The sequence below is a fragment of the Kitasatospora sp. NPDC003701 genome, from assembly GCF_053587085.1.
Window position 1 is genome coordinate 1 of sequence record NZ_JBSFNM010000027.1, and the last position, 106,360, is coordinate 106,360.

A 106,360-nucleotide genomic window follows, 5' to 3' on the forward strand; every position below is an offset into this window, starting at 1 on the left:
CCCACAGGGCCCGGCCGCCAGGCCACCACCAACCAAGCGCCGCAGGCCCACCACAACCCACACGACGCCACCAACCGCCACCCACCCACACCACCACCACCCACACAGGAGAAGAAGAGGGGCGCAGAGAGAGGGTTGTCAGAATTTCCGGCCACCTTGGTTGGCCCTCTGAGCTGCACCGATGCCACTGGGTGCCCCGGGCGGGGGTGTTGGCGTCAGGAGCCAGGTCAGGAGTTGGGTCGGGAGTCACGTCAGGAGTTGCGTCAGGAGTCCCGAGCGAGCCCGGCCGACACTCCGGGCCCGACCGGGCTTCCTTCGATGCATTCTCCATGGTAGTCTTTCTCTTGTCAGGCCGGGTGGCTCCCGGAAGGCAATCGAACCGCTACGAGCATGGAGGACAGCATGAACCGCAGTGCCCGCAAGGCCGCAGGGATCGTCCGCAACCGTCGCCGCGCCGGTCGGTTGGCCAAGACCTTCGGTCACCGCCCGCGTTCCCTGGCCACCTACGCGCTGGCCGCGTGCGACATGAACCGCCGGACCGCCGAGGGCTGCGCGAACAGCATGCGCACTGTGGCGAAGGCCCTCAAGATCACGGGGGCCCCGGGCACCACCACCCGGACCATCGAGGGCCCGGCCGAGGGCGAGCGGCCCACCACCCGCTACACCCTGGACGAGGTCCGCGACATCGCCGAGAAGTACGCGCCGCGCAAGCCCCCGTACCGCGCCGTCCGCGCCCGGCTGCTGGCCCTGACCGCCGCCTGACAGGCGCCGCCGGGGGGTGGGTGAAACCGCCCCCCGGCATTCCCAAAAACCACCGAAACCCAGATCCGAGAATCGGAGAATTCCCATGAAGAAGAACATCACCGCCGTTGTCGCTGCCGCCGCCGTCATCATCGAGAACGGCATCCCGGAGGCCCACGCGGCCAACGTCGAATTCTCCTACACCGTGAACGGGGTCAGTGTCGTCACCCGCGACAACCTCAGCACCCCCCGCCGGACCCAGGCCCTCGCCCACGTGATGATCGCGTTCAAGGCCGCCGGGTGGATGTTCGAGCCCGGCGCGGGCGTCACCCTCACCGCCCCCGACGCGGTGTACCGCAAGACGGCCAAGAAGGCCGCCGCCCCGGCCCCCGCCGCGCCCGTGGCCGAGCCGAACAGCGACGCCGACACGCTGTTCCCGGCCCAGGAGGCCCCCGTCCTGGCCTTCAGCAGCTGATCTCAGCCGCTGGGGGCGGGGGGCCCAGGCCCCCCGCCCCCAGGCTCCAGCGGCAGCAAGGAGGCGCGCAGCGCCGGGCCACGGTGGCGGCGCCAGCCGCCCCGCCCGGCCCGATGGCCGGGCGGGGCGGCCAAGGGCCGGGCTCGGCCGCCAGGCCGAGCGCGAGGGCGTAGCCCCCGCCCCAGAACAAAGGGGCAGCAGTGCTGCGCCCCGACAGGCCAGGGCCGGGTGCGTGCTACGCCCGGCCCGTTTCAGGAACAGGAAGGGGATGCCCGATGGGCAACGAAGAGCGTGAGGCGTTGAGCGCGGAGTTCCAGACGCTGCGGCGGGTCAGGGAGCGCAGCCCGGAGGAGGAGGCGCGGTTGAAGGTGGTGCGCGCCCGGTTGGTTGAGCTGCTGGCTGTGCCGCCCGTCGGGTACGAGGCTCCCGAGGCCGGCCGGAGGCTGGTGGAGCACGCCCGGGCCCATGGGTGGCTGGTGTTGGAGCAGTGGGGGCGGGCGAGCGACGGTGCGCCGTTCTACGCGGTCCAGGTCGGCCGGGCGGCCGAGGACGAGGAGGCCCGGCGGATCGGGCTTGGTTGGAAGTTCAGCCGCACGTGGCATTCGTGGGGTGCCGCGCCCGGCCGGGTGCGGTTGTTCGGGTCGGGAACGGCGCAGACGCCCGAGGTGCCGAGGACTCATGACGCGCCGTCGGTGCGGCAGATCCGGGAAGTGATCACGGCGAATCCGGTGACATGAGGCGTGAATCACATACATTCAATGCACTTTCCATGGTAGTCTTTCTCTTGTCAGACCGGGTGGCTCCCGGAAGGCAATCGGACCAAACAGCGGAAGGACTTGAATCATGACCACGATCCTGGACCAGCTCGACGACATGATCATCTTGGATCCGGCAGAGGGCGCGGCTGCCTTCCGGCGCGACGCCGAGACGATCGCGCGGCGCCTGAAGGGGTACCGGGATCAGGTGGCCAGCCTCACCGTCGCTCTGCAGCGGGCCGCTCGCAACGAGCGTCGCGCGGTCACCGTGCGGGCGCAGAGCCGCAACGCAGGCCTCGTCGCGAGCGCCAAGGGTCATCTGGCCAACCTGGCGACATTGATCGCCGAGGACGAGAAGTGGGCCGTCGAGTACCTCGTATGGGCCGTGGAGATGGAGGACGGGGGCCGCTAGCCCCACCGGGGGTGCAGCGAGCAGGCTGCGCCCCCGCCCCGCGCGGGTTGTGAGCCGGCCGGGGTACGGCGCGGCGGCCGGCCTGTCCGGACCGCAGCGCGGGGCCCAGTGCAGCCGACCCCCCGTCAGGAGGCGCCGCCCCCGCCCGGAGCGGGGGCGGCGCCCGCCCAAGGACAGACCCCTTCGCACTCTTGGAGACGCGCCCCATGTACGCCCTTCCTCTGTCCGCTCCGATGAGCAGCATGCTTCTCAAGGCCCACCGTGCCCCCAAGGGGGAGATCACGGACGGCGGTCTGACGCGGAGCGCCCTGGAGCGCCGCAAGCTCGCTGAGGCCCGGCTGGAGACCACCGAAGAGGTCGACCGTCACGGCGCCCCCCGCAGGCGATTCCGCTTCTACCTCACCCCTGCCGGGCACTCCGTCGCCCGGCAGATCATCGAGGCCGTCAGGGCCGCTCCGACCCCCACCCCGGGCCCGGGATGCGCGGTCAGCCCCGCTGTGATGGCCCGCCGGCTCCGGCAGGGCTGGGACCCGGAACGCGCCGCCGCCACCCCTGTTGGCCCGGCCCTGCCGGAGCGCTCCGAGGGGGCGCAGCGGTAGGAGGAGGCCTCCGACCGGTCCCCGGCGGGCCGCGTGCCCGCCGGGGGCCGGTCGGGTCCAGGAAGGTCGGGCCGGGCCGCGGCTGGTGGCCCGTCCAGTGCCGCGGGTTGCGCCCGGCGCCGGCCCGCGGACCCAGGGCCGGTTGCAACCCGCTCGCCGCGTGTGGCGTGGATCACCTATCTTCAATGCATTATCCATGGTAGTCTTTCTCTTGTCAGACCGGGTGGCTCCCGGAAGGCAATCGGACCACGACGAGAGGAACCGCGATCATGTCGACTCTGGCGCTGCACACCCCCAAGAAGCCGGTGGAGTACGCCGGGCCGGGCACCCCGGCGCTTCCCGCCCCGCTCCGGGAGCTCCCCGCCGGACTCTCCTACCGGGCGGAGCGGGTCGCCCACCACGGCCTCCACCGGGAGTACGTGGTCCCGGGCAGGTTCGTGGTCCTGATCGGCGGCGAGAGCCCGTGGGCGACCGCTCGGCCGGAGGAGTGCCTGGACACCAGCGGCCAGGGTGTCTGGATCGCGGACTACGAGGTTCTCGTGTGCCTCAGCTGCGGACTGGACTGCACCTGAGTGCGCCGGGGGGCGGGCCGGACGGCCCGCCCCCTCCCCCCGGGAACCGGGGCTCAGCACGGCCAAGCCCGGGGCGGGTGGCTCCCGCCCCGGCATCGAACCGCACACCGCGAGATGGGATCACGATCATGGGAAGCAAGTCGGAGTTCTTCGAGCCGGGCCGCACGTACGTCCTCGCGGACGCATCCCTTGCCCCGGAGGTCCGCACGGTGTTCGAGTGCGTCGCGGTCGCCCCGCACCGGCAGCACGGGGACCTGCGGGCGTTCGGGTTCGCGGGCCCGCTCGGCAACCCGGACCGGTGGTCGTCGGTCGCCTTCCAGGAAGCCCAGTGGTCAAAGGGCTGGGCGGACACGGGCCCCACGCCCGTCCGGTCCGCCGAGCCCGAGCCCGAGGGCAGCGAGGACGAGGACCAGGGCTCGGAGGAGCCGCAGGAGGTCCCGGCGGCGCACGCGGGCACCGCCCCCATCCGGCGCGGGACCCTTGTCCGCTACCACGGCAGCCTGACGCGCCACCACGGCCTGTACCGCTCCGAGCCGTGCGTCTGCCAGCGCTGCGCCTGGGAGCCCGACGGACCCCGGTACGTGCTGCGCGACCGGGCCACCAACGACGTTGCCGTGCAGTGCGTGCGCCGCAAGTCGGTATCCCTCGCCCTCTGAGCCGCCCGCCCGGCGCCCCGCCGCCCCTTCTCTGCCCAAGGAGTCCAACCGATGACCACCCGCCCCGCCCGCGCCCTCCGCCGGCGCCTCCAGGCCATGCGCCACAGCCGCCTGTTCGGCCCGCTGGAGAGGACGGCCCACGCCGTCCGGCGGGAGCTGACGTGGCTTTCCGGATCGCTGGCTCAGGCACTGTCCGAACGCGCCTACACCGTCGTGTTCGAGTACCCCGACAAGCCGCGCGTGCACGTGTACCACGTGTCGGCCCGGTCGCTCGGAGCCGCCGTCCGCCAGGCGGAGCACGCCGAAGCCTGGCGCACGGCCGAGGAGGGGTGGCCGGGCGACAGCCGCCCGGTGCCGGTCGCGATCGCTTCCGAGGGGTGGTGGACCTACTCCGAGGACCGGGCCCGCGAGCACGACGACGCCCCCTGGTAGGCCGCCCCGGCGGGGCGACCCGGAAAGCCGGCGGTCCCCAGGGGGACAGTTCGGACCGACCGCGGGACGGTCCCGCCTTGGAAGGCGCCTTTCCGGCCGGCGGCAGGAACGGCCGTTGCGGGACGTGCGGAAGCGGGCACCCAAGTCGACTCAATGCATTATCCATGGTAGTCTTTCTCTTGTCAGGCCGGGTGGCTCCCGGAAGGCAATCGAACCGCTCCCCCGAGAGGACCCGCACGTGAACGGCAACGGCACGATCATCTCCGCGCAGCCCACCTCCTACTTCCTGGCGCGCTGCAAGCCGTGCGTCCGCCCCGTGCGGACCGAGGTGCCGAACCCGCCGTGCCCGGAGTGCGGTCAGGTGCTGCGCGGTGAGCGGCTGTTCGCCGTCACCCGCGACGAGTCCTGCGACGCGAGCTGCATGGGCGCCGTCGGCCCGTCGTGCTCGTGCTCGTGCGGTGGGGCGAACCACGGCAAGTCGTTCGGGGCACAGTCCACGCGGGCAGCCGACTCCGGCACGGCCGGCTCGCCCCTTCCTCGCGGCCTCAGTCCTTCACCGCGCCCGCCAGCCCGGAGACCAGCTTGCGCTGCACCGCGATGAAGAAGATCAGCACCGGCACGGTCATCAGCGTGGACGCCGCCATGATGCCGCCCCAGTCGTTCTCGTCCGGCTTGAAGAAGACCAGCAGCGCCGACGGGAGGGTCTGGTTGTCGGTGGCGCTGATGATGAAGGTCTTGGCGAAGACGAAGTCGTTCCACGCCGCGATGAAGGAGAACACGCTGGTCGCGGCCAGGCCGGGGGCCACCAGCGGCAGCAGGATCCGCCACAGGATGCGGGTCCGGCTCGCGCCGTCGATCTGGGCCGCCTCCTCGATGGAGACCGGGACGGCGGCGACGAAGCCGCGCATCATCCAGATGCCGAACGGCAGTGAGAAGGCCAACTGCACCAGGATCAGCGAGGCCAGGGTGTTGAGGCCGATGCCCGGCGCGACCCGGCCGGCGTCGCGGAACATGAAGAACAGCGGGATGGTCAGCGCCTCGACCGGGATCATCTGGGCGATCAGGAACATCACCATGATGGTGGTGCGGAACCGGAAGCGGAAGCGGGTCACCGCCACCGCCGCCAGGAAGACCACCACCGCCGAGAGCACCACCACCGAGAGCGCGATGACCAGGCTGTTGAGGAAGTAGCGGCCGAACCCGTCGACGCTCAGCACCTGCCGGAAGCTCTCCAGCGTCGGGTGGGCGGTCCACGGCCTGGGGTCCAGCGACTGCACCTCGCCCTTGGGCTTGAAGGCCGACAGCACCATCCAGAAGATCGGGAAGGCGGTGACGACGGCCACCAGGACCGCGGTGGAGTTGGCGGCGAACCGCCAGCGGCTACGGGCGTTCACAGTTCATTCCCCGTCCGTCGCAGGGTGCGGATGTAGAGGACCGTCGGGATCACCAGGATCAGCAGCATGATCACGCCGATGGCCGCGCCGAGCCCGTACTGGGAGGAGGCGAACGCCTTCTGGTACGCGTACACGTTGAGCACGAGGTTCTGCCCGGCGATGCCGCCGCCCTCGGTCATCACGTAGATCTGGGTGAAGACCTTGAAGTCCCAGATGACCGACTGGATCACCACGACGGTCAGGATCGGCCGGAGCATCGGGGCGGTGATCCGGCGGAAGGTGGTCCAGGTGTTGGCGCCGTCCAGTGCGGCGGCCTCCAGGATCTCCTCCGGGATCGCCCGGATGCCCGCGTAGAGCGTCACCATGACGAACGGGAAGGAGTGCCAGACCACCACGGCGCCGACGATGAGGAACGCCGTCCACTTGTCGTAGAACCAGTTGTACTCGTGGAAGCCGCTCAGTCCGAGGTCGACCAGGGTCTTGTTGACCAGACCGAGGTTGGTGTCGAACAGGAAGCTCCACACCGTCGACCCGGTCATCGCCGGCGCCGCCCAGGCCGCCATCGCGGCGGTGGTCAGCACCAGCCGGGCCACCCGGCCGACCCTGGTCAGCAGGACCGCGAGGGTGGCGCCGACGGCCAGCGTGGCGACCACGCAGAAGGCGGCGAAGCCGATCGTCTGCGTGAGCACCGACCAGAACTGGCCGTCACTCAGGATCTTCTCGTAGTTGCCGAAGCCGACGAAGCTGGTGGGCACTCCCCCGGACGCCTGGGCCTGCCCGAAGTCCAGCACCGACAGCAGTCCGAGCTGGTAGATCGGGTAGGCCACCAGCGGGATCATGATGATCGCGGCCGGCAGGAGCAGCAGCAGCGGTGGGCGGCGGCGCCGGCCGCGCGGGGGCGCGGCCGGGCCGGTACCCCGACGACGCCCGCTCGGGGAAGTCGGCGGCGCCGGGGCGGTCGTGGTGGGTGCGGACACGTACGGGACCTGCTCTCTCGGGGCCTGCTCGCTCGGGGCCTGCGATCAGTGGGCGGCCGCGAAGGCCGAGGTGATCTGCGTGGCGGCGTCGCCGGAGGCCTTGGCCACGTCCGCCTTTCCGGTGACGATCTGCTGCAGCATCGTCGGGATGACGGCCTGCGCGTCGATCTGCGCCCACGCCTGGTCCTGCGGAACGAACCTGGTGCCGGCCGCGATGGTGTCGGTGAACGGCTTCAGGAAGGCGTCCTTCGCGGCGACCTTGGCGTTCACGGACTTGAGGGTCGGCAGGTTGCCCATCGCGTCGTACATCTGCTCCTGGTACGCGGGGCTCGCCAGCAGCTCGGCGAACTCGACCGCCAGGGTGCGGTGCTTGGCCGCCTTCATCACGCCGAGGTTGTTGCCGCCGCCGAACGCCGGGGCGATCGAGCCGGACTTCTCGCCGGGCAGCGGGACGACGCCGTACTTGCCGTTGACCGGGCCCGCGTCGACCTTGCTGCGGCTGGAGTTGGGCAGGATCGCCATCGCGGACTTGCCCGCGGCGAACAGGTCGACCGTCTTGCCGCCGGTGAGGTCGGCGCACTGCTGCGCCGGGCAGCCGTCGGCACCGAAGAGGTCCGTGTAGCGCTTGATGCCGGCCTGCGCGGCGGGCGAGTTGATCGCGGCCTTGAAGGCGGAGCCGTCCTTGGCGGCGATGTCGCCGCCGGCGTCCCAGACGAAGGGCAGCGCACCGAAGGTGTACTTGCCGCCGACCGCGATGCCGAAGGTGTCCGGGTGCGCGGCGTGGATCTTCTGGTTGGCGGCGACCAGTTCGGCGTACGAGGTCGGCGCGCTCAGCCCGGCCTCGGTGAACAGGTCGGTGCGGTAGTACAGCGCACGCACGCCGACCCACCAGGGCAGGCCGTAGGTCTTGCCGTCCAGCACCGCGGTGCTGGCGATCGCCGGGTCGAGGTCGCCCTTGTCCTTCCACGTGCCGAGGTCGGCGCCGATCTCGGCGAGGCCGCCGGCGGCGACGTAGCCGGGGAGGTCGGTGTTGCCGAACTCGACCAGGTCCGGGGCGCTGTTCGGGTCGTTGAACGCACCCTTCATCTTGGCGGCGCGGGCCGAGGCGTCGGTGTCGATGTAGCTGATGTCGACGGTGACACCCTGGTGGGAGGCCTGGAACTCGCTGACCGCCTTGCCGATCACCGCTTCCTTCGCCGCGTTGCCGGCCTCGTTGTACAGCCAGACCCGCAGCGTGCCCGTCCTGTCGTCACCGGCCTTGTCGCCGGCCGGCAGCGCGGTGCCGGGCGAACAGGCGGCCGCCGCGAGGCAGGTGGCGGCGAGGACGGTGGCCGCGGCGGTTCGTCCGATGAGTCGCATGGGTGGAGACCTCCCCTCCCGACAGTTGCCGCCAGGACGTGCGCCGCTGGGGACGGGCACGTCGAAGCAGGCCCTGACCGGGGCCGATGGTGGGTGCGCGTGAACGCGTTGATGTGGGGGTACGGCAGAGCGACCGCTCGGGTGGGCCGCGTCGCCTGCTCGATGCCAGGGACGTTAGGCGGGGGCGCTCGCGGGCAACAAGAGGCCGTTCGGGAAGTTTTGCACTGCACAACGGTGTATCGAAGAATCGATGAACGCGGTGCGAGGGGGTACGGTCTGACCACCGCCGCAGCCCGGCGGTGGAACGAGAGGGGAACGGACCGATGACGGAGACGGGGACCGGGTCGAAGGCCCGGTCGCAGACCGGATCGGGGTCCGGAGCAGGGCCTGGCGCGGAGCCCGGAACGGAACCCGGATCACCGGCCGGCCCGGTCGATCCGGCCGATCCGGCCGCGGCGACTGCGGCGGCCGCGAAGAAGGCGGGGGGCTCCGACCGCAACCAGTCGTCCTCGCTGCGCCGCGCGCTGGCCGTGCTCGGCCACGTGCGCGACCACGGCAACGGCCGCGGCGTACCGCTCGCCCAACTCGCCGAGGCGCTCGGCCTCAACAAGAGCACCGTGCTGCGGCTGACCGGCCCGCTGCTCGACGAGCACCTGCTCGACCGCGACCGGGAGACCGGCTGGTTCCGCCTCGGCCACGGCTCGCTCCGCCTCGGCCAGGCCTACCTGTCCACCCTGGACCTGCGCAGCGTCGCCGCCGAGCACCTGCGGCGCCTGCAGCGCGAGGCCGGCGAGACCGTCCACCTGACCGTCTGGCAGGCCCCCGGCATCGTCTACCTCGACAAGGTCGAGGACGAGACCAATGTCCGGATGGCCTCCCGGGTCGGCAGCCGGGCGCCCGCGTACTGCACCGCGACCGGAAAGGCGATCCTCGCCTGGCTGCCCGACGAGGCCGTCACCGAGGTGGTCGCCGCCGGGCTGCGCCCGGTCACCGCCTGGACCATCTCCGACGAGACGCACCTGCGGGCCGACCTCGCCCGGATCCGCGCCCGCGGCTACTCGATCGACGACCGGGAGAACGAGCCGGAGGTCCGCTGCGTCGCCGCCCCGATCTTCGACCACACCGGCGAGGTGACCGCCGCCCTCTCGGTCTCCGGCCTCACCTCCCGGATGACCGCCGCCCGGGTCCGCTCGCTCGGCCCGGTGGTCGCCCAGGTCGGTCTGCGGATCTCCCGCGAACTCGGCTCCGACCGCCAGCCCGGCTGACGCCGTCCGGAAGAAAGCGGTCCGGAAGAATCCGGCACCCGGAAAAGCGAAGGAGGTCCGGTGCCTGGAAAGGCACCGGACCTCGTCCGCATTGGAGCGCCAGGCCCGGGTTGAACGGACTCTCCCTACTGAAAGTAGGACGTGCTCCGGTAGCACCACTGACGCCTGACGAGGAATCATCTCCCTCGCGACAGGAGAAAGACTAGCAGGTCAGCGGCCCTGCGCCGAACCGACCCCGCCCCGTGGCCGACTGCGGGAAAGCAGAAGAGGCCCGGTGCCTGGAAAGGCACCGGACCTCGTCCGCATTGGAGCGCCAGGCCCGGGTCGAACGGACTCTCCCTACTGAAAGTAGGACGTGCTCCGGTAGCACCACTGACGCCTGACGAGAGATCATCTCCCTCGCGACAGGAAGTACAGTACCAGCTCGGAAACCCCTGCCCGAACCCGAGGAGAACCCCGGATGACCGGTCCGCACCCCGCCCCGCCCGAGGTCGTCGAGTACACCCCGGGCCACCTGATGGACGTCCACCGCCCGGTGGGCGCCGACGGGCCGGCGCCCGTCGTGCTGCTCTGGCACGGGCGGGGCCCCGACGAACGGGACGTGCTGCGGCCGCTCGCCCGGGAGGCGGCGGGGCTGGGGCTGCTGGTACTCGTCCCCGACTGGCGGTCGGACCAGGAGGACGGCGGCCGTGCCCGCCTGCTGGCCTCCTTCGAGTACGCCCGCCGGGAGGCGCCCGCGCTCGGCGGCGACCCGGCCCGGTTCGTGCTGGCCGGCTGGTCGCTCGGCGGGCGCGAGGCCGTCGCCCTGGCCACCCACCCGGACACCCCCGAGGAGGTCCGCCCGACGGCCGCCGTCGGCATCGCCTCCGCCTACGGCCGGCCCGCCGTGACCACGGGCGACACCCCGCTGGCGCACCTCGCCGAGCGGCCCTCCCCCGTCCCGGTCCGGCTGGTGCACGGCACCCTCGACGACCTGGTGCCGGCGTCGGCGACCCGGGAGTTGTACAGCGCCCTGGTCCAGCAGGGCTCGCCGGCGCACTTTCTGGAGCTGGAGTCCGACCACGCCGGTGTGGTGCTGACCGAGTACGACCCGGCCCTCGGGCGCTGCCGCCCCGCCGAGGCCGAGCACGCCGTACGCGCCGGCCGGGCGACGGCGCGGGTGCTGGCCGAGGCGGCCGCGGCGGGCCCGAACGATCGCCTCACCCCGGCGGCCCGGTCGTCGTCCGCTTCGTAGCCGCCGCTCCCTCAGGCCGGGCGGTGCCGGCGGGCGCGGCCGTGCCGGGCCGCCAGGGCGGGGCGCGGAAGACTGCCGGGGAGGGCGAGCAGCAGCGCGGCGGCGGCGAGGAGCAGGAAGTGGGCGGCCTCGGTGCCGGCACCGGACCAGCCGAGGACGCCGTGACGGTGCTCGACGAAGCCGTTGTGGAAGAGCCAGCCGGACAGCGCGATCAGCGGAGCGGCGGCCGGCCGGGAGTACCGGCCGAGGGCGGCGCAGACGGCGGCGAAGGCGGCCAGGGCGACCCAGGTGGGCCGCAGTTCGCCGAGCACGGCGAGCGCGGGGAGCAGCGCGCCGGAGGCGAGCAGGGCGACCGCGCCGGACATGGCCGGCGACAGGCGGTCGGGGCGGGTCGGCGTCATCCGGTCACCGCCCGACGGTGAGCGGCCGCACGCGGACGTGGTGGTGGCGTTCGAGCGCTTCGAGTTCGCGCTGGAGCGGCGGCCTGGGCACCGCCAGGACGGGGCAGGTGGCGTGCCGGATGCAGTACCCCGTCACGGACGGGCGCAGGGCGCGGGCGAGTGCGCCACGGCCGCCGGTCCCGAGGACGAGCACGTCGTCGGCGCGGTCGGCGGAGCGGACCAGCGCCTGGCCGGTCTCGCCGCGAACGGCCTGGCAGCGCAGTCGGACACCCGCCAGGCCGCCGCCGAAGGCCTCGTCCAGGGCCTGCCGGAGCCGGGCGGCGGCCGCGTCGCGGCAGGCGGTGAGCAGGGGCGGGCAGGGGGACCGGCGGTAGCCGAACTCGCCCCCGACCGGCGTCCAGCAGAGCACCGCGAGGACCTCGACGTCGGCGCGGCGGGCCTCGGCCACGGCGCGGTGCAGGGCGGCCAGGCTGCCGAGTGAGCCGCTGACCCCGACCACGATCCGACCCCGCCCGTCGGGCCCGCCGAGCGGGCCGGCCGTGCGGCCCCCGCCCGGTTCGTCCGTCGGCTCGCCCGCGTGGATACCGGCGCCGTTGTCCGCCATGGCCCTGCCCGTCCTTCCGGCTCGTGCTGATGCACTGTCGGATTCAGCAAAGCCGGGCGGCGGGGCGGGGGGCCGTGCGTTGACGGGGCTCTGACGCGCGGGGGGCGGATCCGTACGCCGTCCTGACGGCGCTCCCGGCGTCCGGCGGCCGGCGGCGGGCCCGGGGCGGACGTGGGCCCGGCAGCCGGGGTCAGGCGCCCGGACCGTCCGCCTCCCAGAGGTCGGTGAACATCTTGTCCAGGTGCTCCTCACCGACCGGCGGGACCGGCAGCGGGTGGGTGGCCCGGGTGCGGAAGCCGTCGAGCAGCAGGGCCAGGTAGCGGCGCCAGAGGTCGGGGCGCAGCTCGGTGGTGGCGGGCAGCGCCCGGCAGAGCGGGCCGAGCATGAAGAGCAGGTCCATGGTGACGACGTCGGGGCGCATGGTGCCCTGCTCCTGCGCCCGGGCGACCAGTGTGCCGACCGTCGCCGCGTTCTGCCGGCTGATCCCGATCATCGCGGGGCTGGCGGGGATGGCCCGGGTCACCAGGTCGTTGATGCCCCGGTCGGCGGCGACCAGCTCGAAGATCCGCTCGAAGTAGCGCTCGATCGCGCCCCAGGCGTCCTCGGCGGCCAGCGCCTCCTCCCCGGCGTCCGCGATCAGCGTGGCGGCGCCGGCGAAGACCTCGCCGATCAGCTCCTCGCGGGTCGGGAAGTGCCGGTACAGCGTCGCGTTGCCGACCCCGGCCTCCTTGGCGATCTGGTCCAGCGGGACGTCCAGGCCGTGCCGGGAGAACATGTCGCGGGCGGCGGCCAGCAGCAGGTCACGGTTGCGCTGCGCGTCGCGCCGCAGCCGGCCGGGGGTGCTCGCACTGCTCGATGCCATGGGAGGACCCTAGCAACCGGGCGCGCCCGGGCCGGGCCGGCGGGAGCGGGCGCCGCCGCCCGCCGGCCCGGCCGGCAACGGCCCGCTCAGGCAGGTCCGGCCGCGCCGCGACGGTCCTCGACGTGGACGACGTGCAGGTCGGTGCCGTCCCGATGGCGCTTGGCCCGCCCGTACAGGCCGACCGCGAGGTCCGAGCGCTCGGCCGGTTCCACGGGCCCGACGTAGGTGAGGACGTCGGGGTGGTCCCCGGTGACCACCCAGCCCGCCGCGCCCCCGACGTCGATCACGCCGAAGTCCCCGGCGGGGGAACCGGGATGGACCGGGCCGGCCCCGGCGAGCAGCGCGCGGGCCCGGTCGGCGAGGTCGTCGGCGCCGGCCGGGCCGACCAGCACGACGCAGGTGCCGTGTTCGAACAGCACCCAGGACTTGGCCCGGTCGGTGATGAGTCGGCGCCAGGTGTCGACGAGCGTTTCGGTGTCCACGGCGGCCATCATGCCCAAGGCCCGCGCGGGCCGCGACGGGGTTTTCCGGCTCCGGAGCTGTCGACCCGGTCACACCCGCACGTCGGTCCGGGACGGGCGAGCGGCCGCTGCGTAGGGTGGATCTTGTCCAGGTGGGCGGCTCGGGCGGCGGGGGTGGGGTCTTGGGTACCGGAAGTGCGCTGACGGCGCGTCAACTCATCGGTCTGCTGGTGGATCCGGGCACCTTCCGGAGCTGGGACGAGCCGCTCGGGCCGCCGCCGGCCGACGCCGGCTACCGGGCCGCGCTGGCCCGGGCCCGCGAACGCACCGGGGTGGACGAGGCGGTGGTCACCGGGACCGGGCTGATCGCCGGACGCGCGGTGGCGCTGGTCGCCTCCGAGTTCGGCTTCCTCGGCGGGTCGATCGGGGTGGCCACGGCCGAGCGGATCACCCGGGCCGTGGAACGGGCCACGGCCGAGCGGCTGCCGCTGGTCGCCCTGCCCGTCTCGGGCGGCACGCGGATGCAGGAGGGCTCGGCGGCCTTCCTCTGCATGCTGCGCATCACCTCCGCCGTGCAGGCGCACCGCGCCGCCGGCCTCCCCTACCTCACCTATCTGCGCAACCCCACCATGGGCGGGGTGTTCGCCTCCTGGGGGACGCTGGGGCAGCTGGTGTTCGCCGAGCCGCGGGCCCGGCTCGGGTTCCTCGGGCCGCGGGTGTACGAGGAGTTGCGGGGCGTGGAGCTGCCCGCGGACGTGCAGCTCGCCGAGACCCTGGCCGCGCGCGGCCTGGTGGACGCCGTAGTGGCGCCGGAGGAGCTGCGGGAGGTGCTGCGGCGGTCGCTGGCCGTGCTGGTGGCGCCGGCCGGAGCGCCCACCGCACCGCCTGCCGGGGCCGAGTCCGGGACGGTGGGCACGGCCGAGTCCGGGGCCGGCCCGGAGTCCGCGCGCGCCGAACGGCCGGACGCCTGGGACTCGGTGCGGCGCACCCGCCGCCCCGACCGGCCGGGCGCCCGCGAGCTGCTGCGCCGGACCGCCGAGGAGCTGGTGCTGCTGGACGCGCCCGGCGGCCGCGACGGCGCGCTGGTGCGGGCCCTCGCGGTGCTGCACGGGCGGCCCGCGCTCGTCGTCGGGCAGCAGCGGCAGGGGCCGCACCACGAACGGCCGTTCACCGCCGCCGACCTGCGTGCCGTGCGCCGCAGCGCCCGGCTGGCCGAGCAACTCGGCCTGCCCCTGGTCACCGTCGTCGACACGGCCGGCGCCGAGCTGTCCGCGGGGGCCGAACTCGACGGCATCGCCGTCGAGATCGCGCACTGCCTGACCACCCTGCTCGCCCTGCGGACACCGGTGCTGGCGGTGCTGCTCGGTCAGGGCTCGGGAGGCGGCGCCCTGGCCCTGCTGCCCGCCGACCGGGTCCTCGCCGCCGGCCATGCCTGGCTGGCGCCGCTGCCGCCCGAGGGCGCCTCCGCGATCGTCCACCGGGACGGCACGCACGCCGCCGAACTCGCCCGCTCGCAGGGCATCGGTGCGGACGACCTGGCGGCGGTCGGCCTGGTCGACGCCGTGGTGCCGGAGCTGCCGGACGCCGCCGACGAGCCGGCCGCGTTCTGCGAGCGGCTCGGGCGGGCGGTCGGCACGGCGCTCGGCACACTCGCCGCGGTGCCGGAGGCCGAGCGGCTCGCCGCCCGCGCCCGGCGCCACCGCCGCCTCGGGGACGCGCTCACCGGTCCGGGGGCCGCGCCCCGGGACGCGTCGGCCGGGTAGTCCGGCACCGGTCCGGGGGCCGGCGCGGCCCCGGACCGGTCAGCCCGTCCGGCCCCTCGTCACTTCAGGAACTCGACCGTCACTTCAGGAAGTCGACGTAGTCACCGCCCCGCAGCTTCTCGCCGTTGCGGTCGAAGAGCTGCCACGACTTCGCCGTCTTGCCCGCCGGCCGGGCCACCGCGATCCAGCGGAACGCGGAGTCGCCGACGGTGACCTGCGGCGGCTCGTAGGTCGTGCCGTCCGTCCAGGTCACCGACACCCTGCCGACGTTGGGGTCGAGACGTGCCATCACCACGTCGAGCGGGGCCACGGTGTCGCCCTTGCCCCGGTGGCCGACCAGGCCGCCGCTGAGGGTGCCGATCGTGTCGACGGGCGTCGCGGGCGCGGACGGCGCCGGGACGCTGCCCTCGCTGTCGTGCCCCAGGCGCACGCCGTCCACCGTGAAGTAGGAGTTCACGATGTCCTCCTGGGGCTGCCAGTACCGCTGGACGAAGGCCTCCGTCGGCGCCGTGAGCTCCGGGTCCACCGCGTGGCGCTCCTGCCAGACGGCCTGGGCCTGCTGGTACGCCTGGTCCTGCCGGGCGAGCGGCCACAGCGCGATCCACAGCTTCCACTCCTTGCCGTCGGCGGTGCCCTGGGCGACCACCGTCCGGACCGGGGTGAAGGGGTCGCGCACCGCCGCGGACGGCGAGGCGGTGGCGCCGGCGGACGTGTCGGGCGCCGGGCCTCCCCCGGTGCCGCCCCCAGTGCCGGAGCCGGCCGGCGCGATCGTCCCCACCGAGGTGCTGCCCGCGGAGGCCCCGTGCAGGCCCGCCATCGTGCCGCCGGCCAGGACCACCACCGAGCCGAGCGCGACCGCCCCCACCAGGGTCCGGCGCCGGCGCCGCAGCCGACGGCCGCCCGCCATGATCTCCGGCACCGGCACCGCCCCGACCCTCGCCCCGGCCGCCGCCTCGGCCAGTCCGAGCCCGACCCACACCGCCGTGTCGCCGTCGTCCGCCGCGCCCGCGGCGCCCGTCCGGTCGCTGCCGCCCATGCTCATACCGCACCTCCGACGTGTGTCATGCCCTTGAGTTCCTTCAGCACCGCGACCTCCCGCAGCCGCGCTATGCCCTTCGCCGCCTGGCCGCGCACCGCACCCACCGAGCAGCCCATCGCCGCGGCGGCCTGGCTGTCGCTCAGGTCCTCCCAGTGGCGCAGCACGACGGCCTCGCGCTGGCGCGGCGGCAGGGTGGCGAGCGCGGCCATCAGCGCCGAGCGCTGATCGGACCGAGCGAAGCCGTCCTCCTCGCCGGCCTGCTCCGGCACGGCGTTGACCAGCAGTTCCGGCAGGCGGCGGCGGAACCGGCGGGCGTGCTGGTTCACCAGGATCCGCCGCACGTAGGCGTACGGATCCTCCGCCCGCCGTACCTTCCCCCAGGCCGCGCAGGCCTTCTCCGCCGCGGACTGCACCAGGTCCTCGGCCGCGTACTGCTCCCCGGCCAGCAGGTACGCCGTACGCAGCAGCCGTGGCCAGGCCCCGACGATGAACGCCTGGAACTCGTCGTCCCGGTCGGTCTTCGTTTCTCCCATGAGCACCTCCTCACCCTCCTGAGCCCAGACACGGCCGGAACCGCTTCCTCCAGGGGGCGGATTTCGCGGGGCGCGCTCGGCGGGGCGCAGGCGGCCGGATCCACGCCGGGCGCCCGCGCCGGGCGGTGCGGCACCGGCCCGGTGACGGCCGCCGGTCGGTGACGGCCGCAGGCCGGCGGCGGGCGCGGGTGGCGGACCGGGGCCGGGGCGGGCGGGCTTGCCCGCTACGAACCGGCGGGGCTCACGAGGTCGCGCCGGAGTACTGCGCCGGCCGCACCGGCTGCGGCGCCGCCGTCACGGCCCCGGCCAGCCGGGCCAGGGCGGCGGCCTCCGGACTCTCCTGCGCCGCGCTGAACACGTGCACGACCAGGCCCGTCTCGGCCGGCGCGGCCGGCACGTGCAGCGTCTCGTAGTCCAGGGTGAGCAGCCCCGCCACCGGGTGCCGGAGCCGTTTGCGCCCCGCGCCGCACACCACGATCTCGCCGGTGGCCCAGATCCGCCGGAAGTCCGCACTGCGCGCCGACAGTTCGGTGATGAGCGCGGCCAGCTCGGCGTCGTCGGGGTAGCTCCCGGCGGAGACCCGCAACTGGCCGACGGCCTCCCGGGCCCGGTCCTCCCACTCGGGGTGGACGTCCCGCGAGGCGGGGTCGCAGAACAGGTACCTGGCGTTGTTCCCGTCCCGGCGGCCGGGCGTGCCGAGGCCGCCCATCAGTTCGGCGCCCAGGGCGTTCCAGGCCACCACGTCGAGGCGGTGGGTCGTCGCAAAGGCGGGGAGGCCGGCGGCGGCGTCCAGTAGCCGCCGCAGCTGCGGGCTGACCCGCCCGCTGGGCGCGGTGCCGCTCCGGGCGCCGGCCAGGGTGGCGAGGTGCCGGCGTTCGGCGGTGTCGAGGCCGAGCGCCCGGGCGAGGGCGTCGAGCACCTCGGAGGACGGCTGGGTGGCCCGGCCCTGTTCGAGGCGGACGTAGTAGTCGACGCTGATCCCGGCGAGCTGGGCCAGCTCCTCGCGGCGCAGGCCGCGGACCCGCCGGTGGCGGCCGCCGGCGATGCCGACGTCCTCCGGCGCGATGCGGCCGCGCCGGGCCCACAGGAAGCCGCCGAGCGCCCGCCGGGTGTCGCCGACCCCGTCGATCTCCGCCGCCCCGCCGCCGCCCGCGCCCGCGACGGGTCCCGCCCCGGGCGCCCCGCCGCCGTTGTCCGCCCCGTCCGTACGCCTCGCCCCGCCCACCCCGTTCATGCGTCCCAGTATGGGTGGCCCTGTCGGTACCAGGACCACCGGTCCTCCGGTCGACCAGGGTTCTGGCTGCCCGGCCGCGCCCGGGAGAACGTGGACGGCATGACCGACACCACGCCGCAGCAGCCGAAGAAGATCCTCGTCGTCAGTGCCCACCCGGACGCCCGCTCCCTCAACGCCGCCCTCACCACCTTCGCCGTCGACCGCCTGCGCGCGGCGGGGCACGAGGTGCGGGAGTCCGATCTCTACGCGATGAAGTGGAAGGCCGCGCTGGACGCCGACGACTACCCCGAGCACACCCCGGGCGAGCGGCTGCGGGTGATGGGCGCCTCGGAGCGGGCCACGCTGGCGGGGCGGCTGTCGCCGGACATCGCGGCGGAGCAGGAGAAGGTGCTCTGGTCGGACGCGGTGGTCCTGCAGTTCCCGCTCTGGTGGTTCTCGGCGCCCGCGATCCTGAAGGGCTGGATCGACCGGGTCTTCACCGCCGGGTTCGGCTACGGCCCGGCCGTCCCTCCCCCGTACCAGGAGGGCAGCGCCCTGCCGGGCCGGCGCGCCCTGGTGTCGGTGACGGCGGGCGCCCGGAACACCGCGTTCCTCGACCGGGGCATCCACGGGCGGCTGGCGGACGTCCTGTACCCGGTCCAGCACGGCCTGTTCTGGTTCACCGGCATGGCGCCGCTGGAGCCGTTCGCGGTGTACGAGGCGAACGACCTGCCCGAGGAGCGGTTCGCGGCGGCGAAGCGGGAGTACGGCCGGCGGCTCGACGGGCTCTTCACGGACGAGCCGGTCCCGTTCCGCTCGCTCGTCGGGGGTGACTACGGCCACGACATGCGGCTGCTGCCGGGGGTGGAGGCGCCGGGGACGAGCGGACTGGACCTCCACGTCCGCCCGCGCGGCTGAGCCCCCGGGCCGCCGGCCCGGTCCGACCCGCCCCGGTGTGGCGCCGCTCTCAGATCGTCTGTACCCGCAGTGGTGCCGGCCGACCGGTCCGTGACGGGCCCGGGCGGGCCGCCGGTGAGTGCGCTCACACGCGAACGGCCGCCACGACGGGCGGTAGTGGCCGCGGGAGGGCGGCCCGCCGGACCGGCTGCGGCGGGCATTCGCCGAGGTCGGCGGGCACGACGGAGGCGGCCGCGGCAGGCCCTTCGAATCCACGGCGCGACCCCCTGCTACGACGACGAGTCGTAGTCAGGGGGTCTTGGCGACGGCCGATCCGGTCTGGCAACAATGGCTCAGTCGTCAGCCGCTCCGGCACCTGTCCCGCCGGAAGCGGCTTACTGCCGAGTCACGCCCCGCGACCGCATCGGCCCCTGTCCGGCCAACGGTCGAGGCGGGGCGTGACACCGGCCCAACCCGATTGAGGTCTTCTCCTTCATGCCCGCTTTCAAGCTCCGTATGCGCACTTCTGCTGCTCTTCTTGCCGGCGCCGCCGGTCTGACCGCCCTGGGCGCCGGCCTGGTGCCCGCCACCGCCTCGGCCGCGACCGTCTCCCCGCAGGCCATCGCCGCCCAGATCGTGCCGGCCGGCCAGCTCGCCTCGTTCAACCAGATCATCTCCCACGAGTCCAGCTGGAACGTGACCGCGACCAACCCCAGCTCGGGCGCGTACGGCCTGGCCCAGGCGCTGCCGGGCTCGAAGATGGCCTCCGCCGGTGCGGACTGGAAGACCAACCCGAAGACCCAGATCAAGTGGGCGCTGGACTACATGAACTCCCGCTACGGCAGCCCGAACGGCGCCTGGGCGTTCTGGCAGACCCACCACTGGTACTAAGCCGTACCCGTGTAGGCCGCGCGTTCCCGGGCTCCTGACGCACTGAGCCACCGGGCCGACCGGCCGGTGCTCCGCCGGGCGCCGGACGCCGCAGCCAGACCACTGTCCCCCCTCACCCCGGGGATCGGACAGGGATCACCGGGGTGACCGAGAGGGCCCGTGCACGCGCGATCCGCGTGCACGGGCCCTCTCGCCGTGTCCGGGCCGGCCGGGGCCACGGGCCGCCGGGCCCGGCGGACCTCCGACCACCGCCCCGGCGCCGGACCCGGCCGGGCGTCAGGCGCCGTCCGGGCCCTCCAGGCCGAGCAGCGCGCGCATCCGGCGGTACTTGGCGGCCAGTCGCTCGGCCGTCGGGGCGTCCAGCGTGGCCAGCCGGGCCGGGCTGGAGTTGTGCGCCAGGTCGGCCCGCTTGACCACCAGGGCGCCGGGCGTGGCCAGGATGCGGGCCGCGTACTCCTCCGGGGGCTCGCCGGGGCGCTTGGTGAGGGCGTCCACGATCGCCTTGGTGCGGTCGGACAGCGCCGCCGCCGCGAGCCACTCGCGGGTCAGCACGTCGTCCTCGATCGCGTCGTGCAGCCAGCCCGCCGCGATCTGCTCCTCGCTGCCGCCGCGCTCCGCCACACCGTGCGCCACCGCGGCCAGGTGCTCGCTGTAGGGGTGGCCGTTCTTGTCGACCTGCCCCTCGTGGGCACGCCGCGCGATCGTCTCCACCTCGGCCAGGCTCAGGTTCTCCACCGGGCCATGGTAGGCCGCGGGCCCGCGCGGGAAGCCCCGCCGACTCGGCCGGGCGGGCGTCTGGTTGACTGCGGCGGTGCCGGGGAACCCCCGGCGCGCCCCACCCACCGGACGCCCCGGACACCCCCGGACCACCCGAGGACCCATGCCCAGCCTGCACCCGCTGCTCTCCGGTTTCACCCCGATCTGGGCCCTCATCGGGGCCGGCTACCTCGTCGGCCGCAGCGGACTGCTCGGGCCGCAGGCCGGGTCGGTACTGAGCCGGTTCAGCTTCCATCTGGCCATGCCCGCAGCGCTGTTCCTGATGATCGCCCGAACCCCGCTGAGCCGGTTCGCCAACCCGTCGATGCTGGCCTTCGCCGCCGGTACGGCGCTCGCCGCTGGCCTCGGCCTGCTGGCCGCCCACCGGCTCTTCGGCCGGGGGCTCGCCGAGGGAACGATCGGCGGGATGGCCTCCGGGTACGTCAACTCCGCCAACCTCGGCATCCCGGTGGCCGTCCAGGTGCTCGGCGACGCCTCCTTCGTCGGGCCGGTGGTGCTGTTCCAAACCCTGCTGGTCACACCGATCGTGCTGACCGTGCTGGACACCGGCGACGCGGGCCGCCGGGCCGCGCTCACCCTGCCGGTGCGCAACCCCATCCTGCTGGCGGTCGCGCTGGGCGCCGTGGTCTCCGCCACCGGCTGGCACCCGCCGGCCGAGCTGACCCGCTCCTGCGAACTGCTCGGCGGCGCGGGCGTGCCGACCGCCCTGGTGGCACTCGGCATGTCACTGCACGGCCGCCCGGCCGCCACCGGCACCGCCCGGTACGCGGAGGTCGGGGTGACGGTCGTGCTCAAGACGCTGATACAGCCGCTGGCGGCGTTCGCCGTCGGGGCCGGTCTGCTCCACCTGCCGCCCCACCAACTGCTCACCGTCGTCCTGTTCTCTGCCCTCCCGACCGCCCAGAACGTGTTCGTCTACGCCGGCCAGTACGGGCACGGCACCGCGCTCGCGCGGGACTCGATGCTCTGCTCCACCCTGGTGTCGATGGCGACGCTGTCGCTCGTCAGCTGGGCGCTGGGCCCCGCCTGAGCCGGGCCGCCCGGCCGGTGCGGGCCCGGTCCGTGCCGCCCGGACCGCCACGGGGCCGACACAAACCCTCCCGACCTGTACAAGACGCGTGCGACCGGGCCGAAAACATCGCCTCCCGAACAGCGCGGTGCAATGCTGGCGAGCATGACTCACGCCAACCGTCCACCCATGGTCAAGCGTCAGTGTCCCGCCGTCGTCACGCTCCCGCAGACCGATGTGGAGCACTTCAACAACCTTCCGCAGGCGGCCTTCATGATGGAGCAGCACCTGCGGTGCGAGCTCGTCGCCGGGCACGAGAGCACCCACTCCGCCCTGGTCCAGGGCGTCGGCAACGACCTGCACTGGGCCTCCTGGCCCGTGTACACGGTCGAGTTGGCCCCGCGCTGCCCCGCCGAGGCCGGGCTGAAGGGGCCGGAGCACATCAGGGAGCCCGACATCTGCCTGCTCCGCGAGGGCCACCCGGGGGACCACTACGGGGAGAGCTGGTTCTGAGCTCCCCCGGGGCCGACCCCGCACCACCGGCCCCGAAGGACGGTCACCTCGCCCCTGCGGCCCGGTCACTCCTCCCGGGCGGTGGCCACCACCTCGGTCATGGCCAGCAGGAACCGCCGGGCCGTCGCCAGCTCCGCCGCGTCGAACCGGCCCATGGCGGCCACCAGATCGGCGATCAGCCCGCCGAAGAAGTCCTGCCCGAGCTCCATCGCCCGTTCCTCGACCACCAGCCGGACCTTGCGGCGGTCCCCGGGGTCGCGCTCACGGCGGATCAGGCCGAGCCGCTCCAGGCGGTCGACCAGGCCGGTGGTGCCCGCCGAGTTCAGCCGCAGCGCCTCGCCGAGCCGGCCGGGCGTCACCACGGTGCCGGCGCGGGCGGCGTCCAGCAGGTGGATCAGCGCCCGCAGGTCGGTCGGGTGCAGGCCGTGGCGGCCGGCGAACTCCGAGCCGAACAGGTCGAGTTCGACGGTCAACCCGCGCAGCAGATGGATCAGCCGCATCGGCTCCTCCGGTTCGTCCACCCTGTCGTCCTTCCTCTCCGGGTCCTGTGGGACTATTCTCTCGCTCAGCGAGATTATTGTTCAGCGAGTCATTTTGCCACCCGCCGGAGGGCTGCACGATGTCAGCACCCGTCTCACGCACCCCGCGGGGCGCCCGGGCCGCCGATCCGGCCGGGGCCGCCCTCGGAGAGTTCCTCGCCGCCTACGACGCCGCACTGGCCCGCTGGCCCGTCCCCGTCGAGCCGCTCACCGTCCGGACGCCGCACGGCGCCACCCGGGTCAACGCCTGCGGCCCCCGCGACGGGCGGCCGCTGGTCCTGCTCCACGGCGGCGGCGCCACCTCCACGGGCTGGGCGGACACCGTCGGGCCGCTCACCGCGGCGGGGCACCGCGTCCTCGCCGTCGACCTGATCGGCGACCCGGGGCGCAGCGTCCACGACGGCGCCCCGCTCGGCGGCGTACCCGGCCTGCTCGGCTGGCTGGACGCGGTGCTCGACCGGCTCGACGTGCCCGAGGCCGACCTCTGCGGCCACTCGTACGGCGGGTGGATCGCCCTGGAGTACGCGCTGCACGCCCCGGCCCGGGTCGGCCGGCTCGCCCTGCTCGATCCGACCCAGTGCTTCGCGGGCTTTCGCCCCGGCTATCTGCTGCGCGCGCTGCCGCTCTTCCTGCCGCCCCGCACGGCCGGCCGGGCCCGGTCCTACCTGGACTGGGAGAGCGGGGGCAGCGGGCTCGACGCCGGCTGGCGCGAGGTCTACGCCCTCGGTCACGCCGGCTTCCCGGCCTCCCGGGTGGTCACCGGGCCGCGCCCGACGCGCGATCGACTGCGTGCCCTCCGCGCCCCGACCCTGGTCCTGACGGCCGGGCGCAGCCGCGCCCACGACGCCGCCCGCGTGGCCGCGGCGGCCCGCGACGCACTGCCCGTCGCCACCGTCGCCGTGCTGCCCGGGGTCTCCCACCACAATCTGCTCACGGCCCGGCCCGCCGAGCTGACCGGCCGCCTCACGGCCTTCCTCTCCGGCGGGGCGTGACCCCACCGCACCGGGGCGGCCGCTCGCCGACCGCCGTGATGCGGTCCCGAAGCGGTGGCCGCCTCGTCGGGCCCGGGGCGCTCGACGTGCGGCGCGCAGCGGCCCGGCCGCACGCCCCCGCCCGGCCGGGCAGCCCGACCGTCGTGGCGCGGGCACCGGCACGTCCGCGCGACAGCGGGGGCCCGGCCGCACGACGCCACCGGGCCACCGCCGGCCTCACTCCCCCGGCGGTGCCGGTCGGCCGGCCCCGGCCAGCCCGTCGATCAGTGCGCGCAGGGCCGTCGCCAACTCGCCGCAGTGCGTGCCCGGTTCGCTGTAGCCCAGCTCCGCCAGCACCCGGGCCAGGGCCGGCAGGCGGGCCGGGTCGACCGAGGCGAACGCGGTGCGGCGCTGGTTCGGCTCGCGCGGCGGCCTGACGGGGTGTTCGGAGAGCAGGTCACCGAGGACCAGCTGCCAGCAGGCCCGGAACGCCTGCATCGCACGGGCCGGCGGGAGTCCGGCCGCCGCGAGGTCGGCGAGGCAGGCGTCGGAGAACGGGAACGCGTTCTCCGCGACCATCTCGCCGCGGATCAGGATGTGCGGCACCCAGGCCTGCCCGGCCATGTAGTCGTGCGCGTCGACCAGCCGGCGCAGCAGCCGGTCCGTCGGGTCGGCGCCGGGGACGTCCACCGGCAGCCCTTCGGCGATCTGCTCCAGGACGGCCAGCAGCAGGGCGTCCCGGTCGGCGACGTGCCGGTACAACGAGGCCGGTGCGGTGCCGAGTTCGGTGGCGACCGCCCGCATGGTGAGGGCCTCGATGCCGTCGCGCTCGATCACCCGGCGCCCGGCGGCGACCACCCCGGCCGTGGTGAGACCGGGCCGCGGCCGGCGGCGCCCGTACCGGCCGCGCTCGGCGACCTCCCCGGCCCCGTCCTGTTCCGGCCCTCGGCTCTGCTCCGACATCCCGTCATCCTGCCACGCGCCGCCGCGCCGCCCACACCCCTCCTCACCAGGCACGGTTGACCCTCCTTGAAGTTAGGCTTACCTTACGCGAACAACGTTCGCATCGGAGGTCATCATGCCCGAAGCCACCCCGACCGCCCTCGGCGCCACCGCCCCCGCCCATGGCCACCCACCCGCCGCCGGCCGCACCCGGCCCGGTGTCGTGCTGGCCACCGTCTGCCTCTGCCAGCTGATGGTCACCCTCGACGCCAGCATCGTGAACATCGCGCTCCCCGCGATGGGCCGGGCACTCGGCCTCGCCGACAGCGCGCTGCCGTGGGTGGTCAACGCCTACGCGCTGGCCTTCGGCGGCCTGCTGCTGCTCGGCGGCCGGATCGCCGACCTGGTCGGCCACCGCCGCGCGCTGCTCTCCGGGCTGGTGCTGTTCGGCCTCGCCTCCGTCCTCGGCGGCTTCGCCCAGACGTCGGCGCAGCTGGTCGCCGCCCGCGCCGGACAGGGCGTGGCCGCCGCGCTGCTCGCACCGATCAGCCTGACGCTGATCATGGTGACCTTCACCGAAGGGCCCGCCCGGGCCCGGGCGCTGGGCATCTGGTCGACGGTCACGGCGGGCGGCAGCGCGCTGGGCGTCCTGCTCGGCGGCGTCCTGACCGATCTGCTCGACTGGCGTTGGGTGTTCTTCGTCAACCTGCCGATCGTCCTGGTCGCCGCCCTGCTGGCCGGGCGGTCCCTCCCCGCCGTCCGCCCGCCGCGCACCGGCCGGCCGGACGTGGTCGGCGCGGTGCTCGGCACCGCGGCGATGGTGGCGCTGGTCTACGGGCTGATGGAGACCGACCGCCACCCGTGGGGCTCGGCCCGCACGCTCGGCACCCTCGGCGCGGCCCTGCTGCTGGGCGCCGCCTTCCTGGCCTGGGAGGCCCGGTTCGCCACCGCACCGATCGTGCGGCTCGGCATCCTCCGGGTCCGCACGGTCTGGGTGTCCGGCCTGATCGTCACCCTGCTCGGGGCCGGGATGCTGGTCGGCTTCTACTTCTGCTCGCTCTACCTGCAGAACGTGCTGCACTACGGCCCGCTGGCGGCCGGCGCCGCCTTCCTGCCGTTCTGCGCCGGCACCATGGCGGGCAGCATGGTGGCCGCCCGGCTCACCGCCCACCTCGGCGGCCGGGCGGTGCTGACCACCGGTCTGCTGCTGGCCGGTCTCGGCATGCTCTGGTTCGACGGGCTCGCCGTGGACTCCGGCTACCTCACGGCCTTCGTCGGCCCCTCGCTGGTGACCAGCGTGGGCGTCGGTCTCTGCATGGTCGCCAACACCTCGATGGGCACCTCGGGGGTCGACCCGCGCGAGGCCGGTCTGGCCAGCGGGCTGCTCAACGCCGGCCGCCAGTGCGGGGGCAGCATCGGCCTGGCCGTGCTCTCCACCCTCGCGGTGGCCACCACCCGGCACGCGGCCGAGGGCGGCGACACCGCACCGGCCGCGCTGGCCGCCGGGTACGACCGGGCGTTCGTCGTGACGGCGGTCCTGCTGGGCCTGGCCGCCCTGGTCGCCGTGGTGTTCGTCCCGGCGCCCCGGCGCGCACCCGCCGCCGGCGGGAGTGCGGCGGTGGAGCCGGCCGCGCGACGCTGAACGGGCCGGGGCCGGGGCCGTGCACCGCAGCCGGGCCACCCACGCGTCTCCCGTCCACCGGCCGACCGCTCCCGGTCGGCCGGTGGACGGCGGTTCAGCAGGCGGTTCAGTAGATCAGGTAGCCCGGCCGGTGGCCCTCGTCCTCGATCTCCCCGGTCGCCTGGGCCCGCAGCTTGCGGGACAGCGCCTCCAGCGCGCGCGAGGCCGCGACCTCCTCACCGATCCGGGCGAGCGGACGGTCCTCCGCGCTCTTGAGCGACTCCCCGTGGGCGCTGAGGCCCGGCGCCCTGGCGCCGGTCAGCCTCGCGTCGCATCCCGTGTGCACACCGTCTTCCTCGAAGCTCAGCTCCACGTCCCACTGGTTGTGCATGCCACACCTCCTGGCGCCTGCCCCCGTCGCCCTTGCTCAGGCCGGCACGGATGCGGACCCCGTGGCGGCTGCTCACACCAGCGTGCGCCCCCGGCGCCCACGGCGGCAAGCGCGGCCGGGGCCCGGGCCGCGCTTGCCGGCGCAGGGCCGGTCGGTCGGCACGCGCAGGGCCGGTCGGTCGGCACGCGCAGGGCCGGTCGGTCGGCACGCGCAGGGTCGGGCCGGCCGGCAGACAGCCGGGCCCGCAGTGGGCCGGACGGCGGCGGGCGCGGCCGGAAAGGCCCCGGCAGGCCCGCGTCCCGGCGGTCCGGGCCACGCCCCGGCGGTACGCTGGCGGGAGCGCGCCGCGACCGCCGTCGAACCACGGACCGCCGGTCCGGCGCGGGCAGCGACGTCCGGGTGGTCCCTTCGTGGTGGTCTTCCTTCTCGCACTGAGCGCCGCCTGCTGCCTGGGCCTCGGATTCGTCCTCCAGCAGCACGCGGCACAGCGTGCCCCGCGTGCCGATCTGCTGCGCTGGCGGCTGCTGCTGGACCTGGTGCGGATGCCCGAGTGGCTGCTCGGCACCGGCTTCATGGTCAGCGGCCTGATCCTCTCCGCGCTCGCCCTCAACCAGGGCGAGGTCTCGCTGGTCGAACCGCTGCTCGCCACCAACCTGCTGTTCGCCATGGCGCTCTCCCGGGTGCTGACCCGGCAGAGCCTCGGGCGGTCCGGCTGGGCCGGAGTGCTGCTGCTCGGGCTCGGCGTGACGGCCTTCATCCTGGCCGGCCGCCCCACCGGGGGCGGCGCACCGGCCGGGGAGCTGCGGCACTGGCTGGTGGTCGGCACGGTGGTCGGGCTGACCCTGCTGCTGGTCTCGATGGCCCGCCGCTTGCCGCTGTTCGAGGAGGCCACCCTGCTCGCGCTGGCCGCCGGCCTGCTCTACGGCCTCCAGGACGCGCTCACCCGCACGACGACCCTGCGCCTCGACCACGACGGGCTGGACGCCGTCCTGGGCAGCTGGCAGCCGTACGCCGTGGTGGCGGCGGGCGTGGTCGGACTGCTGCTGGTGCAGAGCGCGTTCGAGGTCGCCCCGCTGCGGATGTCCCTGCCCGCGCTGACGGCGGCCCAGCCGATCACCGGGATCGTCTGCGCGGTGGGCTTCCTCGGCGACCGCCTGCGGGTCACGCCCGGTGCCCTGGCCTGGCAGGCGGCGGGGCTGGTGGCCGTCGTCGTCGGCGTGGTGGTGATCGGCCGTCACCCCGCGATGCCCGGCAGCGGCCGCACGGTCGCGGCGAGCGCCGACTCCGACGGCCCGGAGGACGGCCCGCACGACGGCCCGCACGACGGCACGCGTGACGCCCCGCACGACGGCACGCACGACGCCCCGCACGACGGCACGCACGACGGCACGCACGACGCCCCGGACGGCGGCGCCGACAGCGCCGGCTCCCGGTAGCCGGCGCGGCGGCGGAACGGCGGCGGCCCATGTGCTGGAGCGCGCAGGCGGACCTCGTCGCCGGCGGGGTGGTGTCGGGCATCGGCGTCCTCTGCCTGGTCCGGACCCACCGCGCCGGACGGCCCGAGCGGCTGCCGCTGGCGGCCCTCCCCCTCGTCCTGGGCGCGCACCAGCTGATCGAGGCCGCGGTCTGGCTCGGCACCGAGGGCGACCTCCCCGCCGGGCCCGCCGGGTGGGCCCGCACCGCCTGGGCCGTGATCGCGCTGCCGCTGCTGCCGGTGCTGGTCCCGGTGGGGGTCCGGTGCGCCGCCCGCGATCCTGGCCGCCGGCGCCTGCTGCTGCCCTTCGTCCTGCTCGGCCTGCTCGTCGCCGTCCCGCTCGCCGTGGCCGTCGCGACCCGCCCGGTGGCGGCCACCGCGCACGGCCACACCCTCGGCTACGCCGTCGGCATCCCGCACCCGGCCCTCCTGCTGACCGGCTACCTGGTGGCGACCGTCGGCTCGCTGCTCCTCAGCGGTGACCGCCTGCTGCGCCGGCTCGGCCTGCTCACCGGCGCGGGCGCCGTGCTCTGCGCGCTGCTCTGGCGGCTGGCCTTCGTCTCGACCTGGTGTGCCCTGGCCGCGCTGGCCAGCCTGCTCCTGCTGCACTGGACGGCCCGTCCGCCCCGCGGCGGCGCCCCGGTGCCGGGGCCACCGGCACCGCTCTGACCTGCGGGCTCACCGCCTGGAGCCGCCCTCCCGGGCTCAGAGCGGCGCCTCCGGCGGCATCCGGTGGACGCCCGGCAGCCGGTTGTCGAGCTCACCGGGCTCGAAGCGGCACATCCCGACCGCGTGCCAGAACTCGCCCACGACGTCGCCCTCGTACTTGTACGCGCCGGACGGCAGCAGCGCCGCCCAGCCGTCGGGCGCCCCGAGCAGGGTCGCGCGGGCCGTGGGCACACCGGTGGCGGGGACGTCCCACAGCCGCACCGTGCCGTCCTCGCCCCCGCCGGCCAGCAGCGAGCCGTCCGGGCTGAAGGTCACCGCCAGGATGCGGCCGGTGTGCCCGCGCAGCCGGCCGAGGTCCCGGCCGGTGCCCGGGTCCCAGAGCCGGACCACCCGGTCGTCCCCCGCCGTGGCGAGCAGCGGCCGCCGGGGGTGCACGGCCGCCGTCCAGAGCCGGCCGGCGTGGCCGGTCAGCCGGTGCGCGATGCCACCGTCGGCCCAGACCAGCGCGTCGCCGTCCCAGGAGGCGCTGGCCAGCCAGGAGCCGTCGGGGGCGAACGAGACGCTGTACACCCGGTCGCGGTGCCCTTCGAGCCGGGCCTCGATCCGTCCGGCGCCGATGTCCCAGATCCGGACGGTGCTGTCGTCGCAGCCGGTGGCCAGCCGGCGCCCGTCCGCGCTGAACGCGATCGAACGGACCCGGCCGCGGTGCTCCCGCAGGGTGGCGACGTGCGCGCCGGTGCTGCGGTACCAGATGCGCACGGTGTCGTCGTCGTTGGCGGTCGCCACGAAGACGCCGTCCGCGCTGAACGCCTCCGCCCAGACGTGCTCCGTCTCGACGTCCATCTCGCGCAGGTACTCACCGGTCAGCGCGTTCCAGAGGTAGAGGTCGCCGTCGTTGCTGGCCGTCGCCAGGACCGGCCCCTGCGGGCTGAACTCCGCCGAGACCAGCCGGCTGCTGCGGCCCGAGAGCTCCCTGATCCGCCGGCCCGTGGCGGGCTCCCAGAGCCGCACCACGCCGTCGTTGCCGCCGGCCGCCAGCACGGTGGCGTCCCCGCTGAAGGAGAGCGAGCCGATCCGGCGGCCGTGGCCGCGCAGCAGTTGGCGGCTGCGCCCGGAGGCCGGGTCCCAGAGCCGGACGGCGCCGTCGTTGCCGCCGGTCACCAGCAGCGGGTCCGCCTCCGACCCGCCGGACCCGGTGCCGGGGCGGAACCGGCAGGCCCAGACCGACCCCCGGTGCTCGGGGGGCTGACGGCGCAGGGCCGTCACCCCGCGCCCGCCGCGGGCGGCCGGCCCGACCCGCCAGACCCGGACCACGCCGTCGCTGTCCCCGGCCGCGAGCCGCCCGCCGTCGGCGTCGAAGGCGACCTGGTACACCGCGCCGGTGCAGCCCTCCAGCCGGCCGGCCGGGGTGCCGTCGAGCGGGTTCCAGAGCCGGATCTGACCCGCCGTGTCACCGCTGGCGAGCACGTCCCCGTCGGGGTGGAAGGCGAGCGTGTAGACCCGGCCGCCGTGCCCGTCGAAGGTGTGCAGCAGGCGGCGCCCGGCGACGTCCCAGACCCGGACGGCCCCGCCCGGCGCGTCCGGGTCGGTGCCTCCCGCCGCGTCCGCACCCGCGTCGCCGGTGGCCAGCAGTGTCCCGTCCGGGCTGAACCGGGCGCGGAACACCGACCCCCGGTGCCCCGGGAGCTCGGCGACGCGCCGCCCGGTCGCGGTGTCCCACAGGCGCACCCCGCCGACCCGGTCACCGGTGACCAGCAGGGCGCCGTCCGGGCTGAACACCGCGGTGTAGACGGGTGCGGCGTGCCCGGTCAGCCGGCGCAGCGGCTCGCCGGTGGCGGTGTCCCAGAGGGTGACCGTCCCGTCGGCGTCGCCGCTGGCGAGCAGGGCGCCCGCCGGCCCCAGCGAGACCGGCCAGACACCGCCCGGGTGGACGTCGAGCCGGTGCAGGCACTCCCCGGAGACCTGGTCCCAGAGCCGGACCGTGCCGTCGGCGCTGCCGGTGGCCAGCACGTTCCCGGCGAACTTCACCGCGTAGACCCGGCCGATGTGGTCCTTGAGGGTGCGCAGGGCGACCCCGGTCACCGCGTCGCAGACCAGCACGCTGCCGTCGGCGCTGCCCACCGCGAGCAGCTGGCCGTCGGCGCTGAAGGCGACCGGCTCGGGCAGCCGGGTGGTGCGCACGTCGAAGCCGTACGGGACGCCGACCTCCGAGGGCCGGAAGCCGGCCTCGACGGGCAGGCCGGGGGCGATCGCCGCCGCGCGCAGTTCGGGGGCGGCCAGCACCTCGTCGTCGGTGACGGCGCCGATCAGGGCGGCCCGCTGCCAGCGGCTGCCCCGCAGCCGGGCCCCGCGCAGGTCGGTCCCGACCAGCCGGGCCCCGCGCAGGTCCGCGCCCGAGAGGTCGGCGCCGGACAGGTCGGCCGCGTCGAGCCGGGCACCGGCGAGGCGGGCACCGCGCAGCGAGGCGCCGGCGAGATTGGCACCGAGCAGCCGGGCGTCGGTGAGGTCGGCCTGACCGAGGTCGACACCGGAGAGGTCCCGGTGGGAGAGGTCCTCGCCGGCCAGCGCGGCGCCGCGCAGGTCGGTGTGGGCGGGCACCCGGAGCCGGGCCAGCACCTTGACGGCGTTCAGCCGTGCCGTCCCGTCCGCGTCGGCGGCGCCGTCCAGGACGCCCTGGGCCCACTGCTGGCAGAGCTGGTGGTCGGCGAGGTCGCAGAGGAACTCCACCGCCAGCCGGCTGAGCGGGCGCCGGGCGAGCAGCTCCGACTCGCCCCGCCCGAGCGCGGCGGCCGCCGCCCGGGCGACCAGCCACTCGACCACGGAGCCGTGGATGAACTGGAACACGCCCTCGTCGGACCGGACGAGCAGGCTGCCCGACCCCACCGCGTGCGCGATCTGCGGCGCGGGCAGCCGGCTCCCGGCCAGGCCGGTCAGCACACCGGAGAGGTCCAGCAGCTCGTCGTACGGCACGGCGGTGCGGCTGCTCTCCCAGAGCCGCAGCGCGAGCGCGGTGACGGCCTCCCAGAGCTGGTCCAGACCGAGTCCGGGCGCGGCCCCCGGGCCGCCCTGGCCGCGCCGCTCCTCGAACTCCAGCCAGGCGGTGAAGACCTCCTGGTAGAGACCGGCGGCGCTGAGCGCCCGGCCGGCTCCCGCGACGGCCCGCAGCCGGTCGTGGTCGAGGTCCGCGACGAAGCTCAGCAACCGCGGGTTGCGGCAGAGCGCGAGCAGGTCGGGGATGGCCTCCAGCAGCCGCATCCGGCGGTCCGCCGCGGCCTCGTCGCCGTAGCGGTTGGCCAGGTAGCCGCGGATCTGGCCGGTGGTGAAGTCCTGGACGGCGATCAGCCGCCGCTGCGGGAGCAGGCCGACCCGCTCGCCGAGCGCGGTGAGCACCTGCTCCTGGGAGCTGAAGTGCTGGGTGCGGCTGCTCACCACGATCTTGGCGTTGTCCACGGCGGCGTCCAGCAGCACCTGGAGGTGGTCGGCGGCGCGCTCGTAGCTGACGCGGTTCAGCAACTCGTCGAAGCCGTCGAACAGCAGGACCACGCGCCCCTGCCGGAGCATGTAGCGGAAGGCCCGGAGGTCGATGGTGTCGACGCCGTGGGCCGTCAGGTGCGCCGCCACCAGGCCGTCGAAGGAGTGCGCCTTGTCCAGCGCGCTGAGGTCGATGAACAGCGGTGTCAGATGCGGGAGTTCGGCGGGGATGCGGCGGGCCAGCTCGCGCAGGGCGAAGGTCTTCCCGTGCCCGAAGTCGCCCAGCAGCAGCAGGAACCGGCCGTGGTCGGAGTCCAGCAGCCGGAGCATCTCGTCGACCAGGCCCTCGCGTTCCTCCCCGCCGGGGCGCTCGGCGTTCCGGTAGCGCTGCGGCAGGTACAGGCCGGGCTGGTACCGGCCGTCGGCGGCCAGCCGCGCGCTCTGCGCCGTGACGTGGTCGCGGAGGTCGAGCAGGCCCTGGAACTCGATGAAGCTGCGCAGCCGGACGCCGCGCCGCCGGGCCCGGTCGCGCAACCCGCGCGGTGGCGGCGGGCCGTCGTGGACGAGTTCGGCGTCCGGGGCGGTGCCGGTGGCGTGCACCTCGTCGACGAAGCGGTCGACGTCCTCGTCGGTGGGGGTGTGCGCACAGACCGCGACCCGCTGCTGCCGGACGAACCCCGACTCGTTCCAGGTGACGAAGAGCTGGGGCGGCGACCCGGCGACGGAACGGATCTGGGCGCCCTGGTGCCGCGTCCGGCAGACCTCGGCGACCCTGGCCAGCAGGGTGTCCAGCGGGGAGGGCAGCTCCCTGGTCTCCCGCTCGGCCCCGGCGGGCGGCGGGGCGGCGTCCGCCGGGAGGGCGGGAGCCTCGGCCGCCTCGGGCGGCGGCGGGAAGGCCCGGTGGGACCGCCGCCAGGCGGCGGCCGTCCGCCGGGGCCCGGCGGCCGGTCCGGCCCAGTGGGTGAGACCGTCGCGGGTGAGCTGCAGCAGTTGGTGGGCGCCGGGGGCGGTGGCGCCGACGACCGTCAGCTCGCCGGTGGAGGTGGGCAGCGCCTGGAGCGGCGTGCGGGAGTCGGCCGGTCCGTGCATCAGCAGGTGCAGCCGGGGCGCGGTCAGCCGGGTGAAGCGGTCGGCGTCCCGGAGCGGCTCGGTGTCGTGGCCGGCCCGGACCGACCGGGTGCCCGCCGCCCGGGGCGTGACCGGGTGCCGGACACCGCCGATCCGCAGCCAGCCGTCGTTCTCGTACGGGCGCAGGGCCTGGGCGAACCAGGCGGCCTGCTCGGGGCCGAGCCAGCCGTACCGGTCGTCGGCCCGATGGCTGTGGGCCATCGAGGAGTTCAGGCCGGCGACGACCGTCCCGAGCTCGGGGACGGGGAAGAGCGTCCAGGGCCGGTCGCTGTCGAAGACCACGTCCAGGCCCTGGTAGAACTCCTGGAACAGCCGGGTGTAGTGCCGCCACTTGGGCCAGTACGGCGGGGCGGGCCGCAGCTCGTCCGCCTCGCAGGTGGCGAAGTAGGCCCGGGAGGCCGCCTGGTTGACGTCCTGGCCGCCGGGGACGATCGCCACCCGGTGGGGCTCCAGCCCGAGCAGGGCGCGCATGCCGGTCAGGAAGGCGAGGGCCTGCTCGCACTCGCGGGGGCTGCCGGAGGCGGTGAGGTCCCCGGTGACGACGACCAGTTCGGGTGCCGGGGCGCCCGCGTCGGCGAGCTCGACCAGGTCCTCCCGGACGGCGGCCTGGAGGTCCACGGGATCGTTGCCCCGGCCGAAGGCCGGGCCCGCCAGGTGCAGCACCGTGACCGACTCGCGCCCGCCCGCGCGGCCGGCCGCCGGCGGGTACTCGGGCGGCACGGACGGCCTGCGCCGGCCGGACCGCTCCGTCCCCCCGACCGGCCTCAGCGCCGACGCCTGCGCCGCTGTCTCCTCCGCGCGCGCCCGGGCGGTGGGCGAAGCGGCGGGCGAAGCGGCGGGCGAAGCGGCGGGCGGACCGGTGGGCGGGCCGATGGGCGAAGCGGTGGGCGGACCGGCCGCGGCGCCGCCCGGATAGCCCGGCCGCAGCTCCGGCCGGGCCCGGCCGTCCATCGCCTGGCCGACCCTGGTGAGCAGCAGCCCGCGGGCCCGCGCGGGCTCGGTGACACCCACCAGGTCGATGTAGGTCAGGGTGGCGAGCAGACCGTCCACCGGGATGTCCTCGATCCGGACGGTCAGCAGCCGGCGCTCCGGAGCGTCGGGATCGGCGCGCAGGGCCGCCTGCCACTCCATCCGCCCGTACCGCGAGCGCTCGTAGTTGCGCGAGAGCAGGGCGATGACGGCGGCGGACTCGGTGACGCCCCGGTCCATGAAGTCGACGAAGTTGGTCCCCGGGACGAAGTCCCACGCCTGCAGGAAGGCCCGGTAGCCCGCGTCCTCCAGGGTCCAGGCGATCCAGGCCGCCCACCGTTCGTCGGCCGGCGAGTAGCTGATGAAGAAGTCGATCGGCCCGGGGCCGCCCGGGTTCACGTCAAAAGCCCCCATGGAGCACAGCTTATGGCCGATCGTCGACGGACGACCCCGGTTCGACCGCACACTCGACCAACCACCGCTCGTATGCGACCCTGACGTCCGTGTTTGCCAACCCGCCTGCCCTTCGACGACTGCATCCACTCGACTGGGTGGCTGCGGCGCTGCTCGCGTGCGGGCTGCTCTTCCTCGCCACCGGACTGCTTCCGACGGCCTCCGCCGGGGCCGCGGTCTCCCGGATCGCACCCCTGATCGCCTTCCTCGGCACGGTCATCGTGCTCGCCGAACTCACCAGCGCCGCCGAAGTGTTCGACGTCCTGGCGGCCGGGGTGGCCCGGACCGCCCGGGGCAGCTACGCGACGCTGTTCCTGCTCTGCGTGGCGCTGGCCTCCGTCACCACGATCACCCTCAACCTGGACACCACCGCCGTCCTGCTCACCCCGGTGATGCTGGCCCTCGCCACCCGGGTGGGCATCGCCCCCCTCCCGCTGGCCATGACCACGGTCTGGCTGGCCAACACCGCGAGCCTGCTGCTCCCGGTGTCGAACCTGACCAATCTGCTGGCCGCCGAGCGGGTCGCCCTCTCACCGGCCGGGCTGGCCCGGGTCATGTGGGCGCCCCAACTGGCCGCCCTCCTGGTGACCATGGCCTGCCTCTGGGGCTTCTACTGGCGGCGGGGGCGGCGCGGCTCACTCGACTACCGGCCGCCGCCGGCCCACCGCCCGGCGGACCTCGTGCTGTTCAGGATCTGCGCGCTGACCTGCGCCGGGTTCCTGCTCGCGAGCCTGCTGGCCGACCTCCCGCTCTGGGTCGCCTCGGGGGCGGCGGCCCTGGTGGCGGTGGTGGCGTTCGCCGTACGACGGCCCGGGGCGCTGCGGGCCTCGCTGGTCCCGTGGCGGCTGCTGGTGATGGTGCCGGGGATGTTCCTGGTGGTGCAGACCGTCGACGCGCACGGACTGCACCGGGTGCTCGCCGCCGCGATCGGGACGGACGGCGGGGTGCTCGGGATGTTCCGGGCCTCGGCGGTGGGCGCGGGCCTGTCGAACCTGCTCAACAACCTGCCCGTGTACCTGGCCGGCGAGGCCGCCGTACCAGCCGGCAACCACCAGCAGTTGCTCGCGCTGCTGATCGGCACCAACATCGGCCCGCTGGTGACGCCCTGGGCCTCGCTGGCCACCCTGCTCTGGTACGAGCGCTGCCGGTCGGCCGGTCTGCGGGTGCCGCTGCGCGGCGTCGCGGCGACCAGCGCCGTGCTGGCCGTGAGCGGCGTCGCGCTGGCCACGGCGGCGCTCGCCCTGATGTCGTGACGCCGGGCGCGGGGCTCGGGGCGCGGGTGCCGGGTGACGGGTGCTGGGCTCGGGTGCCGGGTGCTGGGCTTGGCTTTGAGGTGTGCCGGGCGCCGGGCCCCGCACCGCCGGTGCCCTCAGCCGCTCCCGGTCGCCGAGGCCCGGGCCACCAGGTCCAGCAGGTACGGGACCACCTCCGGCCTCCCCGCGACGAAGCTCCGCGCGGTGTCGGGCTGTCCGATCCGCCGGCTGAACCGGCCGCCGTCCAGCCGGCGGATCACCACGCCCGCCTCCGCCGCGAGCAGGCACCCGGCCGGCAGGTCGATCTCCTCCGGCAGGTAGCCGACGAAGCCGTCGATGTCCCCCCTGGCCAGCATCGACCAGGCGAGGAGCGGCGCCCACAGCTGCAGCAACCGCCGGGATCCGGCCTCCAGCTCCGCCTTCAGTGCCCGGAGCAGCCGGTCACCGGCCGCGATGCCGTGCCCCTGGGTCCACGCGAGCACCGGCCCTGCCGCGGCGGCCGCACCCACCGACCGGGCCGCCCCGGCCCCGCCGCACAGCCGCCCCCGCGGACCGAAAGCACCGGCCCCGGCGACCGCCCACCACGTCCGGCCGATCACCGGGTCGTGCACGACTCCGACCACCGGCTCATCGTCGACGCAGAGCGCGATGCCCACCACATAGGCCGGCAGCCCGATCACCACGTTGTTGCTGCCGTCGAGCGGGTCCACCAGCCAGGTGCGGCCGGACGCCGGGCCGCCCGACCGCCCGTCCGTCACCCCGCCCTCCTCGGCGACGATCCGGTCGCCGGGGAAGCACTCCGCCAGCCGTCTGGTCACCAGGGCCTCGGCCAGCAGGTCGAGTTCGGTGACCACATCGCCGTCCTCGCCCTTCGGGCAGACCCCGAAGGCGTCCAGGAAGCGGGCCCGCAGCAGCGCCCCCGCCTCCTCGGCGGCCTGCACCGCGACGCGGCACTCGAACGCGAACGCGGCGGCGCCGTCATGCGGCCTGGTCCGGTCCACTGATCCTCCTCGCTGCCTCTCCGGCGATCCGCGCCGTCTGGGCGGCGTCGCACAACCGCCGCACCACCCGGCGGGCGGGCCCGTCGACGGGCCCCAGTACGACATCCACCGGCCCGGGTACGGACCGCCCCAGCACCACGGTGGCCGCCGGCGCGCCCGCGGCGAGGAGCGTCGCGTGGAACTCCCCGGCCGCCAGGGTGTACGTCTCGCCGCGCGCGCTGCGCTGCTCGCCGACGGGCTCCCAGCGCACCAGGCGCGGGGTCGGCCGGATCTCGTCCGTGCCCGCGCGGCTGTGCACCTCGAACGCACGGTGCGTCGGCCGCCGAGGCTCGTCGAACACCCGGACCTTCAAGTTGCCGACCCGCCCGTACAGCACACTGCTCTTCAGCTCCCAGCTGTGGCAGTGGATCTCCGGCGGGCCCGCCACCCGGCTCGGAGCCGGCGTGAGCGGCCCGAAGACGTGCACGCACACCCCGCACTCGCCCTCGCGCAGGACGGGCAGGCAGTAGAAGCCGAGCGGGTGGGCCACCGCGCGCAGCGGCCTGGTGCCCGAGGCGATCTCGGTCAGGATCCCGCCGACCAGCCCGTCGAGCCCGCCCGGTTCCCCGGGGGCGCCCGGCCCGCCCGGCTCCCCGGGCCCGTTCACACCGTTCGGCCCGTTCGGTTCGTTCGGCCCGTTCGGTTCGTTTGGCCCATTCGGTCCGTTCGGTCCGTTCGGTCCGTTCGGCCCGCCCGGTGCGGGCGAGGACGCGGTCCGCCCGGCGGCCCGGTCGAGTCTGGTGAAGAGGTCCATCGTCTCCCGCCTCCGGCGGCTACCTGCGGTAGGGGTTCTCCGCGTGCAGCGCCCTGTCGATGATGTCGCCGACGTCGCGGTCCGAGAAGGCCGCGGGCAAGGGGATGCGGAGCTGCTCGAAGAGCCGCCGCGCCTCGTCGACGGTGGGGTCCTCACCGAGCGGCTCCGTGTCCCGCAGGTCGAGCTTGAGCGCCTGCTCCCGGTAGTGGTGCAGCTCGGTGACGTAGTAGTCGTAGAGCGGACGCCCGCGCTCGATGTAGAGGCTGACCCGCCGCGGGTCGTCCTGGGTGATGATCAGACACGACGCGGAGAGGTCGAAGCGCAGCGTCGGGACGACGGACGACAGGTGGACGTCGATCTCCAGGGTGTCGAGCCGCTGCCGGTACCACGAAGCGGCCAGCACGGTGGCGTACGACTCCTTGCGGGTGCGCTCGACACTCCAGCCGTCCTGCGCGACGGGGCCCTGCCGGATCCCGAAGGTCTCGCGGAACCGCGAGTAGGCGGCACAGGCCCGTTCGTCACCCGGGTGCACGATATCGATCTTGACGGTGAGCGAACGGCGCCGGCGCCGCGCCTCGCGCACGCACTCGGGCAGGGTCACGGCCCGCAGGTAGGTACCGGTACCCCCCTTGAACACCCACCGGTCGGTGTCCTGCCGGGCCCCTTCCAGCGCCCGTTCGAGATCCACGCCGGCCAGCTCACGCACCGAGGTCAGACTGTCCAGCGCCTGCCTCGCACCGGCCGTGGCCTCCCGGATGTCGGAGATCCGGCGCTTGCGCTCGGCCAGCGACCCGTACACCACCGCGGCCAGCACCAGCAGCGTGGCACCGGAGACGACGTTCTCCCCGAGCCCTCCCCCGAAGAGGTCGAGCAGACCGACGGTCAGCGCCCCGCAGAACGCGACGACACCGTCCGAGTTCCTGAGCGCCCAGGCGATCGCGCCCTCCAGTCGCCGCCCGGGCCCCGAGCCCCCGTTCGCCACCCCGCACCCCCGTCCTTCGCCCACCAACATGGTAGGTCCGCAGCACAGTTGACGACCAGGCAGTTCGACGCCCGAACGGCGCACGGAGGGCGCCCTTCGAGCACGGAGGGCGCACGCCCGAGGCTCCGGCCCCGCCCGAACGACGCGGACCGCCGCCGCCCCCGCGTCACGACCGGGGGCGGCCCTCCGTCCCCGCCCGGGCGGGGAGGCGGCGCAGCCGGACCAGGGTGAGCCAGGTCTGCGCATCGGGCTCCACGTAGGCGGCCCGGACGCAGTAGCGCCCGGCCGCCAGGTCGATCCGCAGGTGCTCCTGCTGAGGGCACTCCTCACCCGTCCACGCCGCGTCGAACAGCACGACCGGCCCCGGCACCTGCCAGATCACCTCCGGACCCCAGGCCGCGGCGAGCAGCGCCGCATCGACGCTGCCGAGCAGGGCCTCCTCGGACTCCGCCGCCGACCAGCGCACGAACACACCCTGCTCCGGGAGCCAGGCCGTCGACGCCGGCTCGTCCGCCAGGACCAGCGCCTCACCCGACCCGAGCGGGAGGACTCCGGTCAAGCCCTCGACGGCGCAGGCCCGGTCGTAGTCGTCCACGGGCTCACCGCCGCCCGCCGACCCCGACCAGCCCGCGAGCGCCGCCTCGGGGACGACGACCAGCGGACCGCCCAGGGACTCCACCCACCCGACCGCCCCGGACGCCTCATCCACCACCATGCGCGGAGGCTACCGGCAGGGAGTGACGATCCGCCCCGGCGCTCGACTCCGTGGCGCCCGGCGGCGACTGCGCGGACACCGTCGGCCGTTCGGGCTCGCGGGGATCGGCCGCCGGACCGCGACCGCGCAGGCGGTCCATCTCCCGCCACTCCGGACGCAGGGCCGCCAGCGAGGTGGTGGCGAAGTACAGGCCACCACCCACCAGCAGCACGGGTATCAGTCCGGAGAGGGCCACCGCCGCCCCGGCGAGCAGGCCGCCGAGGGGGATGCCGGCCCAGGCCAGGGAGTCACCGAGGGCGCCGACGCGGCCCAGCAGGTGGCGCGGCACCCGCTCGAAGGTCACCGCCCCGAGGATCGGGTTCAGGAAGCCGGAGCCGAACCCGCCCACCGCGAAGACCGCGAGCACCACACCGATCGGCGCGTCCAGGGCGAGGACGAGGAACCTCGGCGCCCCGCAGAGCAGGAAGCCCGTGAAGAACACCACCCGGCGCGGGAGCCGGTGGGCAACGGCCGCGGCGATCAGGCTCCCCGCCACCGCCGCGATCCCCCAGGCGCTGCCGGTCAGCCCGATGGCGGCCGGGCCACCGCCGGACTCCCGGGCCCAGAGCGGCACCAGGACCGTCATGAAGCCCGCATCCAGCAGATTGGTCACCGCGATCATGACGATCACGGTGAGCAGCAGCGGCTCGCCGCGCAGGAAGGTGAAGCCCTCCCGGAACATCTGCCAGTAACCGGCCGGCTCCTCCCGATCCCCGCCCTTCGCGGACCGTCCGGACGGCTCGGCCGGCTCGGCCGGTACGGACTGCGGCGCGAGCGCGGCTCGGCCCATGCCCCGGGGCAGCGCGAACAGCACGACCAGCGCCCCCAGCCCGAAGGAGACCGCGTTCACCGTCAGGCCGGCCATCGGGCCGAGCAGTGCGATCAGCCCGCCGCCCACCGCCGGGCCGACCGTCGAGGCCAGCCGCTCGGTGACACCCGAGAGCCCGGTGGCCCGCTCCAGCGGCACCCGGGCGTGGTCGGCCGCCTCGGGGACCATCACCTCCTTGGCCAAGTCCCCCGGGCCGCGCACCGCGCCGACCGTCGCGACCAGCACCAGCAGCAACCAGAACGGCAGCAGCCCGACCCCGTGCAGCAGCGGCACCAGGCCCGCCGCGACGGCGCTCACCGCGTCCGCCGTCCAGGAGACGACGCGCGGGCCCAGCCGGTCGACGACCGGCCCGGTGAGCGCCTTGACCAGCACGTACGGCGCCATCTCGACGAAGGCGACCACGCCGGTCATGGTGGCGCTGCCGGTGGTGGCGAGGACGAACCAGGGCAGGGCGATGGCCGAGACCCGGGTACCGGTGAGCGAGACGGCCATCGCCGACAGCACGCCGACAAGCGGCCGGATGCTGCGCGGAGCGGTGGCCGCGACGGCGGTCGACGCGGTCATCACCGGACCCCCGGCCCCTCGGGCCCGTCCGCCGCCCCGTCCTGCGCAGCGTCGTCCTGGTCGGCGTCGTCCTGCGCAGCGTCGTCCTGGTCGGCGTCGTCGGCGGGCTCGGGAAGCACCTGAAGGACCACCGCCACCCGCTCGGCGCCCGCCGGGGCCTCCTCCGCGTCGATCTGCCGGTAGCGCCCGACGACGGCGGCCAACTCCTCCGTCAGGCTGCGCGCCTCCTCGGGCGTGAGCCGGAGCTCCAGGTCGCTGAGGTCGAGCGCATGGCGCCAGGCGCGCGGCATGGTCTCGTACCCGTTCAGCGCGCGCTGGGCGGTCAGCGTGTGCGCGGCGACGACGGACCGCAGGTACCCGAGGGCCGCCTCCGGCTCCTCGTCCGCCAGCGCCATGTCCGTCCACACGGTGAGCAGGTGGACCGCCCGCCACCACCGCTCGCGGGCGTTGCCGCGCTCGGTGTCCTCGGCGACGAACCCGGAGGCCGCCAACTGGCGCAGGTGGTAGCTGGTCGCGCCCGACGTCAGCCCCATCTGCTCGGCGAGCCGCGTCGCGGTGGAGGGCCCGCCCCTGCGCAGCAGCCCGATCAGCTGCACGCGGACGGGGTGGGCCAGGGCCCGCAGGCCCTTGGCGTCGAGCACGACGTCACGCTGCGGGTCGGGACTGTGCGGCCACCGCTCTTCTTCGGTCATGGCAGCAGAGTAGAACCGCAAAGACTTCTTCGCAAAGGGTTTTTGCGAAGAAGTCTTTGCGGTTCTCCCGGCCGGCCCCGCCGACCCACACACCCCTGCCCATGTCCCCGGGCGCCCCGGCCCCACCGGCCCCACCGGCCTCACCGGTCGCCCCGGCCTCACTCGCGGGCGACCGCCAGGACCAGGACCACGGTGAGACCGCCGCCCGGGGTCGGTTCCACCGCCAGGCGCCCGCCGGCCGCGCGGACCAGGCCGTCCACCGCCGGGCCGGCCGCACCGCCGGAGCGCAGCCCGGCCAGCAGCCACTGGCGCGCCTCCGGCAGCGCGCTCTGCCCGCGGTCCACCACCCTGAGCTCCACCCGGGCCCGGCCCCCGCCCGGACTGCCGCCCGGACCGCCCGCGCCCGCCGACCCCCGCGGGGCGCTCGCCACGTCCGCGCGCACCAGCACCCTGGCGCCCCACGGGCTGCGCCGGATCGCATGATCGATCAGTCCGGCCAGTGCCGACTCCAGCCGCCGGGCGTCCGCGACCACCACCGGCAGGCCGGCCGGTATTCGGACCGCCACCTGCCCCGCGCGGCCGCCGCCCCGCAGCACCCGCTGGACCACGTCGGCCACCTGGACGTGCGGCGCCCGCGGACCGCAGCCCTCCGCCCGGTCCGTCCAGTGCACCCGCTCCAGCTCCGGGCGGGTCAGTTCGCGAGGCCCGGCCATCACACCGGACGGCGGCCGCCCGGGGCCGCCGGCGGGGCCGAACCCCGCCTCCTCCCCCGCACCGGTCACGCCCCCGCCGAGGCCACCGCCCCGACCACCCCCACCCGTGCCACCGAGCGCGCCGAACCCGCCGAGCGCCCGGGCGCCCGACGCGACATAGCCCCAGAGCTTCCCGCGTGCCATCGCCCTGCCCCTCGTACTTCACCGATCACCGTCGCCAGCCGCGCGGCGGACCGGACCGGGCCGCGTTCCGGGCCCCTTCGCCAAGCCTGCGCCCCCGGCCGCACGGGTGACAATCCGGCTCCGGGGCACGAACCGGGCACAGTACCCCGCCGACCGGCCGGAACCGAACCCGCCGACCGGCGGGGTCCCCCGCCACCGGCGCCGGCGCCCGATCGAACCGGCCCCACCGCCTCCACCGGCGCCCGGGCACACCCGCCCGGCCCGCCCGGCCCGCCCGGCCCGCTCGGCCCGGCGAACCTAGACTGGCCCCATGACCCGGCTCAACGACCAGGTCCAGGAGCTGCTCCAGGAGTACGCCGACCTGATCTCGATCACCGGAGGGGACGCCTTCCGGGCCCGCGCCTACGAGAAGGCCGCCCGCGCGGTGGGCGGCCACCCGGAGGACATCGCCGGGCTGGACGCCAAGGGCCTCCAGCAGATCCCCGGCGTCGGGAAGTCCACCGCCGACAAGATCGCCCAGTACCTCGCCACCGGCCGGATGGAGGCCCTGGAGACGCTGCGCGCGGCCATCCCGGCCGGGGTCCGCGAGATGACGGCCATCCCCGGCGTCGGCCCCAAACGCGCCCTCGCCCTCTACCGCGACCTCGACATCGCCTCCGTCGACCAGCTCGCGGAGGCGATCCGCGCGGACCGGCTGAGCACCGTGGCCGGCTTCGGCGAGCGCAGCGGCGAGCAGATCCTGCGCGGCATCGAACTGATGCGGCAGTCCGGCGGCCGGACCCTGCTGGACGCCGCCACCGAGCAGGCCGAGCAGATCGTCGCGGCGATCGCGGCCGTGCCGGGCTGCACCCGCTGCGCCTACGCGGGTTCGCTGCGCCGGATGCGCGAGACCGTCGGCGACATCGACGTGCTCGCCACCGCCGAGGACTCCGCGCCACTGATGGCCGCGCTCGCCGGGCTCCCCGCCGCGGCCGAGGTGATCGTGCGCGGGACCACCAAGACCTCGGTGCGCACCGCCAAGGGCCTCCAGGTGGACCTTCGGGTGGTGCCGGAGGAGGACTGGGGAGCGGCGCTGGTGTACTTCACCGGCTCCAAGGCGCACAACATCCGGCTCCGCACGATCGCCGTCCGGGCCGGGCTCAAGCTCTCCGAGTACGGCCTGTTCGACGCCGAGAGCGGCGAGAAGATCGTCTCGGCCACCGAGGAGGAGGTCTACGCGGCGCTCGGTCTGCCCTGGATCGCGCCACCGCTGCGCGAGGACCGGGGCGAGATCGAGGCGGCCCTGCGCGGCGAACTCCCGGAGCTGGTCACCGAGGCGGACCTGCGCGGCGACCTGCACTCCCACACCGACCTCACCGACGGGCTGGCCAGCCTGGAGGAGATGATCGACACGGCGGCCGCCCGCGGCTACGCGTACTACGCCGTCACCGACCACGCGCCCGACCTGGTGATGCAGCGCATGACGGACGAGAAGATGCTCGCCCAGCGCGAGCGACTGCGCGAACTGGCCGGCCGCCACCGGCGGATGCGCCTGCTGCACGGCACCGAGCTGAACATCGGACCGGACGGCGGGGTGGACTGGCCCGCCGAGTTCCTGACCGGTTTCGACGTCTGCGTCGCCTCCGTCCACTCGCACTTCGGAGCCGACCGCGCCACCCAGACCCGCCGGCTGATCCGCGCCTGCGAGAACCCGCACGTGCACGTCATCGGCCATCTCACCACCCGGCGGATCGGCCGGCGCGGTCCGATCGACGTCGATCTCGACGCCGTCTTCCGGGCCGCCGCCCGGACCGGGACCGCGATCGAGATCAACAGCTCGCCGCAGCGGCTCGACCTGCGCGACGAGGACGTGCTGCGGGCCAAGCGGTACGGGGTCCGCTTCTCGATCGACAGCGACGCCCACTCAACCCTGCAACTGGCCTACCCGAAGTACGGGGCCGGCACCGCCCAGCGGGCCTGGCTGACCACCGAGGACGTGATCAACACCTGGCCGTGGCAGCGCCTGAAGCGGTTCCTTCGCAAGGACGCCCTGCGGTAGCACCCGGCTGCCGCACCACCTCCTACCAGGCTCCTCCCTCCGCCGACATGGAAGAATTGCCCCGATTCATCACGAAAAGCCCTGGTGCGGAGCGCGCGAGAAGAGCACTATGGAAGTGGACCTGCGAGGTAGCTGAGGGAGTTCGACCGCAGGAGGCAGTGGCGACAGATCGAGACGGATCAGGGTCTGCCGCTGGTACCTCGGTCGACGATCGAACTGTGAGGCCGGAGGACGTGACGTCCGGAGGCCACCCCCTCCTCGCAGGTCCCGTGCGCCCCACAACGGCAGGCCCGCGACGCAGTGCGCGTCGCGGGCCTGCGGCCGTACGGAGAAGGTGGTCAAGCGGTATTGGGGTGGATCATCCACCGCTGGTTGGCGTTGGCAGTGGCGGTACCGCTGCTGTCGCGACTGCACTGCCAGATGCCCAGAACGGTGCCATTGGCGTCGTTCCAGCCGGGCAACTCCAGGCAGGCGTTCGACGCGGGGTTGTACAGCGTGCCGTCGCCGCGGTACGTCCAGACCTGCCCGCGAGTGCCCCGGCAGTCCGCGATAGCCACCGGCGCACCCCAGTCGGTCCGGTCGTCCCGGACGGTGACGCACCGACCACCAGTGCGCAGGGTGCTGTCGGCGGCGAAGGTGAACTTCTGGTTCGTGCCGTTCCAGCAGTCGTAGAAGCCCAGGGCGCCTCCGTCGGGTGCGCCGTAGCTGTCGATGCAGCGGGTCGGGTTGTGGGCAGAGTTGATGTTGTAGCTGACAGGCCGCGCACCCGAGATCTCCTGCGCCGCGCCGAACTGCGGCAGCCCGCCCTCGGGAGCACTGCCCAGGTACTGGATCACCCGACCGTCGGAGACGGTGACGTTCAGGTCGGGGTACCCGTCGGCGTTGATGTCACCGGGCGAGTCCACGTTGGTGAAGACGTCCGAGGCAAACCCGAGCGGCAGCACGGTTCCGGCGGTCGGGACCGTCCAATGCTCGCTCGCGCCGTCGTGGCACTCCCAGATGCCCAGGTGATTGCCGGCGGTGGCATCGGCCCGGGGGACGTCGAGGCACTTGCCCGATTGCGGGTTCTTCAGCATCGACGAGTTGGGAACGGGCACCCATTTCTGGGCAGGGCCGTTGTTGCAGTCCCACAGGCTGACGGGTGAGCCGTCCTCGATACTGCCTCCGGTGACGTCGAGGCACTTGCCGAGGACGTGCAGCGAGCCGTCGGCGCCGAGGGTGAACTGCTGGTTGCCGCGGCCGCCCTCGGCGCACTCCCACAGTTGGGCGACCGTGCCGTTGGCCGTCCTGCCGTGGTCGATGTCGGCACACATGCTCTTGCCGTTGGCGTCCTTGAGCGCGGACACCAGGGACTGGCGGGCAGGCGTCGCCAGGCGCGGGAAGTTCGGCTTGAGCGCCCCGGTGGTGTCGATCGGCAGCGGCAGGCTGGTGACGGCGCCGGTCACGCTGTCGCGCACCCACAGCGCCGGCTCGCCGTTGACGTCGCCGGGGTACAGGAGGGTGAAGCCGCTCCAGTCGTCGGCGGCACCGAGCTTGACACCGGCCTCGAAGCGGCAGTCGCCGGTCGCGCTGGGCGCGTAGTAGAGCAGTTGGCCCTTCTCGATGGTGACCAGGTAGGGCTGCCCCGCGCCACTGATCGTCTTGACGGCGGTCATCTGGGTGATGTTCTGCCAGGTGCCGTCGATGCCACGGTTGCACTGACCGGCGGTCGTGCCGATCTGGACGGGGAGCTGGGTGAAGTGGCCCGTCACGCCCTGCGGCACCATCTCCGCGTCGTTGACGAAGTAGAAGAGCTGCTTCTCGGCCTTGTCGTAGACGATCAGGTCGTCGACGCTGTTGCCGGTGAACGAACCGCGGTGCGCCAACAGGAAGTTGTTCCAGCTGTCGCGGCGGGGGCTCCGGTCCTTCGTGGAGGCGGTTCCGGGCTGGGCCGTGAAGTCGCTGTTCCCGGCGAGCAGGCTCAGCGAGCCGTCGGACGCCGGTACGAGGTAGTCGGGGATGTCGTCCCCGGTCACATCTCCGGCGACGGCCTTGGTGGCCGGATTCCACGGAGCGTAGAACTCGTACATCGCCCACTCCGGCTGGGAGTTGCCCGCCAAGTCAACGGCGCGGACGTACAGGCGGTGCGCGCCCCAGTTGTCACGGTTGAGCGAGATCGGGATGTCGGCGTAGGCACTGCCGTCGGCCGCGACACCGTCCGTCGCCTTGCTGCCGTAGCCGTTCGGCGAGCTCGTGTCGTCGAGCGCGTACTGGAACCCCTGGACGCCGCTGGCCATGCAGCTGCCGCGGGTGCAACCGCCCGGCACCGGGTCGGTGCTGGTCACTCGGATGGTCAGTTCGGGATCACCGGCGTGGCCGGTGGGCTTGATGCCGCTGCCCAGCGGCGGGAACACCGAGGAGGGGGCGATGTTCGCGAGCGTCGGCGCGCTGAGGTCGACGTTGAAGTAGCAGAATCCGGTCGGAGGACTCTCCAGGATGCCGTCGCTGGACCGGACGTCCCAGACGTACTGGTGCCCGTCCTGCAGCACGAAGCCCAGGTTGGCCTCGCCCCAGCCACCACCCGGGGGGATGGGCTGGCTGGCGCGCCAGACGCCGTTGCCGGGCGCCCCGTTCTCACCTGCGGTCATGTTGTCCCAGACGTGGAAGTTGACCGCGATGTTGGTACCGGGCATAGGGGTCCTGGCCCAGGCCTTCAGCCAGACGTCGGACGTGCCGTCCGGCAGCGGCACCGTCCGGCCGAACCAGCCGGTCCGGTCGTCGCCGCACTCCGAGTCGGGGTTCTTCGTCCGGGGGCTGATGTCGATGTCGCTGGGGGTGTACGGCGCGATGTCGTACGTGGCCAGGATGTACGGGTTGGGGAAGATCCGCATGAAGTGGTGGACGTCGGTCGACGTGCTCTCGTCGCCGATCAGGCCGACCGTCCACCGCTGGATGCCCTGCTGGGCCACCTCGCGCAGCTCGTTGGTCACGGGGAAGACGACCTGCTGCGCTCCGCACCCGTCGTAGGCGCTCTTGGGCCACTTGGCATCACCGAGGTGCCGGTAGATCTCCGGCTGCCGGTTCCAGGTGGTCGCGCCGTCGATGCCGCCGGTCCACTTCAGCCAGACCGGGGCGGTGGCGTTGCAGTCGTGCGCCGCCGCATAGGACTCGGTGAAGTACACGTTGGCCTCCGCGATGTACATCTCGCGCGTCACGCCACTCGTGTCGAACTCGAAGTACGAGCGTTCCATGCCGTAACAGTTGGGCCGCTCGTAGTGCTGGTAACCGACGCCTTGGCCCTTGCTCTGGGGCTTGTCGTAGGTCGACACGTTGGCGCACTCCGACGCCGACATGACCTGGGCGAAGTGGTTCGTTCCCATGGCCGGCGTCGGCTGGAACGTCGGGTCGATGTACAGCGGCCAGACGGTGCCCTTGCCCGCGAGCAGGTCGGCGTCGGGAGTCAGTGTCAGTGCCGAGGAATCGACGCTCACACCGATCGGCTTCACGTGCGCGCCTGCCCCGGGAGCGTCGACCGACGACGAGCTGCCCGCGTCGACCGACGGCGTGCCGTCGGCCGGAGCGCCCGCCGCGAAGGCTGCAACGGCCTTGCCCGCCGCCCTGACGGGGGCGGGGGCGGGGGCGTCCGAGGCCGAGTCCCACATGATCGGAGCGGACGCGCGGAAGACGGGTGCGCCACCCGCTGGGGCGGCGGAGATGTTCCCGTGCCCGTCGTCGGAGACGACGAGGTTCTTCGTGGCGGTGCCGAACCGCAACGACTTCAGTGCCGGGTTGGCGGCGGCCGTGGCGTTCCTGACGACCAGCACCTCGCGGACCGAGCCCTGGTCACCTACCTCGACACGGAGGTCGACGCCCGGCAGGACCTCGGCGTAGACGGCGGTGTCGCCGTCCACGGTGGGCGCGGGAAGGTTCACCGGGAACGTCAGCGCGAGGCTGCGACCCTGCCGATCGGTGAGGGTCGCCAGTGGTCCGGTGCCGCCGCCGGACACGGTGACACCGGACGGCGTGGCCTTCGGCGCGAACGTCCCGTCCGCACCGCGGACGAGCGCGGCGTCGACATCGGCCCACGCGCCGTCCTTCTTCACCCTGGCCGGCAGCAGGTGGCTCGTGCGGGCGAGCTTGCCGGTCGGCAACGCGACAGTGAGGGAGGTTTCGGTCGTCAGTTCCTCGACAGGGACCGACTTCCCGATGGCCTTCGCCTTCTTCAGCGCGGTCTCCACGGCGCTGACGGAGGGCGTCGGCCGGGCACTGTCCCGGCCCGGGGCCGGCGGAGCGACGGGAGCCGGGACGGCCGCGACCGCGACTCCGGAAGTTGCCAGGACGAGTCCCACGGCACACAGGGGCGCCAGGCGTCTCGCCAGTCGACTCCGCAGCCATCTCGGTGGACGGGATATTCGCATGGTGTGTCAGTTCACCTTCACAGCGCGGCTCTCTCCACCCCAGAGGCGACTGGCGTGACCCATGTCACGCACATCAGTGGGCAGGGAGGGCCTTTGTCCAATTTGATGCCATTTTCCGATTGGCCATCCGTTGATGTTCCATCAATTCGGCCATCAGTAAGCAATCGAACGGTATTGCGTCCGGACACGGACTGGCAATACGGTTCCGGCGATCACCGTGGGACTCCCCTGCCTTCGCAATCAACGCAGGTCACATCCCCATCTCATTTCCATTAACACGGAGCAACGCATGCAATCCGGCTGGGGACGATCCACCGACTGTTCACGAAGAGGGGGTGTCCGCTGGCGAAATGCGTTGACGATCACCGCACTCACCGCCGCGCTGTCCCTCGTTGTTCCACTGGCCGGCGATGGAATCGCCTGGACGGCACGCGCCGCCGATCAGGAAACGGAATCTCCGCTTCCCGAACTCCCCACCGTCGGAGGCCGTGATGCCGAAAAGAAGCGGAATCCCGAACCGCTCCCGCACCCCGCGGGCTCCCGCGACCTGCAGTCCTTCAAAGCTGCCCCCGTCCAGTGGCCCGAGCAGGCCACGGTCACGGTCGATCTGAAGAACCGGCCCGACATCGTGCGCGGCAAGGACGGGAAGGACGCGGCCGTCCGCGTCGGCTCCACCCCGGTCCTGCTCGGCACGGACACCACCGCGCCGAACTCAACCGCCAAGACGCAGAGCGCTCCCGGCGGCGACCCGCAGGAGCCGGCTGCCGGTGGACCGGGCTCCGTCGAGGTCAAGGTCGCCGACCGGACGCTGGCCAAGCAGGCGAACGTCGACGGTCTGCTCGTCGGGCTCAGGCGAACCGACGGTGGGGAGGAGACCGCCGGTCTTGACGTCTCCCTCGACTACAGCTCGATCGCCGACGCCTACGGTGGCGGCTACGCCTCCCGGCTGCGACTGGTGACCATGCCGGCTTGCGCGCTGACGACGCCGCAGCTCACCGAGTGCCGGACCCGCACGCCGATCGACGGCACCCTGGACCCCGCCACCAAGCGGATCACCGGCAAGGTCGTCCTCCCGGGCGACACCACGGCTCCCGCTCTGGCTCCCCCTGCCCACAGCTCCCTCGCGAAGGGTTCCCCGGCCGAGGCGCCCACCGCCACGGCCTTCAGCCTCGCGGCACCGGCCGGCGGCGGAATGGCGCTCGCGGCGGTCCCCGATGTCGGCGGCTCCCAGGGCTCCTTCGCCGCAACCGACCTCTCGTCCTCCGGCTCGTGGACGCAGAGCGCCTCGGGTGCCTTCACCTACTCCTACCCGATCTCCGTGCCACCGTCGATCGGCGGGGAGGTCCCCGGGGTCGAGCTCGCGTACAACTCCCAGTCCGTCGACGGCTCGACCTCGGCCCGCAACTCGCAGGCGTCGTGGATCGGTGACGGCTGGTCGTACAGCCCGGGATTCGTCGAGCGCTCCTACAAGTCGTGCCAGAACAGCGGCATCGACGGGTCCGGGGACCAGTGCTGGACAGGCTGGAGCGCCACACTGTCGCTCGGCTCCCACTCCGGTGAGCTGGTCCGCGACGACAACGGCGTCTACCACCTGCTGAGCGACGACGGCACCCGCATCGAGCGCCTCACCGGCGCCTCCAACGGCCTGTGGCAGGGCGAGTACTTCAAGGTCACCACAACCGACGGCACCGCCTACTACTTCGGCCTCAACCACGCCCCCGGCACCACCACCGACGGCGCCACCAACAGCGCCTGGGGCGCTCCCGTCTTCCACCCCAACAGCGGGGACCCCTGCTACACGGCCGCCAAGGGCAAGAACTCGCAGTGCGACCAGCAGCCCGGCTGGCGGTTCAACCTCGACTTCGTGGTCGACCCCAACGGCAACCTTCAGCGCTACGACTGGGCCACCGAGACCAACCGCTACGCCGTGGGCGCCGGCCAGGCCGCCAAGACGGGCGGCTCCGGAACGCTGACCCCGTACACCCGCGGCGGCTACCTCAGCCGGATCTCCTACGGCTACCAGCTCGCCGACGCCGTCGCCGGCCGTGAGCCCTCCGCCCGGGTCACCTTCGACATCGCCGAGCGGTGCGTGGTCTCCGACACCACCTGCCGACCGGAGAACCTGTCCGCCACCACCGCCAAGGACTGGCCGGACGTCCCGTACGACCTCGCCTGTCCCGAAGGCTGGGTGACCAGCGGCACCGGCGCCAACGTCTGCTGGATCGGTGCGCCGACGTTCTGGTCCACCAAGCGCCTGCGGAGCGTCGGCACCGAGCTGCGCACCCAGGGCGGCTGGCAGAACGTCGACCGCTACGACCTGAAGCACATCTTCTCCAAGGCCGGTGCGATCATCGACCCGGTGACCGGCAAGCCAGGCGACCCGAACTACGGCGACGGCTCGCTGCAGTCGGTCATGTGGCTGTCCGAGATCCGGCACACCGCCCTCGACACCTCCGCCGGCGGTTCGGGCCCGATCACGCTCGACCCGGTGACCTTCGCGGGCACCGAGCTCAACAACCGCGTCGACGGCCTCGACCCGCCCGCGCCGCCCCTCTACCGGCCGCGCATCATCGGCATCAACACCGAGTCGGGTACCCAGATCGCCGTCACCTACCGCGACCCGGAGTGCTCGCGGACCAAGGGAGTCATGCCGGCCTCGGCCGACACCAACACCCTGGCCTGCTACCCGGTCTACTGGACCCCGCCCCGCGGAGCCGTCCCGATCGCGGACTGGTTCCACAAGACCCTGGTCGCCAAGGTCACCGCCACGGACAACACCACGGCCGCCTCGCCGGCCCGGGAGACCTCCTACACCTACAGCGGTGGCGCGGCCTGGCACCGTGACGACTCCGACCTGACGGACGACAAGTACCGCACCTGGAACGAGTTCCGCGGCTACCGCACCGTCACCACCACCACCGGCGCCACTCATGGCCCGGACCCGCTCGGCCAGACGTCCGTGTCCTACTTCCAGGGCATGGACCAGGACTACAGGGCCGACGGCACGCTCCGCAGCGTCAAGCTGAGGAACTCCCTCGGCGAGGAGGCCGTCGACTCCGCCTGGCTCTCCGGAACCCCGCAGGAGGTCATCACCTACCGGGAGGCCGGCGGCCCCGCCATCGCCAAGCAGTTCACCGGCATGGCCGTGGCCGACAAGGCGATCGCCACCCGGAAGCGGTCGGCCTGGAGCTCGGATCCGAAGAAGCCGCTCTCCAAGCTGCCGGACCTGGAGGCGCGCCGCGCCAAGTCGTCCGAGGGGCGTTCCAGCACCCTGCTGTCCGACGGAACCTGGCGGACCGGACGCACCGGAACCACCTTCGACGAGCTCGGCCGGGCCGCCACGGTCGAGGCGCAGCCCGACGTGACCAGTCCGGACAACCGCAGCTGCACCACGACCGTGTACGCGGCGGCGCCGGCAGGCAATCCGATGATGCTCGCCTACCCCAGCGCCGTGAAGACCGTGGCCGGACCGTGCGGCACCCCCGCCTCCGCCACCACGGTCGTCAGCGACCGCCAGGTCGTCTACGACGGCAGCGACGACCCGAAGAACCCCGGAACTCCCGGCGTCCTGGGACAGAACGGCCGAACGTTCGGGTACGCCACGGCCACCCAGAACGTCACGGAGTACGACGCCCAGGGCAAGGCCGTCTACCAGACCCTCGCCGCCCAGGCGTACGACGGCTACGGGCGCGTCGTCCGCAGCGTCGACGCGACCAACGGCGTCAACTCCAGCTCCTACAGCCCCGCCACCGGTGTACTGCCGTCGGAGGTGTCGACGGTCAACGCGCTCAACTGGAAGGCCAGGAGTGTCGTCTCCCCGGCCCGCGGTCTGGTGACCCAGGCGGTCGACGCCAACGACCGCGTCACGGACTCGACCTACGACGCGCTGGGCCGCCGCACCGCTGTCTGGCTGCCCGGGAACTCCCGGTCGAAGGGCAGGCCCGCGGACCGGACGTTCGAGTACGACACGCATGGTGTGAGCAGCGAGCCGAACTCCCGGGCCGCGGCACCGACCGTCACCACCAGGGTGCTGCACGAAACGGGGAACTGGGAGACCTCCGTCACCATCTACGACGGCTTCCTCCAGCCCCGTCAGACGCAGAGCATGCCGGCCAACGGCGCCGCCGGCCGGGTCCTCACCCACACCCGGTACAACAGCCTCGGCCAGGTCACCAAGTCCACGGCCGCCTGGTACGACAAGGACCACGGAGGCCCGAGCACCGCCCTCTTCGAGGAGTGGGACGACGAGGCGCCTTCCCAGACCCGGTTCCTGTACGACGGCGCCGGCCGACGGACCGACAACGTGCTCTACTCCCGGGCCAAGGAGCTCTGGCGGACCAGCACGGCCTACCCGGGTGCCGACCGAACGGTCAGCACCCCTCCGAGCGGGGGCACGCCGAGCAGCGTCTACACCGATGCGCTCGGCCGGACCACCGCCTCTGTGCTCCACGGCGGCAATGGCACCGGTGACGTCACCACCCGGTACACCTACGACCAGCGCGGCCAGCTCGCCACCATCCAGGACGACGCCCGCAACACCTGGTCGTACGGCTACGACATCCAGGGCCGGCGCGTCTCCCAAGCCGACCCCGACACCGGCACCTCCACCACCACGTACGACGAGTTCGGACGCGTGGCGAGGACGACCGACGGTCGCGGCACGCAACTGTCGTTCACCTATGACCAGCTCGGCCGTGTCATCGGCCGCTACGAGGGCGACAGGACCAACGACCCGAGCAAGCTGCTCGCCTCCTTCACCTACGACACGCCCGCCAGGGGCTATCCCACCTCCGCCACCCGCTACGTCGGTGGCGCGAACGGGGACGCGTACGTGCAGAAGGTGAACGGCTACACCGAGCGGTACCAGCCCACCGGCACCACGACCACCGTCCCTGCCAGCGAGGGCAAGCTCGCCGGCGACTACAGCCAGACCCTGTGGTACCAGGACAACCTCGGCCTTCCGTCCGGCGTCACGTACGGCACGGAGGGCAACCTGCCCGCCGAGGGTTACGGCTACTCGCGCAACGACCTCGGGTACGTGGTCGGCTCCGGCGGTCGGGCCAGAACCCTCCAGCTGGTCAACTACGACCCGCTGGGCCGGATCCTGCGCTCCCAGTTCGGCGAGGAGAACCACCTTCTGCGCTCCGGCGCGCAGTACGACGACGTCACCGGTCGGCTCACCAAGAGCGACGTGATGTTCCAGGAGGCCGACGCCAACCCGGTCTCGTCCACCTCCTACGGGTACGACCAGGTGGGCAACCTCACCTACACCTCGGAACTGCAGTCCTCGAGCGGCGTCGACCAGGCGTTCGACACCCAGTGCTTCCGCTACGACGGTCTGAACCGCCTCGCGGAGGCCTGGACCGACACGTGGGGCGTTACGACACCGACCGCTGGCGTGGTCTCCCAGTGCAATAACACCAACCCGGGTCCGGCCACCATCGGCGGTCCGGCCCCGTACTGGCAGACCTACCAGTACAACCAGCTCGGCGACCGGACCCAGCAGGTCAAGCACGACGTCACCGGCGACACCGCTCGCGACATCACGCAGACCAGCAGCTACCCCGGCGAGGGCCGCGTCCCGGCCGCCAAGCCGAACACCGTCACCAACGTCACCTCCCGCACCGGCAAGGCCACCGTCCGGCTGACCTCGGGCCAGGCCGCAGACAACGGCACGGCGCTCTGCATGGACGTCTGGGGGGCCCGGACGGCCGACGGCACCTCCGTGGGCACCTGGACCTGCCACGACGGCGGATCCGAGAAGTGGACCCGCCCGGGCGACGGCACCCTGCGTGCCCTCGGCAAGTGCGCCCGACCGGTCGGCGGGAACGGCTACGCGGGCGCCAAGGTCGAGCTGGTCACCTGCGACGGCAGCAACAGCCAGCAGTGGACGGACGGTGCCGACGGCGCCCTCGTCCACTCCTCCACGTTCTGCCTGGAGATCCCCGGGGCGATCCGGACACCGGGCGCCCAGCTCGGCCTCTGGACCTGCAACGGCCTCCCGCACCAGAAGTGGCCCGCCAGCGTCAACGCGCCCAGCGGCCCCACCTACACCGCGAGCCTGACACCCCAGTACGACGCCCAGGGCAACACCACCTCACGAAGCACCACCGCCACCACCACCCTGCCGTCGGCAGTCGCCACCAGCGGTACCCCGGTCTGCCTGGACGCCACCGGCGCCAACAACACCAACGGCACGCCGGTGGAGACCTGGACCTGCAGCGACGGCAGCGCCCAGCAGTGGACGCTCGGCACGGACGGCACCCTACGCGTCCTCGGTGCCTGCGCCCGCCCGGTCGACGGCAAGGCCACCGAGAGCGCCGAGCTGGAGCTGTGGACCTGCGACGACAGTGACAGCCAACGCTGGCACACCGCCGCCGACGGCTCTCTCGTCCACCAGTCCGGGATGTGCATAGACATCCCGTGGAGCAGTGCCGCTCCGGGCACCCGCGTCACCCTGTTCACCTGCAACCAGGCCGCCGCGAACCAGAAGTGGGGGGACCACAGCAGCAAGCCGACCAACGGCGCCGCCCAGGGGTTCACCTACGACGTCGAGGGCCGCACCAAGACCGTCACCACCCCCGACGGCACCCGCACCAAGACCTCCAGCTACCTCTACGACGCCTCCGGCAAGCTGCTGGTCCAGCGCGGAGCCGAAGGCACCATCCTCTACCTGTTCGGCGGCGCCGAGCAGATCATCCTGTCCGCCGACGGAACAACCGTCAGCGGCAACCGCTACTACCCCCAGCCGGACGGGACGACGGTCGTCCGTTCCAGCGCCGGAGCGCTCACCTACCAGTTCCACAACCCGCAGAACACGTCCACCCTCCAGGTGGACGCGGCGACCAAGGCCATCACCCGACGCTCCTTCGACCCGTACGGCGCACCTCGCGGACCTGTCCCGGCCACCTGGTCGGACAACCGCAGCTACGTCGGCCAGCCGCTGGACGGCGCCACCGGTCTGAACCTCCTGGGCGCCCGGAACTACGACGCCACGCTCGGCCGCTTCCTCACCGCCGACCCGGTGCTGATGGCCGGCGACCCCAACCAGATGGGGGGCTACACCTACGCCAGCAACAACCCGGTCAACCTTGCTGATGCCGACGGCCTCTGGCCGAAGTGGATCAGCTCCACGGCCAAGGCCGTCGGGAAGACCGCTGCTGGCTTCGCCGACGCAGCCATCGGCTTCATCACCGTGAACAGCTTCTACGCGGCCGGAAACAACATCCTCTCCGGTGTCAACGAGGCGGTCGGTCAGCAAACCGGCGTCCCGGTCTTCGCGGGGATCACCCCGATGCAGACAACCGAGAACCCGGTCGCCGACCTCTTCGGCATCCCGCACGACGACCCGTACTACGTCGCCGGACAGGTCATCGAGACCGTCGTTGAGGTCGCCAGCGACGGCGTCGGCCTCATCAAGGGCGCGAAGGCCGCGACTAAGGCGATCAAGAATGCCGGCGGTATCAAGAAGGCACTGACCGGCCTCTTCAAGGGCGCGTCCAAGGCCGAGCCGACTGGCCCCACCGCTCCCAAGACCGCCCAACCGACCACCCCCAAGACCACCCCCTCCGACCCGAAGCCCCCGGCCACTCCGAAGGCCGAACCGACACCGCCCGAGGAACCCCTCGGAACCCCTTGCAGCTTCACACCCGACACGCCCGTCCTGATGGCCGACGGCTCGACCAAGCCGATCGCCACCATCAAGCCAGGCGACCAGGTAGAAGCCGCCAACCAGTGGACCGGCAAGAACCAGGACGGCCGCGCGGTCACCGCGAAGTGGTCGCACGACGACGACAACCTCGTCGACGTCACCGTCAAGGCCGGCGGCATCACCAGCACCATCAAGACCACGTCCAACCACCCCTTCTGGGATGACACGACCCACGACTGGGTCATGGCCGGCGACCTCACCGTCGGACACACACTCACCACCCCCGACGGCGCGTCCGTCACCATCACCGCCGTACGCGCGATCCACGGCCAGGCCCGCATGTACAGCCTGACCGTCGCCGAACTCCACACGTACTATGTGCTGGCGGGCACCACGCCGGTCCTTGTGCACAATTGCGGCGAGGTGGCAGTTGACACAAATCCTGTAACGGATGCTCTATCCGGAGCGAAGACCGCTGAAGTGGATGCCGCTTTGGCGGGGCGTGCGCCAGTGCTTTCGCCGACTGCGCATCGTGAACTCCTCGAAGGAGGGCACTCGGCAGAGGAAATTAGTAACTGGCTGTCGGCGCGGGGAGGGCGAATGGGTCCGGACTCAACTAGTGATGGTGTTGCTGCGCTGCAAGCTCGGGTCAAGGCCTTGTGGAAGGGCGCGTCAAAACCAGTGCTTCGTGGCGACGATGCTTCGGTCTTGCATTCGGCAATTCAGGATGGACTGTCGATTATCACGAATGACAAGAAGTTCTATAAGAGAATCAATGATCTCGGATATTCGAGTGAGCGATATTAGTTGACCATGCCGGGGCGGTTCGCTCGGCAAACCTGCGAACCGCCCCAGTGGGCGAAAGTGCTGGCATAAGGCGGCTTGATGCGTGAGGATGAACTTAATGAGATCGACGAGGTGTGCGCCGCGGCCACTCCGGCTCCTTGGTTCGTCAGGGCATTGGATGATGACTATGCCATGAACCTTGTGGCGGTGAGCACCGTCCCGGATACTGGCCAGGCGGAGAGGTGGCCTAACTTTGATCACCGAGACATAATTGCTGCAACGCTGATTCAGCATCCGCGCTATGTTGACTCTGGCGATGAGCGCTGGGATGAGAATGCAGCCTTCATTGCAATGGCACGAGAGGCCGTGCCGCGCCTTGTAGATGAAATTAGGCGCCTTCGAACCCTGCTTGCAGAGAAGGGGAATTGTTAAAATGCACCTTCTGGGCTGGATGATCTGTCGCTGACAAGGGCGTCCTGTTTCGTGTGATATTGATGCGTGCAGGAAGCTAGTCGAGGGCGTGCGTACCAAAGCAGCCCCGCCGGTATCTTCCGGCGGGGCTGCTTTGGCTGTCAGGGTGGTTTGACGGCAGCAGTTGACGGCAACGTCAGCGGCCAGGGGTTGCACGAAGCGGCGGGTCGTCGCCGTTGCCGGGGTCTGTAATGACCCCGGAGGGCTTGCTGAGAGTGCGGCTGAGGAGGTCAATGGCGTCGCGCTGGAGACGGAGGCGGACGTGCGCGTACACGGCGGCGGTGACGCCGATGTGGGCGTGGCGAGGAGTTCTTTGATGACGACGAGTTCGACGCCTTGCTCCAGGAGGAGGGTCGCGGTCGAGTGCCTCAGGTCGTGGAACCGGATCGCCCGGAGGTGGGCGCAGCGGAGGAGCGCGTTGAAGTGGAGTGCGAGGGTGGCGGGTTCGATGAGGCGCCCGTCGGGTCGGGTGAATACGTACCTGCTGTCCATCCAGTTCGCGCCCGCGCTCTGCCTCTCCAGGGCCTGCTGGGCGCGATGGGCGCGCAGCGAGGCGACACAGGCTGCCGGGAGAGCAATACGGCGCTCGGAGCTGATGGTCTTGGTTGGCAGGGTGGTCAGGCAGCTTTGTTGGTGCGCTGGAGGGTGCGGAGGATGGTGGCGGTGCTGGCGTCGAAGTCGAGGTCCTCCCCGACCGCGTCCGAGATGACGCTGGCCGAGACACGAGCGGTGGTGACCCGGATGGCACCGGCGAGCATGGTGACCATGGCGAAGGGCGACGGGGGCTGGGTACTACCCTCCGAGCCATCCAGTCGGATGACGACGTGGAATTGGACCAGGCCGCGTTTCTGGTACGCAGCGACCTTGGCGAAGGAGACGCACCACACTGCGCGGGCGGCCTTCTGGGTCAGGCCGAGCCGGGCGGCGATCTCACGCCGCAGGCAGCTGGTGGAGCGCGCCCACAGCAGCATGGAGGCGCGGGCGTTGAACAGCACGGCGCCCGCGTAGTCGTAGGTCTTGGGCTCCAGATGGGTGCCGAGCAGCACGTCCGTGGGTTCGTGGAGCCTGCCGCAGCGCAGATAGAGACCACCTCGACGACACCGGCGGCCGGGAGAATCGAGAGTACGACGGCAACCAGCCAACCGGTCCAAGCGACCTCGGGCACCCGCAGTACGACCAGGCCAACCCCGCCTGCAGGCACCGCACGGTTGATGCCGCCCGCCGAAGCCACTGCACGCATCCCCGGCATCGAAGCCCCGCGCACCGACCAAGACGACTACCGCACCGGCCGGTTCCGGGGCGCCTTCGGTCGCCCCTCCCGAAGTGCCGGGGCGCGGTAGCGTTCATCGCCACCACTCACCGGCAACGTCACCGGCCGGCACCCTGCCGGCCCGCCCCGGAGGACCGAGCGATGACCGACGACCGCCCGCCCGCAGGCAGCGCCTCCGCCGCCTCGACGCCGGGCCGGCCGCTCCCCCGGGCAGCCGACCGATGACCGCGCCCGACTACCGCCGACTCGCCGCCGTCGGACCGTACTTCGCCCTGGATGCCGCCGCCTCGCCCGCCGAGGCCCCGCCGACCGGGTTCCGGCCGCTGCGCGAGCTGTACGCGCAGGGGCCTGACGCGCCGCTCGCCGAGCGGGTGCGCGTGGTGGCCCGCCGGCTCGGCACCGCCGAACTCCGGGTGGCGGCCTCGATCCTGCACCTCGGACTGGCCGCCCGGTTCTGCTCGGTGGGCCTCGGCGCCGCCGTCCTGCTGGGCACGGTGCCCGCGCTGGACCCCGACCGCGCCCACGTACACGTGCCCGAGCAGGGGCCGATCGACCTGTGGACGCCGTACGAACCGGCGCAGCCGCACCGGGCGGACGACGAGCAGCTCGCCGACCGGCTGCACCGCGTGCTCCTCCAGGGCCAGTTGACGCTGCTCGCGGCCGCCGTCCGAGCGGCCGTACCGCTTTCCGGCAAGCTGCTCGACGGCAATGCCGCCTCCGCGTTGGCGGGGGCGCTGCGCATGCTGGACGCCCATGCGGCCCCCGGTCGGGCCCGCGCCCTCGTCGCGGAACTGCTGCGCCGGCCGCCGCTGGCCGGCACCGGAACGCTGCGCACCTCCGGCTTCCGGCGGAACAGTTGCTGCCTCTACTACCGGGTCGGCCCCGGCGCGGGCGTCTGCGGCGACTGCTGCTTCACCAGCCCGCCCCGCCGTACCTGATCCCGGCGCCGCGGCCCGTGCCCGGCCTGTCCGGGGCCGGGCACGGGCCGCCGATCCCCACCCGGCGCCGATGCCCGTGGCGACGGGTGAAGCCTTCCGACGGGCGCGGTCAGACAGCGACCGCCTCCTCCATCTCCTCCTCCGCCTCGGCCGCCGCCTCGACCGCCGCGTCGGCCGTCCGGTGGGCGAGGGCCCGGGCGCGCTTCTCGTACCGGGCCGCGCCGGCCATCACCGCGCCGCCCAGCAGCAGCCAGAGCGCCAGCGTCAGCACGTGCCCGCCGAGCCCGGCGCCACCGTCGAAGTAGAGGATGCTGCGGGCGCCCTCCATGAATCCGGCGCCGGTCCAGAACGCGTGCAGGCCACCGAAGAAGCCGTTCTGCAGCTCGGGTCGGTAGATGCCGCCGGAGGTGGTGAAGTTCAGCATCACGAACAGCACCATCATCGTCAGCGTGGTCCACCGCTTCAGGAAGCTGTGCAGACCGATGCCGATCGCGATGACACCCGCCGAGTACAGCCAGCCGAGCGCCCAGACGGCCGCCAGGTCGTGGTCCACCACGTGGAAGACCGGTCCGGCGGTGACGATGCCGATCACGCTCACCGCCAGCGAGACGGCGAGGCCGACCAGGGCCCGGATCCGCATGCCGAGCGCGGCGCCGGCCGCACCGATCACCGCGACGCTCGCGTAGGAGCCGATGCTGAGCGCGACCAGCAGGAAGAACAGGCCCTGACCGGTCGGATCGCCCTTGCTGGGCGTGGTCAGGTCGGTGACGGCCAGCGGCACGCCCTGCTTGTCGGTGACGTTCTGGAACACCGCCTCCGCCGCCATCGCGGAGGTGTCGGACCCACCCTTGGCGACGATGAGTTCGGGGCTCCGGGCGTCCGGCAGGAACGCGCCGACCAGCTCGCGGTCCCGGAGTTGCTGCTCGGCGGCCTCCCGGGTGGGCAGGGTGCTGACGTCGAGCGCCGGGCCGGCCTTGGCCCGGACGGCGTCCGCGAGGCCCTGCGCCTGCGCGGAGGTGCCGACGACGGCGACCTTCAGGTGGTGCGGCTCGGGCTGGTGGAACGCGCCCTGGTAGGCGAGCGCCATGCCCAGGCACATCAGCAGCGGGGTGAGCAGGTGGACGGCGAGGTGCTTGAGCGAGTGCCCCAGGGTGGGCGCTGCCGCGGTGGTCTGGGGTGAGCGCATGGCGTTCGTTTCATCCTCCGGTGCCGCATCCAGAACAGATGGTAAATGCAACCATCTGGATGCAGTGTACAACCATTACCGGGGCGCGCGAAAGCCCCGGCCCCGGCACGGCCCCGGCCCCGGCACGAACCCCGGCCCCGGCACGGACCCGGCCCCGGAAGCCCCGCCCCGGCTCAGCCCAGCTCGAACACTCCGTACGAGAACCCGTCCGCCCGCAGCTCGCCGTCGACCACCCGCACTCCCTGCACGTCCAGCGGCCGCACCCGGGCCGGGCCGACCGCCCCGGAAGCCCCGGAGCCCCCGCCCGGCAGCGCCGACCCGAGCGGCACCGCGCCCGGCTCCCGCCGCGGATTGACCACGACCAGGTACCGCCCCGCCCGGGTGTACACCAGCGGGTACCCGGCGCTGCGGACCTCGACCGTGCCGCCCGACCCCAGGCCCGGGTGGGCCCGTCGAAGCGCGATCAGGCGCCGGACGGTGTGCAGCAGCGACGTCGGGTCGGCCCGCTGCGTGGCGACGTCCGGGCGGTGCGGATCGGAGTCGACCGGCAGGTAGAGCCGCTCGGCGGGCGCGGCGGAGAAGCCCGCGTTCGCCCCGGGCTCCCACTGCATCGGCGTGCGCGAGCCCGCCCGGTTGTACTGCGGACCGAGCACGCTGCCCTCCACGTCGGGCAGCCCGGGCAGGTACCGCATGCCGATCTCGTCGCCGTAGTAGACCGCCGGCAGGGTGGGCCAGGTGAGCTGGAAGGCGAAGGCCGGGGCGAGCTGTTCGGCGGTGCGCGGGCCGGTGGCGAGCCGGGAGAAGTCGTGGTTCGCGGTGGGCAGCGCGATGTACCCGGCTCCGTCGGTGAGTTCGGCGGCGTCGCGCCAGGCGTCGAGGAAGGTCCGCGGGGTGCCGCGGCCCTCGGCCTCGAAGTAGCAGGGGTCCTGCTTCCAGTGCTCCTCGACCGTGCCGGCGCCGTTGTTCCAGAGCGAGCGCAGCGGCAGGCCGTGGTCGGCGCCGCCGAACTGCAGGAAGAAGTCGGCGTGGAACCCGGCCGCGACCGCGGTGGCCGGGTCGCCCCACTCCGCGAGCAGCGCGGCCTGCGGGTGGGCGCGGTCGAGCCAGTCGCGCAGCTCGGTCCAGAGCTTGGCGGTCTCGACGAACCCGGGGTCGTCCTTGACCAGCGAGGAGGCCATGTCGACGCGGAAGCCCGCCAGGCCGAGGCCCAGCCAGTGCGCCATGATCCCGCGCAGCGCGGCGCGGTTGGCGCGCGGGCCGTCGGCGTCCACCGGCTGGCGCCAGGGCTGGTCGGAACGGCTCTGCGCGTAGCCGAAGTTGAGCGCGGGCTGGCAGTCGAAGAAGTTCGGCCGGTACCAGCCGGGGCGGCTGCCGGGCGAGGCCACGAAGCCGTCGACCGGCCGGTCCGACCAGATGTAGCGGTGGTCGCCCGGATCCTCGGCGGCGGCCAGGAACCAGGGGTGCCGGTCGGAGGTGTGGCCGGCGACCAGGTCGAGCAGGATCCGGATCCCCCGGCCCCGCGCCGCCTCGACCAGCGCGGCCAGGTCCTCGGTGGTGCCGTACCGGGGGGCGGGCGCGAGGTAGTCGCTGACGTCGTAGCCGGCGTCGCGGAACGGCGAGGCGAAGCAGGGGTTCAGCCAGACCGTGTCGACGCCCAGCCAGGCCAGGTGGTCGAGGCGCTCGGCGATGCCTGCGAAGTCGCCGATGCCGTCGCCGTCGGAGTCGGCGAAGGTCTGCGGATAGATCTGGTAGAGGACGGCGTCGGCCAGCCAGTCGGGGCCGGGGCGGGTCGAGGTCATGGGGTGGATCCTCCTGCCGGGTGCCGGGGGCCTGGCCCCCCGATTCTCGTCCAATCCCGGCCGTCCCGACAGTCCCCCTCCGGCACTCCCCCTCCCCGGGACCCGATCCCGGGCCGCCCCGGCCCCGCGGCCGCCCCCGCCCCCGCCGGCCCCGCAGGCCCCGCGGCCGCTCCGGCCCCGACCCCGCGGCCGCCCCGGCCCCCGCCGGCTACCGGCCGCCCACCGCGCAGGCCTGGGTGAACACCTTGGCCCGGCGGGTGATCTCCGCCCAGTCCCCGGCCGCGACGACCTCCGGCGCCACCACGTCCGTCCCCGCACAGACCGCGAGCGCACCCTGCGCGCGGAACTCCGCGGCGTTGCCCGCGTTGACGCCGCCGGAGGCGACCAGCGGAACGTCCGGGTACGGGCCGCGCAGGTCCTTGAGGTAGCCGGGCCCGAACGCCCGGGCCGGGAAGATCTTGACGGCGGCGGCGCCGAGGTCCACGGCCCGGGCGACCTCGGTGGGCGTGAGCGCGCCCAGCACGACCGGCACCCGGGCGGCGTGCGCGGCCCGGGCCACCTCCGGCCGGAGCCCGGGCGTGACCAGGAACGAGGCGCCGACGGCGATCGCCTCCTCGGCCTGCTCCGCGGTCAGCACGGTACCGACCCCGACCCGCCAGCCCTCCCGCGCGGCGCGCTGCAGATGGGTCGTCACCTCCGGTGTGGTGTAGGTGAATTCGGTCAGGTTGATGCCGCCCTCGGCGAGCGCGGCGCAGAGTGCGGCGGCGTCCGGTATCCGGGGAGCGCGGACGACGGCGATGACGGGCGAGGCGACCAGCACCGCCCGAAGGCGGGCGAGCACGGAAGGCGTGGGGTTCATAGGGCTCGGGTTCCTCGATCGGTTCGGCGCAGGGCGCGCCCGGGCCGGGCGCCCGTGGTGCGGCCCTGCCGGACGACGGCGGTGCCGTTGACGTAGACGTGCTCGATTCCGGCGGCGGGCCGCCGGGGGTGCTCGAAGGTGGCGGTGTCCTGGACGCGTTCGGGGTCGAGGAGCACCAGGTCGGCGTGGAATCCGGGAGCGATCCGGCCGCGCCGGTCCAGCCGCAGCCGGGCGGCGGGGCGGCCGGTCATCCGGGCGATCGCCTGCTCCAGCGTGAGCACGCCCAACTCCCGCCCGTAGTGCGCGAGATAGCGGGGGAACGTCCCCCAGGCGCGCGGGTGCGGCCGGGCCCCGACGAGCAGACCGTCACTGCCGACGGTGTGCGCGCGGTGACGCATGATCGCCCGGACGTTCTCCTCGTGGCCGACGTGCTGGAGGATGGTGGTGGCCAACTCGTCCCGTTGCAGCAGGTCGAGGAAGACCTCCGTCCCGCTGCGGCCCTGTTCGGCGGCGAGTTGGGCGACGGTCCGGCCGACCGCACCCGCCAGCTGCGGGTTCCGGACGCCGGAGAGCTGGATGGTCGCCCAGTCGGTGACCACCCCGTGGCAGCCGTCGCTGCCCTTCTCCTCCACCTCGTACCGGATCCGCTCGCGCGCGGCCGCGTCGCCGAGCCGGGCCAGGGTGGCCTGCGGGCCGCCCTCGGTGGCCCAACCGGGCAGCAGGGCGGCCAGCGTGGTGGAGCCGGGCAGGTACGGGTAGCTGTCCAGGGTGAGGTCGATGCCCTCGTCGAGCGCCCGGTCGACGAGGTCGAGCAGTTCGCCGGCCCGCCCCTGGTTGACGCCGAAGTTCATGGTGGCGTGGGTCAGGTGCAGCGGGCAGCCGGACCGGCGGGCGATCTCCACCATCTCGGCGTACCCCTCCAACGCCCCGGCGCCGTAGGAGCGTTGGTGCGGTGCGTGGAAGCCGCCGTACTCGGCGACCACCCGGCAGAGCGCGACCAGTTCGGCGGTGTCGGCGTACATCCCGGGCGTGTAGGTCAGTCCGCTGGAGAGGCCGACCGCCCCCTCCGCCAGGCCCTGGGCCAGCAGTTCGCGCATCCGGTCCAGTTCGGCGGGGCTCGGCGCCCGGTTCTCCCAGCCCATCGCGAGCATCCGCAGCGAGCCGTGCGGGACGAGGTAGCAGGCGTTGACGGCAGGGCCGGTCCGGTCCAGCCGGTCCAGGTACCCGCCGACGGTGCGCCAGTCCCAGTCGAAGCCCTCCGGGTCACCGTTCCAGCCGGCGATCTGGCGGCGCAGCGCCGGTAGCGTGCCGTCGTCCACCGGTGCGTACGAGAGCCCGTCCTGGCCGAGGACTTCGCAGGTGACGCCCTGGGTGACCTTGGCGGGGTGGTCGGGTTCGAGCAGCAGGGCGAGGTCGGAGTGGGCGTGCATGTCGATGAAGCCGGGGGCCAGCACCAGACCGTCGGCGTCCACCTCCCGGGTGGCGCCGAGGCCGTGCCCGACCTCGGCGATCCGCCCCTGCCCGATCCGGACGTCGGCCCGGTACCGGTCGGCGCCGGTGCCGTCGACGACGGTGGCCCCCTTGAAGACGAGGTCACCGCCCGAGGACCGGCCACCCTCTCCCGTGGACTGACGATCCATCAGAAATACGTCCTGACCAGGCCGGTGACCTTCGGGTCCGCGGCGGAGGCGTCGTCCAGCACCGGGAGCAGCGTCCACTTGTCGAAGGCGGTGCACGGGTGGGAGACCCCGAGCCGCAGCACCGCGCCGATCGGCGCGAGGTCGCCCGCGTCGCGCAGGAAGGCGTGCTGGTCGTTGAGCGCGGTGATCCGGGCCGCCGTGCCGGTCAACACCGGTCCGCCCCGGACGAGTTGCGGCTCCGGCAGGCCCTCGTCGAAGGGCAGGTCGCGCTTGCCGGCGTCCAGCAGGGCCAGCTGCGGCTCCGGCCGGGAGACCACCCGCGCCCAGCCGTGCAGGGCGCCGCGGAAGGGCGCCGGGCCGGCGCCCCGGACCAGCGGCGAGATCCCCCGGTAGAAGCCGTCGTCGTGGGCGATGTAGGCGCCCGAGCGCAGCACCACGGCGGCCTCCGGCAGCGCGGCCAGCTCCTCGACCACCAGGTCGAAGTAGGCGCTGCCGCCGGCCGTGACCACCGGCGGGGCCCCGTCGGCGTAGGCGCCGGCCAGCCGCCCGTGCAGGTCGGCGAGTGCGCGCAGGTAGCCGCGGACGGTGGCCAGGCCGTCGGCGCTCGCGTCGTGGGCCAGCGCACCCTCGTAGCCGCCGATCCCCGCCAGCCGCACCATCGGTGCGCGCAGCACCGCGGCGGCGACCTCCACGGCGGCGTCGACACCGCGCGCGCCGGTGCGCCCGCCGGGGCCGCCGAGTTCGATCAGCACCTCGACCGGCCGTTCGGCGCCGGCCGCCCGCAGTGCCTCGTCCATCAGCCGGACGCTGTCGGTGGAGTCCACCCAGGAAACGAACGCGAACGACGGGTCGGCGGCCAGCTCGGCGGCGAGCCAGCCGAGCCCGGCCGGGTCGAGCAGGGTGTTGGCCAGCAGGATCCGCTGGACGCCGAACGCCCTCGCCACCCGGACCTGCGGCAGGTTGGCCAGGGTGATGCCGTGGCTGCCGGCGTCCAGCTGCGCCTGCCAGAGCGCGGGGGCCATGGTCGTCTTGCCGTGCGGGGCGAGCGCCACGCCCGCCTTGGCGCACCAGTCGGCCATCGTCCGCACGTTGTGGTCGAGCGCCGCGGCGTCCAGCGTGAGCAACGGGGTGCCGAACCCGGCGAGGGTGGGCCCGGTGGCGAGGTAGTCGCGCACGCTCGACCCCCAGGCGGCGGGCGGCAGCGCCTTGAACCGCCAGTCGAGCACCTCGTCGGCGAGGGCCGCCACCGCGTCGGGGTCGATGCCCGGCCCGGTGCCGCTGCTTACGAAGGTCTGGTCCACCGTCTTCTCCTTACGTGTTGCAACATGTGCAACGAGGGTTGCACATGCTGGCATCACGGTTCTAGCATCGGCGCCGGACGAAGGTCAACGGACACGGTCAGCCGCCGCACACGAGGAGCCCACCAGATGCCCCGACAGGACGCCGCCGCGAGCTCGGGCACCCCGCCGCTCGACAGCCCGACGGCGGGCAGCCCGGCGGCACGGGGCACGGCGGCGAACCGGCCGAAGGCGGACCGGGCGGCAACGGACCGGGCGAGGGCGGACCGGGCGAGGGCGGACCGGGCGGCAACGGACCCGGCAGCAGCGGACCGGGCGACACCTGGGCAGCGGCCGGCGACCCCGACGGCGGTCTGCGTCGGCGAGTCCATGGCCGTGCTGCTGCCGGACCGCCCGGGCCCGCTGGAGGAGGTGGAGAACTTCCACCTCTCGGTCGGCGGCGCCGAGTCCAACGTGGCGGGCGCGCTGGCGGCGCTCGGCGTGTCGAGCGCCTGGATCAGCCGGGTGGGCGACGACGGCTTCGGCCGCCGCCTGGTCGGCGAGGTCGCCGCCCGCGGGGTGGACGTCTCGGCCGTCGCCGTGGACCCGCACCGCCCGACCGGCCTCTACCTCAAGGAGGTCGGCGGCTCCACCGGCGCCCGCCACGACCTCGGGCCCGGGCGCAGCCGGCTGCACTACCACCGGCGCGGCTCGGCCGCCTCCGCGCTCTCCCCCGCCCTGCTGGAGGACCCGGCGGCCGTCCGCCTGCTGGCCGGCGCCCGACTGCTGCACCTGTCCGGCATCACCGCGGCCCTGTCCGACGACTGCCTGGCCCTGCTGCGCGCCCTGCTCGCCGAGCGCCGCCCCGGCCGGCTGACCAGCTTCGACCTGAACTGGCGCCCCGCGCTCTGGCTCGACCGCGACCCGGCCGTACTGCCCCCGCTGCTGGACGCGGCCGATCTGCTGCTGCTCGGCGCCGACGAGGGCGAGGCCGCCTTCGGCACCGGCGACCCGTCGGCGCTGCGCCGCCGCTTCCCCTCCCCCGCCACCGTGGTCGTCAAGGACGCCGCCCGGACGGTCACCGCGCTGGAGCGGGACGGCACCGCCGTCACCGAGCCGGCCCTGGCCGTCGAGGTGGTCGAGGCCACCGGCGCGGGCGACGCCTTCGCGGCCGGCTACCTCGCGGCCACCGTGCGCGGCCTGGACCAGCGCCGCCGGCTGCGGCTCGGCCACCTCAGCGCCGCCTGCGCGCTCACCGCCCACGGGGACCAGGCCGAGCTGCCGCCCGAACCGGTGGTCGCCGCGCTGCTGGACGCCTCCCCCCGGGACTGGGCCGCCACCCGGATCTCCGCGGATGGCATCGTGTCCCCCGTACTGCCCGCGGCGGTGCCGCCCGGGCCGGTCCTGTCCGCGACGGCGGGGCCGGTGCCCGGGGGCGGTGCCTCCGACCCCCGACCGGCCGCCTCCCCGGCCCTTGGAGCACGATGAGCCAGACCGTCACCCGCGCCCTGCGCATCCTCGCCGAGCTCGGCGAGGGCGAGCGCTCCCTGGACCAGCTCGCCGAGCTGCTCGGCGTGCACAAGACCACGGTGCTGCGGCTGCTCCAGAGCCTCGAAGAGGAACGATTCGTCTACCGCGACCCGGCCTACCGCTACCACCTCGGCGCCGGCCTCTTCGCCCTCTCCGGCCTCGCCCTGGAGCAGCGCGGCGTGCGCCGGATCGCCGCGCCGCACCTGGCCGAACTGAACGCCGCCACCGGCCAGACCGTGCACCTGGCCGCGTACGAGGGCGGCGAGGTGGTCTACATCGACAAGTACGACTCGCGCCACCCGGTCAGGATGTACTCGCGGATCGGCCTGCGGGCGGCCCTGCACAGCGCCGCCGTCTCCAAGGTGCTGCTCGCCGACCTGCCGGTGCCCGAGCGGCGCCGGGTGGTGGCCGGCATCGACTTCACCCCGCACACCGCCCGCACCCTGACCACCCCCGAGGCGCTGCTCGCCGAGCTGGAGAAGGTCGCGGCCCAGGGCTGGGCGCAGGACCACGCCGAGCACGAGGCCTTCATCAACTGCGTGGCCGCGCCGATCCGGGACGCCAGCGGACGCGTCGTCGCCGCCGCCTCGATCTCCGTCCCCGACGTCGTCCTCCCCTACGAGCAGGTGCTGGAGCTGCTGCCCCAACTGCTCGCCACCGCCCGCGCCGTCTCCGCCGACTGCGGACAGACCCCCCGGACCGGCTGACCCCGGCCGACCCCGGCCCCCCGAACCAGCCCCGAACCGGCCGACCCCCGAACCCCGAACCAGCCCCGAACCGGCCGACCCGCCCCACCAACCGAGGAAGCTCATGAGCGACAAGACCGAGATCCGCACCGACGGCGCCCCCGCCCCGGCCTGGATGTTCTCCCAGGGCGTCCGCAAGGGCCCCATCCTGCAGGTCTCCGGCCAGGGCCCGCAGGACCCGGCCACCGGCGAGTACCTGCACCACGGCGACGTGAAGGCGCAGACCCGCCGGACGCTGGAGAACGTCAAGGCGATCGTGGAGGCCGGCGGCGCCACCATCGAGGACGTGGTGATGTTCCGCGTCTACCTGACCAAGCGGGCCGACTTCCCGCTGATGAACGAGGTCTACGCCGCGTTCATCGAGGAGAACATCGCGCCGGGCGGGGTGAAGCCCTGCCGCACCACGATCTTCGTCGAGCTGCCGCAGGAGCCGATGCTGGTCGAGATCGACGCGCAGGCCGTGATCGGCTGACCCGCCGGCGCGGTACGCGAAGGGGCCCGGACGAGCGTCCGGGCCCCTTCGCGTACCGGGCCGGTGGTCTCACCGCCCGGCGGTGACCGCCTGCTCGACGGCCGCGCCACCGCGCGCCACCACCGGGCCGGGCGCGCCGCCGGCCCGCCGCTCCAGCGCGCCGGAGAGCAGCGCGACGCCCAGGGCGAGGGCGGCCATCAGCCCGCCCACCCAGTTCGGCGCGTCGTAGCCGAGCCCGGCCGAGATGACCAGCCCGCCGAGCCAGGCGGCGAGCGCGTTGCCCAGGTTGAAGGCCGCGATGTTGGCGGCCGAGGCCAGCGTGGGCGCGCCGGCGGCCTGGTCCATCACCCGCTTCTGCAGCGGTGCGACGGTCGCGAAGCCGAACACCCCGATCAGCGGGATGGTGGCGATCGCGCCGGCCTTGCTGTGCGAGGCGAGGGTGAAGGCGAAGAGCAGCACCGCCAGGACCGCCAGGATCACGTACAGGCTGCGCATCAGCGCCCGGTCGGCGAACCAGCCGCCGAGCAGGTTGCCGACGAACAGGCCGACGCCGAAGAGGAAGAGCAGCCAGGTCACGCTGGAGGGGGCGAAGCCCGCCATCTCGGTCATCATCGGCGTGATGTAGGTGAACATCGCGAAGATGCCGCCCCAGCCGAGCACCGTCATGCTCAGCGCGAGCCAGATCTGCGGCTTGCGGAAGACGGCCAGCTCCGGGCCGAGCCGGGTGTCCTCGGCGCGCGGCTGGACGGGCACCAGGGCCGCGATGCCGGCGAAGCCGATCGCGCCGAGCGCCGCGACCACGAAGAAGGTGGAGCGCCAGCCGAAGTGCTGGCCGAGCAGGGTGCCCATCGGGACGCCGAGCACATTGGCGGCGGTGAGCCCGGTGAACATCAGGGCGATGGCACCCGCGCGCTTGTGCGGGGCGACGAGACCGGCGGCGACCACCGAGCCGATGCCGAAGAAGGCGCCGTGCGCGAAGGCCGCGAGCACCCGGCCGACCAGCAGCAGACCGAAGGCGGGCGCGACGGCGGAGACCAGGTTGCCCGCGATGAACAGGCCCATCAGCATCAGCAGCATCCCCTTGCGGGGGATCCGGGTGCCGAGGACGGTGAGCAGCGGGCCGCCGATCACGACGCCGAGTGCGTAGCCGGAGATGAGCAGACCGGCGGTGGGGATGGACACCGAGAAGTCGCCGGCGACCTCGGGCAGCAGGCCCATGATCACGAACTCGGTGGTGCCGATGCCGAAGGCGCTGATCGCCAGCGCCAGGAGCGCGAGGGGCATGAGGGGACCGCTTTCCAGAGCGTACAAACGATTGCGTGTGCAACTACCAGCGTCGACAATACGACCGCGCGCCGGATACTTGCAAGCGCTCGTTATCTCCATCTGCAATCCACCTGGCGCCATGCCGCGGATCCCGACCCCGAACCGCCCCGCGCACCTTGCCCTCCCCGGTCGAAATGATTAGGTTAGGCTCACCTAACTACCGGAGGTCGTCATGAGCCCCAGCCCCGTCGACGTCGAGGCGCCCGAACCCACCGCCGCCGAACGGGTCTGCAGCCTGCTCACCGCCACCTCCTCGGTGGTGATCCGCGCCGGCGGCGAGCACCACGACCTGGACAGCCCGGTGTCGGTGCACGGCTCCCGGCTGCGCCTGCGCGCCCCGCTCGACGCGCCGCTCACGCTCGCCGTCACCCGCGAACAGGACGGCCTCCCCGTCGTCCTGGACCTCACCGACATCGCCCCCGTCGCCGTCCGCGACCGCGTCCGCGGCCGCCTCACCCTGGCCGGCCGGCTCCACCTCGCCCACCTCGCCGACGACGGCCTCAGCGTCCACCTCCGACTCGACGTCGCGCACGCCGTCCTCTCCACCCCGTACGGCACCACCGCCCTCACCGGCGCCGACCTCTCCCTCGCCGCGCCCGACCCGCTCGCCCGCTTCGAGGCCGCGATGCTCACCCACCTCGCCGACGACCACCCGGACGCCCTCGCCCTGCTCACCCGGCTGCTGGACCAGGAGCTGCTCGCCGGCCGCCCCGACATCCGCCCGCTCGCCCTCGACCGGTACGGCCTGGTGCTCCGCCTGGACCACCCGTACGGCCACCGCGACGTCCGTCTGGTCTTCCCCGAGCCGGCCCGGGACGCGGACGAGTTCGGCCACCGGGTGCACCAGCTGCTGACCGCCGCGAACAGCGACCTGCCCGCCCACCGGTCCTGACCGGTCATCGGTCCCGACCGGTCATCGGGCGAATCCGGAGCCGTGACCGGAGCCGTGACCGCACCCGCCACCCGCCACCCGCCGCGGAAATTGCCCGGCGGATTTGACGGCCCGTCCGACCCCGGGCGGGCCGTCCGCATTCGGGGCGGGAACCATCCGGAACCGGTCCGGACGGGCCGACACCGGAATCCGGAAAGCGCACGCTGCCGCAAAGGCGGGTCAGCCGCCGCGCCTCCCGTCACAGGGGGGGCTGCTTCGAACCGGGACCGGCCCGCGGAAGAACAGGGAAAACAAAAAGCGGCCGGCCCGGCTCGCGAAGGATATTCGCGAGCCGGGCCGGCCTGGGCGTGTCCCGCGCCCATGTTCCACTGGTGGTGCGGCGATCACCCGGTCGAGCGGTCACCCGACATGACCATCCCGGGAGGTCGTTCGCCCCGCACCCAGCGGTGGTCCGACCCCAGGTCAGATGGAGACGCCGTGCGCCCGGAGGTAGGCGATCGGGTCGATGTCCGAGCCGTACTCCGAGCCGGTGCGGATCTCGAAGTGCAGGTGCGGGCCGGTCACGTTGCCGGTCGCACCCGAGAGGCCGATCTGCTGGCCGGCGGTGACGGTCTGACCGATCTTCACGCCGATCGAGGACAGGTGCGCGTACTGGGCGTACTTGCCGTCGGCGAGCTTGATCTCGACCTCGTTGCCGTAGGCGCCGCCGTTGCCGGCCTTGACCACGGTGCCGGCCGCGATGGCGCGCAGCGGGGTGCCGGTGGAGGCGACGAAGTCGGCGCCGGTGTGGTGGCCGGAGGACCACATCGAGCCGGCCACGCCGTAGGCGGTGCCGAGCTTCGGGTTGGCGACCGGGGCGACGTAACCGGAGGTGGCGGCCGGGGCGGCCGGAGCCGGGGTGACGGCCGGAGCGGCCGGCTTGGCGGCGGGGGCGGCCGGCTTGGTGGCCGGGGCCTGCGCGGGCTTGGCGGCCTGGACCGGCTTCGGGGCGGCGGGCTTGGCAGCCGGCTTCACCGACTCCTGCGGCTTGACGGCGGGGGCTGCCGGCTTGGCGGCCTCGGCGGCGGCCGGAGCGGTGGCGGCCTTGGCACCGAGCGCGAGCTGCTGACCCGGGAAGATGAGGTTCGGGTTGGCACCGACGACCGAGCGGTTGTGGTCGTACAGCGCCTGCCAGCCGCCCTCGACCTGCTTGGCGTCGGCGATCTTCGACAGGGTGTCCCCGCCGACGACCTTGTAGCTCTCCTCGGCCGGAGCGGCGGCGGGCTTGGCGGCCTCGGCGGCCGGCTGCGCGGCGGCGGCCGGGGTGGCGTCGACGCTGGTGGCGCCGGTCCAGGTGCTGGTCTGCGCGGGCTTCGCGGCCGGGGCGGTGTGGGCCTGGGCGCTGATGGTGGTCACCAGCGGAAGGGCGAAGGCGGCGCCGGTCACGGCGGTGGCGATGCCGATGCGGGCGGCGCGGGGCAGGGCGATACGACGAGCCTGTGCGGGCATGGGGAATTTCCTCTCCGACGCCTGCGAGGTGAGCTGTCGGGTTCGGGCTGGAGTTGCCCGGCCGCATAGCGCGGCTTCACCCCAAGCCGGACCGCGAATTCCGGTCCGGCGACTTACCTTTGGGTCCCCCGCTCCTGCCGTACAGAGTTCGGTTCGTACCACCGGGCAGCGGCAGGACTAGGCGTTCCACCCGGTGGCCACCCGGGCCAATGCCGGGCGGTCGCTGAACTAAAGCCCATCCATCCGGGTGAAGCAATGTCGATCTCTTGAATCGACAACCAATGCCGGGAAGGCCGTGACACTCCGAATGATCGGCTGCACGGTATGTGCACAATCGATTCACCGCGTGCCACTGATCCACGACGCTCCGCCGATTTCGGTGTCCGTCCGCATGCGATCACCTACGGAAAGCCATCTGCCGACACACCCCCGGTGAGCCTTGTCACGTCGGCTCCCGGGGCGCACGATCAGGCGGTGGCCACCTCCGAGGCCGGCACCCTGCGCCTGGGCACCGCGCAGGGCCGCTGGGTAGTACTGGCGACGGTGCTCGGCTCCAGCATGGCGATGCTCGACAGCACCGTGGTCAACGTCGCCCTGCCCCGGATCGGCACCGATCTCGGCGCCCCGCTCGAAGCCCTGCAATGGACGCTCAACGCCTACCTGCTGACGCTGGCCGGCCTCATCCTGCTCGGCGGCGCACTCGGGGACCGCTACGGCCGGCGCCGCGTCTTCCTGATCGGCGTGCTCTGGTTCGCCGCCGCCTCGGCGGCCTGCGCCGCGGCGCCCACCATCGAAGTGCTGGTCGCGGCCCGCGCGGTGCAGGGCATCGGCGGCGCGCTGCTCACCCCGGGCTCGCTGGCGATGCTCCAGGCCGTGTTCCACCCGGACGACCGCTCGGCGGCGGTCGGCCTCTGGTCCGGCCTCGGCGGGGTGTCGGCCGCGATCGGCCCGTTCCTCGGCGGCTGGCTGGTGGACGGCCCGGGCTGGCGGTGGATCTTCCTGCTGAACGTCCCGCTCGCCGTCCTGGTGGTGGCGGTGGCTTCCCGGCACGTCCCGGAGAGCCGGGACGAGAGCGCGACGGGCCGCTTCGACGCCCTCGGCGCGGCGCTGGCCGCGCTGGCCCTGGGCTCGGTCACCTACGCGCTGACGGCCGCGGGCGAGGGGCTCTCCCCCCGGGTCTGGGCGGCCGGCGCGGCCGGTCTGCTGCTGGGCGCCGCCTTCGTCGTGGTCGAGCGCCGCGTCGCGGAGCCGATGCTGCCGCTCGGCCTCTTCTCCTCGCGCCTGTTCACCGCGGTGAACCTGGTCACCCTCTGCGTCTACGCCGCGTTCAGCGGCGTGTTCTTCCTGCTGGTCGTGCAGCTGCAGATCGTCTCGGGCTTCTCCCCGCTGGTCTCCGGGCTGGCCCTGGTCCCGATCACCGTGCTGATGCTCGCGCTGTCCGCCCGGGCCGGCCGGCTCGGCAAGCGGATCGGCCCGCGGATCCCGCTCACCGTGGGGCCGCTGGTCTGCGCGGCGGGCGTGCTGCTGATGCTGCGGATCGGCGCGGACGCCTCCTACTGGACGGACGTCCTGCCGGCCGTGACCGTGATGGGCTGCGGGATGGTCCTGCTGGTCGCACCGCTCACCGCGACGGTGCTCGCGGCGGTGGAGGTCCGGCACGCCGGGATCGCCAGCGGCGTCAACAACGCCGCCGCCCGCGCGGCCGGTCTGCTCGCGGTGGCCGCCCTGCCCGCGCTGGCCGGGCTCAGCGGCGATGCCTACCGGGTGCCCGCCTCGGTGGACTCCGCCTTCCGGATCGCGATGCTGATCTGCGCCGGACTGCTGGCAGCCGGCGGCGTGATCGCGTTCACCACCGTCCGGGGCAACGTCCTGGCCCCCGAGGACCACCCGGTCGCCGAGCCGGACTGCCGCTACGCCTGCGGCACCGCCCCTCCGCTGGACCCGGGCCATGTCGGCGCCAGACACGGCGAGGGCCCCGCCACCGGATCGGCAGCGGGGCCCACAGAGGACTGACGAAGCGTCAGAGGATGTCACCCGGAGCGTACTTGGCGGCCTCGGGGTAGGCGGCGGCGACGGTCTCGATCCGGCGGACCACCTCGGCGACCTGGGCACCGGCCGCACCGGTGAAGGAGAGCCGGTCGGCCAGCAGCGCGTCCAGCGCGGCCCGGTCCAGCGGGATCCGCTCGTCGGCGGCCAGCCGGTCCAGCAGCTCGTTCTCCCGCGCGCCGGCCCGCATCGCCAGCGCCGAGGCGACGGCGTGCTCCTTGATGACCTCGTGCCCGGTCTCCCGGCCGACGCCCGCGCGCACCGCGCCCATCAGCACCTTGGTGGTGGCCAGGAACGGCAGGTAGCGGTCCAGCTCGGCCTCGATCACGGCGGGGAAGGCGCCGAACTCGTCGAGGACGGTCAGGAAGGTCTCCAGCAGACCGTCGAAGGCGAAGAAGGCGTCCGGCAGCGCGACCCGGCGCACCACCGAGCAGGAGACGTCGCCCTCGTTCCACTGGTCGCCGCCCAGCTCGGCGGTCATCGACGCGTAACCGCGCAGGATGACGGCCAGGCCGTTGACGCGCTCGCAGGAGCGGGTGTTCATCTTGTGCGGCATCGCGGAGGAGCCGACCTGGCCCTCCTTGAACCCCTCGGTGACCAGCTCGTGGCCGGCCATCAGGCGGATCGTCTTGGCCAGGCTGGACGGCGCGGCCGAGAGCTGGACGAGCGCGGTGAGCACCTCGAAGTCCAGCGAGCGCGGGTAGACCTGGCCGACGCTGGTGAGCACGTTGTCGAAGCCGAGGTGGCCGGCCACCCGGCGCTCCAGCTCGGCGAGCTTCTCGGTGTCGCCGCCGAGCAGGTCCAGCATGTCCTGGGCGGTGCCCACCGGGCCCTTGATCCCGCGCAGCGGGTAGCGGGCGATCAGCTCCTCCAGCCGGCGGAAGGCGACCAGCAGCTCGTCGGCGACGGTCGCGAAGCGCTTGCCCAGGGTGGTGGCCTGCGCGGCGACGTTGTGCGACCGGCCGGCCATCACCAGCTCGGAGTGCTGGGCGGCGAGCCGGCCCAGGCGGACCAGCACGGCGACCGTGCGGTCGCGGACGTGCTCCAGCGACTGGCGGATCTGCAGCTGCTCGACGTTCTCGGTCAGATCCCGGGAGGTCATGCCCTTGTGGATCTGCTCGTGGCCGGCGAGGTCGCTGAACTCCTCGATCCGCGCCTTCACGTCGTGCCGGGTGACCCGCTCGCGGGCGGCGATCGAGCCGAGGTCGACCTGGTCGATCACCCGCTCGTAGTCGGCGACGGCACCGGCGGGCACCTCGACGCCGAGGTCCTGCTGGGCCTTCAGGACGGCGAGCCACAGATGGCGCTCGAGGACCACCTTGTGCTCGGGGGACCACAGCTGGGCCAGGGTCGCCGAGGCGTACCGGGAGGCCAGGACATTGGGGATCTGGGGCTTCGCGCTCACGCTTCGCAAGCCTAACAGCCGAGGTCAGCGCGAGCGGCGGCGGACCGGGCCCGACGGCCGGCCCGGCCCGGCAGCACTCCCGACCGTCACCCGGCCGGCACCTGCACGGCGCCGGTGGAGCGGCCGGCGAGCACCGGCAGCACCTGCGCGCAGATCGAGTGCAGCGACACCCGCTGCTCGTCGGTCATCGCCTCGAAGGCCTGGTGGGTGCGGCTCATCTCGCCGCGGATCAGCCCGAGGATCTCGCGGCCCTGCTCGGTGATCACCACGATCTTGACCCGCCGGTCACCGGCCGCCGCCTCGCGGTTGGCCAGGCCGAGCGACTCCAGCCGATCGACGATCCCGGTCACGTTGGAGGCGTCGCAGCCCAGTCGGCCGGCCAGCGCGCGCATCGGCACCGGCTCCTGCACCGCGCCGAGCGCCTTCGCCTGCGAGGAGGAGAGGCCGTGCCGGGCCGCCGCCCCCGCGAAGTCCTGGAAGTAGGCGGCGCCGACGGCGGCCAACGCCTCCATCAACTCGGCGTTGGTCGGTACGGTCGTCGTCGCTGTCGAACCCATGGGGCCAGGGTACGACCGAGTGCTTCACCAACTCAAGCTTTGACCGGGGCAAAAGTCCGCAGGTCAACCGCTCGGGCTCCGAAGGGGTCGTTCAGAGCACCAACTGGTCGAAGAGCCGCCGCAGCTCGGCCTCCGGGTCGCCGGTCAGCCCGGTGTGCACCGGCCCCGGCTGGACGATCGCGCTGCGCGGCGCCGTCAGCCAGCGGAACCGCTGTCCGGGGCTGTCGGCCGCCGCCGGGCCGGCCGCCGGCCCGCCCGCGCAGACGGCCTCGATCCCGTGCAGCGCCCGGCGCACCCCGGCGACGTCCGCCACCGGGTCCAGCGCCAGCAGCCGGGCCTGGTCCAGGTGGGTCCGCGCACCCAGGTGCGCGCTCTGCCGGCAGTAGAGCAGTACGCCGATGTTGACGCACTCGCCGCGCTCGACCCTGGGCACCGCCCGGATCACGGCGTACTCGTAGTCGTGCAGTTCGGCGGCGGCCGGCGGGGCCGGCGGCGCGGACTCGGTCATGCGGACACCTCCGGCAGCCAGTCGCGCGGACCGGCCAGTCGCTCGGTCAGCTGGGCGCGGTACGCGGCGCGCACCGCCTCGGGCGAGTCGAAGCCCGGCTCGTCCACCAGCCAGACGTCGGGGATCTGCGCCACCGCCTCCGCCACCGCCGCCTCCGCGAGCGGCGCGAGCGTCTTGTCGGCGGCCGCCAGATCCGGTTCGGCCCGCAGCAGCGCGTGGTCCGAGGCGTCGTACGGGCGGCGGACCCAGCCGGGTGCGCCCGCCCAGTGGTGGTGGAAGATGAGGCTGGCGCCGTGGTCGATCAGCCGCAGCCCGCCGGTGGCCACCAGCAGGTTGGGGTTGCGCCAGGAGCGGTCGACGTTGCCGATCAGGGCGTCGAACCAGAGCACCTGCCCGGCCAGCCCGGCGTCCACCTCGAAGCAGAGCGGGTCGAAGTTGAGCGCGCCGCTGACGAAGGCCATGCCGAGGTTGAGGCCGCCACTGGCCCGCATCTGGTCCTGGATCTGCTGGTCCGGCTCGCTGCGGGCCAGCACCGGGTCCAGGTCCACGGTGACCAACTCCGGTACCGGCAGCCCGAGCCGGCGGCCGAGCTCACCGGCCAGCACCTCCGCCACCAGCGCCTTGCGGCCCTGCGCCGCGCCGACCCATTTCAGCGCGTACAGCCGCCGGTCGTCGGCCTCGACCAGGCCCGGCATCGAGCCGCCTTCTCGCAGTGGCGTCACATAACGGACCGCCGTCACCTCGGGGAGCACGCCGGACAGCCTATCGGGCATATGCACGGACCGGGCGTCGCGGGCCGTTCCCCGCCGCCCGCGTCTGCGCCATCCGCGCCGTACCGGTGGCAGCGCCCGCTGCTCCGTGCGAGTGTGGCGGACAGTAGTGGGGACCTTGACGGTACGAACTGCACTGTAAGGGATGAACGATGGAACGACCTCGGATCCTGATCGTGGGCGGTGGCTTCGCCGGACTGGAGTGCGCTCGCCGCCTCGAACGCAAGCTCGCGCCGTCGGAGGCGGAGATCTCGCTGGTCACGCCGTTCAGCTATCAGCTCTATCTGCCGCTGCTCCCGCACGTGGCGGCCGGGGTGCTGACCCCGCAGTCGGTCGCGGTCTCGCTCCGCCGGACCTTGCGCCGGACCCACATCGTCCCCGGCGGCGCGATCGGCGTCGACCCGCGCTCCAAGGTCTGCGTGGTCCGCAAGATCACCGACGAGGTGGTCGCGCAGAAGTACGACTACCTGGTGCTCGCCCCCGGCAGCGTGACCCGCACCTTCGACATCCCGGGCCTGACCGACTACGCGCGGGGCATGAAGACGCTCGCCGAGGCGACCTACGTCCGCGACCACGTCATCGCCCAACTCGACCTCGCCTCGGCCACCCTGGACCAGCGGGAGCGCGAGTCCCGGCTCCAGTTCGTGGTGGTCGGCGGCGGCTACGCGGGCACCGAGACGGCCGCCTGCCTGCAGCGCCTGACCACCGCGGCCGCCGCCCGCTACCCGCGACTGGACGCCCGGCAGATCAAGTGGCACCTGATCGACATCGCCCCGAAGCTGATGCCGGAGCTCGGCGACGCCCTCGGCACCGCCGCGCTGGAGGTGCTGCGCGAACGCGGCATCGAGGTCTCGCTGGGCGTCTCGGTGGCCGAAGTCGGCGCCGAGTCGGTCAAGTTCACCGACGGCCGGGTGCTCCCCTGCCGGACGCTGATCTGGACGGCCGGCGTCGCCGCCAGCCCGCTGATCGGCACCCTGGACGCCGAGACGGTCCGCGGCCGGGTCGCGGTCACCGCCGAGATGCGGGTGCCCCAGTTCGAGGGCGTCTTCGCGCTCGGCGACGCCGCCGCCGTCCCGGACCTCGCCAAGGGCGACGGCGCGGTCTGCCCGCCCACCGCCCAGCACTCCGCCCGCCAGGGCCGGGCGGTGGCGAACAACGTGATCGCCGCACTGCACAACCAGCCGCTGGAGCCCTACTACCACAAGGACCTCGGGCTGGTGGTGGACCTCGGCGGCAAGGACGCGGTCTCCAAGCCGATGGGCGTCGAGCTGCGCGGCGTCCCCGCCCAGGTGGTCGCCCGCGGCTACCACCTGATGGCGATGCGCACCAACGCCGCCAAGTTCCGGGTCGGCGCCAACTGGCTGCTGAACGCCACCGCCGGCGACGACTTCGTCCGGACCGGCTTCCTGGCCCGCCAGCCCGCCCGACTGCGGGACTTCGAGTACACCGACGCCTATCTGACGAAGGATCAGGTCCGGGCGCACGCCCAGGCCCTGCTCGCCAAGGGCTGACGCACCGCGGCCGGCCCCCGCTCCCGGACGGAGCGGGGGCCGGCCGCGCCGTGCGCTACCGCGCGGTCAGGTACATCCCGGTCGCGTCCTTGCCGGCCGTGTTGCGACAGCCGAAGTTGCCGCTCGGCCGTGCGTACAGCAGGGTCAGGCACTGCCCGAGGGCCTGCTGACCGTAGTAGTTGGGGTGCATCGACTCCTGGATCGTGCCCTGCGAGGCACTGAGCCCGCCGTCGACGAACCGCGCCCACTCACTGGTGGTGGCGGACGGCGCGCTGGTCGAACTCGCCTGCTTGGTCGCCTTGGAGCAGACCTCGCGGCCCTGCAGCATGTCCGCCAGGTCCAGGAACTGCGCGCCCTTCGAGGCGGCGACACCCGCCAGCGCCCGCGAGATCTGCGGCACCAGCGAATCCCGCGCCCAGTCGGCGTCGCCGTTCCAGAACGGACAGCCGCCGGTGTCGGACCGGCTCCAGCCGCTCTCCGGGTAGCGCATCTCGGCCCCGCGCGGGATCGGCGAGGGGTAGGACTGCAGCACGACCCGGTAGTCGCCCGCCGCGTAGCCGGCGCCCGACATCACGGCCCGGATCTCGTCCAGCGCCTTGCCGACGCCGGCCATCGCGTCGGGCATCCGGGCGTCGATCTCGCCCTGCTGGTCGTCGTGGCAGTAGGAGTACCAGACCAGGTAGTCCTGGACGCAGGTGCTGATCACGTCGCCGAAGCCGAGGTCGTTGCCGCCGATCGAGAGCGTGATCAGCTTGACGTTGTACTGGCGCGCCACCGTGGCGAGTTGGTCGGCCTGCGGGGCCTCGCCCTTGAACGACTGACCGCCGTTGGCGGCCCGGTAGACGTTGGCGGCGACGGCTCCGGAGCAGGCCAGGTTGATCTGGTTCTGCGCCACGGTCGGAGCGCTGCGCACCTCGGCGACGTCCGAGCGGTCGCACCCGCTCGTGTAGGTCGCGCCGTAGATCCGACTCGGGTCGTAGGCGCTACCGGTCCAGGCCCGGTCGGTACCGGCCCGGCCGCCGCTGGTGACGACGGAGTTGCCCTTCCAGCGGCCGGCCTCGCCGGAGATGTAGCTGTCCCCCAGGGTGACGCTGGCGGTCGGCCCGCCCGGAGCGGCGGTGGCGGCCGCGGCCGGAGCGGCGGCGCCGGCGATCAGGCCGGCCGCGCCGAGCGGCAGGGCGAGGGCGGCGGCGAGCAGCCGCCGGGTCAGGCTGGTGGTTCTGCGTGTGATGCTCGAACGGTTTTCGGGCACGACGGAACTCCTGCGGTCGGTCTCGCCCGCTGTGTGGGGGCGGGGAGACGCGGAGGTGAGGGTAGGCCGCCGGCCGGTGGCGCGATGAAGATGACATGCTCGCGCTTGTTACCGCTAGGTATCTGCACCAGGTTTCTCGCTCTGTTACCGACCGGTTCAGATCAGTCGGGATTCGGAACCGCCCGTTCCCAGAACGGCCGCCAGATCGTCGGCCAGCCGCCGCGCGTCGGCCGGGTCCAGCCGGGCGACGGTAATCCGCAGGCCGGGCCCGGACTGCAGGCGGAACCGCGCACCCGGCGCGACGACCCAGCCGCGCTGCACCAGCGCGGCGAGCACGGTGGTCTCGTCCGGGACGGGCACCCAGACGTTCAGCCCGCTCGCGCCGTGCGCCCCGATGCCGCGGGCGGCCAGTTCCCCGAGCAGGGCGTCCCGCCGCACCCGGTAGGCGGCGGCCACCCGCGCGGCCGGCGCCGCGTCGGTGCGCCACAGCTCGGCGACCACGCACTGCAGCAGATGGCTGACCCAGCCGGCCCCGAGCCGCTGGCGCCCCTGCACCCGCCCGATGGTGTCCGCGTCCCCGACCGCGAAGGAGAGCCGCAGGTCCGGCCCGTACGCCTTGGCCGCCGAGCGCACCACCGCCCAGTGTGCGGACCCGGCCCCGACCAGCGAGTGGAACGGCTGGTCGACCATGCCGTGCCCGTGGTCGTCCTCGATCAGCAGCACCCCGGGGTGGCCGGCCAGCACGGCGCGCAGCGCGGCCGCCCGGGCGGCGGTGACCACCGCGCCGGTCGGGTTCTGCGCCCGGCTGGTGACGACCACCGCGCGGGCGCCGGCCGCCAGCGCCTCGGCGAGCGCCTCCGGCAGCGGGCCCTCGTCGTCCAGCCGGACGGGGGCGGCCCGCAGGCCGAGGGCGGGCAGCAGGTCCATCAGGCTGCCCCAGCCCGGGTCCTCGACGGCGACGGCGTCCCCGGGGCGCAGCCGGGTCGCGAGGATCCGCTCGATGGTGTCGAGCGAGCCGGAGGCGACGGCGATCGGCGCGTCGGGCAGGCCGTCGGCGCGGAAGCCCGCCCCGGCGAGTGCCAGCAGCCCGGGGTCGGCCGACGGGCGCCCGTACAGCACCGGGTCGCGGCGGGCGGCCTCGGCCGCGGCGGCCAGGGCCGGGGTGAGGTCGGGGAGCAGCGCCGGGTCGGGGTTGCCGTTGGCGAGGTCCCGGGCCTCCGGCGGGACGGGCAGCCGGATCTGGTCGCGCGGGGTGAGCGCCGGCCGCGGGCGGATGCGGCTGCCCTTGCGGCCGGCGGTCTCGATCACCCCCCGGTCGCGCAGCAGCCGGTAGGCGGCGGCGACGGTGTTGGGGTTGACCCCGAGTTCGGTGGCCAGGTCACGCAGCGGGGGCAGCGCGGTGCCCGGCGCGAGCCGTCCGCTGCTGACGCCCTGCTCGACGTCGGCCGCGATTTCGCTGGCGCGCCGTCCCTTGATCGGATAGTCTCCTAGCACAAAAGCGATTATGCACTAGTACATAGAGGTTGTCATGTCAGGCAGCGCCGCGTCCTACTCCCGCACCCCGCGAACCACCCCGACCCGCTACAAGGACCGCGCGACCTGGGAGCAGGACGCGATCCACGCGATCCTCGACAGCACCTACCTCTGCCACCTGGGTTTCGTCGCCGACGGCGCCCCCGTCGTGCTGCCGACCATCTTCGCCCGGGTCGGCGACCGCCTCTACATCCACGGCTCCACCGGCAGCCGGCCGCTGCGCGGCGCCAAGGGCGACCAGGGCCTGCCGGTCTGCGTCACCGTCACCCTGGTGGACGCCCTGGTGCTGACCAAGTCCGCGTTCAACCACTCGATCAACTTCCGCTCGGTGGTCGCCCACGGCACCGCCCACCAGGTCACCGATCCGGCGGAGCTGTCCGTCGCCCTGGACGCGCTGGTCGACCAGACCGTCCCCGGGCGCTCCGCCGAGGTCCGCCCGGCCAACGCCAAGGAGCTGGCCGCCACCGCCGTCGTCCGGCTCGACCTGGACGAGGTCTCCGCCAAGACCCGCGCCGACGGCGCCGACGACGACGAGGCGGACCTCGACCTCCCGTACTGGGCCGGCCTGGTACCGGTGACCACGGTGTACGGCGCTCCCGTGCCGGACGCCTCCACCACCGTGCCGCTCCCCGCGCACCTGCGCGACCTCGCTCGCTGACGGAGGCCCACCGATGCTGATCAGGTCCTGGGACCGGGGTGACGAGGCCGAGTGGCGCGCGTGGCTCGCGCAGGGCCGCGACTTCGGCCTGCTCGCCGCCAACGGCCTGCCCGGCCAGGGGCCCGTCCTGGTCCCCACCCACTTCCTGCTGGACGTCGAGCGCGGCGAGGTGCTGCTGCACCTCGCCGCGCCCAATCCGCTCTTCGCCGCCGTCCGCGCCGACCCCGAGGTCACCCTCGCGGTCACCGACGACTACGCCTTCGCCCCCGGCCACTGGCGCGGCGAACCGGGCACGCCCACCAGCTACTACGCCTCCGTCCAGTTCGCCTGCACCGCCGAGATCGTCGAGGACGCGGCCGGCAAGGCGGAGATCCTCAACCGCCAGCTGGCGCACTTCCAGCCGGAGACCCCGGCCACCCGGGTCACCCCCGGCGAGGAGCCGTTCGGCCGGCTGCTGTCGGGTCTGCGCGGGCTGCGGCTCACGGTCCGCACGGTGCGCGCCAAGTTCAAGTACGACGACAAGAAGACCGTCGCGGAGCAGCAGGCCCTCGCCGACCGGCTGGCCGAGCGCGGCCAGGGCCTGGACGCCGCCGTGCGCACCCAGCTCCTCCGGCGTAACGCGCGGCGCACGGGGTAGCAGGGCTGACGCCAAGTCACCCGATCGGCTCGATTTCGGGCGAATCCGGAACGCTGCTGATCGAATGTGTGACGAATCCTGCCCACTCGGCCGTGCCGGCGGGCCCGTCCACTCGGGGAGCGCGCGTGTCCACAGCCACATCCCGTCCGACCTCCGGCGAATCGCATCTCGGACACGTCGTCTTCATCTCGGCGGCGGCCGCGATGGGCGGCTTCCTGTTCGGCTACGACAGCGCCGTGATCAACGGCGCGGTGACCGGCATCCAGAAACACTTCGAGGTGGGCAACGGCGAGACCGCGTTCGTGGTGGCCATCGCCCTGCTCGGCTCGGCGGCCGGCGCGGTGGCCGCCGGCCGGCTCGCCGACCACTTCGGCCGGGTGCGCACCATGCTGCTGGCCGCCACGCTCTTCGCGATCAGCGGCATCGGCTCGATGTTCCCGCCGAGCATCCAGGTGCTGGCCACCTGGCGCGTGGTGGGCGGTATCGCGATCGGCATCGCCTCGGTGATCGCCCCGACCTACATCGCCGAGGTCGCGCCCACCGCGTACCGCGGCCGGCTGGCGTCCTTCCAGCAGATGGCGATCGTGCTCGGCATCACCGTCTCCCAACTCGCCAACTGGGCGCTCAACCAGGCCGCCGGCGGGGACTCCACCGGCCACCTCGGCGGCATCCAGGCCTGGCAGTGGATGCTCGGCGTCGAGACCGTCCCGGCCCTCGTCTACGGGCTGATGGCCCTGGCCATCCCGGAGTCGCCCCGCTACCTGATCGCCGACCACCGCGAGGAGCAGGCCCGCAAGGTGCTGCTGGAGGTGGAGGGCGAGGGGGTGGACCTCGACGCCCGGGTCGCCGAGATCCGCGCGGTGCTGGAGTCCTCCCACAAGCCCCGGGCCAAGGACCTGCTGGGCGGCCGCTTCGGGCTGCTGCCGATCGTCTGGGTCGGCATCGGCGCCTCGGTGTTCCAGCAGTTCGTCGGCATCAACGTGATCTTCTACTACTCTTCCTTCCTCTGGCAGTCCGTCGGCATCAACGAGTCCAACTCGCTGCTGATCAGCCTCTCCACCTCGATCGTCAACGTGGTCGGCACGGTGGTCGCCATGGTGCTGGTCGACCGGATCGGCCGCAAGCCGCTCGCGCTGGCCGGCTCGGCCGGCATGGCGCTGGCCCTGGGTACCGCCGCCTGGGCGTTCTCCTTCCGGCAGGGCACCGGAGACACCGCCACCCTGGACGACACCTACGCCACCGTCGCGCTGGTCGCCGCGCACGTCTTCGTGTTCTGCTTCGCCTTCTCCTGGGGCGTGGTGGTCTGGGTCCTGCTCGGCGAGATGTTCCCCAACCGGATCCGGGCACTCGCCCTGTCGGTCGCCGCCTCCGCCCAGTGGCTCGCCAACTGGGCGATCACCGTCACCTTCCCCGACCTCTCCGACTGGAACCTGTCGGCGACGTACGTCATCTACGCCTGCTTCGCGCTGCTCTCGATCCCCTTCGTGGCCTTCTGCATCAAGGAGACCAAGGGCCGGGCGCTGGAGGAGATGGGCTGATCCACCGCACCGCGCCGACGCGGCTTCCCGGGGCCCGCGCCACCGCGGGCCGGCCCCGGGGAGCCGCCGGCACCGCACCTCCCCGCAGCCCCCGCCGCGCCGCGCGCGGCCCGTCCCCACCGAGAGGAAGCCATGCCTGAGCAGGGCGGCTCCCGGCAGAACGTCACCTTCCCCAGCAACGGCCGTACGGCCCACGGCTACCTGGCCCGCCCGCCGCAGGGCGTCGGCCCCGGTCTGGTGGTGGTCCAGGAGTGGTGGGGGCTCACCTCCCACGTGGCCGCGATGGCGGACCGGTTCGCCGCCGAGGGCTTCACCGTCCTCGCCCCGGACCTCTTCGGCGGCGCGACCACCCACGACAGCGCCGAGGCCGCCCGGCTGAAGCGCGAGCTCCCGGTCGAGCGGGCCGTGGTGGACCTGCGCGGCGCGGTCGGGCACCTGCTCGGCCTGGACGGCGTGGTCGGTGACGCGGTCGGCGTGGTGGGGTTCTGCATGGGCGGCGGCTTCGCCCTGCTGCTGGCCGCCGCCGAGGGCGACCGGGTGGCCGCCGTGGTCCCGTTCTACGGGCTGCCGCCCGACCCGGACTTCGACTACCGGGGCCTCACCGCCCATGTCCTGGGGCACTACGCCGAGCACGACCGCTCGATCCCGATGGCCGCCGTCGACGAGGCGGCGATCCGGATCGGCGAGGCCACCGACGTCCGCCCCGAGATCCACTTCTATCCGGCCGGACACGCCTTCATGAACGACGAGAACCTGCTCGGCAGCTACGACCGGCTCCAGGCCGGGACGGCCTGGCGGCGCACGCTCAGCTTCCTCTGGGGCCACCTCGGCTGACCGGGCCGCCTGCCGAGCCGCCCGCCCCCGGGTCCCCCCGGATCCCCCGGCCGCCCCCGTAAGGCCCGAAAAGCCGCTGGACAGCTGACACATCCCCGGGCATAGTCGCCGGGTGCAGAGCCAACCCCCACCCCCGCACCGACGCCGCTTCCCCTGGGCCGGCCGCAACTTCCGCATCCAGACCGCCGCCACCGTCGTCAGCGGCCTCGGCAACGCCGGCGCCCCGATCGCCACCGCCTTCGCGGTCATGGAGAGCGGCGGCTCCACCGCCGAGGTCGGCTACGTCACCGCCGCCCGGCTGGTCCCGGTCGTGCTGCTGCTGATGATCGGCGGCGCACTCGCCGACCGCCTGCCGCGCCACCACGTGATGGTCGCCGCCAATCTGTTCAGCGCCGTCTCCCAGGCCGTGCTGGCCGCGCTGGTCCTGGCCGGCCAGGCGCAGCTCTGGCAGTTGATGCTGCTCTCCGCGGCCGGCGGCGCCGGTCACGCCTTCTACGCCCCGGCGTCCGAAGGCATGATCATGCAGAGCGTGGCGGCCGAGCACGCCGGCCGGGCCTTCTCGGTCTTCCGGCTGGCGCTCAACTCGGCCCAGATCGGCGGCATGGCGCTCGGCGGGGCCCTCACCGCCGCCGTCGGCCCCGGCTGGGTGCTCGCGGTGGACGCCGGCTGCTTCCTGGTCGCCGCCGCGCTGCGGTTCTTCCTGGAGGCCGAGGCCGCCGCCCCCGCCGCGCCCGGCGGCGGCATGCTGCGCGACCTCCGCGAGGGCTGGCAGGAGTTCGCCTCCCGTCGCTGGCTCTGGGTGATCGTGCTCCAGTTCGCCGTGCTGATGGCCTGCATCACCGCCGTGGACGCCGTGTACGGGCCGATCGTCGCCGAGCAGCGGCTGGGCGGCGCGCGGGACTGGGGCCTGGCGCTCGCCGCGCACGGGGTCGGCCTGGTGGTGACCGGGCTGGTGATGGTCCGCTGGCAGCCCCGGCGGATCCTGCTGATCGGCAACTGGGGCGTCTTCCTCTTCGGCGTGCCGGCCCTGGCCCTCGCGCTGGCCGCGCCGCTGCCGGTGCTGGTCGCGGCGATGTTCCTGTCCGGCGCCGGGGTCACCGTCTTCGGCGTGAACTGGATGGTCGCCCTGCAGCAGGAGATCCCCGTCGAGATGTTCTCCCGGGTCTCCGCGTACGACCACCTCGGCTCGCTGTCGCTGGCCCCGGTCGGCACCGCGCTGGCCGGCCCGGCCGCGGGTGCGCTGGGCCTGACCGGCGCGCTCTGGGCCTGTGCGGCGCTCTGCCTGCTGCTCAGCGCCCTCGTCCTGCTGGAGCCGCAGGTCCGCCGGCTCTCCCGGCGCTCCGCCGCCGCCCCCGCGCCGCAGTTGGGCGAGCCCGCCGCCGTCCGCTGAGCGCCCCGTGCGCCCCCGCGTGCGCCCTCCGGTGGGCAACCACCGGCGGACGCTGATCGTCCGACCAGGTGACGACGAGGTCTTACCTGGGGGGCGCCCGGTGCCGAAGCCACTGCTGTTCCTGGATGTCGACGGAGTGCTCAACCCGGTCTGTCCGAGACCCGAGGCCGGGTTCGACGTGCACGCCCTGCTCGGCTACAGCGTCCTGCTCTCCGCCCGGCACGGCGAGTGGCTGCGCGAGCTGGCCGGGACCTACCAGCTGGTGTGGGCCACCACCTGGGAGGAGGAGGCCAACACCCATGTCGCCCCGGTGATCGGGCTGCCCCGGCTGCCGGTGGTCCGCTTCGCGGGCTACGTCCCGCAGCCCGGGGATCCTCGGGTACCTCTGATGGAGCTGTTCTCCGCCCACAAGTGGGCCCCGCTGCTGCGGTACGCTGCCGGCCGGCCGTTCGCCTGGATCGACGACGTCATCCCGGCCCGGCTGGTCCGCAACGCGCTCTGGCGCCGCGACCGCGTCCTGCTGCCCATCGACCCGGGCCAGGGCCTGGAGCGCCGTCACGTGGACCGCCTGCTCGCCCGCCCGCCGCGCGCCCTGGCCGTCCGGCCGCCGGTCAGCCGGTGGGCAGCCAGCTGACGTGGCCGGCCAGCAGCGCGTACCCGACGAAGGCCACCGTGTCGATCAGCGCGTGCGCCACCACCAGGGGCATCACCCGCCCCCAGCGCCGGTACAGCAGGCAGAACACCGCACCCATCACCATGTTGCCGACCAGCCCGCCCACCCCCTGGTACAGGTGGTACGAACCCCGCAGCACCGAGCTGGCCACCAGCGCGGCCGGCCACGACCAGCCCAGCTGCCCGAGCCGGCGCAGCAGGTAGCCGAGGACGACGACCTCCTCCAGGACGGCGTTCTGCCAGGCGGAGGCGATCAGCACCGGGATCCGCCACCAGACGTCCGGCAGCCCGGACGGCGCCACGGTCAGGTTGTAGCCGGCCGCCTGCGAGGCCAGGTAGAGCGCCAGCCCGGTGCCGCCGATCGCGGCCGCGACGGCGGCGCCCCGGCCGAGGTCGCGCAGCTTCTGCCCGAGGTCGAAGCCGAGCACCCGCAGCGTGACGCCCTCGCGGACCAGCAGGTAGCCGACCAGCACCACCGGCATCAGGCCGCGCCCGATGTAGTAGAGCTGCCAGGCGAGGTCCAGCCAGGGCCGCCCCGGCGCCCGCGAGGAGTTGAGGGTGGCGACCTGCTGGCCGAGCTTGAGCGTCTCGGTCAGCGAACCCGTGAAGCTGATCAGCGCACCGATGCCGCTGGCCCCGAGCGAGAGGCCGAGGACGATCAGCAGTTCCACGCCGAGCAGCCGGCGCGTGGGCCGCGCGGTCTCCGGTTCGGTCGGGGCGGTGGTCACGGGGTGCTCCAGCGGTCCGGCGTCGCTCCGGCCGTCGGCCGACCGCCGGAGCGGTCATCCTTCCACAGCCTCCGTCGGCCGCGGCGGAGTGGACCGCCGGACCGCCGGGCGCGGTCCGGCGCAGGGGCGGCCCGGCCGCGGTGCGGCGGCCCGCGCGTCCCGCCCGGGTTCGCGCCGGTCCGCCGTCTACCGTGGGCGCATGGTGGCCACCGAGGCGGGCGCTGCCCGGGACGACGCCGGTGACGACGGACGGCCGGACCGGCTGATCGCCCTGTCGGACGGGATCTACGCGATCGCGATGACCCTGCTCGTCCTGGACGTCCGGGTACCGGACGGGCTCGACCAGCAGGGCCTGCGGGACGCCCTGGACGACCTCTGGCCGAAGCTGAGCGCCTACGTGCTGAGCTTCTACATCCTGGCGGCCTTCTGGCTGGACCAGCGCCAGGTCCTCCGGGGGGTGCGGCGGGTGGACGGGCTGGTGCTGCGGCTGACCCTGGCCGGCCTCGGCCTGATCGCGCTGCTGCCGTTCCCGACCAGCCTGCTCGCGGAGTACCACCCGCAGGACGAGGCGGTGGTCCTCTACGCCGTCGTGATCATCCTGATCGTCCTCCAGCACCTGGCCCTGCTGCTGACCATCCGCCACCGCGGGCACGCCGGGCCGGCCGCCGACCGGCGCACCACCCGGCTGGTGGTGGCGGACATGGGGGTGACCGTCCTGGTGTTCGGCGCGTCGCTGCCGATCGTCCTCGCCGTCTCCCCCCGCGCCGCGCTGTACAGCTGGCTGGCCCTCGTCCCGCTGAAGGCGGCCGTCGGCCACCGTCGCCACCGCGCCGAGCGCGGCGGCTCCTGAGTCCTCCCGCCGGACCCGGCGGGATCCAGCAGGCGGGAGCTACCCGACCGGCCAGGTGTGCACCGGCTCCCCGGCCCGCATGTACTCGATGTAGCGCCGGGTCATCGCCGCCAGCGCGGCCGACCGGTCCATCCCGAACTGCTCGCGCAGCCGGTGGAAGGTGGCGCTCTGCCAGGAGGCGCCGTTGACCCGGCGCAGGCAGCGCTGCTCGATGATGCCGAGGTAGCGGTCCCGGTCGGCGGGTTCGACGCCCCACTCGTCGAGGCCCTGGTAGGCCATCGGCAGCAGTTCGTTCAGCACCAGGTCGACGGCGGAGACGGTGGCCAGGCCCCCGCCGCGCCCGGCCCGGCCGTGCCGCGGCCACTGGAAGACGGCGTCGATCCCGTACCGGGCGGCCTGCTGGAAGTTCTCCTCGGCCCGCTCGAACGGCAGCCTGCTCCAGATCGGCTTCGACTGCTCGGCGAGCACCCGGACCAGCCCGTAGTAGAAGGCGGCGTTGGCCAGGGTGTCGGCGACGGTCGGGCCGGCCGGCAGCGCCCGGTTCTCCACCCGCAGGTGCGGCACCCCGCCGCTGACGTCGTAGACCGGGCGGTTCCAGCGGTAGATGGTGCCGTTGTGCAGCCGCATCTCGGCGAGCCTCGGGGCGCCGCCGGAGGCGAGCACCTTGGCCGGGTCCTCGTCGTCGCAGATCGGCAGCAGCGCGGGGAAGTACCGCAGGTTCTCCTCGAACAGGTCGTAGGCGGAGTCCACCCAGCGCTCGCCGAACCAGGTGATCGGCCGCACGCCCTGGGCCTTGAGCTCCGCCGAACGGGTGTCGCAGGCCTGCTGGAACAGCACCGGCCTGGTCTCCCGCCACAGCTCCCGGCCGAACAGGAAGGGCGAGTTGGCGCCGAGCGCGAGCTGCGCCCCGCAGATCGCCTGGGCGGCGTTCCAGACCGAGGAGAACCGCTCGGGGGTCACCTGGAGGTGCAACTGCAGCGAGGTCGCGGCGGCCTCGGCGACCATGGTGATCGACTCCAGCTGGAGGTGCTCGACACCCTCGATGTCCAGCGTGATGTCCTCGCCGCGGGCGGCCAGGATCTGGTCGCTGAGCAGGCTGTACCGCTGGTTGTGGGACATCGCGTCCAGCCCGGTGTGGTCGTGCTCCAGGGTCGGCAGGATGCCGACCATCACGATCCGCGCTCCGGCCTCGGCGGCCCGCCGGTCGGCGTAGCGCAGCCCGGTGTCGATCTCCTCGCGCAGCTCCTCGAAGACGTGCCCGCAGAGCCGGTGCGGGGCGATGTTGACCTCGATGTTGAACTGGCCCAGCTCGGTCTGGAAGTCGCTGGAGCCGATCGCGCTGAGCACCTGCGCGTTGCGCATCACCGGCAGGCCCTGCTCGTCGGCCAGGTTGAGCTCGATCTCCAGCCCCATCACGGCCCGCGGCCGGTCGAAACGGTCCTCGCGCAGCATCCGCCCCAGTGCGTCCTGGCAGGACTGGAGCTTGCGGCGGTACAGCTGCCGGTCCGACAGGTCCGCCCGCGTCGCCACGACCTTCTCGCCCATGATCCCCTCCTCCTGAGCGGCCGGCCGACCGACCGTGAAACCATCATGCCCACCCCGAAGATCGATACCCGATTGCTTCGAACGGCTTGCAATGCAAGGGAACTGATGGTCTTTCAGCACATCCGTCGACTTGCCCGGCGCCACCGCCTGTGATAAACAGGTCACCCTGTGCACCTGTTCGATAGAATTCGCACTGCGCCCAAGGCCGGCCCGCTGCCGCTCCGCACACCCTCGTCGACGGCAGCGGCGGTGCCCGCACCGCGATCATGCACAACCGGACACGGCCAGGTCCCGTCACCGACGACACACCGCGCCATGCCGGTATGCCGCACTCGCACGCCGATCTCGCACGGAGAGGCGACCCCGCCATGACTCTGCAGACCCCCCAGCCCCCGCCCAGCGCCCTGCGCGCGGTCCTCGCCGCGCTCGACTCGGAGACCGCGCTGCGCCAGCCCGCCGCCGCCGCGCTGCGTCATCCGACCGGCCCGCTGCTGCCAGCGCATCCGCTCGCGGTCCACGTCCTGGACGGGCCGCGCCCCGAGCTCACCGCCGCCCGGCGGACGGGCTGGCGCTTCCTGATCAAGGACGGCGCCGAGGTGGCCGCCGCGGCCGAGGTGGTCCAGGGCGCGGAGGGCCACGCCTTCTCCCACTTCACCGCCGGGCCGTACCTGGACTCCACCGTCCGGGCACTGCGCCAGGCCTGGCAGCTCGCCCAGACCTCACGGGCCCGCCAGCAGCCCCGGCTGCTCACCTTTCCGGGCCAGTACGCCACCGCGCTCTGGCTGCACAGCCCGGACACCGGCCCGGACGCGGACCAGCTGATCCCCCTGGCCCCGGCCCCGCTCGGCGTCACCGCGCACCGCGCCTACCCCGCCGCCGATCTGCTGCCCGTGCTCGCCCGGGCCCCGCTCGCCAGGCCGCTGCTGCTCGGCTCCTCCTGAACGCTCCCCCGTCACCCCCGCACCGCCCGTACCCACCCGGACGGGTCATCCGGCATGGCCGATTCGAGCCAGCCGCCCGATGACCCGTCCGGCGGCTATTTCCGCCTGCCGCCACCTGAACGGGTGATCTCTGCCCGGTAGTTGTGGCGCATGTCACGAAATTGCTGCGCGAGCGCCCCCGGATGCCGACACTGGGAACCAGCGTGGAAGGACCACCTGTCCTACCCACTTGAGCGCCGGCCCACACCTGGCCCGGCGCCGGACAGGATCCGACTACCGCGGCGGCTCCCGCCGGTCACCCGGCGGCGCCGCACCACGGGGAGGATCGCCAAGCGAAGCGAGGGTACGTATGTGCCAGCACCGTCCTGAGTGCCCGTCGGCGGAGTCCGAGGACCGCGAGGCGGCCGTACCGGTGGCCTGCCACCCGGAGCAGGGCTGGAGCCTGCTCTGCAACGGCGTCCTGGTGTTCGAGGACACCGGCGAACTGCTGCCCGACGGCCGGGTGATCGCCCCGCGCCGTCCCGTCGCCCACGCCGCCTGACCGGCCGGCGGCGGAGCGGCCGCCGAGCGACGCAGGACAACGGGCAGGGCCCCGGCGGAAGAGGTTCCGCCGGGGCCCTGCCGTACTACCCCACCTCGTTCAGACGCCGTACTCGTCCAGCGGCGGGCAGGAGCAGACCAGGTTGCGGTCGCCGTACGCGCCGTCGATCCGGCTGACCGGCGGCCAGTACTTGTCCGCCGGGTTCACGCCCGCCGGGAAGACGGCCTCCTGCCGCGAGTAGCCGTGCGCCCAGTCGCCGGCCAGCGCGCCCGCGGTGTGCGGGGCGTTGCGCAGCGGGTTGTCCTCGGCCGGCCACTCGCCCGAGCCGACCTTCTCGATCTCGGCCCGGATCTCGATCATCGCGTCGCAGAACCGGTCGATCTCGTACAGGTCCTCGGACTCGGTCGGCTCGATCATCAGGGTGCCGGCCACCGGGAACGACATCGTCGGCGCGTGGAACCCGTAGTCGATCAGGCGCTTGGCGATGTCGTCCACCGACACGCCCGTCTCCTTGGTGAGCGGGCGCAGGTCGATGATGCACTCGTGCGCGACCAGGCCGCCGGGGCCGGTGTAGAGCACCGGGAAGTGCGGGGCCAGGCGCTTGGCGATGTAGTTGGCGTTCAGCACCGCCACCTGGGTGGCGCGCTTGAGGCCCTCGCCGCCCATCAGCCGGACGTACGCCCAGGAGATCGGCAGGATGGCCGCCGAGCCCCACGGCGCGGCCGAGATCGGGCCGACGCCGGTGGCCGGGCCCGCCTCCGCCTGCAGCGGGTGGTTCGGCAGGTACGGCGCGAGGTGCGCGCGCACCGCCACCGGGCCGACGCCCGGGCCGCCGCCGCCGTGCGGGATGCAGAAGGTCTTGTGCAGGTTCAGGTGCGAGACGTCCGCGCCGAACTTGCCCGGCTTGGCCAGGCCGACCAGGGCGTTCAGGTTGGCACCGTCCACGTAGACCTGGCCGCCGGCCTCGTGCACCAGGGCGCAGATGTCGGTGATCTGGGTCTCGTACACGCCGTGGGTGGACGGGTAGGTGACCATCAGGACCGCGAGGTTGTCACGGTGCTGCTCGATCTTCGCCTTGAGGTCCTCGACGTCCACGTCGCCGTCGACCAGGGTCTTGACCACGACCACGCGCATGCCGGCCATCACGGCGGAGGCCGCGTTGGTGCCGTGCGCGGAGGACGGGATCAGGCAGACGTCGCGCTGCGCGTCACCGTTGGCGTGGTGGTAGGCGCGGACGGCCAGCAGGCCGGCCAGCTCGCCCTGGGAGCCGGCGTTCGGCTGGATCGAGACGGCGTCGTAGCCGGTCACCTCGACCAGCTGCTGCTCCAGCTGGCGGATCAGGGTGAGGTAGCCCTGGGCCTGGTCGATCGGCGCGAACGGGTGCAGCTGGCCGAACTCCGGCCAGGTCACCGGCTCCATCTCGGTGGTCGCGTTGAGCTTCATGGTGCAGGAGCCCAGCGGGATCATGCCGCGGTCCAGCGCGTAGTCGCGGTCCGACAGGCGGCGCAGGTAGCGCAGCATGGCGGTCTCGGAGCGGTGGCTGTGGAAGACCGGGTGGGTCAGGTACTCGTCCTCGCGCAGCAGCGCGGCCGGCAGCGCCTCGGCGCTCTCGGCGGTCTCGACGCCCTCGACGCCGAACGCGGCCCAGACGCCCGCCAGGTGCTCGCGGGTGGTGGTCTCGTCGGTGGAGACCGAGATCCGGTCCTCGCCGTCCTGGTAGACGTTGATGCCGTGCTCGCGGGCGGCCTCGGCGATCGCGGCGGCGCGGCCGGGGACGACCGCGGTGACGGTGTCGAAGAACTCGCCGTGCAGCAGCTCGACGCCGCCGGCGCGCAGGCCCTCGGCGAGGGCGGCGGCGTAGCGGTGGGTGCGGCGGGCGATGTCGGCCAGGCCGTCCGGGCCGTGGTAGACGGCGTACATCGAGGCCATCACGGCGAGCAGCACCTGGGCGGTGCAGATGTTGCTGGTGGCCTTCTCGCGGCGGATGTGCTGCTCACGGGTCTGCAGCGCCAGCCGGTAGGCGCGGTTGCCGTCGGCGTCGACGGAGACGCCGACCAGGCGGCCGGGCAGCGAGCGGGCGTACTCGGCGCGCACCGACAGGTAGCCGGCGTGCGGGCCGCCGAAGCCCATCGGCACACCGAAGCGCTGCGAGGTGCCGCAGGCGATGTCGGCGCCGAGCGAGCCCGGGGACTTCAGCAGGGTCAGCGCCAGCAGGTCGGCGGCGACGGCGACGATCGCGCCGAGGCCGTGGGCCTGCTCGATCACCGCGGTGAGGTCGCGGACCACGCCGGTGGCGCCCGGGTACTGGAGCAGCACACCGAAGACACCGCGCTCGGCGATCTCGGCCGGGATGCCGGCCGAGAGGTCGGCGACGACGACCTCGACACCGGTCGGCTCGGCACGGGTCTCTATCACCGCGACGGTCTGCGGCAGGGTCTCGACGTCGACCAGGAAGACGCCGCCCTTGACCTTGGTGACGCGGCGGGCCAGGGCCATCGCCTCGGCGGCCGCGGTGCCCTCGTCCAGCAGCGAGGAGCCGGAGGTGGGCAGGCCGGTCAGGTCGGAGACCAGGGTCTGGAAGTTGAGCAGCGCCTCCAGGCGACCCTGCGAGATCTCCGGCTGGTACGGCGTGTACGCGGTGTACCAGGCCGGGTTCTCCAGGACGTTGCGCAGGATCACCGGCGGGGTGAAGGTGCCGTAGTAGCCCAGGCCGATCATCGGCTGGAGGACGGTGTTGCGACCGGCGAGCTCGCGCAGCTCGGCGAGGACCTGGGCCTCGCTGCGGCCGGCGGGCAGGTCCAGGCCGGTGATGGAGCGGATCGCCTCGGGTACGGCGGTGGCGGCGAGCTCGTCCAGCGAGCCGTAGCCGACCTGGGCCAGCATCTTCTCCTGCGCCGCGGCGTCGGGGCCGATGTGGCGGTTCTCGAAGGGGCTGGCCTGCTCGAGCTCGGTGAGGGTCGCGGGTGTGGTGGGGCGTCCCGCGTTCGGCTGGGCGTTCATGGTGGTCGAGGCCTCCTGGTCACGGACCGGCGGGGGTACGCACGCCGGACGGCAAGGCCGCTGCGGACGACAGCGGACAGACCTGGGCGGACGAACCCGACAGGCCTCCCCCTCTGTCATCGGGACCTGAGAGCTTCACCCGCGCGGAGCGCTGTGGCGCCCCGCCGGCTTGCACCGTCGGTGAGGGTGGTGCCCGCCGGCTCCCTCGCCGGCAGTCCTGCCCTGCTTTCCAGAGTGACCTATCCCACACGGTACGGATGCCTGAGAGATTCCGGGGAGGAGTTGCTCCTTCGGCGCCCCGACCAGCGGTTTCCGCTCTCGGGGACTCTCCCGAGCGGGCTCGGCGGTCGCGCCCAGGGTACCAGCGGGAGGGCCTTCGATCACGGGTGCGTCCGGTCACGGAAGCGAGCGGTCCGTGACCCGTACGGCGCAGCTCCGGGCCCGTCCGGCCCCGCCCCGGTCGCGCGTGTCCGCTTCATGGCTTTTGGTGTGAAGTGGCGGATGGGACGGGCGGGCCGGCCGCCGGCCTGCGGGCGTTCCGCAGGCGCAGCGCACTGGAGGAAAGAGTGCAGACCGATATCGACCCCCGAGACCTCATCGGCCACAAGGCGGTCGACCGCAACGGAGACAAGATCGGCACGGTCGACGAGGTGTACCTGGACGACGCCACCGGACAGCCCGAGTGGGCCGCCGTCCGGACCGGCATCTTCGGCCGGGACGCCTTCGTCCCCCTGACCACGAGCGAGTTCTCCGGCGACGAACTGCGGGTGCCCTACGACAAGTCGCTGGTGAAGGAGTCACCGGACTTCGGCGTGGGCCAGCACCTGTCACCCGCCCAGGAGCTCCAGCTCTACCGCTACTACGGGCTGGACACCCGGCTGGACGGTCAGCCGTCGGCCGGTGACGGCTCCGGCTCCGAGCCGGCCGACCTGGACTTCGGCGCCGTACCGGCCGCCGCCCCGGCGGCAGCGGCGGGCACCGCGGCGGCCGCCGCCGTCGCCGCGCCGAAGCCCGCGAGCCAGCCGGCCGCGCCGAAGCCCGCCGACCGGCCGGCCGCCGCGGCCCCGGTCAAGCCGCTGGCCTTCCACTCGGCCGACAGCACACCCCCGTCCCCCGCCGTCACCCCGGCCGCCGACCTCGGCAAGCCGTCCGAACCCGCCACGGAGGCCAACGTGCGGACCCTCAGCACCCCCGCACCCGCCGCCCCCTCGGCGCCCGCCGCACCGGAGCAGCGCCCGTCGGCGGCTCCGCTGGTCGCCGGCCACGACGGCGCCGCCGTCGCGCCGGCGCCCGAGGTCGCGGCGCCCGGCACCACGGGCCCGGCCTCGTCGGCCCCCAACGGCCCGGTGGAGATCACCTGCCGCGAGGAGCGGCTGGACATCACCACCGAGTGGCACGTGCTGGGCACCGCGAAGCTGCGCAAGTACGTGACCAGCGAGGCGGTGGAGCGCCGGGTGCCGGTGGTCCGCGAGCGGGTCCGGGTGGAGCGGATGCCGGTCGGCGAGGCGGAGCGGGCCTCGCTCAGCGACAAGGACATCGCCGAGGCGGTGGAGGAGGTCACGCTGCGCGAGGAGCGTCCGGTCGTGCGCAAGTACCTCGCCCCGATCGAGCGGGTCCGCCTGGTGGTCGAGCGCTACACCGCCGAGGAGGTGATCCGGGACGAGCTGCGGCGCGAGCACGTCGAGGTGCACGACAACACCGCGGCCGCCTCGACCCCGGCCCCCTCCTCCGCGCACTCCCCGGCCGCCTCCCCGACCGCCTCCCACTCGGGTACCGGCTCGGGTACCGACGAGCACGCGCGCGCCGGAGAGGGCCTCGGTGGACCGTCGGGCCTCGGTGGACACCCGGGCGCGGACGGGCACGCGGGCGCCGGCGACCCGTCCCGACCTGCCCCGTTGAGGCCGCTCGCCTGACGGCGGAACACAGGGACCCCGGACCTCCACGGTCCGGGGTCCTTCGACTTTGCCAAAGCTTCACCGATCGATATTTGACACACTGAAGTATCTCCCTGCATGGTTACTTCAGTTCATTCACTATGTACGGGAGGAAGCAACCGTGAGTGAGGCACCACAGCCCACCACCGCGGCCGAGAAGCAGAGCAGCGCCCGGGTCCTGCCGGCCCTCATCCTGGCGATGCTGTCGTTCAGCGTGGTGCAGACCGCGGTCGTTCCGATCCTGCCCTCGCTGGCCAAGGAGCTCAGCGTCTCGGGCTCCAGCATCACCTGGCTGATGACGGCCAACCTGCTGTCCGCCGCCGTGCTCACCCCCCTGCTGGGCCGCTTCGGCGACCTGCGCGGCCGTAAGCCGATGCTGCTGATCTCGCTGGCCGGTCTCGTCGCGGGCTCGGCGCTCGCGGTCAGCACCCACTCCTTCACCTGGCTGGTCGTCGCCCGCGTCCTCCAGGGCGCCGGCGGTGGTGTGCTGCCGCTGGCCATCAGCATCGTCCGCGACGAGCTGCCGAAGCAGAAGGTCACCGGCGGCGTCGCCGCCATCAGCGCCTCGATGGGTGTCGGCAGCGGCCTCGGCCTGGTCGCCACCGGCCTGCTGCTGGAGCACTGGAGCTACAAGTCCATCTTCTGGATGGGCCTGGTCTTCGGCCTGCTCGCGGTCGCACTGGTCGCCTTCCGGGTGCCCAGCGACCCGGTGACCGACAAGGAGGGCGGCGCCGACCCGCTCGGCGCGATCACCCTGGCCGGCTGGCTCTCCGCCCTGCTGGTCGCGGTCAGCCAGGGCAACACCTGGGGCTGGACCTCCACCAAGACGCTCGGCCTGTTCGCCGTCGCCGCCGTGGTCGCCCTGATCTGGGGCGTCATCGAGGTCAAGGTCAAGCACCCGCTGGTCGACATGAAGATGATGTCCCGTCCGGCCGTCGCCTTCACCAACCTCGCCGGCCTGCTGATCGGCTTCGGCATGTACGGCTCGTTCATGGTGATCAGCAACTTCGCCCAGACCCCGGAGAAGTTCGCCCACTACGGGTTCACCGCGACCGTGCTGCACGCCGGCGTCATGCTGCTGCCGTCGGCGCTCGGCTCGATGGTCGCCGCCCCGGTCGGCGCCCTGCTGATCGCCCGCCGCGGCCCGCGTCTGCCGCTGGTCCTCGGTGGCGTCCTCGGCGCCGTCGCGATGGCCTACCTGGCCGTGCGCCACAGCCACGAGGCCGACATCTACACCGCCTCGGCGATCTTCGGTCTCGGCATCGGCCTCGCCTTCTCGGCGATGCCGGCCTACATCAACGGCGCCGTCCCGGTCGAGCAGAGCGGCATCGCCAACGGCATGAACGCCGTGCTGCGCACCGTCGGTGGTGCGATCGGCACCGCCGTGATGGCCGCGATCCTCACCGGCGACACCATGAAGCTGCCGATCCCGATCGCGCTGCCCACCCTGGACGCCTACAAGCACGCGTTCTGGGTCGCCGCCGCGGTCTGCGCGGTCGCCGGTGCCGTCCCCTTCCTGATCCGCAGCATCAAGCCCGCTGTCACCGTCACCGGTGGCAACGCAGCGGCGGACCTCGGCTCCAGCCCCGAGCTGGCCAAGACCGACGCCTGACGAGGCGTCCGCCCCCGCGCCCAGGGACAGGGCGCGGGGGACCGGTCCCCGAACGGTCGACGAGGGCATCGCGACCGCCAGAGGCCCGGCACTGCACGCGGCCCCACCCGGCCCCCCTGCCGGGTGGGGCCGCTTCGTGCGTTCAGCCCGCCGCCGGACCGCCGTCCGGGCTCCCGGCCGCGTCCCCGTCCCCGGCCCCGTCCCCCCGCAGCGGCAGCGGACGGGCCGGCTCCAGCGCCGGGTCCTCCACCGCGAAGGTCCGCACCCGGCCCGGCCCGCTCCACGGCGTCTCGAACCGCACCGTCACCCGGCCGACGCCGCTGCCCTGCACCCACCCCGGCCCGAACTCCGCGTGCCGCACGTCCTGCCCGGGCATCCAGTGCCGCACCGCGGGCGCCTCGGGCTCCGGGCCGTCGTCCTCCTCCGCCTCGGCCTCGGCCGCCCCCGGCTCCCCCGCCTCCTCCCGGCCGGCCTGCGCGAAGAGGTCCTCCTGGGTGTAGTCCGCCAGTTGCGAGACCCCGACACCGAGCAGCCGCACACCGCCGGTGATGTCCACCTGGGAGGCCAGCCGGCGGGCCGTCTCGACGATCACCGCCTCCTCGTCCGTCGGCCCGCGCAAGGTCTCCGAACGGGTCAGCGTGGAGAAGTCGAACCGCCGTACCTTCAGCACCACGGTGCGCCCCGACCGCCCGGCGGCCCGCAGTCGCCGCACGCACCGCGCGGCCAGGACGTCGACCTCGCGCAGCACCCGGTCCCGGTCCGCGAGGTCCACCTCGAAGGTGTCCTCCACCGACACCGACTTGGCGTCCTGGTCGGCCACCACCGGCCGGTCGTCCAGCCCGGTCGACATCTGGTGGACGCCCGCACCGTGTGCCTTGCCCAGCAGCTGCACCAGCTCGGGCTCCCCCGCCTCGGCGAGATCGGCCACCGTGTTCAGCCCCGCCCGGCGCAGCACCTGCTCGGTGGCCGGGCCGACGCCCGGCAGCGCCCGCACCGGCATCGGCCCCAGCACCGTCCGCTCCTGCCCCGGCTCGATCAGCACCAGCCCGTCCGGCTTGGCCTGCTCCGAAGCGATCTTGGCCATCAGCTTGGACCCGGCCGCCCCGACCGAGGCGGTCAACCCGGTGCGGCGGTGGATGTCCGCCCGGAGGTCCTCCGCGAGAGCCAGCACCAGCCGCTCCCCCGTCGCGTGGTCCGCCGCCGCCAGCGCCGGGCCGTAGGGGCCCGCCTCCAGGTCGACGAAGGCCTCGTCCAGGCTGAGCGGCTGCACCAGCGGCGACAGCTCGCGCAGCAGGCCCATCACCAGCTCGCTCACCGCCCGGTAGGCCTCGAAGCGCCCGGTCAGGAAGGCCGCGTTCGGGCAGAGCCGACGCGCCTGCGCCATCGGCATCGCCGAGTGCACCCCGAACTTCCGCGCCTCGTACGAGGCGGTGGAGACCACCCCGCGCCCGCCCAGACCGCCGACGATCACCGGCTTCCCGCGCAGGCTGGGCTTGGCCGCCTGCTCCACCGCCGCGAAGAAGGCGTCCATGTCGAGGTGGATGATGCTCGGCAGTGACCGCACCCGCCGATCATGCCGCAAGGGTCCGACAGTGCGGCCGAACCCCGCCGCCGCCTCAGCCCGGCACCGCACCCGCGTCGGCCAGCGCCTTCGGGATGCCGTCCTCCCGGGGCCCGAGGAAGAACGGGTCCGGCCGCAGCCAGGCGTTCAGCACCGCCTTGCCCGCGCCCGGGATCTCCCGCAACCCGCCGTACAGCCAGGTGGCGTCGTGCACTTCCGGCACGCCGACCGCGTACGCGTCGATTCCGGCCGCCTCGCAGAGCGCCAGCGCCCGCCGGACGTGGAAGTCCTGGCTGACCAGCACCGCCCGGTCCACCCCGAACACCCGGTGCGCCCGGGTGCAGGAGTCCCAGGTGTCGAAGCCCGCGTAGTCGCCCACCACCCGCACCGGCGGCACCCCGTGCTCGATCAGGTACTGCCGCATCGCGTCGGTCTCGTCATAGCTGTCCCGTCCGTTGTCGCCGGTGACCAGGATCGCCCGCACCTTCTGCTCCCGGTACAGGTCGACCGCCGCGTCCAGCCGGTGCGCCAGGTACGGCGACGGCCGGCCCTCGAACAGCCCCGCGCCGAACACCACCGCAACCGGCGCCGTCGGCGCGCTCTCCACCGTGCCGACCCGGTCCCCCGCCGAGGCCCACAGCCAGGCGCTCGGCGCCAGAGCCAGTGAGCAGACCACGGTGACGAGTTGGAAGATCCTGCGCTGGGTGCGCCGGCGCCGCAGCCGAACGCCGAGCCGCAGCGCCCGCCGCCGCAACAGGCCGGGTATTCCGGAGCCGAACCGCACGTGCCCTCCCTTGATCGATCCACCAGGCACGACGAGGCCGCGGGCCCGGACGGTTCCCCGTCCGGGCCCGCGGCCTCGTCAGTACGCGGCTCAGACCGCCCGGTTGCGGCGCTGCGCCAGCTCGTCCCCCGGGTCGTGCCCGATCACGGTCTCACCGGTGTCGGTCCGCTCCGCGTGCAGCCGCCCGAGGGCCAGCTCCAGCTCCCGCCAGACCGCGCCGACGGCGATGCCGAAGACCCCCTGACCGCCCTTCAGCAGATCGACCACCTGCTGCGGCGTGGTGCACTCGTACACCGTCGCGCCGTCGCTCATCAGCGTCAGCCCGGTCAGGTCGCCGCCCTCGGCGGACTGCAGATGGGCGACCGCCACCCGGATGTTCTGCAGGGACACTCCCGCGTCCAGCAGCCGCTTCACGATCTTCAACAGGAGGATGTCGCGGAAGCTGTACAGCCGCTGGCTGCTCGCCGGGTAGACCGAGCGGACGCTGGGCTCCAGCAGCCCCGTCCGGGCCCAGTAGTCCAGCTGGCGGTAGGTGATCCCGGCCGCCGCGCAGGCCGTCGGGCCCCGGTAGCCGATCAGCTCGGAGGTGGGCGCGAGCCGCTCGATGGCCGGCTGGCCCGGCTGGACGGCCGGGAACCGGCCGACCCGGGGCAGTTCAGCCACGCTGCGGGCGGCGCGGGGCATGTGCACGGTGCACAGGCCTCCCACGGCCGCTTCATCGCCGGTGCCGGTCATGCCTACCTCCGTCCACTCGTCCTGCGGGCAACCCAGACTGCGGGCGACAGGCACCCGGGCAGCCACTCCTGACGGTAGGCAGTCCCCTATGACCCGTCAACGATCGCCACGCCGGGCAGGACAAACCGCGTCACTCAGGAGAGTGGTTTTTCGTGCCCCTAGTGTGGGTAAGTGGACGCTATTTGGCAAAATGGACGAACGTATTCGGCACGATGGCGGCCTCCGGCCCCACCACCGGTCCGCACCGGGTCCGCGCTACTGCGGCGCGCCGCCGCCGAAGTCCTCCGGGGACACCTGGTCGAGGAACTCGCGGAACTTCTCGACCTCGTCCTCCTGCTCGTCCGGGATCGCGATGCCCGCCTCGGCGAGCACCTCCTCGCTGCCGTAGATCGGCGTACCGGTCCGCAGCGCGAGCGCTATCGCGTCGGACGGCCGGGCGCTCACCTCGACCCCACCCGTGAACACCAGCTCGGCGTAGAAGACGCCCTCGCGCAGGTCGGTGATCCGCACCTCGGTGAGCTGCTGGCCGAGCGCCTCCAGGACGTCCTTGAAGAGGTCGTGCGTCAGCGGGCGCACCGGCGTCATGCCCTGCTGGGCGAAGGCGATCGCGGTCGCCTCGCCGGGACCGATCCAGATCGGCAGGTACCGATCGCCCCCCACCTCCCGAAGCAGCACGATCGGCTGGTTGGAAGGCATCTCCACCCGGACACCCACGACGTCGAGCTCATTCACACACGCAACCCTATGGCCCTCGACCCGGATATGAAAGCGCAGAGCCGACGGCGCTGGTCAGCGGGGTCGGCGCGTCACGAGCGGGGCCGCAGACCGGCCTGCACCATGGCGGCGTGCAGCCGGACGGAGAGCGTGGCCAGCTCCCGCGCGGTGGCCTCGGCGTGCGCCCGGGTCTGCGGGTTCCGGTGCCGGCGCAGGGGCGCCACCACCTGCTCCACCAGGGCGATCTCGCGGTCGGCGGCGGCCTTCATGGCCCGCAGGTGGCGCGGCTCCAGCCCGTACCGGCCCAGCTCCGCGACCAGCCGGGCCACCTGCAGCGCCTCACCGTCGTAGCCGCCGTCCGACCCGGCCGCGACCAGCCCGTACGACTCCCACTCGACCAGCTCGCCCTCGCCCGCCTCGGCGGCGGCCAGCAGCTCGGCCCGGCCCAGCCGGACCCCCGTCGAGGCCTCGGCGGCCGCCACCAGCTCGCGGTCCGCCTCCTCCAGCGGCCCGGGCCGGGCCTCGGCGGCGGGCAGCGCGGGTGGGGTCTCGCCGCGCTCGATCGCGTCCAGGTGCTCGCGGATCACCCGCAGCGGAAGATAGTGGTCACGCTGCATCCGCAGCACGTAGGCCAGCCGCTCGACGTCGGCCGGGCTGAACTTGCGGTACCCCGACGGCGTGCGCTGGGGCTCGACCAGGCCCTCCGCCTCCAGGAACCTGATCTTCGAGATGGTGACCTCGGGGAAGTCGTCCCGCAGGAAGGTCAGCACCGCGCCGATGCTCAGCAGCTCCTCGCCGCCACGCCGTCGGCCGCCCCCGGCGGGCCGGTCCGGGCGGACCGGCTGCCTGGGGGCCGCGACCACTCCCCGCGCGCCCTGGTCCGACTGCGGACCGGACGACGCGGGGTTGGCCGCCCCGAGAGATGTAGGAGTGTTCGCGCTCACTCGGGCTCCTGCCGACGTTGGTTTCAGTACCCCCGGTGGTGGCTGGCGAAGAACACCAGCCGGTACTTCCCGATCTGCACCTCGTCGCCGTTGTTCAGCGGCACCTCGTCGATCCGCTCACGGTTGACGTACGTCCCGTTCAGGCTGCCGACGTCGGCGACGGTGAAGCCGCCGCCCGGCGTCCGGCGGAACTCCACGTGCTTGCGCGAGACGGTCACGTCGTCCAGGAAGATGTCGCCCTGCGGGTGACGCCCGGCCGTGGTCTTGTCCGAGTCCAGCAGGAACCGGCTGCCCGAGTTCGGGCCGCGCTGGACGATCAGCAGGGCCGAGCCCGGCGGCAGCGCGTCGATCGCCGACAGCACCTCCGCCGACAGCGCCGGCGTACCGGTGCCGGTGGTGGTGTTGGGGTCGTAGGACTCCAGGCCGGAAATCGAGATGGTCGACGTGGTCTCCGCCGCCCCCTCGGGCAGCGCGCCACCGCGCAGCGCCGTGCCGCAGTTGGAACAGAAGCGGGCCGCGGCCGGGTTCTGGTTACCGCACCTGGGGCACGGAGTGGGGCCAGCCATGTTCACAGCCTCCTGGCGCGGCACACCCGAAGGGTTGTGCCCGGCGTACGGGTCCGGGGCAAACCCTCCACCAGAGGTTGAGGGTCCTGACGGGAAACCTATGCGCGGGGCGCCGGAGGGGTCAACCGACGCGCCGTAGCCCGCCGGATTGCCCGCGTACCGGGCGTCGGCACCGTCCCGGAACATCGGACGCTCGGCGTACTCGACGCCCTCGGGGGCGGGACGCATGCCCGGCACGGCGGGCTCTTCGTCGGCCCGGCGGTGACGCGCGGTGGGTGCCTCCACGGCAGCCGCGTCACGGCCCTTGTTACGACCGAACAACTTCGAGAAGAAACTCACGGGCGAATCCCCTTGCGTGTGACAGACCCGCCCGCGGGGCAGGGTGAGAACCTCGGACAGGCTGCGGGCCCGGTCGCGGATCGGGCCTGCTGGAGTGGTACTCCGACGTGTGGTGTTCCGGCTTGTACTGGTGCGGACCAGTCTCGCCCACCTGACGGCGGAACCCCGCACCGGGGGGCGCCCGCAGATGACGGACCGTTCGGCAGGTGCCTCGTCACTTCGGAGCCGGCTTGGCGTACTGCGGCGTCTTCAGGTCGACGAGGGCGTCGACGAGCACCTTCTGCTGCGGGGAGATGGTCGCGCGGGCCTGATGACTCTCAAGAGTACGGACCACACCTCCCGGAATGTTCAGCGCGGGTGTGAGGTCCTGCGGGTTCCCCACCACGGTGAAGCGATAGGGCTGCGAGACCTTCTTCCCGTCGATCTGCACACCGCCGCCGGACACGTCCGTGAAGTAGGTGTCGACCACCACGCGCACATCGTTGATCTGAATCGCCTCCGCCCCCGCCGCTCGGAGTTCCTGCAGGGTGTCCAGCAGCATATCCGCCTTCACCTGCCCTTGGGGATCATCGACCGTCAGTACGATGCCCGGACCAGTGGCTTTGACGGTCCCGGCGAGCACGCCGAGCTCCGTCACCTTCTTCCTGGTCTGCTCCTGGGCTTCCTTGGCCTGGTTGGAGCTGTTCTCCAACTTGGCCAGGGACTGCTCCAGCTCCGCCTTCTCCTGCTGGAGACGCTGCTGGCGGCCGTCCAGTTCGTCGAGGATCCGGACAAGATCCTCCTGGCGCGCGCCGCGCAGCTGGCTGTGGTGGTCGTTGGTGGAGCGGACCTGGATCGCCAGGGCCAGGCCGAGCGAGAACAGCAGCACCGCGACGACCAGTTGCCCGCGCGAGAGCCGCGGCGGCCAGAGGGCCGCCTTGAGCCGCATCCGGCCCGCGCTGCGGTCCTCGACCGGCGCGGGTTCCGGCTCGGGTTCCGGCACGGGCGCGGGTTCCGGCTCGGGCGCGGGCTCGGGTTCGGCTGCCGTCTCGGGTGCGGGTTCCGCCTCGGACACGGGCTCGGGCTCGGGTGCCGGCTTCGGCTCCTCGGCCTCGACCTCGGGCTCCGCCTCGACCCCAGTGTCGGTCCCGACGTCCACCGTGGGCCCGGCCGGTCGCCCGGCCGCCTCCTCCGGCTCCGGATCTGCCGCCGCCTCGGGCGCGGGCACCGCCGGCGTGGCCGGCGTGGCCGGCGTGGCCGGCGTGGCCGGCGTGGCCGGCGTGG

Annotated in this window: 87 protein-coding genes, 3 pseudogenes and 2 riboswitches; of the genes and pseudogenes, 42 read left to right on the forward strand and 48 right to left on the reverse strand. The window is 73.6% G+C overall.

The genetic code is table 11. The annotated features are described in order from the left end of the window. The first annotated feature begins 402 nt into the window (after positions 1-402). From ACWDRR_RS24180 to ACWDRR_RS24215, 8 genes are all read left to right on the forward strand, one after another. A complete protein-coding gene (locus tag ACWDRR_RS24180; RefSeq protein WP_355407106.1) occupies positions 403-762 on the forward strand; it encodes a hypothetical protein in 360 nt (119 codons plus the stop codon). A gap of 85 nt (positions 763-847) precedes the next feature. Continuing rightward, the gene (locus ACWDRR_RS24185; protein ID WP_449774284.1) at positions 848-1,216 is read left to right on the forward strand and encodes a hypothetical protein; all 369 of its coding nucleotides are present in this window, start codon (positions 848-850) and stop codon (positions 1,214-1,216) included. A 275-nt stretch (positions 1,217-1,491) separates the two neighbouring features. Then, the gene (locus tag ACWDRR_RS24190) at positions 1,492-1,953 is read left to right on the forward strand and encodes a hypothetical protein (protein ID WP_449774285.1); all 462 of its coding nucleotides are present in this window, start codon (positions 1,492-1,494) and stop codon (positions 1,951-1,953) included. A gap of 106 nt (positions 1,954-2,059) precedes the next feature. Next, a complete protein-coding gene (locus tag ACWDRR_RS24195; RefSeq protein WP_449774286.1) occupies positions 2,060-2,383 on the forward strand; it encodes a hypothetical protein in 324 nt (107 codons plus the stop codon). A 233-nt stretch (positions 2,384-2,616) separates the two neighbouring features. After that, positions 2,617-2,982, forward strand: coding sequence for a hypothetical protein (locus ACWDRR_RS24200; protein ID WP_449774287.1), 366 nt, complete (start codon positions 2,617-2,619; stop codon positions 2,980-2,982). 269 nt (positions 2,983-3,251) lie between these two features. Beyond that, positions 3,252-3,554, forward strand: a complete 303-nt coding sequence (locus tag ACWDRR_RS24205; RefSeq protein ID WP_449774288.1) for a hypothetical protein — start codon at positions 3,252-3,254, stop codon at positions 3,552-3,554. A gap of 128 nt (positions 3,555-3,682) precedes the next feature. Beyond that, positions 3,683-4,210, forward strand: a complete 528-nt coding sequence (locus ACWDRR_RS24210) for a hypothetical protein (RefSeq protein ID WP_449774289.1) — start codon at positions 3,683-3,685, stop codon at positions 4,208-4,210. A 51-nt stretch (positions 4,211-4,261) separates the two neighbouring features. Beyond that, positions 4,262-4,642 (forward strand): hypothetical protein, encoded by a 381-nt coding sequence (locus ACWDRR_RS24215; RefSeq protein WP_449774290.1) that lies wholly within the window; start codon positions 4,262-4,264, stop codon positions 4,640-4,642. A gap of 545 nt (positions 4,643-5,187) precedes the next feature. On the opposite strand, the gene ACWDRR_RS24220 is transcribed toward ACWDRR_RS24215, so the two are convergent. From ACWDRR_RS24220 to ACWDRR_RS24230, 3 genes are read right to left on the reverse strand one after another with little or no spacing between them, the layout of a single operon-like run. Next, on the reverse strand, positions 5,188-6,036 hold the full coding sequence (locus ACWDRR_RS24220) for a carbohydrate ABC transporter permease (RefSeq protein ID WP_449774291.1): 849 nt from the start codon (positions 6,034-6,036) through the stop codon (positions 5,188-5,190). Continuing rightward, the gene (locus ACWDRR_RS24225; RefSeq protein ID WP_449774292.1) at positions 6,033-7,013 is read right to left on the reverse strand and encodes a carbohydrate ABC transporter permease; all 981 of its coding nucleotides are present in this window, start codon (positions 7,011-7,013) and stop codon (positions 6,033-6,035) included. Before ACWDRR_RS24225 ends, ACWDRR_RS24220 begins: the two co-directional genes overlap by 4 nt. Before the next feature lie 45 nt (positions 7,014-7,058). Beyond that, positions 7,059-8,372 (reverse strand): extracellular solute-binding protein, encoded by a 1,314-nt coding sequence (locus ACWDRR_RS24230; protein WP_449774293.1) that lies wholly within the window; start codon positions 8,370-8,372, stop codon positions 7,059-7,061. A gap of 323 nt (positions 8,373-8,695) precedes the next feature. Between ACWDRR_RS24230 and ACWDRR_RS24235 the strand changes: the two genes are divergently transcribed. Next, positions 8,696-9,637, forward strand: coding sequence for an IclR family transcriptional regulator (locus ACWDRR_RS24235; protein WP_449774294.1), 942 nt, complete (start codon positions 8,696-8,698; stop codon positions 9,635-9,637). Between the two features lie 460 nt (positions 9,638-10,097). After that, a complete protein-coding gene (locus ACWDRR_RS24240) occupies positions 10,098-10,871 on the forward strand; it encodes an alpha/beta hydrolase (RefSeq protein ID WP_449774295.1) in 774 nt (257 codons plus the stop codon). Positions 10,872-10,882: 11 nt separating this feature from the next. Here the strand turns inward: ACWDRR_RS24240 and ACWDRR_RS24245 are convergent, their stop codons facing one another. The 4 genes from ACWDRR_RS24245 to ACWDRR_RS24260 form a co-directional block, all read right to left on the reverse strand. Continuing rightward, a complete protein-coding gene (locus ACWDRR_RS24245) occupies positions 10,883-11,272 on the reverse strand; it encodes a hypothetical protein (RefSeq protein ID WP_449774296.1) in 390 nt (129 codons plus the stop codon). Positions 11,273-11,276: 4 nt separating this feature from the next. After that, positions 11,277-11,876, reverse strand: coding sequence for a universal stress protein (locus tag ACWDRR_RS24250; RefSeq protein WP_449774297.1), 600 nt, complete (start codon positions 11,874-11,876; stop codon positions 11,277-11,279). A gap of 190 nt (positions 11,877-12,066) precedes the next feature. After that, the gene (locus ACWDRR_RS24255; protein ID WP_449774298.1) at positions 12,067-12,738 is read right to left on the reverse strand and encodes a TetR/AcrR family transcriptional regulator; all 672 of its coding nucleotides are present in this window, start codon (positions 12,736-12,738) and stop codon (positions 12,067-12,069) included. Between the two features lie 86 nt (positions 12,739-12,824). Continuing rightward, complete coding sequence (locus ACWDRR_RS24260; protein ID WP_449774363.1) at positions 12,825-13,229, reverse strand: hypothetical protein; 405 nt, start codon at positions 13,227-13,229, stop codon at positions 12,825-12,827. 152 nt (positions 13,230-13,381) lie between these two features. Between ACWDRR_RS24260 and ACWDRR_RS24265 the strand changes: the two genes are divergently transcribed. Then, the gene (locus ACWDRR_RS24265; protein WP_449774299.1) at positions 13,382-14,962 is read left to right on the forward strand and encodes a carboxyl transferase domain-containing protein; all 1,581 of its coding nucleotides are present in this window, start codon (positions 13,382-13,384) and stop codon (positions 14,960-14,962) included. A gap of 79 nt (positions 14,963-15,041) precedes the next feature. Here ACWDRR_RS24265 and ACWDRR_RS24270 read toward each other — a convergent pair whose 3' ends face one another. The 3 genes from ACWDRR_RS24270 to ACWDRR_RS24280 form a co-directional block, all read right to left on the reverse strand. Then, positions 15,042-15,998 carry a hypothetical protein gene (locus ACWDRR_RS24270; protein ID WP_449774300.1) on the reverse strand — a complete coding sequence of 319 codons (957 nt, stop codon included), beginning with the start codon at positions 15,996-15,998 and terminating at the stop codon, positions 15,042-15,044. A 2-nt stretch (positions 15,999-16,000) separates the two neighbouring features. Further along, positions 16,001-16,534, reverse strand: coding sequence for a SigE family RNA polymerase sigma factor (locus tag ACWDRR_RS24275; RefSeq protein WP_449774301.1), 534 nt, complete (start codon positions 16,532-16,534; stop codon positions 16,001-16,003). Positions 16,535-16,775: 241 nt separating this feature from the next. Next, on the reverse strand, positions 16,776-17,768 hold the full coding sequence (locus ACWDRR_RS24280) for a helix-turn-helix domain-containing protein (RefSeq protein ID WP_449774302.1): 993 nt from the start codon (positions 17,766-17,768) through the stop codon (positions 16,776-16,778). 99 nt (positions 17,769-17,867) lie between these two features. Between ACWDRR_RS24280 and ACWDRR_RS24285 the strand changes: the two genes are divergently transcribed. After that, complete coding sequence (locus tag ACWDRR_RS24285) at positions 17,868-18,665, forward strand: NAD(P)H-dependent oxidoreductase (RefSeq protein ID WP_449774303.1); 798 nt, start codon at positions 17,868-17,870, stop codon at positions 18,663-18,665. A 495-nt stretch (positions 18,666-19,160) separates the two neighbouring features. Beyond that, a complete protein-coding gene (locus tag ACWDRR_RS24290) occupies positions 19,161-19,535 on the forward strand; it encodes an aggregation-promoting factor C-terminal-like domain-containing protein (RefSeq protein WP_449774304.1) in 375 nt (124 codons plus the stop codon). Positions 19,536-19,811: 276 nt separating this feature from the next. Here the strand turns inward: ACWDRR_RS24290 and ACWDRR_RS24295 are convergent, their stop codons facing one another. After that, a complete protein-coding gene (locus tag ACWDRR_RS24295) occupies positions 19,812-20,270 on the reverse strand; it encodes an HD domain-containing protein (protein WP_449774305.1) in 459 nt (152 codons plus the stop codon). Between the two features lie 145 nt (positions 20,271-20,415). On the opposite strand from ACWDRR_RS24295, the gene ACWDRR_RS24300 reads away from it, so the two are divergent. Both ACWDRR_RS24300 and ACWDRR_RS24305 read left to right on the forward strand, forming a co-directional pair. After that, positions 20,416-21,342 carry an AEC family transporter gene (locus ACWDRR_RS24300; protein ID WP_449774306.1) on the forward strand — a complete coding sequence of 309 codons (927 nt, stop codon included), beginning with the start codon at positions 20,416-20,418 and terminating at the stop codon, positions 21,340-21,342. 168 nt (positions 21,343-21,510) lie between these two features. Beyond that, on the forward strand, positions 21,511-21,834 hold the full coding sequence (locus tag ACWDRR_RS24305; RefSeq protein ID WP_449774307.1) for a hypothetical protein: 324 nt from the start codon (positions 21,511-21,513) through the stop codon (positions 21,832-21,834). Positions 21,835-21,899: 65 nt separating this feature from the next. Here ACWDRR_RS24305 and ACWDRR_RS24310 read toward each other — a convergent pair whose 3' ends face one another. Continuing rightward, on the reverse strand, positions 21,900-22,334 hold the full coding sequence (locus ACWDRR_RS24310) for a MarR family winged helix-turn-helix transcriptional regulator (protein WP_449774364.1): 435 nt from the start codon (positions 22,332-22,334) through the stop codon (positions 21,900-21,902). Between the two features lie 119 nt (positions 22,335-22,453). Between ACWDRR_RS24310 and ACWDRR_RS24315 the strand changes: the two genes are divergently transcribed. Beyond that, a complete protein-coding gene (locus ACWDRR_RS24315) occupies positions 22,454-23,365 on the forward strand; it encodes an alpha/beta fold hydrolase (protein WP_449774308.1) in 912 nt (303 codons plus the stop codon). A gap of 216 nt (positions 23,366-23,581) precedes the next feature. Here the strand turns inward: ACWDRR_RS24315 and ACWDRR_RS24320 are convergent, their stop codons facing one another. Beyond that, positions 23,582-24,307 (reverse strand): TetR/AcrR family transcriptional regulator, encoded by a 726-nt coding sequence (locus ACWDRR_RS24320; RefSeq protein WP_449774309.1) that lies wholly within the window; start codon positions 24,305-24,307, stop codon positions 23,582-23,584. Between the two features lie 115 nt (positions 24,308-24,422). Between ACWDRR_RS24320 and ACWDRR_RS24325 the strand changes: the two genes are divergently transcribed. After that, positions 24,423-25,928, forward strand: coding sequence for an MFS transporter (locus tag ACWDRR_RS24325; protein ID WP_449774310.1), 1,506 nt, complete (start codon positions 24,423-24,425; stop codon positions 25,926-25,928). Between the two features lie 106 nt (positions 25,929-26,034). On the opposite strand, the gene ACWDRR_RS24330 is transcribed toward ACWDRR_RS24325, so the two are convergent. After that, positions 26,035-26,298 (reverse strand): dsRBD fold-containing protein, encoded by a 264-nt coding sequence (locus ACWDRR_RS24330; protein ID WP_329490920.1) that lies wholly within the window; start codon positions 26,296-26,298, stop codon positions 26,035-26,037. A 410-nt stretch (positions 26,299-26,708) separates the two neighbouring features. Between ACWDRR_RS24330 and ACWDRR_RS24335 the strand changes: the two genes are divergently transcribed. Further along, entirely contained in the window at positions 26,709-27,734 is a 1,026-nt protein-coding gene (locus ACWDRR_RS24335) for a DMT family transporter (RefSeq protein WP_449774311.1), read from the forward strand. Between the two features lie 29 nt (positions 27,735-27,763). After that, entirely contained in the window at positions 27,764-28,441 is a 678-nt protein-coding gene (locus ACWDRR_RS24340) for a DUF6629 family protein (RefSeq protein ID WP_449774312.1), read from the forward strand. 36 nt (positions 28,442-28,477) lie between these two features. Here the strand turns inward: ACWDRR_RS24340 and ACWDRR_RS24345 are convergent, their stop codons facing one another. Beyond that, positions 28,478-34,423: a WD40 domain-containing protein gene (locus ACWDRR_RS24345; protein ID WP_449774313.1), complete on the reverse strand. Its 5,946-nt coding sequence runs from the start codon at positions 34,421-34,423 to the stop codon at positions 28,478-28,480. 137 nt (positions 34,424-34,560) lie between these two features. Between ACWDRR_RS24345 and ACWDRR_RS24350 the strand changes: the two genes are divergently transcribed. Then, entirely contained in the window at positions 34,561-35,715 is a 1,155-nt protein-coding gene (locus ACWDRR_RS24350) for an SLC13 family permease (protein ID WP_449774314.1), read from the forward strand. Positions 35,716-35,831: 116 nt separating this feature from the next. Here the strand turns inward: ACWDRR_RS24350 and ACWDRR_RS24355 are convergent, their stop codons facing one another. The 7 genes from ACWDRR_RS24355 to ACWDRR_RS24385 all read right to left on the reverse strand — a co-directional run bounded on the left by ACWDRR_RS24355 (position 35,832) and on the right by ACWDRR_RS24385 (position 42,226). After that, a complete protein-coding gene (locus ACWDRR_RS24355; protein WP_449774315.1) occupies positions 35,832-36,716 on the reverse strand; it encodes an inositol monophosphatase family protein in 885 nt (294 codons plus the stop codon). Then, positions 36,694-37,362, reverse strand: coding sequence for a hypothetical protein (locus tag ACWDRR_RS24360; protein WP_449774316.1), 669 nt, complete (start codon positions 37,360-37,362; stop codon positions 36,694-36,696). Before ACWDRR_RS24360 ends, ACWDRR_RS24355 begins: the two co-directional genes overlap by 23 nt. Positions 37,363-37,528: 166 nt before the next feature. Further along, complete coding sequence (locus ACWDRR_RS24365) at positions 37,529-38,491, reverse strand: hypothetical protein (RefSeq protein ID WP_449774317.1); 963 nt, start codon at positions 38,489-38,491, stop codon at positions 37,529-37,531. A 166-nt stretch (positions 38,492-38,657) separates the two neighbouring features. After that, on the reverse strand, positions 38,658-39,206 hold the full coding sequence (locus tag ACWDRR_RS24370) for an Imm21 family immunity protein (protein ID WP_449774318.1): 549 nt from the start codon (positions 39,204-39,206) through the stop codon (positions 38,658-38,660). Continuing rightward, on the reverse strand, positions 39,193-40,638 hold the full coding sequence (locus tag ACWDRR_RS24375; protein ID WP_449774319.1) for an MFS transporter: 1,446 nt from the start codon (positions 40,636-40,638) through the stop codon (positions 39,193-39,195). Before ACWDRR_RS24375 ends, ACWDRR_RS24370 begins: the two co-directional genes overlap by 14 nt. Then, positions 40,638-41,330, reverse strand: a complete 693-nt coding sequence (locus ACWDRR_RS24380) for a helix-turn-helix domain-containing protein (RefSeq protein WP_449774320.1) — start codon at positions 41,328-41,330, stop codon at positions 40,638-40,640. Before ACWDRR_RS24380 ends, ACWDRR_RS24375 begins: the two co-directional genes overlap by 1 nt. A gap of 158 nt (positions 41,331-41,488) precedes the next feature. After that, on the reverse strand, positions 41,489-42,226 hold the full coding sequence (locus ACWDRR_RS24385) for a hypothetical protein (RefSeq protein WP_449774321.1): 738 nt from the start codon (positions 42,224-42,226) through the stop codon (positions 41,489-41,491). Positions 42,227-42,536: 310 nt separating this feature from the next. On the opposite strand from ACWDRR_RS24385, the gene polX reads away from it, so the two are divergent. After that, positions 42,537-44,264 carry a DNA polymerase/3'-5' exonuclease PolX gene (gene polX, locus ACWDRR_RS24390; protein WP_449774322.1) on the forward strand — a complete coding sequence of 576 codons (1,728 nt, stop codon included), beginning with the start codon at positions 42,537-42,539 and terminating at the stop codon, positions 44,262-44,264. Positions 44,265-44,602: 338 nt separating this feature from the next. Here the strand turns inward: polX and ACWDRR_RS24395 are convergent, their stop codons facing one another. After that, on the reverse strand, positions 44,603-48,481 hold the full coding sequence (locus ACWDRR_RS24395) for a ricin-type beta-trefoil lectin domain protein (protein WP_449774323.1): 3,879 nt from the start codon (positions 48,479-48,481) through the stop codon (positions 44,603-44,605). A gap of 535 nt (positions 48,482-49,016) precedes the next feature. Between ACWDRR_RS24395 and ACWDRR_RS24400 the strand changes: the two genes are divergently transcribed. Together ACWDRR_RS24400 and ACWDRR_RS24405 are read left to right on the forward strand one after the other, a co-directional pair. Then, positions 49,017-57,119, forward strand: a complete 8,103-nt coding sequence (locus ACWDRR_RS24400) for a ricin-type beta-trefoil lectin domain protein (protein ID WP_449774324.1) — start codon at positions 49,017-49,019, stop codon at positions 57,117-57,119. A 78-nt stretch (positions 57,120-57,197) separates the two neighbouring features. Further along, positions 57,198-57,530, forward strand: coding sequence for a hypothetical protein (locus ACWDRR_RS24405; RefSeq protein ID WP_449774325.1), 333 nt, complete (start codon positions 57,198-57,200; stop codon positions 57,528-57,530). Between the two features lie 175 nt (positions 57,531-57,705). Here the strand turns inward: ACWDRR_RS24405 and ACWDRR_RS24410 are convergent. Together ACWDRR_RS24410 and ACWDRR_RS24415 are read right to left on the reverse strand one after the other, a co-directional pair. Next, positions 57,706-58,258 (reverse strand): annotated as a pseudogene (locus ACWDRR_RS24410) (tyrosine-type recombinase/integrase); the annotation flags it as partial. A 78-nt stretch (positions 58,259-58,336) separates the two neighbouring features. After that, positions 58,337-58,840: pseudogene (locus ACWDRR_RS24415) on the reverse strand (replication initiator); the annotation flags it as partial. Positions 58,841-59,060: 220 nt separating this feature from the next. Between ACWDRR_RS24415 and ACWDRR_RS24420 the strand changes: the two are divergent. Then, positions 59,061-59,777, forward strand: coding sequence for a (2Fe-2S)-binding protein (locus ACWDRR_RS24420; protein ID WP_449774326.1), 717 nt, complete (start codon positions 59,061-59,063; stop codon positions 59,775-59,777). 109 nt (positions 59,778-59,886) lie between these two features. Here the strand turns inward: ACWDRR_RS24420 and ACWDRR_RS24425 are convergent, their stop codons facing one another. The 5 genes from ACWDRR_RS24425 to ACWDRR_RS24445 form a co-directional block, all read right to left on the reverse strand. After that, a complete protein-coding gene (locus tag ACWDRR_RS24425) occupies positions 59,887-60,963 on the reverse strand; it encodes a hypothetical protein (RefSeq protein ID WP_449774327.1) in 1,077 nt (358 codons plus the stop codon). A gap of 173 nt (positions 60,964-61,136) precedes the next feature. Further along, positions 61,137-62,762 carry an alpha-amylase family glycosyl hydrolase gene (locus tag ACWDRR_RS24430; protein WP_449774328.1) on the reverse strand — a complete coding sequence of 542 codons (1,626 nt, stop codon included), beginning with the start codon at positions 62,760-62,762 and terminating at the stop codon, positions 61,137-61,139. 208 nt (positions 62,763-62,970) lie between these two features. Next, positions 62,971-63,621, reverse strand: a complete 651-nt coding sequence (locus ACWDRR_RS24435) for a bifunctional 4-hydroxy-2-oxoglutarate aldolase/2-dehydro-3-deoxy-phosphogluconate aldolase (protein WP_449774329.1) — start codon at positions 63,619-63,621, stop codon at positions 62,971-62,973. Further along, entirely contained in the window at positions 63,618-65,261 is a 1,644-nt protein-coding gene (locus ACWDRR_RS24440; RefSeq protein WP_449774330.1) for an N-acyl-D-amino-acid deacylase family protein, read from the reverse strand. The genes ACWDRR_RS24435 and ACWDRR_RS24440 overlap by 4 nt, the downstream gene beginning before the upstream one ends. After that, positions 65,261-66,562, reverse strand: a complete 1,302-nt coding sequence (locus tag ACWDRR_RS24445) for an alanine racemase (RefSeq protein WP_449774331.1) — start codon at positions 66,560-66,562, stop codon at positions 65,261-65,263. The genes ACWDRR_RS24440 and ACWDRR_RS24445 overlap by 1 nt, the downstream gene beginning before the upstream one ends. A gap of 126 nt (positions 66,563-66,688) precedes the next feature. Here ACWDRR_RS24445 and ACWDRR_RS24450 point away from each other — a divergent pair, with 126 nt between their 5' ends. The 3 genes from ACWDRR_RS24450 to ACWDRR_RS24460 all read left to right on the forward strand — a co-directional run bounded on the left by ACWDRR_RS24450 (position 66,689) and on the right by ACWDRR_RS24460 (position 69,286). After that, positions 66,689-68,026: a sugar kinase gene (locus ACWDRR_RS24450; RefSeq protein ID WP_449774332.1), complete on the forward strand. Its 1,338-nt coding sequence runs from the start codon at positions 66,689-66,691 to the stop codon at positions 68,024-68,026. Continuing rightward, positions 68,023-68,775 (forward strand): IclR family transcriptional regulator, encoded by a 753-nt coding sequence (locus ACWDRR_RS24455; RefSeq protein WP_449774333.1) that lies wholly within the window; start codon positions 68,023-68,025, stop codon positions 68,773-68,775. The genes ACWDRR_RS24450 and ACWDRR_RS24455 overlap by 4 nt, the downstream gene beginning before the upstream one ends. Before the next feature lie 103 nt (positions 68,776-68,878). Then, positions 68,879-69,286 (forward strand): RidA family protein, encoded by a 408-nt coding sequence (locus tag ACWDRR_RS24460; RefSeq protein WP_449774334.1) that lies wholly within the window; start codon positions 68,879-68,881, stop codon positions 69,284-69,286. A gap of 69 nt (positions 69,287-69,355) precedes the next feature. On the opposite strand, the gene ACWDRR_RS24465 is transcribed toward ACWDRR_RS24460, so the two are convergent. After that, positions 69,356-70,570 (reverse strand): MFS transporter, encoded by a 1,215-nt coding sequence (locus ACWDRR_RS24465; RefSeq protein ID WP_449774335.1) that lies wholly within the window; start codon positions 70,568-70,570, stop codon positions 69,356-69,358. 214 nt (positions 70,571-70,784) lie between these two features. On the opposite strand from ACWDRR_RS24465, the gene ACWDRR_RS24470 reads away from it, so the two are divergent. Beyond that, positions 70,785-71,504, forward strand: a complete 720-nt coding sequence (locus ACWDRR_RS24470) for a DUF2470 domain-containing protein (protein ID WP_449774336.1) — start codon at positions 70,785-70,787, stop codon at positions 71,502-71,504. A gap of 462 nt (positions 71,505-71,966) precedes the next feature. On the opposite strand, the gene ACWDRR_RS24475 is transcribed toward ACWDRR_RS24470, so the two are convergent. After that, positions 71,967-72,992 carry a M23 family metallopeptidase gene (locus ACWDRR_RS24475; RefSeq protein ID WP_449774337.1) on the reverse strand — a complete coding sequence of 342 codons (1,026 nt, stop codon included), beginning with the start codon at positions 72,990-72,992 and terminating at the stop codon, positions 71,967-71,969. A gap of 3 nt (positions 72,993-72,995) precedes the next feature. After that, a riboswitch (cyclic di-AMP (ydaO/yuaA leader) is annotated at positions 72,996-73,156 on the reverse strand. 310 nt (positions 73,157-73,466) lie between these two features. On the opposite strand from ACWDRR_RS24475, the gene ACWDRR_RS24480 reads away from it, so the two are divergent. Further along, a complete protein-coding gene (locus ACWDRR_RS24480) occupies positions 73,467-75,005 on the forward strand; it encodes an MFS transporter (RefSeq protein WP_449774338.1) in 1,539 nt (512 codons plus the stop codon). Between the two features lie 7 nt (positions 75,006-75,012). On the opposite strand, the gene purB is transcribed toward ACWDRR_RS24480, so the two are convergent. The 4 genes from purB to ACWDRR_RS24500 form a co-directional block, all read right to left on the reverse strand. Further along, positions 75,013-76,443, reverse strand: coding sequence for an adenylosuccinate lyase (gene purB / locus ACWDRR_RS24485; protein WP_449774339.1), 1,431 nt, complete (start codon positions 76,441-76,443; stop codon positions 75,013-75,015). 86 nt (positions 76,444-76,529) lie between these two features. Continuing rightward, positions 76,530-77,000, reverse strand: coding sequence for a MarR family winged helix-turn-helix transcriptional regulator (locus ACWDRR_RS24490; protein WP_449774340.1), 471 nt, complete (start codon positions 76,998-77,000; stop codon positions 76,530-76,532). Positions 77,001-77,091: 91 nt separating this feature from the next. Then, on the reverse strand, positions 77,092-77,508 hold the full coding sequence (locus tag ACWDRR_RS24495) for a DUF3037 domain-containing protein (protein ID WP_449774341.1): 417 nt from the start codon (positions 77,506-77,508) through the stop codon (positions 77,092-77,094). Further along, positions 77,505-78,260, reverse strand: coding sequence for a HipA family kinase (locus tag ACWDRR_RS24500; protein ID WP_449774342.1), 756 nt, complete (start codon positions 78,258-78,260; stop codon positions 77,505-77,507). The genes ACWDRR_RS24495 and ACWDRR_RS24500 overlap by 4 nt, the downstream gene beginning before the upstream one ends. Before the next feature lie 170 nt (positions 78,261-78,430). On the opposite strand from ACWDRR_RS24500, the gene ACWDRR_RS24505 reads away from it, so the two are divergent. Beyond that, entirely contained in the window at positions 78,431-79,789 is a 1,359-nt protein-coding gene (locus ACWDRR_RS24505; protein WP_449774343.1) for an NAD(P)/FAD-dependent oxidoreductase, read from the forward strand. Between the two features lie 55 nt (positions 79,790-79,844). On the opposite strand, the gene ACWDRR_RS24510 is transcribed toward ACWDRR_RS24505, so the two are convergent. Beyond that, positions 79,845-81,041, reverse strand: coding sequence for a GDSL-type esterase/lipase family protein (locus tag ACWDRR_RS24510; RefSeq protein WP_449774344.1), 1,197 nt, complete (start codon positions 81,039-81,041; stop codon positions 79,845-79,847). Positions 81,042-81,197: 156 nt separating this feature from the next. Next, a complete protein-coding gene (locus tag ACWDRR_RS24515) occupies positions 81,198-82,535 on the reverse strand; it encodes an aminotransferase class I/II-fold pyridoxal phosphate-dependent enzyme (protein ID WP_449774345.1) in 1,338 nt (445 codons plus the stop codon). A 34-nt stretch (positions 82,536-82,569) separates the two neighbouring features. On the opposite strand from ACWDRR_RS24515, the gene ACWDRR_RS24520 reads away from it, so the two are divergent. From ACWDRR_RS24520 to ACWDRR_RS24545, 6 genes are all read left to right on the forward strand, one after another. Beyond that, complete coding sequence (locus ACWDRR_RS24520; protein WP_449774346.1) at positions 82,570-83,232, forward strand: pyridoxamine 5'-phosphate oxidase family protein; 663 nt, start codon at positions 82,570-82,572, stop codon at positions 83,230-83,232. 13 nt (positions 83,233-83,245) lie between these two features. Then, positions 83,246-83,869: an FMN-binding negative transcriptional regulator gene (locus ACWDRR_RS24525; RefSeq protein WP_449774347.1), complete on the forward strand. Its 624-nt coding sequence runs from the start codon at positions 83,246-83,248 to the stop codon at positions 83,867-83,869. A gap of 125 nt (positions 83,870-83,994) precedes the next feature. After that, the gene (locus ACWDRR_RS24530; RefSeq protein WP_449774348.1) at positions 83,995-85,407 is read left to right on the forward strand and encodes a sugar porter family MFS transporter; all 1,413 of its coding nucleotides are present in this window, start codon (positions 83,995-83,997) and stop codon (positions 85,405-85,407) included. Positions 85,408-85,539: 132 nt separating this feature from the next. Beyond that, complete coding sequence (locus tag ACWDRR_RS24535; protein ID WP_449774349.1) at positions 85,540-86,241, forward strand: dienelactone hydrolase family protein; 702 nt, start codon at positions 85,540-85,542, stop codon at positions 86,239-86,241. A 112-nt stretch (positions 86,242-86,353) separates the two neighbouring features. Further along, the gene (locus ACWDRR_RS24540; RefSeq protein ID WP_449774350.1) at positions 86,354-87,631 is read left to right on the forward strand and encodes an MFS transporter; all 1,278 of its coding nucleotides are present in this window, start codon (positions 86,354-86,356) and stop codon (positions 87,629-87,631) included. Positions 87,632-87,731: 100 nt separating this feature from the next. After that, entirely contained in the window at positions 87,732-88,265 is a 534-nt protein-coding gene (locus ACWDRR_RS24545) for an HAD domain-containing protein (RefSeq protein WP_449774351.1), read from the forward strand. On the opposite strand, the gene ACWDRR_RS24550 is transcribed toward ACWDRR_RS24545, so the two are convergent. After that, positions 88,243-89,031 carry a CPBP family intramembrane glutamic endopeptidase gene (locus ACWDRR_RS24550; RefSeq protein WP_449774352.1) on the reverse strand — a complete coding sequence of 263 codons (789 nt, stop codon included), beginning with the start codon at positions 89,029-89,031 and terminating at the stop codon, positions 88,243-88,245. The genes ACWDRR_RS24545 and ACWDRR_RS24550 overlap by 23 nt on opposite strands. 199 nt (positions 89,032-89,230) lie before the next feature. Here ACWDRR_RS24550 and ACWDRR_RS24555 point away from each other — a divergent pair, with 199 nt between their 5' ends. After that, a complete protein-coding gene (locus ACWDRR_RS24555; protein WP_449774353.1) occupies positions 89,231-89,881 on the forward strand; it encodes a TMEM175 family protein in 651 nt (216 codons plus the stop codon). Between the two features lie 39 nt (positions 89,882-89,920). Here the strand turns inward: ACWDRR_RS24555 and ACWDRR_RS24560 are convergent, their stop codons facing one another. Continuing rightward, positions 89,921-91,426, reverse strand: coding sequence for a glutamate--cysteine ligase (locus ACWDRR_RS24560; protein WP_449774354.1), 1,506 nt, complete (start codon positions 91,424-91,426; stop codon positions 89,921-89,923). 368 nt (positions 91,427-91,794) lie between these two features. Between ACWDRR_RS24560 and ACWDRR_RS24565 the strand changes: the two genes are divergently transcribed. Next, complete coding sequence (locus ACWDRR_RS24565; protein WP_449774355.1) at positions 91,795-92,367, forward strand: hypothetical protein; 573 nt, start codon at positions 91,795-91,797, stop codon at positions 92,365-92,367. A gap of 349 nt (positions 92,368-92,716) precedes the next feature. After that, positions 92,717-92,908, forward strand: a complete 192-nt coding sequence (locus ACWDRR_RS24570; protein WP_329490880.1) for a DUF5999 family protein — start codon at positions 92,717-92,719, stop codon at positions 92,906-92,908. A gap of 99 nt (positions 92,909-93,007) precedes the next feature. Here ACWDRR_RS24570 and gcvP read toward each other — a convergent pair whose 3' ends face one another. After that, positions 93,008-95,908, reverse strand: a complete 2,901-nt coding sequence (gene gcvP, locus ACWDRR_RS24575) for an aminomethyl-transferring glycine dehydrogenase (protein ID WP_449774356.1) — start codon at positions 95,906-95,908, stop codon at positions 93,008-93,010. 239 nt (positions 95,909-96,147) lie between these two features. Next, positions 96,148-96,251, reverse strand: a riboswitch (glycine riboswitch). A 223-nt stretch (positions 96,252-96,474) separates the two neighbouring features. On the opposite strand from gcvP, the pseudogene ACWDRR_RS24580 reads away from it, so the two are divergent. The 3 genes and pseudogenes from ACWDRR_RS24580 to ACWDRR_RS24590 form a co-directional block, all read left to right on the forward strand. Next, positions 96,475-96,849, forward strand: a pseudogene (locus ACWDRR_RS24580) (PRC-barrel domain-containing protein); the annotation flags it as partial. Continuing rightward, positions 96,838-97,821, forward strand: a complete 984-nt coding sequence (locus tag ACWDRR_RS24585; protein WP_449774365.1) for a YsnF/AvaK domain-containing protein — start codon at positions 96,838-96,840, stop codon at positions 97,819-97,821. The pseudogene ACWDRR_RS24580 and the gene ACWDRR_RS24585, both read left to right, overlap by 12 nt. A 142-nt stretch (positions 97,822-97,963) precedes the next feature. Beyond that, on the forward strand, positions 97,964-99,454 hold the full coding sequence (locus tag ACWDRR_RS24590) for an MFS transporter (protein ID WP_449774357.1): 1,491 nt from the start codon (positions 97,964-97,966) through the stop codon (positions 99,452-99,454). A 142-nt stretch (positions 99,455-99,596) separates the two neighbouring features. Here ACWDRR_RS24590 and ACWDRR_RS24595 read toward each other — a convergent pair whose 3' ends face one another. The 7 genes from ACWDRR_RS24595 to ACWDRR_RS24625 form a co-directional block, all read right to left on the reverse strand. Beyond that, positions 99,597-101,018: a DNA polymerase IV gene (locus ACWDRR_RS24595; protein ID WP_449774358.1), complete on the reverse strand. Its 1,422-nt coding sequence runs from the start codon at positions 101,016-101,018 to the stop codon at positions 99,597-99,599. Between the two features lie 52 nt (positions 101,019-101,070). Beyond that, on the reverse strand, positions 101,071-101,799 hold the full coding sequence (locus ACWDRR_RS24600; protein WP_449774359.1) for a SanA/YdcF family protein: 729 nt from the start codon (positions 101,797-101,799) through the stop codon (positions 101,071-101,073). A gap of 90 nt (positions 101,800-101,889) precedes the next feature. Continuing rightward, positions 101,890-102,534, reverse strand: coding sequence for a MerR family transcriptional regulator (locus ACWDRR_RS24605; RefSeq protein WP_449774360.1), 645 nt, complete (start codon positions 102,532-102,534; stop codon positions 101,890-101,892). 255 nt (positions 102,535-102,789) lie between these two features. Beyond that, entirely contained in the window at positions 102,790-103,266 is a 477-nt protein-coding gene (locus tag ACWDRR_RS24610; protein ID WP_449774361.1) for a bifunctional nuclease family protein, read from the reverse strand. Positions 103,267-103,340: 74 nt separating this feature from the next. After that, a complete protein-coding gene (gene ftsR / locus ACWDRR_RS24615) occupies positions 103,341-104,111 on the reverse strand; it encodes a transcriptional regulator FtsR (RefSeq protein ID WP_449774362.1) in 771 nt (256 codons plus the stop codon). 104 nt (positions 104,112-104,215) lie between these two features. After that, positions 104,216-104,758 (reverse strand): FHA domain-containing protein, encoded by a 543-nt coding sequence (locus ACWDRR_RS24620; RefSeq protein WP_402386947.1) that lies wholly within the window; start codon positions 104,756-104,758, stop codon positions 104,216-104,218. 553 nt (positions 104,759-105,311) lie between these two features. Then, positions 105,312-106,151, reverse strand: a complete 840-nt coding sequence (locus tag ACWDRR_RS24625; RefSeq protein ID WP_449774366.1) for a DUF881 domain-containing protein — start codon at positions 106,149-106,151, stop codon at positions 105,312-105,314. Between the last annotated feature and the right edge of the window lie 209 nt (positions 106,152-106,360).

Coding starts and splice junctions, on each gene's coding strand:
- ACWDRR_RS24420 (WP_449774326.1), top strand. CDS start 59,061: ATGACCGCGCCCGACTACCGCCGACTCGCCGCCGTCGGACCGTACTTC.
- ACWDRR_RS24195 (WP_449774286.1), top strand. CDS start 2,060: ATGACCACGATCCTGGACCAGCTCGACGACATGATCATCTTGGATCCG.
- ACWDRR_RS24440 (WP_449774330.1), bottom strand. CDS start 65,261: ATGGATCGTCAGTCCACGGGAGAGGGTGGCCGGTCCTCGGGCGGTGAC.
- ACWDRR_RS24230 (WP_449774293.1), bottom strand. CDS start 8,372: ATGCGACTCATCGGACGAACCGCCGCGGCCACCGTCCTCGCCGCCACC.
- ACWDRR_RS24535 (WP_449774349.1), top strand. CDS start 85,540: ATGCCTGAGCAGGGCGGCTCCCGGCAGAACGTCACCTTCCCCAGCAAC.
- ACWDRR_RS24255 (WP_449774298.1), bottom strand. CDS start 12,738: ATGGCATCGAGCAGTGCGAGCACCCCCGGCCGGCTGCGGCGCGACGCG.
- ACWDRR_RS24330 (WP_329490920.1), bottom strand. CDS start 26,298: ATGCACAACCAGTGGGACGTGGAGCTGAGCTTCGAGGAAGACGGTGTG.
- ACWDRR_RS24525 (WP_449774347.1), top strand. CDS start 83,246: ATGCTGATCAGGTCCTGGGACCGGGGTGACGAGGCCGAGTGGCGCGCG.
- ACWDRR_RS24565 (WP_449774355.1), top strand. CDS start 91,795: ATGACTCTGCAGACCCCCCAGCCCCCGCCCAGCGCCCTGCGCGCGGTC.
- ACWDRR_RS24370 (WP_449774318.1), bottom strand. CDS start 39,206: ATGGTGGTGGATGAGGCGTCCGGGGCGGTCGGGTGGGTGGAGTCCCTG.
- ACWDRR_RS24305 (WP_449774307.1), top strand. CDS start 21,511: ATGGTCAAGCGTCAGTGTCCCGCCGTCGTCACGCTCCCGCAGACCGAT.
- ACWDRR_RS24215 (WP_449774290.1), top strand. CDS start 4,262: ATGACCACCCGCCCCGCCCGCGCCCTCCGCCGGCGCCTCCAGGCCATG.
- ACWDRR_RS24340 (WP_449774312.1), top strand. CDS start 27,764: ATGTGCTGGAGCGCGCAGGCGGACCTCGTCGCCGGCGGGGTGGTGTCG.
- ACWDRR_RS24250 (WP_449774297.1), bottom strand. CDS start 11,876: ATGGCGGACAACGGCGCCGGTATCCACGCGGGCGAGCCGACGGACGAA.
- ACWDRR_RS24470 (WP_449774336.1), top strand. CDS start 70,785: ATGAGCCCCAGCCCCGTCGACGTCGAGGCGCCCGAACCCACCGCCGCC.
- ACWDRR_RS24475 (WP_449774337.1), bottom strand. CDS start 72,992: ATGCCCGCACAGGCTCGTCGTATCGCCCTGCCCCGCGCCGCCCGCATC.
- ACWDRR_RS24450 (WP_449774332.1), top strand. CDS start 66,689: ATGCCCCGACAGGACGCCGCCGCGAGCTCGGGCACCCCGCCGCTCGAC.
- ACWDRR_RS24455 (WP_449774333.1), top strand. CDS start 68,023: ATGAGCCAGACCGTCACCCGCGCCCTGCGCATCCTCGCCGAGCTCGGC.
- ACWDRR_RS24465 (WP_449774335.1), bottom strand. CDS start 70,570: ATGCCCCTCGCGCTCCTGGCGCTGGCGATCAGCGCCTTCGGCATCGGC.
- ACWDRR_RS24520 (WP_449774346.1), top strand. CDS start 82,570: ATGTCAGGCAGCGCCGCGTCCTACTCCCGCACCCCGCGAACCACCCCG.
- ACWDRR_RS24505 (WP_449774343.1), top strand. CDS start 78,431: ATGGAACGACCTCGGATCCTGATCGTGGGCGGTGGCTTCGCCGGACTG.
- ACWDRR_RS24570 (WP_329490880.1), top strand. CDS start 92,717: ATGTGCCAGCACCGTCCTGAGTGCCCGTCGGCGGAGTCCGAGGACCGC.
- ACWDRR_RS24405 (WP_449774325.1), top strand. CDS start 57,198: ATGCGTGAGGATGAACTTAATGAGATCGACGAGGTGTGCGCCGCGGCC.
- ACWDRR_RS24245 (WP_449774296.1), bottom strand. CDS start 11,272: ATGACGCCGACCCGCCCCGACCGCCTGTCGCCGGCCATGTCCGGCGCG.
- polX (WP_449774322.1), top strand. CDS start 42,537: ATGACCCGGCTCAACGACCAGGTCCAGGAGCTGCTCCAGGAGTACGCC.
- ACWDRR_RS24385 (WP_449774321.1), bottom strand. CDS start 42,226: ATGGCACGCGGGAAGCTCTGGGGCTATGTCGCGTCGGGCGCCCGGGCG.
- ACWDRR_RS24300 (WP_449774306.1), top strand. CDS start 20,416: ATGCCCAGCCTGCACCCGCTGCTCTCCGGTTTCACCCCGATCTGGGCC.
- ACWDRR_RS24560 (WP_449774354.1), bottom strand. CDS start 91,426: ATGGGCGAGAAGGTCGTGGCGACGCGGGCGGACCTGTCGGACCGGCAG.
- ACWDRR_RS24605 (WP_449774360.1), bottom strand. CDS start 102,534: ATGACCGGCACCGGCGATGAAGCGGCCGTGGGAGGCCTGTGCACCGTG.
- ACWDRR_RS24320 (WP_449774309.1), bottom strand. CDS start 24,307: ATGTCGGAGCAGAGCCGAGGGCCGGAACAGGACGGGGCCGGGGAGGTC.
- ACWDRR_RS24310 (WP_449774364.1), bottom strand. CDS start 22,334: ATGCGGCTGATCCATCTGCTGCGCGGGTTGACCGTCGAACTCGACCTG.
- ACWDRR_RS24185 (WP_449774284.1), top strand. CDS start 848: ATGAAGAAGAACATCACCGCCGTTGTCGCTGCCGCCGCCGTCATCATC.
- ACWDRR_RS24180 (WP_355407106.1), top strand. CDS start 403: ATGAACCGCAGTGCCCGCAAGGCCGCAGGGATCGTCCGCAACCGTCGC.
- gcvP (WP_449774356.1), bottom strand. CDS start 95,908: ATGAACGCCCAGCCGAACGCGGGACGCCCCACCACACCCGCGACCCTC.
- ACWDRR_RS24430 (WP_449774328.1), bottom strand. CDS start 62,762: ATGACCTCGACCCGCCCCGGCCCCGACTGGCTGGCCGACGCCGTCCTC.
- ACWDRR_RS24260 (WP_449774363.1), bottom strand. CDS start 13,229: ATGGCCGCCGTGGACACCGAAACGCTCGTCGACACCTGGCGCCGACTC.
- ACWDRR_RS24380 (WP_449774320.1), bottom strand. CDS start 41,330: ATGACCGAAGAAGAGCGGTGGCCGCACAGTCCCGACCCGCAGCGTGAC.
- ACWDRR_RS24620 (WP_402386947.1), bottom strand. CDS start 104,758: ATGGCTGGCCCCACTCCGTGCCCCAGGTGCGGTAACCAGAACCCGGCC.
- ACWDRR_RS24270 (WP_449774300.1), bottom strand. CDS start 15,998: ATGGGCGGCAGCGACCGGACGGGCGCCGCGGGCGCGGCGGACGACGGC.
- ACWDRR_RS24325 (WP_449774310.1), top strand. CDS start 24,423: ATGCCCGAAGCCACCCCGACCGCCCTCGGCGCCACCGCCCCCGCCCAT.
- ACWDRR_RS24240 (WP_449774295.1), top strand. CDS start 10,098: ATGACCGGTCCGCACCCCGCCCCGCCCGAGGTCGTCGAGTACACCCCG.
- ACWDRR_RS24555 (WP_449774353.1), top strand. CDS start 89,231: ATGGTGGCCACCGAGGCGGGCGCTGCCCGGGACGACGCCGGTGACGAC.
- ACWDRR_RS24200 (WP_449774287.1), top strand. CDS start 2,617: ATGAGCAGCATGCTTCTCAAGGCCCACCGTGCCCCCAAGGGGGAGATC.
- ACWDRR_RS24205 (WP_449774288.1), top strand. CDS start 3,252: ATGTCGACTCTGGCGCTGCACACCCCCAAGAAGCCGGTGGAGTACGCC.
- ACWDRR_RS24435 (WP_449774329.1), bottom strand. CDS start 63,621: ATGAACCCCACGCCTTCCGTGCTCGCCCGCCTTCGGGCGGTGCTGGTC.
- ACWDRR_RS24275 (WP_449774301.1), bottom strand. CDS start 16,534: ATGGGAGAAACGAAGACCGACCGGGACGACGAGTTCCAGGCGTTCATC.
- ACWDRR_RS24210 (WP_449774289.1), top strand. CDS start 3,683: ATGGGAAGCAAGTCGGAGTTCTTCGAGCCGGGCCGCACGTACGTCCTC.
- ACWDRR_RS24315 (WP_449774308.1), top strand. CDS start 22,454: ATGTCAGCACCCGTCTCACGCACCCCGCGGGGCGCCCGGGCCGCCGAT.
- ACWDRR_RS24345 (WP_449774313.1), bottom strand. CDS start 34,423: ATGGGGGCTTTTGACGTGAACCCGGGCGGCCCCGGGCCGATCGACTTC.
- ACWDRR_RS24375 (WP_449774319.1), bottom strand. CDS start 40,638: ATGACCGCGTCGACCGCCGTCGCGGCCACCGCTCCGCGCAGCATCCGG.
- ACWDRR_RS24280 (WP_449774302.1), bottom strand. CDS start 17,768: ATGAACGGGGTGGGCGGGGCGAGGCGTACGGACGGGGCGGACAACGGC.
- ACWDRR_RS24190 (WP_449774285.1), top strand. CDS start 1,492: ATGGGCAACGAAGAGCGTGAGGCGTTGAGCGCGGAGTTCCAGACGCTG.
- ACWDRR_RS24490 (WP_449774340.1), bottom strand. CDS start 77,000: ATGGGTTCGACAGCGACGACGACCGTACCGACCAACGCCGAGTTGATG.
- ACWDRR_RS24495 (WP_449774341.1), bottom strand. CDS start 77,508: ATGACCGAGTCCGCGCCGCCGGCCCCGCCGGCCGCCGCCGAACTGCAC.
- ACWDRR_RS24285 (WP_449774303.1), top strand. CDS start 17,868: ATGACCGACACCACGCCGCAGCAGCCGAAGAAGATCCTCGTCGTCAGT.
- ACWDRR_RS24290 (WP_449774304.1), top strand. CDS start 19,161: ATGCGCACTTCTGCTGCTCTTCTTGCCGGCGCCGCCGGTCTGACCGCC.
- ACWDRR_RS24425 (WP_449774327.1), bottom strand. CDS start 60,963: ATGCGCTCACCCCAGACCACCGCGGCAGCGCCCACCCTGGGGCACTCG.
- ACWDRR_RS24235 (WP_449774294.1), top strand. CDS start 8,696: ATGACGGAGACGGGGACCGGGTCGAAGGCCCGGTCGCAGACCGGATCG.
- ACWDRR_RS24460 (WP_449774334.1), top strand. CDS start 68,879: ATGAGCGACAAGACCGAGATCCGCACCGACGGCGCCCCCGCCCCGGCC.